Origin of the sequence: Paenibacillus dendritiformis (genome assembly GCF_021654795.1) — a bacterium.
GTDB lineage: Bacteria > Bacillota > Bacilli > Paenibacillales > Paenibacillaceae > Paenibacillus_B.
This window is the reverse complement of record NZ_AP025344.1, coordinates 2,189,213-2,304,555: the sequence shown is the minus strand read 5'-3', so window position 1 is coordinate 2,304,555 and position 115,343 is coordinate 2,189,213. Positions and strand designations below refer to the sequence as shown.

Genomic DNA, 115,343 nt, shown 5'->3' with positions numbered 1-115,343 from the left:
TGATTTTTCCTTTAATAAGAGGATCGCCCTCGGTTTTTTTGTACTCGTCCTTAATGTCTTGCTTGGACATGCGCATGCTTTTCTCATGCTCATATCGTTGATACATGTAGTCCATCACGGCGAGCGCGAACAAGGCGGCGCCGATCTTCAATCCGAGAGACAGCGTAATCTGAGCGGTATAGCTCAATATTTGACTGAGGGGCACATGCGACATCTGGAGAATGCGATCCCGTTCCCCCCACAGCGACAAGTAGACGATGGCAGCAATCGCCGCCAGCTTCAAAATCGACTTCAAAAATTCCACTACGGAGCGAAGCGAGAAAATCCGTTTGAACCCTTGAATCGGATCGATTTTGCTCAGCTTCATTTTCATGGGCTCGCCCGTGAATAAAAATCCAATCTGCGCGTAATTCGCGATGAGGCCCATCAGAAACGCCGCAAGAAACACGGGGGCTAACACGATGAGTCCTTTCAGAAACACCTGGCCGAAATAGTCGGTCACATTGCCGACCGTGACATCCATCGTCAGGCGGTGCTGCAAGGAATCCGCGAATAAATCGAGCACCCTCTCCTTATAGAAGCCGCCGAACACAAGCAGGCAGAAGAAGCATGCAAGCAGGATGGACGCTCCGGACAAATCCGAGCTTTTGGCAACCTGCCCCTTCTTGCGGGACTCCTGCCTCTTTTTCGGAGTCGCCTTTTCCGTCTTCTCTTGCGAGAAAAGCTGGAGGTTCAGACGGTGTCTCAGTTGGTATTCGCGGGCCGCAGACGGTACCGTCTGCCCGCGGCGCGTACGTGTCATTATTATCCCGCCCCCTGCATCATGCGTAACAGCTGGTCAAGCGCCTCGAACAACGAGGAGAACAACTGCTGCAGCACGTAAATAAGACTAGGTACGGTCAGTAGCAGCATCACTAATCCGACAATCAACTTGAGCGGTATGCCCACGACAAAGATATTGAATTGCGGGGCCGACCGCGCCAGAAAGCCAAGCGCCACATCGGTCAGGAACAGCGCCACGATAAGAGGCGCCGAAATCTGGAACGCGATGATGAACGCCTGAACGAAGGACTGCACCAGAAATTCGGAGACGAGTCCGTTCGCAATCTGTTCAAAGAAGGTGTTCCCGTCCAGCGGCAGCCACTCAAAACTTCGCATAATTCCGTCGATAAAGTAATGGTGGCCATTCATCCCGAGAAACAGCAGCACCACAAAGATGTACTTGAAGTTCCCCATGACCGGCGAGGTGGCTCCTGTCAACGGATCGATGACATTCGCAATTCCGAAGCCGATCTGGATGTCGATGAACGAGCCTGCCGTCTGCACGGCGGTGAAGAACAGTTGGGCCAAAAATCCAATTAATAGGCCAATTAAAACTTCTCGTAGAATGAAAATGACAAACATGCCGTCTGCCGGCACGGTTTTGCCGATGCCGAACAACAAATAGGCGATCACGCTCACAAAGAACGCGAGTCCGACACGAAAATGGTTCGGCACGCCCCGCGAAGATATGACAGGGACGGTGACAAAGAACGCCGTGATTCGACATAGCGTGAGCAAAAAAACAGGGAAAGCCTGAACGAGGATTTCCATCTCTTCACTGCCTAACCGATGTAAAGGTGCAAATTATTTAGAATACTAAAAGCAAAATCGACCAATGTCGTTAAAATCCAGGGACCGAATACGAGCACGGCCACCATGACGGCGATAATTTTGGGCACGAAAGCCAAAGTCTGCTCCTGGATTTGCGTCGTCGCCTGGAAAATACTGATGACAAGCCCGACGATCAGCGCAATGGCAAGCATCGGGGCGGCCACCTTCAATACGGCGAACACCGCCTGCCCCGCCAGGCCGATAATAAACTCAGCACTCATTTCCTGTATTCCTCCCGTTCGTCAGATTCGTTCCCGCTTAGGTATTGAAACTCATCAGCAACGACTTCACGACAAGATACCAGCCGTCTACGAGCACGAACAGAAGTATTTTAAAAGGAAGCGAGATCATCACCGGAGGCAGCATCATCATCCCCATTGCCATCAACGTGCTGGCTACCACCATGTCAATGACCAGAAAAGGAATGAATATCATAAATCCCATCTGAAAGGCGGTCTTCAGCTCACTGATGGCAAACGCAGGCACAAGCACGGTGAGCGGCACGTCTTGATACGTCTTCGGCTTCTCGGTCTTCGTGTACTTCATAAATAAGAGCAAATCTTTCTCGCGGGTATGCGAGAACATGAATTTCTTCATAGGTATCGAGGCTTGCTCCAACGCCTGGGTCTGATTCAGCTCGCCCTTCAAATACGGCTGCAGCGCGGTCTGATTGATTTCGCCAATCGTTGGGGACATCACAAACAAAGTAAGAAAGAGCGCAAGTCCGATTAACACCTGGTTGGGCGGCATCTGCTGCGTTCCAAGCGATGTCCGGACGAAGCCCAGCACGACGACGATGCGCGTGAAGGAGGTCATCAGGACGAGAATGGCCGGAGCGATGCTGAGCACGGTAATGAGCAGCAGCAAGGACAACGAGGATGTCCCCGGCTGCCCGCCGCCGTCTCCAATCTTGATGTCGATGTCAGGAATGACAGGCGACGCCGACGCCCAATGAGCGGTAAGACCGGACAACAACAGGACGGCTGTCACAGCTAGCAGCAATTTTTTATTCATCAATCCATCTACCGATCTTCATTGGAATCTTCTTTGAACAAGTGCTCCACTTGTTGTGTGCGTTTGGGCATTTGTTCAAGTTTTGAATGAAACACTTCATGAAAAGACACGGAAGACGGGTCCGCGTCTCTCGTTCCCGAGCCTGTCTCCGCAGTCTTGAATCTTCTTCGCATACGGCTTGTCAGGTCAGACCAGGAGGTTGGCCATGCCGCCCCTGGCTTGGACGGCGCGCGCTCCAATGATGCCATCAAGCGCGCCGCTTGCTCCGGATCGGATATTTTATCGATCAAGGTAATATCCTCTCCGATGCCCAGGATGTAGACGGCATCGCCAACTTCGATAATCTGCAAGGACTTGTTCGGTCCGAGCCCGGTGCCGCCGAGCGTGCGAATGCTTTGATTCATTTGCCACATGCGGTTTTTCCGGTTCAACCATTTAATAAGCAGTACGATAAGTACGATAATGACTGCGAGCGACAGCAGCACGGTCAACAAGCTGCCTATGTAATCTCCGGCACCGGGCGTTTGAATTTGACCGTTGTCAGGCATGGCTTATCCCATTGTTTTCTTAATCGCTTCGATAACCCGGTCTGCCTGGAACGGCTTGACGATGAAGTCTTTCGCCCCGGCCTGAATCGCGTCGATAACCATCGCCTGCTGGCCCATCGCCGAGCACATGATGACTTTGGCGTTCGGATCCAGCTTGCGAATCTCTTTCAACGCGGTGATGCCGTCCATCTCCGGCATCGTGATGTCCATCGTAATGAGGTCTGGTTTTAGTTCTTTGTACTTTTCGATCGCCTGAGCGCCATCCGATGCTTCTCCCACGACATCGTATCCATTCTTAGTCAAAATGTCGCGAATCATCATTCGCATGAACGCTGCATCGTCTACGATCAAAATACGGTTAGCCATCGTTCTGAATCCTCCCTAAATCTTATTGTAGTTTTTGAATGCGATCCCACTGGTTGATAATATCGGTGACGCGAACGCCAAAATTCTCGTCAATGACGACAACCTCGCCTTTGGCGATAAGTTTGTTGTTGACCAGAATGTCGACCGGTTCGCCAGCCAGCTTGTCCAGCTCGATAATGGAACCTTGAGAGAGCTCTAGAATGTCCTTGATTTGTTTGTGTGTCCTCCCTAATTCTACTGTGACTTTGAGCGGGATGTCCAACAATAAATTTAGATTGGATTCATCATGCTGCGCATAAGATCCGGGTTGAAAACTCGCAAATTGCACCGGCTGGACATTAACGTTCCGGTTCGGCACATTGCCGAATGCGGAAGCCGCTCCGCTCTGCGGATCCAGGTGAACCGCAGGCATCGGCTGAGAGCCGTATGGCGGCTGCGCGTAAGGTGGTGCGTAAGGCTGTCCGTACGGCTGCTGAGGCGCTTGTCCTCCCGGGAGCGGCTGCTGCTCGATCCCCGCCATGGGCTGCTGGGCAGCTTGCTGAGCCGGAGGCGCATAGGGCGCTTCTTCCGCCGCGGGAGTCTCCGGCGAGGCTTCCGCTCCGGTCGACATCGATTCCGCCGTCCCCATCAAAATGCGGACCATGTCCTTCGCGAACGGCACCGTCAAGATTTGCATTATCGTCGAATCGATCAAATCGCCGATCGTAAGGCGGAATGAAATTTTGACCAGCACATTCGCGTCCGGCAGCGTGTCAAGCCCCTGCCCATCCGACATATTCAAGATGCCGATTCCCGGCGGAGAAATGTTCACCAACCGATTAAAAATCGTGGACATGGACGTCGCGGACGAGCCCATCATCTGGTTCATCGCTTCCTGCACGGCGCTGACGTGGATTTCGTTCAGCTCGCCGCTCAGGTTCGTGCCGTCGCCCCCCAGCATCAGATCCGCGATGACCTGCGCATCCGACGTCTTGATGACGAGGGAATTGACCCCTTCGAAGCCTTCAACATACTGCACGTGCACCGCGACATGCGGCTTCGGGAATTCCTCCTCCAGATTCTCGCGCTTCAGCAGCTTGATGCGGGGCGTCGTAATGTCCACCTTTTTGCCCAACAGGGTGGATAGCGCCGTAGCCGCACTGCCAAACGTAATATTGCCAATCTCACCAAGGGCATCGACTTCGATCGGATCCAAGTAGGAATCGATTGAAGGGGACTCCGCTTCGCCTTCAGGCGAATCGCCGCTCGACTTTTTCAACAGGGCGTCAATTTCCTCCTGCGACAAGTAATCTTTACTCGTCATGCTCTTCCACTCCTTCTTCCACGACTTGCTCGATTTGTACCGCTACGCGATCCTTGACTACACCCGGCGTGCCAATATATTTCATGCGGTCACCAACCCGAATCGTCAAACCGCTGTCAACCGGCTTGTTCAAGGCGATGACATCGCCGATTGATAACTGCATTAACTCCTGTACCGAAATCTGTGATGTGCCAAGTTCAACGGCGATCGGAAGCTTCGCCTTGCTAACCCGTTGGCGCAATTTTTCGATCTCAATCGGTTCCCGCGTTTTTTTCTCAGATACGAACCAATGATGCACGGACAGCTTCGGCATGATCGGCTCGATGACGACGTGAGGGATACATAAGTTGATCATCCCCGTCGTGTCCCCGATTTTGGTGCTCAATGAAATGAGCGCAATCGTCTCGTTCGGGGAGACAATTTGCATAAATTGAGGATTCGTCTCAAGTGCTTCCAGCCGCGGCCGGATATCGAGCACGCTCTTCCACGCCTCCTGGAGGCTCTCGAACGCCCGGCTGAAAATGCGCTCCATCACCGTCGTCTCAATCTCGGTCAGCGAGTTGATTTTCGAAGGGGCTACTCCGGCGCCGCCCAGCATGCGGTCAAGCATGGCAAAAGCAACGTTCGGGTTGACCTCGAGAACCATCCGGCCTTTGAGCGGCTCGGCCTCAAAAATATTCAAAATGGTCATTTTCGGTATCGAGCGGATGAACTCGTCATACGGCAACTGCTCGACCTGGACGACATTGATTTGCACGAAAGTACGCAATTGCGCGGAAAAATATGTCGTCAAAAATCTGGCGAAATTTTCATGGATGCGTGTCAAACTTCGAATGTGGTCTTTAGAAAAACGAACGGCACGCTTGAAATCGTACGAACGGATTTTACGCTGTGTTTCCTCTTTTTTTAGCTCTTCCGCATCCATTTCCCCCGAGGACAGCGCCGCGAGCAATGCGTCAATCTCGTTCTGCGATAGCACGTCTACCAATCGTTTCACCCCCTTACAGGAATCAGCTGAACATGTGTGTCAAATCTGCCGTCAAATCGGCGTAAGTATAAAGTCCGTCAAGTCTACTTGAACGACCTTGCCTTCCGGCAATTGCTTATTAATCAGTTCGAGCAACTTGGCACACAGCTGATCCTGACCCTTCATACCTTGCAAGTCTTCCGGTTTCATATCAGCCAAGGTTCTGAGAATGAGAGGCTTGATGCGAACATCCTTGATCTTGTCGAACTGCTCCTTCGTCTTCTTCGTGTCCAATTGGAACGCGAAGCCGGTGAAGACGACATAGTCGCGGTCTGCCAGATTCGTCTTGATGTCGGTCATCGTTGACGTCATCTCCACGATTTCTTCAGCCGATAATCTTACAGTGTGCACTTGCTGTGCTCCAGGCGCATTGCCTTTGCCATTCGTATTGATCATCATAATCACGACAAGGGCGATCAGGGTCAGCGCAAGCAGGAGTGTGATCATCCACGGCATCATTCGTTTCATGGTTGTCCCTCCGATGGTTCTGTCTTCTTCGTTCCGGCGATGATACCGACGGAGCGAACATAGCGTTCGATCCGTTCAATCACTTCCGGCCCCTTCTCCAGTACGATGAACTTCTTCCCTGTCGTCAATGTGATGTAGGTGTCGGGCGTCTCTTCAACGGTCTCGATGAGAAGGGCGTTCACCCACATGGGAGAACCGTTCAATCGCGTGACGGATATCATCCAAATCCTCCTTTGCCTCTTCATTCCAGGCCCCGATGCCGGCCGTTCACCGGCGGCATCAGGGCTTGGAACGGATTACTGTCGCATTATCGCTTCAGATTGACGACTTCCTGCAGCACTTCGTCGGAGGTCGTAATGATCCGCGAGTTCGCCTGGAAGCCGCGCTGGGCCACGATCATTTCGGTGAACTCGCCCGTCAGGTCGACGTTCGACATTTCGAGCTGGCCTGCGATAATCGCGCCGGTGCCTGCCTCCGGGTCATTCGCGGTGACAATCTCGGCTTCCCCCTCCTCGACCGCGTTCGGGGTCAAGCGGTACAGGTTGCCCCCGATTTTCTCAAGGCCTTCCGGGTTGACGACCTTGATTACGCCGAGCTGCACGCCCGTCGCTTCGGTCGTGCCGTCATCCCGCTTCGCGATAATCTCGCCGGTCTGCGAGATGGAGAAGGCGACGATATCCTCTTCCAGCTGAATCACCCCGCCGGCGGAATCGAGCACATTCAAGCCATCCGAGGTGACCAGCGTCCGGTTCGCATCCAGATGGAAATCGCCTGCGCGCGTCAGGAACGGAGCATCCTGATCCTCGCCTAACGAGACAGCGAAGAAGCCGTCGCCGTCGATTCGCAAGTCGAGCGGACGGTTCGTCATCATCGCGCTTCCCGGCGTATGGACGGTATCGATGGAAGCGAGGGAGACGCCGAGCCCGATCTGCTTCGCGTTCACCCCGCCGGAGTTATCGTTCGGCGCTGTCGTGCCGTCTATCGTCTGGCTCATAATGTCCTTGAACATGACGCGGCTGCCTTTGAAGCCGACGGTATTGACGTTGGCAATGTTGTTGCCGATGACGTCCAGTTTCGTCTGAAAGCCGCGCATGCCGGATACGCCGGAATACATCGATCGAATCATCGTATTACCTCCAATGTCTTAATGGTACATCCTCAAAATAAAGGGCTCACTTCGGTCGTTCCATGAGCCGAGGCCTCCTTGCGGTCCAGCCTCTAGACCCGCCATGCCTCAATCATTGAGGAGAATGGCGCTGTCGATCTGCGTAAAAACATGATTTTGCCGCGTCGCTTCATCCAATGCCGTAATGACGGTACGGGACGGCACATTGACGATGAAGGCCTGGTTGTTCATGATGACGAGCGATTGCCGCGCCCCCTTCTCCTCGGCCTGCTTCATCGCCTGATTCATCTTGGCGACCAGCTCCGGAGTCAGGTTCATGCCCCGCTCTGTCATGCGGGTCCTGGCATGATGGCTGAAGCGGACATCGTTCGTGCGCTGCAGCTCCTGCTGAAAGAGCTGCTGGAAGCTTGCCTTGCTCTCGCTCTGCCGGGCCGGCTTCAGCCGTTCAGGCTGCTGGACGGCCTGTATCGGCGCGGTTGGGCCTAAATGCCCAAATGAGCCTCCGATATTCATGACTGGCCTTCCGATCCCGGTGCAGGAGACGCTTCCTCAGGCGTCTCGGATCCAGGCTGCTCCGGCTGTTGAGGTTGTTCCGGCTCTTCCGTGCCAGGCGCTTCTCCCGGTTCGCGAATTTCCGCGATCGTGCTCAAGTCGACTTCATCCTTCCCGACCTTGGCGTATGATTTGCCCTCGCGGATAATCATTGACTCGACGATGCCGGTTCTCAATATCGGATTCTTGTCCTCCTGACCGTCTTTGCCCACCTGATATTCCTTATCCTCGGACTTGCCGTACCATGTGATCTCTTTGCCGATGAGGCTGGAAGACATGCCGAGCGCCTGGTGCAGGCTTCCGAGCTGGGTCTGGATATTCATCAACTGCTCGACGGAGCTGAATTGGGCCATCTGCGCGATGAAGTCCCGGTCCTGCATCGGCTGCATCGGATCCTGATTTTGCAGCTGCGTAATCAAAATTTTCAAAAATTCATCTTTTCCCAGCGTCTGGCCGTCCTTCTTGCTGGCCTGCGCTACATTCTCCTTGCTGTAGTTCGGCCAGGTGACGACTCTGCCGACTGCTGCATCTGATGCCATGGCCGCAACCTCCCTGATTGTTATCTGCCATTACTTCCACGTTACACGCTTGCGCTGAAGGTGGAATTCCCGCCGAGCAGCTGCGCTGCCCGCAGCTCCTCCTCGGTCTCCAAAGCCCCTGCAAGCTCATCCAAAGTCAGCGGCTTGCCCTGCTTCGATCCCCGTTCCGACGATTGCTGACGGTGGGTATCCTGCTGTCTCCGCTCCTCCTGGAACGGAGAGGAATTCAACGCATTCGACGATTGCTGGGACACTTCGATCTTCTCCACTTGAATTCCTTGCGATTGCAGCGCGCCGCGCAGCATGGACATTTGCTGCTCCAGCATATCCTTCGCCATCAGATGCTCCGTCAAGAAGCGGGCCGTCAACTGGCCGTTCTGAATCGTCAGTCGAACTTCTACCTGCCCCAGATGTTCCGGATACAGGGAAATCTTCGCTTCCGACATCGTCCCAATCCGGCTGAACCGCAGCTGCTTCACCATGAAGCCGGCCATTTCATCCGCGAAGCGGTCCGCATGGATGACGGGCAGCGGCTTCGTCGAGTTAAGGCCTTCCTGGCGCAGCGCCCACTGGCCTGCCTGCATGACTTGTCCGATCTGCGGCTCCGGCTGCGCATGATCCGGACCGCTCGCGGCTTCCGCCGCCGGCTTGATCCCGGCCGATGCCGCCGGCATGATATCCGCCTGCGTCACGGACTGGGCTTGCGCCGCTGCAGCCCGCCCCGCATTCGCGGATGCCGCTGTCGCCGGCCCGTTGGCCTCGCCTGCCTGCTTCAGCATGTCAGCGAGCCGCGCGATCCACCGCAACCCCTCGGCTGGCTGCGCCTGTTCGCCTGTGGCGCTTGCTGCCGGATGGGGAAGCTCCGATCCTGCGCCTTGCGTCTGCCGCCCGGCGCCTGCCTGCGCTTGGCTCTGCATGGCGAGCGCCGTCTCCGCCGCGGCCGCCGCTTGCCCGCTTCCGGCAAGCTGAGCCAGCACAGGGGCATCCGCTTGCTTCGCTTCCAGCAGACCCGCGAGTTGAGCGAGCACATCCCGAACCGCGATCGTAATCGTGGACGGCTGCTCGATCAGAACGTTCGGGCTCTGGGACGCTGCATCGGAATGCTCCGCATTCGGCTGCTGTCCGTTCAGCCACTGCTGGGCTTGCAATACCCATTGCTGCAGCGCGGCGAACAGCTCCGGATTGCTCTCCAATTCATCGTCCGCCGATTGCAGCGAATCGAGCAGCGGTTGAAGCAATGCTTCAACGGCCTCCGCCGCTTCCTCCGGCAAGGCCGGCATATTGCCGATATCTTCGCCCAAGGTCAACAGCGAAGCCAAGCCGCCCGCCCATGCCGGCGCCTCGCCCGATGTATCCATGCACTGCGAGAGCACGGTCCAGAATCCGGCTCCTCCGTCAGCCGCTCCAGCCTTCGCCTGCGTGCCGCCCATGACCGGGGCTGCGCTTCCGGCCGAAATATTCATAATGCTTCCTGCCATATTTTTCACCTCCTTTCAAGCTGACTTAAATTTGTATCCTCTTGTTGATCATTTGCTTGGAAGCAGCTTCGAGACGAGCTTCGCCGTCGCTGCCTTGTCTTCCTCCGTCATCGCGTTCAGCAAGCGGGATCGGGTCGCATCATCGACCGTATTCAACACATTCAGCGCCTTCTCCGGACTGATTTTCGCCGTTTCGAGCAAGATGCTGGCCGCGCTCTTCGGCGTCATGCTGGAGAAGGTCTGGCTGAGCTGCGTCCGATCGAGACCATTGTGCGCTTCCTTCGACGTTTCGTTCTTCTTGAGGCGCGCCTGCAGCGCACGAACCTCCAGATTGTCCGCCGGCTTCACATCCTTGAGGCGAATCGACGCGTCGGCGGCTACTTTCGGGTTCATCTTTTCCAGGATCTTCGCCCTGTCTTCCTGCTTCATCGCATCCAGCACAAGAACGAGCTCCTCCGGCGCCAAGTTCTCCAGAATCGGGGCCGATTTGCTTGGCATCATCTTGGCATACAGATTGGCGAGATCCTTCACCTGCTGCGCATACTGCTCTTCCGTCAACTGCTCCTCACGCCGTTCGGCCCGCAAGTCTTTGATTTCCTTGTTCAAAGTCGCAACCTGCTCTTCAAGCTTCTTGCGCGAATCGGCCAGATTGCGGAGGTCGGCGTCCTTGGAAGCCAACAGCGCCTTCAGTTCGGCAATCTGCTCTTCCTGTTCCTTTTGAATGTTTTTGTTCTCCTTCTTCTCTTTGCCGGGTTCCTTGCCCTCGGCTTTATCCTTATCGGAAGAAATCCATTGATTTACGATCGGGATATTTTCCGCCAAGGCTATCATTTGGTTGCGCCAGTTCGCATTGAACAGCGTAAGCAGCACGGCTAACAAAATGATCGTAAACAAAATTGGGGTCGCAAAGAACAAAAACCGTTCAAAGCCCGAATATCCACTTTCCTTTTCTACTGATTCCTGATTCATCTCTGCCACTCTCATCCCTCCTGCTGAAGCGGCGGGACCGAACTGCCGCGCCTGACCTGTGTTCTAGCGGGCCGCCATATGGTAGCGGACGGTCGCCAGTTCGTCCAATTCATTCTGTTCCCATGCAGCAAGCCGTTGTCTGAACTGCGCTTCCGCCTTTTCCCTGGCTTTGGTCCACACTTTTTCGTCTGTCATCCGCACGGCCAGCTCGCCCTGTTTGTTCTGCACGTTGGCTTCCGCGGCGTTGACCTGCTCATTCGCCAAGTCAACCTGCGATTCCATGTAGGCGATATATTGCTGCCAGGCCTGAAGGCTGGAGGCGGAGGCGCGAGCATCCACCTGACGCTGGAGCTCTTCCCGAGCGTGCCGCAGATCTGCCGTGCACTGCTGAAGCTGGCTCTCCTTCGTCATCAGGTCGCCCACGGCTTCGGACAATATCCATTCCGCCTGCTTTTTCTCGTTGGTCTTCAAGTCTAGCACTTTTTGCAAAGCGTATTGAAAGCCACGCACCGGTCACTCAACCTCCTGGAAATTGCATTAATAATCGTTCAATCGTCTCGTTGTATGGAGCACTCTCATCGATTCTCTGCTTCGTAAAGGCATGAATGTCATCTATAAATTCCAGTGCTTCGTCTATGGCGGGGTTGCTCCCCCGCTGATATGCGCCGATATTAATCAAATCCTCAGATTCACGGTACACGGCGAGAAGCCGCTTCAACTGCTCCGCTGCCAATTGGTGTTCGCGGGGCACGATATCCTTCATCACCCGGCTCACGCTGGCCAAAATGTCGATCGCGGGGAAATGCCCCTTGTTCGCGATATTCCGGTTCAGGACGATATGGCCGTCCAAAATCCCGCGCACGGCATCGGCAATCGGCTCGTTCATGTCGTCGCCGTCGACGAGCACCGTATAGAAGGCGGTAATCGATCCGGCCGGGCCTGTCCCGGAGCGTTCCAGCAGCTTCGGCAGGCTGGCGAAGACGGAAGGCGTATATCCCCGGGTCGCAGGAGGCTCGCCGATCGCCAGTCCGACTTCACGCATCGCCATCGCGTAACGGGTCACCGAATCCATCATCAGCATTACGTTCATGCCGCGGTCCCGGAAATATTCCGCTATCGTAGTCGCAATCAACGCGCCCTTGATACGGACCAGCGCCGGCTGATCCGAAGTCGCGACGACAACGACCGACCGGGCCAGTCCTTCCGGGCCGAGATCTCGCTCGATGAACTCGAGCACTTCGCGCCCGCGTTCGCCGATGAGCGCAATCACGTTCACATCGGCGGCCGTATTGCGCGCGATCATGCCGAGCAGCGTGCTCTTGCCTACCCCGGAACCGGCAAATATTCCGACGCGCTGTCCATTGCCGATCGTCAACAGGCCGTCAATCGCCCGCACGCCGACGCCAATCGGTTCCAGCACCCGCGGCCGGGCCAGCGGGTTGGACGGAACGGCAGTCGTGGAATAGCTGGACATCCTCGTCGGGAGGAAGGAGCCATCGAGCGGCTGCCCCAGACCGTCCAGCACTTTGCCGAGCAGCTCCGATCCGACCGGAACGGTCAACGGTTTCCCGGTGCCCACGACATCGCAGCCCGGACCTATCGCCTGCAGCTCGCCGAGCGGCATCAAGAGCACCTTGTTGTCGCGGAATCCGACAACTTCCGCCATCAGCGGCTTGCTCCCCTTGGTCGGGTAAATATAGCAGACTTCCCCTACGCTCGCGTCAGGCCCTTCCGACTCCACCGTAAGCCCTATGACCTGCGTTACTTTGCCATTGACGCGGACCGGGTCGATCTGGGCTAAATAGTCGACATATTTCTCGGCGTTCCATTTCACCTCATGCGTCATGGCCATTCTGCTCCTCATGCTGCACCGCTGCCTGCATCAGCGCTTTTTTGATCTCCGTCAACTGCGTGTCAATTCGCGCATCGATGCTCCCGAGCGCGGAGCGGACGACGCAGCCTCCGTCGTTCACGCTGGAGTCCGGTATAATCTGCAATTCTGCCTGCGAATCGACGGCGAGACTGAGCTCTTCCCTTGCCGCATGCACATAGGCGAATTGCTCGGGCGAGACACACAGCGTAATCGTTCCGCTTTCCCGCTTCCGGGACAGCGTCTTGCGGGCCAGTTCCAGCACGATCTCCGGTTCGACGGAGAGCTGCTTCTGAATGATCTTCTCCGCGACCGCGCAGCTGAGAGAGACAACGAACGGCTCCGCCTCCTGGATTAACTGCTCCTTCGCCTGGTAGGCTTGGCGCAGCACAGACTCGGCCTCTGCTATTTTGCGTTCGTAAGCTTCCTTAATCTCCTGCTCCGCGCGCGCCATGCCTTCCCGATAGCCGGTCTCATAGCTATCGCTTCGCGTGGATTCGACCAGCTGCTCGTCCTGCTTGCGCCGTTCTTCCCACCAAGCGTCGATCTGGCTCTGCGCTTCTTCCTTCACCCGCTCCGCTTCTTCGGTCGCTTGCCGCAAATGCTCTTCGGCGAAGGATCGCGCATCATCGAGAATCGACTGCCTCAGCTCGGCGAGCTGTTCATCCTGGTTGAGCAGCGTTTCCTTGGTCAACGGCTCCGGCGCTGCCGCAGCCTCCTCCTCGCTCCGCTGCTGCTGGTGCCGCCGAACCGCTTCAATCAATCTCATCTGCTCCAACGGAACATATTGAGTCGATTTGATGACATTAGACAACGATATCATCTCCTCCGCCGCGTGCGATGATAATCTCACCCGACTCTTCTAAGCGGCGTATCGTCGACACGATCCGCGTCTGCGCCTCTTCCACGTCGCGCAGCCGAACCGGTCCCATAAACTCCATTTCCTCCTTGAACGTATCGGCCATCCGTTTGGACATGTTGCGGAAAATCGCTTCGCGCACTTCCTCGCTGGCCACTTTGAGCGCAAGCTGCAAGTCGGCATTGTCAATATCCCGAATGATACGTTGGATAGAACGGTTGTCGATATTGACGATATCTTCGAATACGAACATTCTCTTCTTGATCTCTTCCGCCAGTTCCGGATCCTGAATCTCCAGGGAATCCAGAATCGTGCGTTCGGTCCCGCGATCGACGCCGTTCAAAATCTTGACGACGGACTCGATGCCGCCCGCGCTTGTATAGTCCTGCGTCACGGTTGACGACAACTTCTGTTCCAGCACGCGCTCGACCTGGTTGATCACTTCCGGGGACGTGCTGTCCATCAAGGCGACTCTGCGCGCCACCTCCGCCTGCTTCTCCTGCGGAAGGGAAGACAAGATCGTCGATGCCTGCTCTGTCTGCAGGTAAGAGAGCACGAGGGCGATGGTTTGGGCATTTTCGTTCTGAATAAAATTGAAGATCTGCGACGCTTCCGCCTTGCGCGCAAAGTCGAACGGTCTGACCTGCAGCGTAGCGGTCAGGCGGTTGATAATATCGACCGCCTTCTGCGAGCCCAACGCCTTCTCGAGAATCTCCTTGGCGTAACTGATGCCGCCCTGGGATATGTACTCCTGCGCCAGGCAGATTTGGTGGAACTCGCTCATGACCGATTCTTTTTCCGCCGCATCCACCTTACGCACATTCGCAATTTCCAACGTTAATTGTTCGATTTCCTCATCCCGCAAGTGCTTAAAGATTTGGGCTGACACCTCAGGTCCGAGCGTGATGAGCAAAATCGCCGCTTTCTGTCTGCCGGTCAATGCTCCGCTTCCTTTTGTCACGTTGCTCACCTCGATTCGTCAACAAGCCATGTGCGCAGCAATTTCACAAACTCTTCCGGCTTTTTCTTCGCCAGCATTTCCAATTGCTTGCGCACCTGATGCTCGCCCGTCAGATTCTCTAAATCAATGGATGGAAGCTCAACATGAGTAGGCAGCGGAGAGAGTTCGTCCGTATACACTTCTTCCGCCCGTCTGCGGCGGCGAACGACCGCATAGGCAATTCCGCCTACGATAACTAGTAATGCAAGCGCACCCGCGCCATACCATACCCAGTTCGGAACCGTGCTGGCCGTGGCTGTTCCCCCATCTTTAGCACCATTTTGGGTAATTACTGAAACTTTTTGTGTCAATTCTTCGTCTGTATATGTAGCACCTGAATCTTTTAACTGCGCAGCGACGATCGAACGGAGCACCTTTTCGATCGCATCGATTTGGGCAGGCTCCATATTGTTCGCGTCAACCGCTGCGTGTATGGTCAGGTCTTTCACGGCATACGGACTGGACTCAATCAGATTTTTGATGCGGTTCACATCATAATTGATCGTCCGCTGGCTCTTCTCGGACGTCGAATCCCCGCTTCCCGAAGCGGAAGGATAGTTCGGCACTTCGCCGTCTCCGACGCCTGCGACGCCGCCCGTTTGCCCGCTTTTACCGCTGTAGGATTCCTGCAGCTCCTGAACGCTGATTTCGATCCCTTTCATCTCCTCCGTATTGACCGGAGTGACAAGATCTTCCTGTTTTTGAACTTTATCGAAATTCAGCTTCGCGGACACCAGCACGCTTACTTTGTCCGCCGGCACATAGGCGCCGAGGAATTCTTGTATTTTCATGCGGATATCATTCTCATACTTGCGCTGAATTTTGAGCTGCTCATCCACCTCGCCGAAGATGCTCTTGGACGCGCCGCCTTGCGAGTCGGAAGCGAACATGGGACCTTCATCGCTCGAGATGGTGATATCGTCAATCGCCAAGTTGGGAACCGCGGTCTTGACCAGATTGAAGTATCCGTCAACCGCCGCCTGATTCGGCTGATATCCAGGCTTAAATTTCAACACAATAGAAGCCGACGCCTGTTCCTGCTCCGGTGTTGCGAAGACCGTCTCCTTCGGGAGATTAATGATGGCCTTGGCATCTTGAACACCGTTCATAAGACGCAGCAATCTTTCGATTTCGCCGTTCAGGGCGTTCTTGTAGCGGACATCGAACACGTTGTCCGTCATTCCGCCCATTAACCCGTCGGCCCCGAACGATTCGAAGCCAATCGAACCGTTCTTGACGATGCCCTGGGCTCCGATGTCGACCTTAACTTTGGCCGCCGAGGCGCTGGGAACGGATATTTTGCTGCCGTCGCCGCTGAGCTCGTACGGGATGCGGTTCGAATTCAAATATTCAATGATGCCGGCGGCATCATTGGCGTTCAGGTTTTCAAAAGCAAGCTCATACTCTGTCTTTGTCAGCTGTGCCGTTACAATAACTGCAGCCAATATTACAAATGCGATTGTGGACAGCAGAAGTATTTTCTGCTTTTTACTGAATTGATTCCAGTATTGGGTTATTCGTTCCCGATACCGGCCGATGGTTTCATTCACTTCACGTCACCCTCCAGAACGATGTAAGACACTACCGCTGTTACATTTGCATGCGCATAATATCTTGATACGCCTCGATGACCTTGTTGCGTATTTGCGTCGTCAATTGCAGGCTGAGCAGCGCGCGTTCGGAGGCAATTTGGAGCTGATCGACATCAACTTCGCCCAGTATAAACTTGTCGCTCATTTCATGGACTTGCTTCTCTTGTGCATCAACTTGCTGAAGTGCATTCGCGAGAAAATTGCTGAATGTTTTGGTTACTTCAGCCGGTGTCTCGGCTTTTGTCGCTGGAGATATCGCCGCCGATAATGTCGCCGGAGTTGTCATGCTCAATGGAATCATCGTATTTTGTATCATTTGTTTTCCCCCTGTGGCAATGAACGGCTCTTGTTAGCAAGCAGGCTTGGTCTAGCCTTTGCCAATCTCCAATGCCTTCATAATCATGGATTTGGACGCATTAAGCGCCGTTACGTTCGCTTCGTAAGAGCGGGTGGCAGAGATCATGTCGACAATCTCCTTCATGATGTCGACATTCGGCATGTAGACATTTCCTTGTTCGTCCGCGTCCGGATGGGACGGATTGTAGACGATTTTATACGGTGTTGAGGTATCTTCCTTGATCTGGGCCACCTTGACTCCCTTGGCATTGCGCTGACCCTGCATCGCTTCTTGCAAGGACTGCTGGAAGGAAGACTCCATCGGCGCCATGACGACGACCTTGCGTGTATACGGCACGAACTTCCCGTTGACGTAATGCGCGCGCGTCGATTCCATATTCGCGATATTCGAGGAGATGACGTCCATTCTCAGGCGCTGGGCCGTAAGTCCGGACGAACTGATGCCGAAGCTGTTAGAAATATTCATACGTTACCGTTACCTCCTTACATCCATACCGGTTTTAAGCATGTTGATGTTATGGTTCAACTGTTGAATAAGCGTATAATATTTCAATTGATTCTCGCCCTGAAGGGCCATTTCCCGGTCAATGTCGACATTGTTGCGGTTGTTCCCCATTGCCGTGCTCTCATCCTGGACGATCTGCGGAGCCGGCACCCCGTTCGAAGGTCCGATATAGAAATGCCGCGGATCAGTGCGGCGACCGACAAGCGTTCCGCCGGTCATCTGATCACGAAGCAGCGACTCGAACTGCACTTCGGAGCGTTTATAGTACGGCGTATCGACATTCGCCACGTTCGCGTTGATCACATTTTGTCGAGCCGTGGAAGCTTGCATCGCGCCCTCCAACCGCTGGATATGTACGCCGCTCAACAAGTTCACAATCATCCCTCCTGATTAGTTAAAAATTCATATGATCACATATTCTCTGCTTGCGACGTTTCTCCTTCTCTTTCGACAAAAAACTTAGTTCTTTTGCATGATCGTGTCGAACTATGGGAGGGGATTTCCATAATCCAATAAATCTAGCCGATTATTCAATAAAAATGTTGAGTAATCATCATTTTTTGACAGAAGAAGATAATTAACGCCATACTTATCATCTTAAACTTTGGGTTATAACACAATAAGAAAAAAGCCCTATCTTTGGACTAAAAGTCAGGGCTTTTTTCAAATACTTTGTCGAATGGATCCCCTCGTTGGCTGCAGTCCCAAAAAGGGGAAATTTCGCATGATTTTTATAGGATATATTGGCTCAGATCCCGATTTTGCGCGATATCGGACAGCTTCTCCCGCACATATTCGGGCGTAATCCGGAAGTGATCAAGCGTCAGCTCCGGCGCCTCGAACGACAGATCCTCCAGCAGCTTCTCCATAATGGTCTGAAGGCGCCGGGCCCCGATATTTTCGGTGTTTTGATTGACATCGGCCGCAATCCGGGCAATTTCCCGTATCGCTTCATCGGTGAATTCGATCTGGATATTTTCCGTCTTCAACAATTCGACATACTGCTTCGTAATGGCATTCTTCGGTTCTGTCAGGATCGAGACAAAATCATTGAGCGACAAGCTGGTTAATTCGACACGAATCGGGAAACGCCCCTGCAACTCGGGAATGAGATCGGACGGCTTCGCGATATGGAATGCCCCTGCAGCGATGAAGAGCACATAGTCCGTCTTCACGGGCCCGTACTTGGTCATGATGGTGGAACCCTCCACAATCGGCAAAATATCGCGCTGCACTCCCTCGCGGGACACGTCAGGCCCGGATCCGCGCCCGCTGGAGGCAATCTTGTCAATCTCATCGATAAAGATGATGCCCGACTGCTCGGCACGCCGAATCGATTCCTGAATGACGTCATCCATGTCAATCAGCTTCGCGGCCTCCTCCTGGGTCAGCACCTTTCTCGCTTCCTTGATCGTGAGCTTGCGCTTCTTCATCCGCTTCGGAATGAGGCTGCCGAACATTTCCTGCATATTCATGCCCATCTGCTCATTGCCCGGGCCGGACAAGAAATCGAGCATGTTCGGGGCCGCGTCTTCCACATCGATCTCGATGATGTCGTTCTCCAGATTGCCTGACAGCAGATCGAACCGAACCTTTCTGCGCTTCTCCTGCAAGCCGGGCTCCGGCTCCTTCTCCGCCTGCTGCGACTGGGACTGGTTTTGGCCGAACAGCATCTCGAACGGATTGCGCTGCGCCTTGCTTTCCTTGGAGCTTGGGGCCAATATTTCCACGATTCGCTCATTCGCCATCTCTTCCGCTTTATCCTTGACTCGCTCGGTGCGCTCCAGCTTCACCATGCGGATCGCCGTCTCTACCAGATCGCGGACCATCGATTCGACATCGCGTCCGACATATCCCACTTCCGTAAACTTGGTCGCTTCCACCTTCACGAACGGAGCATTGACGAGCTTCGCCAGACGGCGGGCAATCTCGGTCTTCCCTACGCCCGTCGGCCCGATCATGAGAATGTTTTTCGGGACGATCTCATCCTGGATCGACTCATCCAGCAGGCTTCGCCGGTAACGGTTGCGAAGCGCGACAGCGACGGCCCGTTTGGCCATTTTCTGTCCGACGATATACTTATCCAATTCCGTGACAATCTGCCGCGGTGTCCATGCTTGTTGATTCATCTTATCCCTCCACCCGTATCTTGGTTGCTCCCTTTGCCGCTACAGTTCTTCGACAACAAGATTATCATTCGTATAGACGCAAATTTCCGCCGCAATATGCAGGGCGGCTTCAGCCATTTCACGAGCGGACAGATGCGTCGAATGCCGCTTGAGGGCCCGGGCCGCCGCCAGCGCGAACGAGCCGCCGGAGCCAATGGCGATCACTTCGTCATCCGGCTCGATGATTTCTCCCCCGCCCGAAATCAGCAGCACATGCTGCGCGTCCATCACAATCATAAGCGCCTCCAGCTTGCGAAGCACCTTATCCTGGCGCCAATCCTTCGCCAGTTCGACAGCCGCCCGCTGCAGGTTGCCATGATGCTCCTCCAGCTTGCCTTCGAATTTCTCGAAGAGCGTAATCGCATCCGCCACCGACCCGGCGAATCCCGCCAGCACCTGGCCGCGATACAGCCGGCGCACCTTGCGCGCATGCTGCTTCATAATCATGTTGTTCCCAAAGGTTACTTGACCGTCTCCCGCAATGGCAGCCTGCCCGTTATGTCTTACGGCGCAGATGGTCGTGGCATGAAATTGATATTCCACCGAAGCTCAACCTCCTGTCTATTATTCATCGGCTAGGACTAAAGAATCATTAAATGAAAAGAAAAGGAAACGGCACCGATCCGTGGCGAGCCGCTTCCTTTCCGCTGAACAAGCTGTTATGTGTTGAACAGACCCGCTTCGTCCCGGTACGCCTTCAAAGAATGGAGAGCGCGATGGGCCAGCGCTTCGTTCTTCTCTTTTTTGTTGCGGATCCGCTGCCCAAGCGGCGGGAAGAGCCCAAAATTGGCATTCATCGGCTGGAAATGCTTAAAATCGGCGGTCGTAATATAGCGCGCCATGCTTCCGAGAGCCGTATCCTCCGGAAGCAGGACGGGTTCGCTCCCTTTGGCGTAACGAGCCGCATTTAAGCCGGCCAGCAGTCCCGAAGCGGCCGATTCGACATATCCCTCCACTCCGGTCATCTGTCCTGCGAAGAAGAGCGACGGGCGGCCCTTCAATTGATAGGTCGCTTCCAGCAGCTTCGGCGAATTGATGAAGGTGTTGCGGTGCATGACGCCGTAGCGGACGAACTCCGCATTCTCCAGCCCCGGAATCATCCGGAACACCCGCTTCTGCTCGCCCCATTTGAGATGGGTCTGGAATCCTACGATATTATAGAGCGTACCCGCGGCATTGTCCTGGCGAAGCTGAATGACCGCATAAGGCGTCTTGCCGGTGCGCGGATCGGTCAACCCGACGGGCTTCATCGGCCCGAAGAGCGCCGTCTGCTTCCCGCGGCGCATCATGACCTCAATCGGCATGCAGCCCTCGAAATAAATTTCTTTCTCGAACTCCTTCAATTCCGCCGTCTCGGCCGTAACAAGCGCCTCGTAGAACGCATTGAACTCTTCCTCGTTCATCGGACAGTTCAAATACGCCGCTTCTCCCTTATCATAGCGGGAAGCCAGGAACACCTTGCTCATGTCGATGGAATCCTTCTCCACGATCGGCGCGGCCGCATCGTAAAAATAAAAATACTCCTCATCCATCAGCGCCTTAATCCGGTCGGACAATGCCGGCGACGTCAACGGACCGGTAGCGATGACGGCAACGCCGTCATCGGGAATCTCCGTCACTTCCTCGTGGCGGACTTCGACGAGCGGATGCTCGCTCAGCCGCCGCGTAATCTCGCCGGAAAAACCGTCCCGGTCGACGGCCAGCGCGCCTCCGGCCGGGACCGCATGCTTATCCGCCGCTTGCATAATAAGCGAATTCATAAGCCGCATTTCTTCCTTTAATACGCCGACCGCGTTGCTTAGCCCGTTCGCCCGCAAAGAGTTGCTGCATACCAGCTCCGCGAACTGGCCCGTATGGTGGGCCGGCGTCTGCTTCGCCGGCCGCATCTCATAGAGCGTGACCGCAACTCCCTGCTGCGCAGCCTGCCATGCCGCCTCGCTGCCGGCCAAGCCCGCACCGATAACGGTTACTCTTGGCTTATCCATCTGTCTTACATCCCCCTCGGTTGCCTGCGCCTGCTGCAGCATCCCTTTATTTCATCGTATGCTTGCCCGCGCTTAATCATCCTCGTTGTCCTGCAGCATTTCATTATGATCGCACTGCGTGCACTGCAGCTTCGTTCCTTGCTTGCTCCGCTTCTCGACCATCAAGCTGCCGCAAGCCGGACATGGCTTGACCGATGGCCGGTCCCACATCACGTAATCGCAGTCCGGATAACGATCGCAGCCGTAAAAGACGCGCCCCTTCTTGCTGCGGCGCTCGACCAGCTTGCCTTCCTTGCATTTCGGACAGGCTACGCCCGTATCCTTCACTATCGGACGCGTGTTGCGGCAATCCGGGAATCCGGAGCAGGCCAGGAACTTGCCGAAGCGGCCCATCTTGTACACAAAATGACGTCCGCACTTCTCGCATATTTCATCGGACACTTCGTCCTCGATCTCGACTTCTTTCATTTCTTCCTCGGCGACCTTGAGCCGCTTCTCGAACGATTCATAGAAATCGTTGAGCACCTTCACCCAGTCCTGCTGGCCTTCTTCCACATGGTCGAGATCTTCCTCCATATGGGCTGTGAACTCAACATCCAGAATCTCGGGGAAAAACTCTTCCATCTGCTGAATGACCAGTTCGCCCAGCTCGGTCGGAACGAATTTCTTCTCCTCGATGGCCACGTAGCCGCGCTTCTGGATCGTCTCCAGCGTCGGCGCATAAGTACTCGGTCTGCCGATGCCCAGCTCCTCGAGCGTCTTGACGAGTCTCGCCTCGGTATACCGCGGCGGAGGCTGGGTGAAATGCTGCTTCGGCTCAATCGCTTCCTGCTTGAGCTTATCCCCGGTCTTGAGCGGAGGCAGGAATTTGTCATCCTCGACCGTGCCGTCATCGTTCCCTTCGACATACACCTTCATGAACCCGGGAAAACGGACCTTCGAGCCGTTGGCGCGGAACGTAACGTCTCCCGCCTGCAGATCGACCGTCATCGTATCCATGATGGCGGAGGTCATCTGGCTCGCCACGAACCGTTCCCATACCAGCTTGTAGAGGCGATGCTGATCGCGGCTGAGGAACGGCTTCATCTGTTCCGGGCTGCGCAGCACGGACGTAGGGCGAATCGCCTCGTGCGCATCCTGCGCATTCGCTGCCTTCTTGACATATTGCCGCGGCGTCTCCGGCACATACTCCGCTCCGAATTGAGAGCCGATATATTCCTTCGCTTCCTCCTGAGCCGTCGGCGATATCCTCGTCGAGTCCGTACGCATATAGGTGATGAGACCGACCGTGCCCTCTTTGCCCAGGTCTACCCCTTCATAGAGCTGCTGCGCAACGGACATCGTCTTGGCCGCTCGGAAATTCAGCTTCCGCGCCGCCTCCTGCTGCAGCGAGCTTGTCGTAAAGGGAGCGGACGGATGGCGAAGCCGCTCCTTCTCCTTCACTTCGGAGACGACAAAGGCCTGCTTCTGCAGCGCCGCCAGCACTTCATTCACTTCCGCCTCGTTCCCCAGCTCCATCTTCACGCCATTCATGCCGTAGAACTTGGCTTCGAACTTGGACTTGCCCGCTTCCAGCTTCGCCGTTATCGTCCAATACTCTTCCGGGATGAAGGCGTTGATCTCATTCTCCCGGTCGATAATCAGCTTTACGGACACGGACTGCACCCGTCCTGCTGACAGCCCTTTCTTTACTTTCTTCCACAAAAGGGGGCTGATCTTGTAACCGACCAGCCGATCCAGAATGCGCCGCGCTTGCTGAGCATGAACAAGGTCCATATTGATTTGACGCGGCGATTTGAACGCATCCTTCACGGCCTGCTTCGTAATCTCATTGAACACGACGCGGCAGGCTTCCGTCTCATCCAATTCTAGCGCATGCGCCAGATGCCAGGCGATCGCTTCTCCTTCGCGGTCGGGGTCGGCCGCGAGGTACACTTTTTTCACTTTCTTTCTTGCATCTTTCAATTCTTTGAGCACGCTGCCTTTGCCGCGAATCGTAATGTACTTCGGGGCGAAATCCTGCTCTATTTCAACGCCCATCTGGCTTTTGGGCAAATCACGAACATGTCCCATAGACGCTTTGACGATATATTTGCTGCCTAAATATTTCCCGATTGTCTTCGCCTTCGCAGGCGACTCGACAATGACTAGTGAATCCGCCATAGGCGCACCCTCCTCTCCAATCTCCTCTTCATATCCATATCGAATGGTATACGGCTCCCTGGGCCTCCCGAACTCTCTGTTTTAATTGTAAGGATAACAAAATTCGATGCAGCTCCGCAAATGGGAGGCCGCTCGCAAGGAGCAGTTCCTCAAATGTACTGCCTTCCAGGCGAATCAATTCGCATATCCGGCGCTCCTCCTCGGTGAGCGATTCGCTCTCGGTGAGGCCGACCGTTCCATTATTGTACGGCAAAGTGACTGTTGTCAACCGCGCCTTCAATTCTTCCATTATATCTTCGGCATGCGCAATCGGTCTGGCCCCATTCCTCATAAGAAATAACGGGCCTGCCGATTTGGGCGACGTAACGGGCCCGGGCACGACAAAAACCTCCCTGAACGTCTCCGTCGCAAAATCGGCGGTGATCAGCGCGCCGCTGCCCATGGCGGCCTCCACGACGACGGTCCCGAGCGCCAGACCGGCAATAATGCGGTTCCGCTGGGGGAACAAGCCGGGATGAGAAGGTGTGCCCAGCGGATATTCCGTGAGGACGATGCCGGATTCGGCGATTCGTCTCGCCAAATTCGCATTCTCGTACGGATATATGCGATCGAAGGCCGTGCCCATCACCGCGGCGGTCCGCCCCTGGATGAGAGCGCCTTCATGACTGCAAGCATCAATGCCTCTGGCCAGTCCGCTGACGATCAGGAACCCGGCGCATCCCAACTGCTCGGCCAATTGAAGGGCAACCTTCTTCCCGTATACGGTAGGATTGCGCGTTCCCACGATAGCAATCGCATCGGAGGACAGCGCGGTCCAATCCCCCTTCCCGTACAAGATCCAAGGCGGCTGCGGAATCTCCTGCAGCAGCGGAGGATAGCATTCATCCCAGCGGGTAATCCATTCAATCCCGGCTTTATTGGCCAGCTCCAGCCTCTGTTCCAGCCGGTCTGCCCGGAAGCTTGCCGCCAGCTTCCTCGCCATCGAGGGCTTCATGCCTAATTCCGCCCAGTCCGGCGCCGTCCGGTTCAGCCAATCCGCCAATCCGCCGAATCCGACCCGCTCCCCTAACGCACGAATCGTATGCCAGCCGATACCGTTGATTTCATGTAACGCAAACACCAGCTCCCGTTCCGTCCAATTGCCCATTTCAGCAACTCTCCTTCACTTTCCGGGAAGCGTGCGTCCGCTTCCCTTATTTTGCTTGAGATAAGATCAGAATGCAAGCATGAACTGCGCTTTCTTTTCAATAAATGGATAAAAAGAAACTATTAAGCAATCACATCCAAGCCGGCTCCGGCTCCGGCCGAGCGGGGCCGGAACGACCATGTCGGGACTAACCGGTTCGTTCATTTACGCGGTTCGAGCAGACAGCCCAGGTCGCTCCCTTTCCTCCCTTTCGCGTCTCCGCATTATCCGCCCAGTAGGGAAGTTCCCACGGCTACGGGCGGTTATTCCAGAGCCCATTCGCGCCACTCGATTCCGTTAGGGCAGGCGGGGCTGTCACAGAGGCGGGCGGGGCAGTTCGCATGCTTCCCTCCGCCGGGAATGTTCCCGCGGGCGCTCAGGTGCCCATCCCCTCACTTCATCTCGTTCTCCCAGATGGAGCAGACCGCACAAGGACGTCCAGTTGGCCCATTTCGTCCAGTGAGCCCGGTCGAGTTGATATCCTGCAAATCTACATCAATTTCCGCCATTTGACTTCATTCTTGGTAAACTTACTGCAAAATTGCATCTTTTTCGCTGATTAGCTCTCATTTTTATCAAATGATGGTAAATTTCCTGCATTTTTGCAGTAATGCGTTCACCGCATAGTCACGCACATGAAAATACTGCCGTTTCGCAGGATTTTTTGGTACTGCGGCCCATCTCTTGGCAGCTAAATTGGCGAGAAGTCCTCCATGTAAAAAAAAGCAACCTTCCTCCGCCCGAAATCGTTCGAGCGGACAGAAAGGTTGCTTACCTATCGCTTCAATATATATGGATAAATGTAAAGGTGGTTTAGGTTAGGGTTAAGCTCTGGTCTGCGGCTGTGTCGTGCATTTCTCAAGCAGGCCGCGTTCTTCCAGGACGGATACGAGCGTGCTGCCCATTTCCGCCGGCGTCGGCGCCACCTTGATGCCGCAGGCTTCCAGCTTGGCCGTCTTCTCGGCAGCCGTGCCCTTGCCTCCGGAAATAATCGCGCCGGCATGGCCCATCCGTTTGCCCGGAGGCGCAGTAGCTCCTCCGATGAAGCCGACGACCGGCTTCTTCATATTGGCCTGGATCCACTCGGCAGCCTCTTCCTCGGCCGTGCCGCCGATCTCGCCGATCATGATGACGGCATACGTATCCGGATCTTCATTGAACATATGAAGCACATCGATGAATTCCGATCCTTTGACCGGGTCTCCGCCGATGCCGACGGCTGTCGACTGGCCGATGCCGCGCGTAGTCAATTGATGAACGGCTTCATACGTCAATGTTCCGCTTCGGGAGACGACCCCGACATGTCCCGGTGTATGAATGTAGCCCGGCATGATGCCGATCTTGCATTCGCCCGGCGTAATGACGCCCGGACAGTTCGGACCGACCAGACGAGTGCGCTTGCCCTCCATATAGCGCTTCACTTTGACCATATCGAGTACCGGGATGCCTTCCGTGATGCAGATCACCAGATCAAGATCCGCATCGACGGCTTCCATAATCGAATCGGCCGCGAACGCCGGCGGCACGTAAATGACGCTGACCGACGCACCGGTCTCGCGCTTCGCTTCGATTACCGAATTAAAAATGGGGAGAGAGACGGTCTGCCCGTTGTCGAGCTCGATGTCGATCTTCGTACCGCCTTTGCCCGGCGTTACCCCGCCCACCATATTGGTGCCGTATTCCAAGGCTCCTTTCGTATGGAACATCCCCGTTGAGCCCGTAATCCCTTGCGTAATAACCTTCGTATCTTTATTAATTAAGATGCTCATCGCTCATTCATCTCCTCGTCGACAAAATTATTGAACCAAAGCGACAATTTTCTGCGCTCCATCCGCCATCGAATCCGCCGCGACAATGTTCAATCCCGACTCGTTCAGGATGCGCTTGCCGAGATCGACATTCGTCCCTTCCAGACGGACGACGAGCGGACGATCCAGTCCGATTTGCTTCGCAGCTTCCACGACGCCGTTCGCAATGACGTCGCAGCGCATAATGCCGCCGAAGATGTTGACGAAGATTCCTTTTACTTGGTCATCCGACAAGATGATCTTGAATGCTTCCGTTACCTTCTCTGTCGTGGCTCCGCCGCCCACATCAAGGAAGTTGGCCGGTTCGCCCCCGTAATATTTGATAATATCCATCGTCGCCATAGCCAGTCCAGCCCCGTTCACCATGCAGCCGATATTGCCGTCCAGCGCGATGTAGCTCAGGTCGAATTTGGAAGCTTGAATTTCCTTCTCGTCCTCTTCGTCGAGATCGCGCAGCTCTTGAATGTCCTTGTGGCGGAACAGCGCGTTGGAGTCGAAGTTCAGCTTCGCGTCAAGCGCCATCACTTGTCCGTCTCCGGTCACGACGAGCGGATTGATTTCCGCGATGGAGCAATCCTTGTCAACGAATGCCTGATAAAGAGCCAGCATGAATTTGACCGCTTTGTTGACCAATTCTGCCGGGATGTTGATCGCATAGGCGAGGCGGCGCGCCTGGAACACTTGCAGGCCGACTGCCGGGTCGATCACTTCCTTGAAAATTTTCTCCGGAGTCTTCGCTGCCACTTCCTCGATCTCGGTGCCGCCTTCCTCCGAAGCCATCATCACGACGCGGCCGGTCGCCCGATCCACGACAACGCCGACATAATATTCGTTCTTGATGTCACAGCCTTGCTCGATGAGCAAGCGCTTGATTTCCTTGCCTTCCGGGCCTGTCTGATGCGTTACCAACACTTTGCCGAGCAGTTCCGACGCGTATGCGCGCACCTCGTCCAGGTTTTTCGCAATCTTGACGCCGCCCGCCTTGCCTCGACCGCCAGCATGAATCTGAGCTTTCACCACGACAACGGACGTTCCTAGCTCCTTCGCCGCTTCAACGGCTTCATCCGCCGTAAAAGCAACCTTGCCGTTCGGAACCGCAACGCCATATTGCTTCAATACTTCCTTGCCTTGGTACTCATGAATATTCATTGTGCATCCCCCTAACCCATCGTTAGCCTCTTAGGCCGTGTAGCGACGCGTAGCCATCGGAGCCGGTAGCATGCTAGACCGTATCCGTTGCAGACATAATCTGCCGTGCTCCGTCTCCTGGCGCGGCCGTGAACGCGGAACCGCTTCCATCGCTTCTAAAACGCGTTCTTCCGCGGAAAATATATACAGTCCTCCAATATTGTATCATGTTTTTAAAACGCTTTCCTCTCTATTTCGAGCAGAAAGTACATTTTTTTGATATCATTATCATCTATTAATGAGATGAATCTCATATCCATTGACGGAGGAGCTGTCATACTCCTATAATATTAATATATTTAGGGACGATAAGGAAGCACCTTTCCCCTGCATCCGGCCTGTGCGGCCATGATGACGGAAGGAGAGGTGTTTTTACATGTATGGGAAATTATGGAGTGCATCAATATGCGGCGTCGACGGCCGGCTTATCCAGGTCGAAATCGACATCTCGCCAGGATTGCCGAGCGTGAATCTCGTCGGTCTGCCCGATGCGGCCGTCCGGGAATCGGTCGAGCGGGTGCGAGCAGCCGTCCGCAACAGCGGCTGGAAGTTCCCGCTTGCGCGAATCACGGTCAATCTTGCGCCGGCCGACGTGCGCAAGGAAGGAACATCCTTCGATATGGCGATCGCGGCGGGGCTGCTGTGTACAAGCGGGCAATTGTCCGCGGAACCGCTGGGCGGCATGCTGCTGGTCGGGGAGCTTGCGCTGGACGGTTCGACCCGGCCGGTTCCCGGCATATTGTCCCTCGCCGACGAAGCGCGCAAGCAGGGCTTCAAGCGGATGCTCGTCCCCTGCGGCAATGCGGAGGAAGCGGCACTCGTGGAGGGGCTGGACATTTATCCGCTGCGGCATCTGCATGAGCTGCTCCGGCTGGAGGAGCTCGCCCCTTGGTCTGCCGGGGCCGATTCGGCCACGCCGCGCTTGCGGCAGAGAGAATGCGACATATCCAACCGGTCGGAGGACTATGCCGATGTCTATGGACAGCTCCATGCGAAGCGCGCCCTCGTCGTGGCCGCGGCCGGCATGCACAATATACTGCTGACCGGGCCTCCAGGTACGGGAAAGACGATGCTCATCCGCCGCCTACCGTCGATCCTGCCGCCGCTGAGCGACGACGAGGCATTAGAAGTGTCGAAGCTGTACAGCGTGTCCGGCAAATGGGAGCGGGCGGGCGGCGGCCTGATGCGGGAGCGCCCCTTCCGGGCGCCGCATCACTCCATCTCCTCCGCCGGGCTCATCGGCGGCGGTTCGATTCCGAAGCCGGGGGAGGTCAGCTTGGCTCATCATGGCGTGCTCTTCCTGGACGAGCTCCCCGAATTCCCGCGCCAAGCCTTGGAGGTGCTGCGGCAGCCGCTGGAGGATCGCCAGGTTTCGATCGGACGGGCGCGGGCGGTGTACCGTTTCCCGGCCCATTTCATGCTGGCCGCCTCCATGAACCCATGTCCTTGCGGGTACAGATCGTCTTCCGAGGGCGACTGCCGCTGCACTCCGGTGCGGCTGGCCCAATACCGCGCCAAATTGTCCGGGCCCCTGCTCGACCGGATCGATATGCAGGTCGAGGTGCCCCGCTCTCCGGTCACGGAATGGAAAGGCCCGTCTCTCTCTTCGGCTGAGATGCGTTCCATGGTGCTTCAGGCTCACCGGCGCCAAGCCCGGCGCTACGCCGGATTGAAGCTGCGCTTCAACAGCGAGCTCACCGGGTCGCTGCTGCGCCGGCACGGCGCGATATCGCCGGAGGCGGAGCAACTTCTGCAGCAGGCGTACGATCAATTGGGTCTAAGTCTGCGGGCGCATGATCGGCTCTTGAAGCTCGCGCGGACGATTGCCGATCTGGAGGATCAGGATGCAATCGGAGCCGCCCATGTCGCGGAAGCCATTCAATACCGCTCGCTCGATCGGCGCAAGGAGGAGTAACGAAGCATACGCCTTTCCCGGGGGGAACATCATAGGAGAGACGACCGTCTCATCGATTAAAATGCATTGCGGAACACCGTAATGTCCGGAGGAAAAGAAGGGGCGCGACCCAAGGCAACCGCGACAGCGTCGAAGCGGATTTCCGCTTCATGGAGCCGGTAACGGTTCACGTACACTTCGGCCACGGCTCTAACCTTGTGCTGCTTCCGCCAGTCAATGGCTTCGGCAGCCTCCTCCGCCCCGGCAGTGCCGTACCGGCTGCGCACCTCGACGAAAACCCAACAATTGCCGTCGCGTGCGACGATGTCAATTTCGCCTATGGGGCAGCGCCAGTTCCTGTGAATAATGCGATAGCCGAGCGCTTGAAGCTGCTCGGCTGCCAGCCGTTCCGCGACCGCCCCCTTCTCCTTCCGGTTGAGGCCGCCGCTCCGTCTTTTCCCGGTCTGCTTATCCTGCATAAAGCTCCCCGCGCCGCGGCGGAACTCATTCATGACGATTCCATCCTTTCTCGGCCCGTTGATCGGTCCGGTAGATGAAGGTCAGCACTTCCGCCACCAGATGATACAGCTCGGCCGGAATCTGCTGGTCGATGTCCAGCTTGGAGAGCACCTCCACCAAAGAGGCGTCCTCCTGGATCGGCACGCCGCTCTCCTTCGCCTTCTCCAATATTTGTTCGGCCAGCTGCCCCTGCCCTTTGGCGACGACAACCGGCGCCTCATGCTGCTCCGGCTTGTAGGACAGCGCGACCGCCGTCTTCCGTTGATAGCGCCCGGTTGTCCGGGATGATGCTTCCGGGTCTTTCATATTTTAATATCTACCCCTTTGTACGGCTGAAGCGCATAATCGTCCATATCAATCCCGGTCCGGTTCTTTGGCTCGTCCGTCTTCGTCTCCGGCATCGGCAAAATGCGGAACGCCGATAACTGATATCCGATCCGATTCATCGCTTCCTCCACCTCGCCGCGGAACCCGCCCAGCCATTCACCGATGCCCTCATTCGCTTGATGAATATGTAGCGCCACGGCCCGCTCTACGACCTGAACGTCGACGAGCGTCCGTCCCAGCGCCTTCATGTTCAGATCGAACCAGAGGCGGCAGTTGTCCGACTCCAGCTCGCCGCGGCGGCTCTGCCGCGACTGGATATGGACGGCAGCCGTCTGCTGGCCGTCCGGCGTCACGAGCGGCACGAACAGGGTGACATGCGTGAACGGCGCTTGCCGATCGCTTGTCAACAGCAGCTGCTGGCCGGTAATCTGATGGACCAGCTGCTGTGCCGCCTCGCGAACTGCCGGCGGCAGCGTCTCGCTCTGGAGGAGCTGAAGCAGCGCGCTCTTCAGCGACTCCGCCGGCGCGGCGGTCGCCTGCGCCGCGCTCTGCTGCGGCTGCGCCTGAGCCGCTTCCGGCGCTGTGGCGGCCGCGGCACGCGCTGCGGCTCCGGGCTCTGCGGCCGGAGCCTGCCCCGGCGTGCCGCCCGGCGCGGGCGTGTGCGGCGCTTGAGGGCGCGCAGCCGCCTCCGGCGGCGCAGGCGTTCCCGGCATCGCCGGAGCCTGCGCCGCTGTATCGGCCGCGCCAGCCGCTGGCGGCGCGGCTGAGCCGGGTTGCGGCCGGACGGCGGTGCTCTCCGCTGCCGCGCCGTGTCCCGGGACGCCTTCGCCTTGCGGCGTCCCGCTCCCTGCGGCCGTCATCTCCAGGACGGCCGCGCGATGCACCTGCTGCTCATGCGGCACGCCGAGCAGTTGGAGAAGGCGCCCAATCCAGGCGCCTCCTCCCGCGGCGGGTGCCTGGGCGAGCCCACTGGCGGCCGTTGCCGTCCCGCCAGGAGCGCTTTCGCCTCCCGCAGCAGCGGTGCCCGTTGATGCCGTAGGCCCTGCCGCTCCAGATGCCGCTGGCGAAGCGCCTGTGCCCGCCTGCCCGGCATCGGGTCTGCTGCCCGCGCTCGCGGCGGCATTCCCTGCCAACGAGCTGCCCGTGGCGGATTGACCCGCAGCTGAAGCCGCGGCCGGCGACGCCGGGTTCCCTCCCGCGGTGGCCGGAGCTGGGGCTTGGCTGCTTGGCCCGGCACCGGAAGCGGAATCCATGCGCGGTAGCGACGCCATTATGTCGCGAACCAGCGCCTGTGCTTCCCGAAGCGGAGCAGCCCAAGGAGCTGTCCCGCCCGCCGTTCCTCCTGCGCTCCGGGCGAGCGCAGCCTCGCCCGTACGCTGAAAGCCGGCAAGCAGATCATTGAGCGGCTTGCCGAACATCGCCTGCTGCAGGCCGCGCAGCGTCTCACCGCTCAACGGCAGTTGGCGGCGCAAGGCAAGACCCGCCGCCTGCATCCATTGCTCGGCCGGAACGGCTGGCGGCTTAGCCGCCAGCGCCTGCGCCAACCGCGATGCAAGCTCCTTCGTCAGCGGCAGACCGCCCTTTTGCAGCTCGTGCAGCAGTCTTCTAGCCCAACCTTCGTCCGGAAGACCGGATTGCTTCAGCGCTTCCTCTATTGAAGGGAGCTGAGCGAACGCCGGACCGTCAGCCGCCTTCAGCATAATCATGCCGTCCGCCTGCTGACCCTGCACCTGAAGCCAAGCCGTCTGTCCCGGGCGCATTGGCGTATCCAGCACAGCACGTACCGGCACCCCGTTAATTTGAATGACGGCCTCGCGCCCGTTCTCGGCCACGCTGGCGACGGTGCCGCGCACCACCTGGCCGCTTTTCAATTCCAACGTCCGCTGCTCGCCGGGTCTCGCCTCCCCAACCAAGCCGCGCACCATCTGGGAAATATTCACTGGCCAACCCCCGTTCCTTAAGAACAATATATTTCTATATCGGCAAACTCAGGCCGTAATATAAGCCAGACCAGATCCCTATAATCGCAAATCCCTAGAACAGGCTCAACTGCTCTTCCTCCGGGAAGAGCGACTTCAGGAACGACTTGCGGTGCATCGGTGTCGGTCCGAGCCGCTCCAGCTGCTCTCGATGCAGCTTCGTTGCATATCCTTTATGTACGGCAATGCCATAGTCAGGGTAGAGCTCGTCCCACAAGCCAGCGCACAGCCGATCGCGCGTTACCTTGGCGACAATCGAAGCCGCAGCGATAGATTGGCTGTTCGCGTCCCCTTTCACAATCGCTTCCTGCGGCAGCGGGCAATCAATCCGCTCCGCGTCGATTAGCAGCATGTCTGGTCGGACGCCGAGCCCATCGACGGCCTGCTTCATGGCCAGGCGAGAAGCCTGCTTAATATTGATGCGATCAATGGTCGACACGTCGACCTGCGCGACAGACCAAGCGACTGCGCATTCCGTGATCTCTTCGTAGAGCGCCTCCCGCTTTTTGGCCGATAGCTTCTTCGAATCATTTATCCCCTCAATCACGATACCCGCAGGAAGTATGACCGCCGCCGCAACCACATCGCCGAACAGGCAGCCCCGCCCGACCTCATCAATACCGGCCACATACTGAAGCCCTTCCTCCCATAACCGCTTCTCCCATGCGGTCAGATCAATCGCTTCCGCCTCTGGTTCCGCTGTCTTGCGTTGCCCCATAACCTATCCCCTCTTCCTGCACTTCACTCGCCTGTTTTTCCTTTAGTTTCCATCATCCGTCCCGCTTGGCAGAGCTCCCCGATACGAGTGCTTTTTCACATCTATCTATACGCCAAATAACGACATATGTTCTGCATATGGAACAACATGTCATTTTGTGCCGAATTCGGACTAGCGTGTTTCACCTTCATGCGAATGGCACCAATTTTTGTGTAGCTGTGAGCAGCCATGATTCCTGCTCTTTTCGCCAGTCTCCCCTCTGATCAGGTTGAACCGAATCTTCTACTCCCATCCTTTTCATCAATATCCCTTTCGGTCAGTCTATCTCATACGCCCTTCTTTGAAATTCATTAACCATAAGCGATTATCCGAATGGACTGAAGCTCAAGAACAGCCTTCTGAGCTAAGGGTACGGGTACGAGAAGATCTCCGGGCCTTCCTGACCGGATGGGAGAATGCTCATAAGAGCCCACACACGCTCAGTTCCCTGACCCAATGGGAGAGTGTCATAAGACCCTCCACACATACGCATTCCCTGCCCCAATGGGAGATTGCCCATAAGAGCCCACACACATACGCATTCCCTGACCCAATGGGAGAGTGCTCATAAGAGCCCACACATACGCATTCCCTGACCCGATGGGAGAGTGCTCATAAGCCCCCCCCCCCACATATACACATTCCCTGACCCGATGGGAGAGTGCTCATAAGAGCCTGTACACATGGAGTTCACCCTTGACTGATTGGAAAATGGCTTCTATGCCATACGCTAGTTTTTGATGCGGTTGACCGGCAGGGAAAATGCAGTAGAGACAGAAAATGTGTCACAGATCAAAAAAACGCCGCGCGTCCGATGAATCGGCGCATACGGCGTTCTCCCGTTCAATTCCCGTTCTCATTGACGAGGAAGGAATACGGCTCCTCGAGCGTAATCCGGCCCAGCTTGCCTCCGCGCAGATCCCGCAAGATGAGGCTTGACGCTTTCTCCAGATCGACGCGTCCGCCAGCCATCAGACATCCGCGCTTGCGGCCGATCGCTTCCATTATCTCGACAATCTCATCTTGTTCCCGGCCGCCTTCCGGCGGAATATCGAGGCCGTAACGTTCATTGAGACGCTCCCGGTACTGATCGGCCAGTTGCTTGAGCGAATAGAACGCGATGTCTTCGACGTTCAATATTTCATCCTTGATCGCTCCGGTCGCCGCAAGCCGATAGCCGACTTCCTGGTCCTCGAACTTGGGCCACAAAATACCCGGGGTATCGAGCAGCTCCATTTCAGAGCCGACCTTAATCCACTGCTGTCCCTTGGTGACCCCTGGGCGATCGCCGGTCGCGGCCACGCTTCGGCCAGCCAGCTTGTTGATGAGTGTCGATTTGCCGACATTCGGGATGCCGACGATAAGCGCGCGCACCGGTCGCGGCTTCATTCCCTTTGCGAGCTGGCGCTGAATTTTCTCTTCCAGCAGCTTCCGGGCTTCGCCAGGTATCTGGGCGACATTCGTCCCCGTCGAGGCGTCGATCGCCAGGGCCGCATGCCCTTCGCCGCGGAACGCCTGCAGCCAGCGCGCATTCATCTCCGGATCGGCGAGATCCGCCTTGTTCAATAAAATGAGCCGCGGCTTATTTTGCAAAATGTCGCCAATCATCGGATTGCGGCTGGACATGGGCAACCGCGCGTCCAATAGTTCGATGGCGACATCAATGAGCTTGAGCTTCTCCTGGATCTGCCGCCGGGCGCGCGTCATATGCCCGGGGAACCATTGGATAGTCATCGGCATCCACCTCCTGATGATTCAGTTCCTGCCTGTCTAATGGTGTTGTACGAGCTTCGCATGTGATGGCGGCCAGAAAATAACATCCGCTCTTCCGATGACGTCCTTCAGCGAAATAAATCCAAGCATGCGGCTGTCCGTGCTGTTGTTCCGGTGATCCCCCATAACGAAAATGTGCCCTTCCGGCACCGTGTTCTTTTGAATCAGATCATTCGGGAAATCGCGGTCATTGTACAGCTCGCCATTTTTATGAGCTTCGTCCAGCGCTTCTTGTATGTAAGGTTCTTCAACCTTATTGCCATTGACGTACAGATCGTCGCCGCGGTACTCAATCGTATCCCCGGCCACGCCGATAACCCGCTTAATCAAATCGCGATTCTCCTCCGGTACGTGGAAGACGACCACTTCCCCGCGCTTCGGCTCGCGGAAATCATACAGTACTTTATTCACAATAAGTCGCTCGCCCGTCCAGAAATTCGGTTCCATAGAAGGGCCGTCTACGATAAACGGAGCAAACAAAAGCCATCGCACGATGACGACGAGCACAACGGCAATCGCAATCGCTTTCACCCACTCCAGTAGCTCGTTTTTCGCTTGCGGCTTTTTGGTTGGCGGCTCTTCCGCCGCATTCGGTTGCATCATTTGGTCGTGTTGATCCATCGGCAGTGCCCCGCTTTCCTCGAATTGCTGCTATGCAGTCATATCATACGCTATCGATAGGCGAACATGCAAGCTTTGGCCACTCACGTGGAATAAAATAGCAAAAGGGACTTGCAGTCAAGCAAGCCCCCGGTTCCTTAACGGATTTCTTTGATTCTCGCTGCTTTACCGCGAAGATTGCGAAGATAATAAAGCTTCGCACGACGCACTTTACCACGGCGAGCCACTTCGATTCTATCGATTTTAGGCGTATGAAGCGGGAACGTACGCTCAACACCTACCCCGTAAGAAATCTTACGAACGGTGAATGTTTCGCTGATTCCGCCGCCACGACGCTTAATGACCACACCTTCGAACAACTGGACACGCTCGCGGGATCCCTCGATAACTTTTACATATACTTTCAAAGTATCGCCGGGACGAAAGCTAGGAATATCCTTGCGAAGCTGGTCTTGCGTAATTGCTTGAACGATATTCATCTTGGACTCCCTCCTTCCACACAGGTGTTCATACATCTCGGGAGCGCCCCATGCGCTCGACCTCATCGAATATAGAGGACCACCGTATTCCAAACAACAGAAGTAATTCTATCATACCGTCCAACCAATTACAAGAAAATAATTTATGTATTCAGGTTATTTTCAGCCTGTCTGCGCAAACGCGTCTTGTCCGGCACACGGGGTCATTATTCAGTATGATCCGTTTTCCCGTAAATAAACCCCTTCAACCCGCTCTCTTGCTCTCTGTCTTGCTTCAAGGCTCGAATTGAACGAGCGAAGACCACTTTCTTCATCAAGAAGAACATACCCGGAAGAGAAAGTGGTCTTGCTTGGACGGATTAACGGCCAGAAGGGGCCAAGGAAAGCCGCATCAAGGCTTCGCTTCCTTCCAATAATCATAGGCATGCACCGCATTGCCGATATAAGCGGTGAACTCGCCTAATAGCTCAGGCAGGAGAGAGAGCTGCTTCTCCATCTCGGCGCTGCCTTTGTCGAAAAAGGAAATATGGCCGCCTTCCGGACTCCGCTTCATCTCGACGGTGACGATGAGCGGCTTTCCGTGCCGATCGGCCATCCGCATCTCTTCGCGGACAACGGCCGCAATGCCGTTCGAGCCGTCGGCCGTGTTGCGGAACGCCATCAGCGATACATGATCCATCGTCCGGATCATCCACTCGCTGACCGACAGATCCGGCTCGTCAGAGAGATGGGTCCGATCCAGCCACACCGCCAAATCGATGCTCGTCTCCAAATTCGAATTCCGCTTCGTCTCCTCCACGAACATCTTCATGTTGGCTGTCCATTGGCGCAGCACCTCGTCCTTTCGGCTCGACCAATCCGGGATCACATACGGTTCGACATCCAGATGGATGCCGTGGAAGCGCTCATCGGCTTCCGCCGCGCGGTTATACTTCTTCACATAGTCGATCAGCCTGCGAATCCGCGGCGCATTCTCCTGCAGCGCCCAGCCGGGGTGGCCCCCCATGGCGTGCATCTCGATGCCCGCCTCATGAGCCTTCTTCACGAGAGGGCGGTAGACGTCGTACGGCTGCTCCAGATCCAACCGAACGTAAAGCAGATTGACGCCTTTGTCCCGGGCAAAGGCAATGATCTGGTCAGGCTGGTGAATCGCCAGCTCGGCCCGCCAAATATAGGTTCCGACAATCGGCTTGACGCGTTCAATCAGTGAAGCGTCCGGGACCCAATCGGGCTCCGGAGCGGGTTCGGGCTGTCCCGGGCCGGGGTTCGGTTCCGGTTCAGGCTTGTTCCCGGGATCGGGCTCTGGATCTAGCTCTGGGCCAGGATCGGGCTCCGGCTTTGGTTCCGGATCCGCCGGATCGGGCACATCCGGCTGCTGCGCCATCAGGTCGTACCAATAGCGGTAATCGTGTACGGCGGTTCCTCCAAAGGAAGGATGTCCCGCCAGCGAAGCGCCGAGCTGCTTCAAAGCATCGGCCATGGCCGCGGCCCCTTGATTGGCGAAGGTCGTATGCTCCTCGCCCGGCATCGGCTTGGCGTTGATCCCGACCAATACCTTCGTGCCAAGCCGATCCCCGATAGCCATCTCCTCGCGAATGAGGGCCAGGATCCCATTCCCTCCTTCCAGCTCGTGACGATACGCCATCAGCGTCGTGGAATCAAAGCGCTTCATGACCGATTCCGCCAAAGAAGCCTCCGACGAATCTGTTCCGGCGAAGCCGTCGAACCATACCGGGATATCCACGCCGAACTCGAGATTGCCTGTCTTCCGTCCGGCTTCCAGGAAGACGTCGAGGTTATCCATCCACCCATCTATAATCTCGCTCGGGTCCTCTTGCCATTGCGGAAGCACATACGGCTCGATATCAAGGTGGATTCCCCGGAACCGCTCCTCTTCCGCAGCTTCTGCATTATAATGTTGGATTTTGTGCAGAAAAGCCAACATCCGCTCGCGGTATTCCGGCAGCGCCCATGCCGGATCGCCCGCCAGCGCGTGCACTTCAATGCCTTCCTGGGCGGCCTCCCGCACGAATTGGCGGTATGCCGATTCCGGAACATCCGGGTGGATATGCAGGTACAGTACATCAATCCGATTATTTTTGGCAAAAGATAATAATTGCTTCGGCTCCGAAACGATGCGCTCGGCCTGCCATACCCATGTCGCCTGCTGCGGTTCGTTAGCTTGCTTGAACCCGGCCATCAGGGCGGCAGATACGAGAAGCAGCAGCAGACCAGCCCGAGATGCGAGTCTGTTCATACGTATCTCCTCCATTCCTTCCGGCAGTCACGGCGGCAGGCCGCAGGATCGTCATACCGGTTCGATAACAGCTTTTCCCGACAGTTTACGGCGTGTACGCGCTTGTTCAAAATGTGTCTCATCCCTCCTGTCTGGTACAGTCCTCGCCAACGAAGACATGAAAAGGCCTGTTCCTGGCGAAAAATGCCGGTTGGACAGGTCTTTTTTATTATAAAGGTGGCAAACCGGTAAATATATGTGAAAAAGGGCCCGTTTTCCCCGGATGTCCTCCGGGTGAAAACCAGCCCTTTTTTATGAACCGGAAGTACCGGATAACCGAAACTCCCCCAGCCGTTCGTACATCGGCGCCGCCTGCATATGCGTCCGGAACAGACAGAACCGGTCCGCCGTCCATTCCGCCGCGCCGCTCGTATCCGCCTCCAGCATGCTCCGGTCCCATGGCGCAGTGCCCTTATACTTGCGGGCCAACGTAATATGGGGCCGGTACGGCCTCGCTTCCGGCATGAAGCCGAGCGGTGCGGTCGTCTCCAGAATCTGATGATGCAGTTCATGAAGCCTGTCGATATCTCCGGCGACGGCGGCCCATAGGACTCGCGGCGATTCGGGGAGGCCGAATGTGCCCCAACCGCCCAAGGCCAGCCGGAACGGCGCGCTGCGGGCCGCCGTCCGGTTCAACCCTTCCAGCAGCGGCCCCAGCTTCGACTCCGGAGTGTCGCCAAGAAATTGCAGCGTGATATGGTAATCCGCAGGATGAACCCAGCGTGAAAATGTCCAATGGCTCCGGGATTGCTTCGCCCAGTTATCGAGAGCCGCGCTGGCAGGCTCGCCCAGCGGCACGCCGATAAACAGCCGCATCTTGTTCTCCGTATCCGCCATCATCTGTCACTTCGCCTCCGTCTTATGCGCCGCTTTGAACGACGTTGGATTGAATCCGGTACTATTTTTGAACAAGCGAGAGAAATAATATACATCCAGTCCAACCGCATCGGCCACTTCGGTTACCGTCAACGCCGTCGTGAGCAGCAGCTGCTTCGCCCGCTCGATTTTCATCCGGTTCATATATTGAACCGGCGACTCCCCCATATGCTCCCGGAACAACGTAATGAAGTAATTCGGGTGAAAATGGACCCGTTCCGCCAACTGCTGTACATTCAGCCGCTCCGACAGATGCTCGTGCATCATCTGCAGGGCCAGATTCAGCTTGTCCAAGGTCTGGGACGAAGGCAGATCGATGCGTTCCAGACCCGCCGTCCGGAAGTACAAGCTGAGCAGCTCGATAAGCATCGCCTGTTTGTTCAGCTCCGCCGTCCAGTCTCCGCCCGCATGGCACCGGATAAGCCGTTCGAAATGGCTCTCCGCCTCCCGGAACACATCTTCCGGCAATGTAAGGCAGTACGGAATCCGCATCGATTGGAACAAATGGCGTTCGCCCATCAAGGCGGTGAAGTGGCACCAATATTTTTCATATGTACGAGCGCTTATCGTTCCATAGGACTGAAGGACGCGGGCTGGCATGATGACCATTTGGCCAGGTCCGGGATTATAGGCCGTTCCGTCGATCACGATTCGCCCTTCTCCGCTTCGTATGAGATACATCCGGTTGAATTCCGGCACAAAATCCGATTCGCGCCAGCCGGGATTGCATTTCGTATAATATGCGTCGGTCACGCTCAGCCGCACATTGGCCAGATAGCGCTGCAGCAGCTCCGGCTTTCCCATGCTTGCATGCTCCATTCCATGATCTTAATTTTGTCCAAAAACGAATGAATTCTCTCTATCTTCATTATAACCGCTCCATCGTACAATGGGGACAAATAAGGGCAAAGGAGAGACACACGATGACGTTAACCGCACGCGAGCAGCGTATACAATGGTTCAATCACGATCGCTTCGGCATGTTTATCCATTGGGGATTATATGCGATTCCCGCCCGAGGCGAATGGGTTCGCAGCTTCGAGCGCATTTCGGTCGAGGATTACGAGAAATATTTCAACAGCTTCAATCCGGTAAATTACGATCCGAAGGCATGGGCCAAGGCCGCCAAAGCGGCAGGCATGAAATACGCGGTCATGACGACCAAGCATCATGACGGCTTCTGCCTATTCGACAGCGCTCTCACCGACTATAAAGCGACGAATACGCCGGCGGGCCGCGATCTGATTCGCGAATATGCAGATGCTTTCCGTGCCGAAGGAATCAAGGTCGGCTTCTATTACTCGATTATTGATTGGCATCATCCGGACTACCCGGCCTATGGCGATCGCCAGCATCCGATGCGGGACAACGCGGAGTTCAAGGATCGCCCGCAAGACTTCAACCGCTATCTCGATTATATGCACGGCCAGGTGAAGGAGCTGCTGACCAACTACGGGACGATCGACGTGCTGTGGTTCGATTTCTCTTACGAGGAGATGACCGGGGAAAAATGGAAGGCGAGCGAGCTGGTGAAGATGATTCGCGAGCTGCAGCCGAATGTGTTGATCGATAACCGGTTGGGCGGCAACATCAAGGCCCGCGAGCCGGAAATCTATGCGGGCGATTTCGCTTCGCCGGAGCAGCTCCTGCCGCCGCATGGCATCGTCAACGAGGACGGGAAGCCGATTCCATGGGAAGCGTGCATTACGCTGAATCATCATTGGGGCTATCACGCGCATGACCGCGACTACAAGACGCCGAAGCAGGTGGTTCGCGGCCTCGTCGAATGCGTGAGCAAGAACGGGAACATGCTGCTGAATGTCGGTCCGAATGCGAAGGGCGAGATTCCGCAGCTATCGCTTGACGTGCTGACGGAAGTCGGAGCCTGGATGCGGGCGAACGGCGACAGCATCTATGGCTGCGGGGCGGCAGCCCTGAGCAAGCCGGAATGGGGACGGTACACGCAAAAAGGCAATAAGCTGTACGCGCATATTTTGGATCGGGGCATCGGCCCGATCGCGCTGCAGGGCTTGAATGGCCGCGTAAAGGAAGCGCGCTTGCTGGCCGACGGCGCCGAGGTCAACATCCAGACGCCGTGGAATGCGGTCGACTATCCGGATTATCTGTTCATTAATATTCCGACGGCCCAGCTCCCGGACGACGTCGATACCGTCATCGAGCTGACGCTGGAGGATGGCGAATAAGAAAAGACCGCTGGAGGCGTTCTCCAGCGGTCTGTTTGTTGTATTGCGTTGTAATTACTTGGGAGTTTGATTTCTGTATTTTCTGAAATCGTAGGTTTCTTTTTCGACATTCAATGTCTTCCCGTTGATGACAAGATGAGTGTCATCGAGCCATTCCATCTTTGCCTTATCGATGTGATAATCCCAATAAATATTTTTGCGGCTTCCTTTTTTATTGTTCAATCATTCGCCGCGAATGGCAAAGCCTCCGGTAGCCCCTCCCGCATTGACGAGATAGGCGTTCAGCGTATACGTATTGTCAGGCGATGTGGAAGTTGCAATTAAGTCGCCTTTCGGTAATATCAGTAGAGTAAAACTGCTGAGGTATATATGAATAGCTACGAGGCATACGACAGATAACGTGATCCACAGGCCCCATCTTCTTTTCTTTTTCATTTATGCGCCACGTCCCGTAGATCAGATTAGTAGCCGCTATCGTATAGAGCAAAACGTCCCAGAAACAAATGCGGCAAATCCTCCGCCCGCCAACAACTCAGTTTCAGAAAATCTGGAGCTTTTCCGACATAACCGTAATGTAAATTCCCTAAGTACTCGCCAGTAACAATTTTCCTTCTAAAAGGATACTTTGTGCCAGTTCCGTATGTAAGTTTATAATCCCATGGACCCTCCCCACCTTACTTTATGATACCGCCATCCATATGCGGTATTTTTGTCTCCCAGCAAAGTCTTCGAGAACTTCTCATATGCATCAAGACAGGGCGGATTAGGCAGAGTGCGGATACTTTGTAAATAACGTGTGCGTGTCTATGAAATCAAAGATAAGGCAAGGAATTACATTCGACAAACATTCCGTGGTACTCATGTATATAACGGTTCCGCAATTTTTTTCATTTTTTCCGTATCAATTGTTCAAAAATAGAGACAGTTTGCCGATATAGAGAGTACAAGGAACATTACAGTTTCTTGGAAATCATATCAGGGAGTGATTGATATGACAATATTCATCGCAGTATTGGAATTCATTGGCGCCATTATTCCTCCGTTGATCGATCTGCTGAAGATGTTCGCAGCTTGACGCGGGCGAGCCGCAAGTTACTCCCACATCGAAGCCCCTGAACTTTGGCAACCATGCCTTGGTTCACGGGCTTTTCCTGCATGCGGTCGCTCCTGTGAAGCCAGGAGTATCGCAAAAAGAGCACATCCTCGGGAAGTGCTCTTCTGCGCTAGTTCTTATTTGCTTCATTGTCCTGCCGTTCCGCGATGATGCGCTCCAGCAGCTTGCGATCCGCTTCGTCGAGCTCGATGGATTCGAGCAGATCCGGACGCCGTTCCACGGTGCGCCGCAAGGACTGCTCTTTGCGCCACTGCTCCACCTTCGCATGATGGCCGCTCACCAGCACGTCCGGCACCGTCCAGCCGCGGAACTCAGCCGGCCGCGTATAATGCGGATATTCCAGCAGGCCGGTGCTGAAAGAATCCGTCACCGCCGAAGACTCATTGCCGAGCACGCCCGGCAGAAGGCGAACGACGGAATCGGTGACGACCATTGCCGGCAGCTCGCCGCCGGTCAGCACATAATCGCCGATCGAGAGCTCGTCGGTAACGAGATGCTCGCGGATTCGCTCATCGTAGCCTTCGTAATGGCCGCAGACTAAAATCAGATGCGATTCCCGCGCCAGCTCCTCCGCCTTCGCCTGGGTGAACGGCTCGCCTTGCGGACACATCAAGATGACCCGCGGGCGCTTACGTTCCTGACGGTTCGGGTCATTCGGCCCGTCCGCTGCCCCGGCTTGCCCTTCCTGCGGAAGCGGCGCCCGCTCCGCCTCCGCCTGCGCGATTACCGCTTCAACGGCCGCGAAGATCGGCTCGGGCTTCAGCACCATGCCCCCGCCGCCGCCGTACGGATAATCGTCCACCGTCTGATGCTTGTTCCCGGAATAATCGCGGAAGTTGACCGCATTCAAGGTGACAAGCCCTTTCTCCTGCGCTTTCCCCAAAATGCTCGAGCGGAACACGCCCTCGCACATCTCCGGAAAGATTGTCAATACATCGATGCGCATTACAGAAGCCCCTCCATCAGATGGACCTTCACCAGCTTGCCGGGAATATCGACATCGAGGATGACATCCGGAATCGCCGGAAGCAGAATCGATTTGCCCTTCGCAGGCTTGACGACCCATACATCGTTCGCTCCGGGGGCCAGAATTTCGCTAATCACGCCCAGTTCCTTCTCTTCGTCGGTGACGACGCGGCAGCCGATAATCTCATGATAGTAGTATTCGTTCTCCGGCAGTTCCTTCTGCTGATCGGCGGTCACATAGAGGCTCCAGCCCTTATAACGCTCCACGTCATTGATGTTGTCGAAATTTTTGAATTTGACAATGTAGACATTTTTCTGCGGCCGCGCGCGTTCCACGGTGACCGTGAGCGACTCCTTCGTCTCCGGGTGCTGCAAAATCAGCTCGCTGCCCGAGGCGAAACGCTCCTCCGGGAAGTCGGTGCTTGCCAATATTTTGGCATCGCCGCGAATACCGTGCGTATTGACCAGCTTGCCGACGGTATACAATTGTTCAGACATCTCGTCTCGATCCTCCTGCTATTACGGGTATGCCTAAAGGTACTTCAACAAGCATTATAAGTGTATCACAACTGCTTCATCTATACGAAAAAGGGTTAGGATCTCATCCTAACCCGATTCGTCATGATTAAGAAATAATGTCTACGGCAACCCTTTTTGGAAGCGTAACGGCTGCCGATGTGACGACCGTGCGAAGCGCCTTGGCAATTCGACCTTGCTTCCCGATTACCTTCCCGACATCGTCAGGATGGACGTGAAGCTCATATACAATGATATGGTCTTTCTCCACGGCCTTCACACGGACCTCCTCCGGATGATCGACCAAAGCGCGTGCGATAACATACACTAACTCTTCCATTCGCGACCCTCCGAACGGTTAGATTACTTCTGGTATTTTTGCTCATGGAACTTCTTCATGACGCCAGCTTGGCTAAGCAAGTTGCGAACGGTGTCAGAAGCTTGTGCCCCTGTTTGCAGCCATTTCAACGCTTTTTCTTCGTCGATGTTAACGACTGCCGGTTGAGCTACCGGATTGTAGTAACCGATTTCCTCGATGAATCGACCATCACGCGGAGAGCGGGAGTCAGATACAACGACACGATAGAACGGAGCTTTATGAGCACCGATACGTTTCAGACGGATACGTACTGCCACGACTTTCACCTCCTTAACGGAATTCGGTTCGTTATGGGGAACCGGCCCTATGCATCAGCGGAAAGGAAATCTCATTCCTTTGCCGGCCTTGCTCTTCAAATTCTTCATCATCTTCGGACCTTTCGGCCCCATCATCTCGGTGAACTGCTTCATCATCCGGCGCATCTCGTCGAACTGCTTAATCAGCCGGTTGACGTCGGCCAGCGATGTTCCGCTGCCTGCAGCGATCCGCTTGCGCCGGCTATGATTGATAAGATCGGGATCTTGCCGCTCCTCATTCGTCATCGAGCGCACAATCGCCTCGATCCGGCCCATCTGGCGTTCATCCACCTTCAGATTGGCCGTCTGCTTCATCTTGTTCATGCCCGGAATCATGTCCAAAATCTGATCGATCGGGCCGAGCTTCTTCACCTGCTGCATCTGCTCCAGGAAATCGTCGAACGTAAATGCGGCATTGCGCATTTTCATCTCCATTTCCTTCGCCTTGTCCGCATCGATGTTCGCCTGCGCCTTCTCGATAAGCGACAGCATGTCCCCCATGCCGAGAATCCGGGAAGCCATCCGCTCCGGATGGAACGGCTCAAGCGCATCGATCTTCTCGCCGAGAGCGGCGAACTTGATCGGACAGCCTGTCACGGCCTTGACCGACAGCGCCGCGCCGCCGCGCGTATCGCCGTCCAGCTTCGTCAGCACGACGCCGGTAAGCGCCAATTGCTGGTTGAAGCTCTCCGCGACATTGACCGCATCCTGACCGGTCATCGCATCGACGACGAGCAGAACTTCGTCCGGATTCACTGTCGCGTGAATCTGCTTCAGTTCCTCCATCAGCGCCTCATCGATATGCAAGCGGCCCGCCGTATCGACGATCACATAGTCGAGATGATTGGCGCGCGCATGCTCCATCGCCTGGCGCGCAATCTCTACCGGACTGACCTGATCGCCCAGGGAGAAGACCGGCACATTAATCTGCGCGCCGAGCACCTCCAGCTGCTTGATGGCGGCTGGCCGATAAATGTCGGCCGCGACCAGCAGCGGCTTATGGTTCTGCTTCTGCAGCAGCTTCGCCAGCTTCCCGGACGTGGTCGTCTTCCCGGCGCCTTGCAAGCCGGCCATCATGATGACCGTCGGCGGCTTGTTCGCCTTGGCCAGCTTGGCGGCCGTTCCGCCCATCAGCTCGGTCAGCTCCTTGTTGACGATGTCAACGATGACCATGCCCGGCGTGAAGCTCTTCATCACTTCCTGGCCGACCGCCTTCTCCTTCACCTTATTGATGAATTCCTTGACGACCTTGAAGTTGACGTCGGCCTCCAGCAGCGCTAGGCGCACCTCGCGCATCGCTTCGTTGACGTCGTCTTCGGTTACTTTCCCTTTGCCGCGCAGCTTGCCGAAGACATTCTGCAGCCGGCTCGTTAGTCCTTCAAATGCCATTCCTATTCACCCCGTTCCCTTAATCCAACGCCTGCAGTTCACGGATAATCTTCTGCAGTTCCGCACGCTGCGGGTCGGGCATACCCAATATCTCATTCAACTCGTCGCGCAGCGCATCCAGCAGCTGCTTCCGGCGTTCATACTTCGCTACCAATCCGAGCTTGCTCTCATAGGAGCCGAGCGTCTGCTCCGCCCGCTTAATATGTTCATACACCGCCTGGCGGCTAATGCCGAATTCAGCGGCGATCTCGCCTAATGAAAAATCGTCTTGAAAATAACATTTCAGGAACGTCTGCTGCTTCTCCGTCAAGAGAGGTTCGTAGAAATCGAACAGCATATTGACGCGGTTCGTCTTCTCCAGAACATGTTCCTCGTTCATCCGGGCCACTCCTTTCGTCAAGGAAAAAACCTTTACAGCCCATCAACGTTCCTAATCATATCCGAATCCGGCGGCCATGTCAAGGGATTAACCTTAACATTCGCACATTTCTTTTTTTGCATATTGACCGTGACGTTACGTCACGCTTTATAGTAAGGCATGAAGGGAGCGATGAAGCAATGGCCTACACCGTAAACGAAGTAGCGAAGCTGTCCGGCGTCACGATTCGGACATTGCGGTATTACGATCAGATCGGACTGCTGAAGCCGGCCTATGTTGGGGACAATGGCTACCGCTATTATGAAAAAGATCAGCTGCGGCGGCTGCAGCATATTTTGTTTTTCCGGGAGCTGGATCTCCCGTTGACGGACATTCAGGCCTTGATGCAGTCGGATAACTTCGATCAAAAAGCAGCCCTCCGGCAGCACCACCAGTTGCTTACCGAGCGAATCGAGCGTCTGCAGCGGCTGGTGGCCACGCTGGATCGCACGATACAAAACACGGAAGGAGAGCAAGCCATGAACGCAGAGCAATGGTTTGACGGATTTGACCGAAGCAAGCAAGAGAAATATGTAGAGGAATTGAAGGAAAGATACGGGGCAGGCGCGGAGCGCGGTATCCGGGAGAGCGAGGAGCGCACCAAGTCCTGGTCGCGCAGCGAATGGCAGGATGTGCAGCAGGAGTCCGAACGCATTCACGAGCGGATCGCCGATCTCATTCGCGAGGGTTGTCCGCCGGATAGCGGCCCGATTCAGGAGGTGATCGCCGAGCACTTCCAATGGGTGAGCCGCTTCTACACCCCGACGCGCGAGGTCTATGCCGGCTTGGGCGAATTGTACGTGGATCACGCCGATTTCCGCAAGCTGTACGACCGCTTCCACCCCGCTCTGGCGGAGACGCTGCGCGACGCCATGCGCATTTATGCCGAGCGCCATCTATAGAATCCGCCTTGCAAGCGACGCCATGCCCCGCAAAAATGCGGCCGGCATGGCGTCCTTTTCTAGTAATAGGCCGCGAGCATTCATCCAAGCAGAACATAGCGGTAAATGCATACAAAATGCAGTCCCGCCCCCGCCAGCACGAACAGATGCCAGATCGTATGGTGATAGGGAAGCTTTTCCCAGACAAAGAAGACAATGCCCGCCGTATAGATGATGCCTCCGCATACAAGCAGGACAAGACCTGCCGGCGGCAGCACGGCGGACAGCTCCGGCCAGGCCGCGACGATGAGCCAGCCCATCGCGAGATAACCGAGCGTCGAAATCCATATGTACCGCCCCGTATAGAATCGCTTCCATATAATGCCGGCAATCGCCGTTCCCCAGATGGCCCCCAGCAGCTTCCAGCCGAATTCATTCCGCATATACACAAGCAGAAACGGCGTGCAGTTCCCGCCAATGAATACGTAAATGGACATATGATCCGCCATCGTCAGCCATGTTTTGCGCTCTCCTTCAGGGGCACTGTGCATGATCGCCGATATGGCGAACATCATTACGAGCGTCAGCCCGTACACGCTCGCGCTGACGATATGCCATACCGTGCCATGGCTGATTCCCGCCTCCGCCAGCAGAGCCAACGCGCCGAGGCTGCATACCATTCCGATGCCGTGCGTATAAGCGCTCGCCCTTTCGTCTCTTCGCTTCATCCGTGCCGGCCGATCCATTATTCGGGTTCCCTCCTTGCCGTGTTCTGCCTGCCGCCCGCATCATCTGGGCGGATTACATTATATGCATGCGGGCAGCGGCTGTGAGGAAGCCTCGGATCGCGCAGCCTCTCCCGCGGCATGCCGTTCACGAGAGGGTCTATCGCTCGGAAAATCGGGTTGTCGCTAACGGTTACCCGTGCCGATCCTTGATGAAGCGAATCGCTTCCCGGGTCTGATCCAGATATTGCACCGTCTCGTCATATTGGCGGGAGGCGACGCACATGAACAACACATCGATGATGTGAAGCTGGGCCAACCGCGAGGACGTCGCGGCGCTGCGGAACGTCGCTTCCTTCGTCGCCGAGATGTACAGGTTGATGCGCGCTTCCGCTGCCACCGGCGAATCCCCGTAATGGGTCAGGCTGACCGTCTGGCCCCCCTTCGCATTGGCCAGCTTCAGCAGATCGACTACTTCCAGGGTCTCCCCGGAATAGGAAATGCCGAACACGACATCCTCTTCCGTCATGTTCGCGATATTCATCGCGGCCACATGCAGATCCGTAAACGCCGTGGCCGGCTTGTTAATCCGGAGAAATTTCTGCTGCGCATCCATGCCGATAATCGACGAGGCCCCCACGCCGAAGAAGTGGATGTTCCGCGCCCGGATGAACAGATCGGCCACCGCGGCCATATCGTGAAGATTGACAATCTCCGATGTCTCCCGCAGCGCCTGAATGCTGTTATTCGTCATGGTCGCCAATACCGTGTCGACCTGCTCGTTCGGCTTGATGTCGCGGTACCCTTCGCTCTCCGACTTATTCAAATCTCCGACGATGCGCAGCTTCAATTCTTGAAAGCCCTTTAACTTCAGCGATTTGCATAAGCGGATGACGGCAGCGCTGCTGGCATTGCATTTCTCTCCCAGCTCGGAAGCGGTCAGCGAGATCGCCTCTTCGGGATGCGCCAAAATATATGACGCGATTTTCTTCTCGGACGGCGGCAGCTTGCCCAGCATATCGGACAGCATGATCAGGCCGCCTTTGGTCGGTGAAGCAAACATGGTTGGTTCCCCCTTTCTTTCTTCCCCTTTCATTCCGCGCGGACCCGCGCTCGGATGCTTGTCCGTGCCTGATATCGCATCCTGTTGTCTTCTATCTTACCGTGCGGCGCGGGCGAACGCCATTCCATTCGTATCTGTCCGGCAGGGAGCAGCGGCGGCGATCGAAGACCGCGTTCGTGATCGAGATCAGGTTCGCCGAGGACAAGACTCAAGTGAAAATAATCTCATAGCGCGATAGCGCGACCGGCAAAAGGACGGACACCCGCAGGGCACCCGCGGGCCCGCCCGTCCTCCGCATGCCCCGGCATGCTGGAGCGGCCAGGGAATTCCGTCCACTATCGTCTCGGGCGAACACTGAGGACCGCCGCGCTTCCCGTGCAGCCAAAAGCGCCCGGCCCTATGAATCCCCGCCCCACGACTTCGCCATCAGATCATAGCACTTCCACGGCCGAAAGCCCAGCTTGACGTAAAAATCGACCAGCTCCGTCCAGTCGATGACGAGATGCTTCATCCCGCGCGACTGCAATTCCGCCACGCCTTCCTCGACCAAGGCCAGGCCGTAGCCTTTGCCGCGATAGCGGCTGTCCACGCCGAGCGGGCCGATTCCGCCGAGCGGCTCCGGAACGAGCGGAGCCCAGTACGTATTCTGGACGATGTACGGAGAAGCTGCATCGTTGACGCGGCAGAAGCCGATCATTTCCCCGCTCTCCGTGAACAGACCTAGAAATTCCCGGCCTTCGCCTCCGCGTTCCCAATAGCACTGCGCCTCATAATACCAGCGCCCGGGGAAGCATCTGCGGAAAAAGCGCAGCATTTCCTCCCGGTCGCCGCCTGTCAGCAGTCTCGCCTCGGCGCCTCCGGAGTAGGCCGGCCGAACGGCCGGTTCCTCCTTGACGCTGGCATACAAATCATGTACCTGATATAAGTGGCGGTAGCCTCTCCGTTCCAGCCATGGGCGGGCCGATGCGAGCGCAGCCGGAACGCCGGGGAAATAATGCCATGGATCGCGTCCCATAAAAACCTTATCCGCCCCGGCCGCCTGCAGCGCTTCTTCCGCCAACGCCAACAGCCGGCTTCCCAGCCCGCGCCCCCTCGCCTCGGAACGGACGACCAGCGCCTGAATCCAGCCCCCGCCTTCCCCCAGCTTCATGCCGCGCTCTTCTTCCTGCCATGCTTTCGCTACGACAAATCCGAGCGGCGTTCCATCCGTGTCATGCGCCAGCCATGAACCCGGAGCATAAACATTGACATCTTCAAACGTATTTTGCCGAAGCAGCTCTTCCCGCATCGGAAAATGTTCGCCCAACTCCCGGTTCCACAAGTCAAGCATCGGAACCAGCCACTCGGCCTGCATTGGAATGACATTCATGCACATTCCTCCCGCCTATAATTTATGATGAAAGATTATCTCAACACTTTTTCCGCAAAATAATCAACGATATGCATAACCTGAATCCGGTCATGCGCTTGCTCCCGCTCCACTCCCGCCTTCATCTGCAGCAGACAGCCCGGATTGCTCGTCAAGATAACCGAAGCCTTCGTATCTTCCACCGCCTCCATTCTGGCATCGAGAATCGCGTTCGCCATCTGCGGCTGGACCAGATTATAAATCCCTGCCGAACCGCAGCAAATTTCCGCCCCTTCCAGTTCCACGAACTTCGTATCCGGCATCATGCGCAGCAATCGGCGCGGACTGTCGCCGGCCCGCATCACATTGCGGAGATGGCAAGAATCCTGATACGTCACCGTGACGGAGGAGCCCGATTCCGCGGCCGATGCTGGCTTGGCCGGAGCCGCCAGAGCGTTCCAACGCCCCGAGCGCAGCAGCAGCTCGCTAATATCCTTCACTTGCTTGGAAAAACGGCGCGCCGGCTCGGCCCATTCCGCTTCCTCCGCCAAGAGATGATCATATTCGATCAGCGTCGCCCCGCATCCGCCCGCATTGGAAGCGATGTAATCCACGTCCGCTTCCCGGAACGCCTTCACATTCTGCATGGCGAACTCCAGCGCCGTCTTCCGGTTGCCGCTGTGGGAGAACAAGGCGCCGCAGCAGGACTGCTCCTCCGGAATGACGACGTCATAGCCGGCCTCTGTCAGCAGACGCACGGTATTCACATTCGTCTCCGTGAACAGCACATCCATGATGCAGCCGCGGAACAGCCCGACCGTGCCGATGCACTCCCCCTTCGCAGGGAACCGATGCCCGCCGGCCCGCTTCACGACGCCTCTGCTGTCGGCTGGAGGCATAATCCGCTCCATCGTCTGCATGTGCTGCGGAAGCCAGCGCAGCATCCGCCCGCGCCGCGCCAGCCGCTGCAGGCCGGTGCGCTGGTACGCTTGCAGGATCGTGCTCATCAGCCGCAAGCGGCGGTGACGCTTGAAGATCGGCTTCGCCAGCTTATGCAGCCGGCGCAGCGGCACCGTCCCGGGCTGCGCCTCCGTATGCTCGAAGAGGACTTCCCGCGTCTGCTCCAGCAGCTGGCCATATTTAACGTCGGAAGGGCATACCGGCTCGCAGGCCCGGCAGCCCAGGCACAGATCCATCTGCTGCTTGAACGCGGCGTCCGGCTCCATCAACCCGTCCGCCACCGCCTTCATGAGGGCGATGCGCCCGCGCGGAGAAGCCGCTTCCAGCCCGGTCTCCTGGAACGTCGGACAGGACGGCTGGCAAAATCCGCAACGCATGCAATTCATCAGTTGCTCGTAATCGAGCATCTGGACCAGCTGCCGCTGCAGTGCGCCCGCCGGACGCTGCCCGCTTCCTTGGCCCTGTATGCCGTTCACGCTGCCGGACATGTTGTTGTGCGTGCCGTTTTGCATGCCAGGATTCATATGACTGCTCATCCTACCGCTCTCGCTCTTGCTATTATTCTCGCTGTGAGACATGCTGACGCTGCTCATCGCGTGATCACCAGCCTTTTGCGGGCGGACTTGGCGAAGATTTTGCCCGGATTCATGATGCCGTTCGGATCGAACGCCTGCTTGATGCCTTTCATGACGGCGATGCCCGCCTCTCCGACCTTCCATTCCAGATAAGGCGCCTTGACCGTGCCGACGCCGTGCTCGCCGGTGATTGTGCCGCCAAGCCGAATCGCCTCCTCGAAAATATCGGCGAACGCCTGCTCCACCCGTTCGATCTCCGCGCCGTCTCTCGCATCCGTCGTGCAGGTCGGATGCAGATTCCCGTCCCCGGCATGGCCGAACGTGCAAATATTCAGCTCGTACTGCGCCGCGATCCGGTTAATGGCCAAAACCATATCGGCGATGCGGGAACGGGGCACCGTCGCATCCTCCAATATCGTCGTCGGCCGGATGCGCGCCAGGGTCGACAGCGCGCTGCGCCTCGCCTTCATCAGCTGCTCCGCCTCATGCTCATCCTGCGCCATATCGATGCGGGCCGCCCCTTCCTCCCGGCATATCGCGGCGATGGCATCCATATCCTTCCCGACGCCAAGCGGCTCCTGACCGTCCTGCTCGATCAAGAGCACCGCTTCCATATCCGTCGGCAGGCCGATATGATTGTATTCCTCCACAACCCGTATCGTCGGCTGATCCATGAACTCCAGCGTCGCGGGAATGATGCCGGCCCCCACGATTCGCGAGACGGAGCGGGCCGCCGCGTAAATATCCTCAAAAGCGACCAGCATCGTCTGTCTCACTCGGGGCGCAGGAACCAGCTTCACCGTCGCCTCCGTCACGATGGCGAGCGTCCCTTCGGACCCGACCAGCAGCTTCGTCAAATCGTAGCCGGCGACGTCCTTGTACAGCTTGCCGCCCGTCCGGATGACCTCGCCGGAAGGAAGAACCGCCTCCAGACCGATGACATAGTCCTTCGTCGTGCCGTACTTCAAGCCGCGCAATCCCCCGGCGCCCTCCATAATGTTGCCGCCCAAGGTCGAGATCACCATGCTGCTCGGATCGGGCGGATAGAACAGACCCTTCTTCTCCACCTCGCGGTGGAACTGCTTCGTATTCAGCCCCGGCTGGAACGTGGCCGTCAGATTGTCGGTGTCCAGTTCGAGCAGCTTGTTCATGCGGGTCATCGCCACGACGATGCCCCCGGATACCGGCACCGTGCCGCCGCATAGATTACTGGCCGCTCCCCGCGGAACAATCGGAATGCGTTGCTCATTCGCAAGACGGAGAATATGCTGCACGTCCTGCGTCGATTCCGGGTAGACGACCGCATCCGGCATCGTCTGAAGCATCGGGGTCGCATCATACGAATGCGTGATAAGCGCTTCCATATCGTCGCGGAATCGCTCCGGGCCCAGCAGCCGCAGCAGCTCTTGCCGCACTTCGTCCAATATCATCGTATTTCCCTCCTGTTGGTGATGTCCTCGAGAGGCATACTGTTCAGATGATCTGATCGCTTCTACCAAATTCATTATGAAATTTTCTTTCAAAAATATAATATGATTTATGATTTAATATATCAGTAACATCGAATAAAGGAAAGACGGTTCATCGAAAAAAGCCGATCCGCGCCACTAAAGTAGAATAATTATTATAAAAAAATAAGTAGCAATATTTTCCCAACATGCTATAATAGGAAAAAATTACGTTAGAACGGAATTCGCCAAGGCGCTCTCCGCTTGGGCGCGAACCGCCAATGCAATGAGGTGTATTGCTTGAATCGTTCCTTCTACTCCCTATTATCAAGCCGATCGTTCGCCAATCTGGCCGGATCGCTCTATATGATGACGTTGATCGCCGCCGTATACCAATTGACCGGTTCGGCGGCCTTCGCCGGAGCAGTCTCCTTCGTCCGCTCCATCGCCGTGCTGTCGAGCAGCTTCTCGCTGCCGTTCTGGTACACGAAGCTGACGGTCGCTAACGTGACACGGCTGTTCCTGCTGCTCCAATGCGCGCTGTCCGCGCTTGTGGCCTTCTCTCTGGCGCCCCTGTCATCGATGCTGCCTACGTCAGCTTTTCTCGGCTATGCGTTCGGCGGCATCGTGCTTATCGGCTATGTCGAAGGCTGCGCCTCCGCAGCGGCCAATGCGCTCTATCCGCGCCTTGTCGAAGAGGACAAGCGGGTGCAGGCCAACAGCCTCGTCTCCACCAGCATGCAGATGCTGTCGCTGCTCGGCTGGACCGCCGGCGGCATTCTCGTCGCCAAGCTCGGCCACTCGCTCGTGCTGCAGCTGTCCTCCGGGCTGCTGCTTCTCGGCTGCCTTTTCCTCGTCCGCCTGTCCCACCGGGAACAGATCGAACGGAAGGCCACAGCATCCCGCTCCATGCTGGCCGGCTGGACCTTCCTGTTCACGCATCCGCAGATGCGGATCATCACGTGGATGGATATCGTCGAAGGCATCGCGGGCGGTATATGGATTGGCGGCGTTACGCTCGTCTTCGCGCAGGAAGTGCTGCAGAAGGATGAAGCGTGGTGGGGCTATATCAATGCCTCCTACTACGCGGGCACCATTATCGGCGGGCTGATTACGCTCAAGCTGTCCGCCCTTATCCACCGCCATCTCGTGGGCGCCATTATCGTCGGCTCCTTCGGCGTGAGCCTGTTCGCCTACGGGTACGCGTTCAATACGCAGGCCTTCATCGCCCTGGCCATCGTCCTGCTGATGGGCCCGTTCTACCAGCTTCGCGATATCGCCCAGCGGACGTATGTCCAGCAGTACACTCCCCTCGACGAGCAGCCGAATGTATTCGCGGCGCAGAGCACGATCAACTATGTTCTGTTCGGGGTATCTGTGCTGTTCGCCGGTACCGTGGCCGATATGTGGGGACCGCAGGCGGTATATATCGTTGGCGGGACGATGTACCTGCTCTCGGCCAGCACAGGGTTTATCTTGAAGAAGAAGCATGCGGCGGCAGAGGGCCATGCTTCCCCTCCGCTCTCTTCCTGAGGAAGCCGCCCGCGCCCGGGCGCTTCCATGCTTCTTTTCCAGAAGCGTCCGTTTTGTGGTACACTATTCTATATCTACTCTTTCCATGACAAAGGGAGTACGCCATGTATCCGGACATTCAACAGTTCAAAGCCGAGTTTTTCAAAGCGTTGGCACACCCCTTGAGAATTAAAATATTGGAGGTTCTGTGCGAGGGCGATAAAACGGTGAACGAAATCCAGTCGATCCTCGGGATCGAAGGATCGGCCGTGTCGCAGCAATTGGCGGTCCTTCGCGGCAAGAACGTCGTCTACGGCGTTAAGGACGGAACCTCGGTTATTTATTCTCTGCGCGATCCGATGATTAAGGATTTGCTCCAGGTGGCGAAGCGCATCTTCGACAATCATCTTGTCAACTCGATTTCGATGCTGCAAAACATCAAAAAGCAAGAATCTTCATAAAAGAGAGGGATTCGAGTAACAGACTCGGGTTTCCTCTCTTTTCCCTTTCTGGCCGCCATACACGGCGCTACACCGGCTTTGACAGAAGCGGAAATGACAGATATGATTTTTTATATATTCAAATAATCAGATATTTAGAAATGGTGGGAAAGTGAATGAAGCCGTTGTTGCGCGGACGGTATGCCGGATATACCGTGCAGTCATTGAAGCAAGATATCATTTCCGGAAGTATTGTCGGCATTGTCGCCATTCCGTTAGGGATGGCGTTTGCCATTGCTTCGGGCGTCAAGCCGGAGTACGGACTCTATACGACGATCGTGGCGGGCCTGCTGATTTCGCTGCTGGGCGGTTCGCGCTTCCAGATCGGGGGGCCGACGGGCGCGTTCATTCCGATTTTGTTCGCTATCGTCCTGCAGTATGGCTACGAAAATCTGCTCATCGCCGGCTTCATGGCTGGACTCATGCTCGTGCTGATGGGGCTGTTCCGCTTCGGAGCCGTCATCCGCTTCATCCCGCGGCCGGTCACGATCGGCTTCACCTCCGGGATCGCGGTCATCATCTTTACCGGGCAGATCGCCGATTTCCTCGGCGTGCACGTCGACAAGCAGGGCAGCTTCATCGCCGATATGCGCGCCCTTATCCTGAAGCTGCCGTCGCTCAATTTATATAGTATATTGACCGCCGCTATCTGTCTTGGCGTCCTGCTGATCACGCCGAGATGGCTGCCCCGCATTCCCGGCTCCCTGATCGGGCTGCTCATCTCCAGCTTGGCTGCCGCCTGGTTCTTCCCGGGCCAGGTCGCCACGATCGGGTCGACCTTCGGCGCTATTCCGGGCGGCGTGCCCGAATTCCGGGTGCCGGCGATCAGTTGGGATCGCATCGTCCATCTGCTGCAGCCCGCCTTCGTGATTGCGATGCTCGGCGGCATCGAATCGCTTCTGTCGGCCGTCGTCGCCGACGGCATGACGGGCGATCGGCACAACAGCAACCGCGAGCTCGTCGGCCAGGGAGTCGCCAACATGATCGCGCCGCTGTTCGGCGGGATTCCCGCGACCGGAGCAATCGCCCGAACGGCGACCAATATCCGGAACGGAGCCGTATCTCCCGTGTCAGGCGTCGTGCATGCGCTTGTCGTGCTGCTTGTGCTGCTGTTCTTCGCGCCGTACGCCTCGAATATTCCGCTCGCCGCCATGGCGCCGATTCTGATGGTTGTCGCCTGGAATATGAGCGAGCGCAAAGCTTTTCTGCACATTTTGCGGACACGGACCGCCGATTCGCTTATTTTGGCCGTCACCTTTCTGCTGACCGTCTTCTTCAATCTGACGGTGGCGGTCCAGGCCGGGCTCGTGCTGGCCGTCGTACTGTTCGTGAAGCGGATGAGCGAAGGCGTCAAGGTCGCCAAAGTGCTGCCCGATCCGGCAGATCGGAAGGCCAAGGTCTCTTCCCGGATCGTGAGGGACGGGCAGCATTGCCCGCAAATCAGCATGTTCACGGTCGAAGGGCCGCTATTCTTCGGAGCGGCTCAGTCCTTCGAGCAATCGCTGGCCGATCAGTCCGCAGACACTCCGCTCGTCCTGATTCTTCGCATGGGCCGCGTCCCGTACATGGACACGACCGCCGAAGCGAATCTGTCCGCTCTCGTCGGCCGCGTTCAGCGCCAAGGCGGCATCGTGCTCGTGACCGGCATCCATGACCAGCCGCGGACGCTCCTGTCCCGGACGGGACTGGCCGATCATATCGGGGCCGACCATTTCTTCGATCGGACGGGCGCCGCCATCGACTATGCCCTGACGCGCATCAGTACGGCGCGCTGTCAAGGGTGCAGGCATTTCGCGTTCCGGGAATGCGCCGTCTTGTCCGGGGCCGGCTCGTCCCCGGACCAACCATGCTCGGTCCGGACACGGGAGACCGTCCGCGCGTGAGCGGCATAGGTACCACCGGTCCATAGCCCCTGTCAGGGCGGACCGGTGGTCTTTTCATTCCGGCGCGTTCAACTATCCGTGCTGCCGCTGGCGGGCCGCTAACGGTGGAGATTCCTCCGTCTTGCCGCTTTGTTTTTTTTCCACAAGCTCGAAGGTAACCCCTCCGCAGCGGAGGCAGCCGCGCTGCTTCAACTGTTCAATCGTGCCAATCTCCAAATCCTGGCCGACCCTAACCGCTACGAGACATTGCTTGCAGCGGTAAAGGCGCTCCGTCCGCCTGATTTCACCGGTGTATATCGCCCCTTCGCAACGTTCGTCGCCCCCCGGAACGGTCCGCTCCGTCGACTTCAGCACAATCATTTGCCCGCGGCCGCCGATCATTTGCGCTCCTTCATATTCATTGAAATGCGGGATCATCTCCTGGACCATCAACCCCATGCGGATGAATTCTTGCTGCATCGCCAGCGTGAAACCGGGGGGCTTGTGAGCGAACGACAGAAATATGGGAAGCCCTTGACTCTTCTTGAGGCCGCTGATGCCCCTGGACAAGAACAAGCTCATGCCCTGCAATGTGTACGGCGGATCCGTAAAAAAGCAATCGAAGCGGCCGTGCAGCGTTTCCGGCAGCGGCTGACGGAGATCGGCATGGTGGCACAGAACCGGCAGCTGCTCCCGCTCCGCGACATCGTGAATATATTGCAGAAAGCGCTCGTCGATATCGACGACATGAATCCTGGTCCTCCGGCCGCTTTTCCCAGGGAATAGCCGCTTCAGCAGCAGGCCGAGCGAGATGCTGACCAGATCGTCATCCCCGATGCAGAGCACCTGCTTGCCAATCAGCGCGTGCTCGCGCAAGCACAGCACTGCCCGCTTCAGGCTGGTCTCCATCGTGCATTTCGACTGATCGATTTGCACGTCCGCCTGCGGCCGGGCGTCGTAAATCCCGCTCAAGTCCTTCCGCCAATCGGCCAATAAGGTACGCCAAGCCGCACCGTCCTCCAGCAAGGCATGGTACAGGGCGATATCAAGCCCGTCATAATCCAATTCCTGCTCGACCCAGGCATTGCCTGCAGGCGTACAGCGCACTCCCCTTTCCTGCCGGAGCAGGCCGGCGCGGATAAGCTCCTTCTTGACGGCCGTCGCAAGCGGAACCGGAAGCATTGTATGCCGGGCCAGCTCTTTCGTCGCAATGCCCGGTTTCAAATAACATGAGATAACCATCTGTTCTATGGCATGAGGGCCTTCATCAAGGCGTATGTTTTCTTGGATCGTATCGAATAGGGTTTTCATGGAAAAGTCTACCTCGCTTTATCGGTTGATAAGATAGAACATGGCCATGACTGCTTCAACGCCAAAAAGGACAGAAAATGAACATACGTCCATCTTCTGCCCTATCATCTTCATCGATTGCTGCTTCCCGGCGGCCTGCGCGGCGGAGTGCGCTTCGCCTAACATACGGATTGGCGAAAGCGGCAGACTTCCAGCCTGCCGTCCAGCTTTCCCAGGCATGTCCGTGCAGGCGGACCCGCACCTGCGCCTCCGCCCGGACCAGAATCAGTCACGTCTCCCGGACATTCGCCTGGCTGGCCCGAACATAACAAAAGCCGCGCTCAAGAGCACGGCTGATCGCAATCGATAGAATTCAACGTGGATGGCCTTTGTTCTTAACACGTGTGAGACATTCCATCCGCGCATCACAAACAGACGCCACAGATCGGCTCTGTTGCGGCATGCATACGAAGGAAGTCACCATATCCAATTCGGTTGGTTAAGAACAAAACACCGACATCAAAAGCTCCCCATTCCTATAAGGTACTCTTATCATACAAGATTAGGAAGCGAATATCAAGCCACGGATGCATAAGACTCCGGACAACCGATAATACTCAAACGGCAGACGTCTTATGATAGGTGGTAATGCGCATAAATTAGAGTTCACTTTTTCTTAGGCTTGATTCTTGCCAGCAATCCATCTTGCCCAGCGCCAAGCAGATCGGTCCCGGTCCAGATCATATGCTTCAGTCCGCTTAGTTCATCGAACTGATAGAACTGCCACCGCTTCAAATCTTGCGAAACCCCGATAATGTTATTTTTGTAATAGTAGTACTCTTGCCCTGTCCACAAAATGCGCCCGTTGCTCGACCAGACCGGATTCCCCTGCATATACTCATCGTAGCTGCCCGTAATGGCAGACCAGTTCACGCCGTCCTTCGAACCGTATATTTTGTCGGACGCAATCAGGAACTGCCCGTTCACCCACTGCACGCTGGTAAATGCAGACTCCCCGGCATAATCGTAAAAAGAGTTCTTCATCATTTCATTCCATGACTTGTTGTCCTTGCCAAGCGTGAATAAGGCTTCCTTCCAGTTCGTCAAATCCGTGCTGCTCATTGCCATGGCTTTATTTTTCTTCGCTCCTACCGCCACGACCGTCCCGTTATGAACGGCGATATCGAGAAGCGGATTCGAAGTGCGGTAGCTTGCTTTCCAGTTGAGGCCGTTCACGGATGTATACAGCGCGTACTGCTTCTGGTCCAGCGATCGGCCCAGAGCGACGAACGTTTTGCCAGTCCAGATCACCTTTTGCAAGTTCATTCCTTGGACGGAGGAACGTCTGGACCAGGTTGTCCCGTTGGTCGACGTATACGTATAGGCTCCGCCGACGGCTGCGAATATTTTTCCGTTCCACTCCACCGATTGAATGTCATCCTGATATCCGCTCTGATTGCGTTCCGACTTCAACACCTGCGTCCAGGCAGTCCCGTCCTTGCTCGTCAGAATCCCCGGCACACTGTGCAAAAATTCCGACCCGACCGCGACATAACGGCCATTCGCTTTAACAATTTCGTTGGTGAACTGCGTTGGCGCCGGGCTTTGCTTTATCTTCCAATTCAAGCCGTCGCTCGATATGGCGATCAGCCCGCCGTCCCCGAATCCGATAAATTTCTTGCCTGATTTCAGTACGGTCATCGCCAAAGGAATATTCGCAATCTTCCGCTCAGTCCAAGACACCTTGTCAGTCGAGGTGAGAACCACGCCTTCATCCCGCCAGCGGCTGATATAGATAAGATAGTGCTTGCCGTTCGACAAAATCGGCCCGTGTCCGTACATACTCTTGAACACGCTTGCCGCTGGCCGCTGCGTGAACGAAATTCCGTCCTTCGACGTCAACATATTGCCATAGGCATCCATTAGCGTTATCGTGCCGTTGCTTACCGGCTCAGCCATGCTGACATAATAGTTCTTGCGCGGCTTTCCGTTTACTACGAATGTATACTTTAGCGATTTAACGGACCCGGATTGCTGCGTCCATTGCTTTAAATTGTCGGATGTGTAAATTATCAGCTCTCCCGACCGCTGTTCACTCGGAATGACGACGAACTGATTGCGGCTCTTCGCCGCACCGTAATAGAGATGGCCCCCGCCAAATGCAGTATATCGCTTGCCGTTCCATGCCACCTCGTAAATTTCATCCGCAGGCAAAATGCCGGTCTGCTTCCAGCTAATTCCGTCTCCGGAAGTGAAAATATACGTTTTCTCTTGCCCGTCATAGCTGGCAAGCAGCACATATTGCTTATTAAGCAGCATAATATTTCTTACGGTAATTGCTCCATCCGGGCCCTCCACCGCAACCGGGCTCCATTTCGTCCCATCCCGGGACATCAGCATCTGCGGCTTCTTCGTATTGTACGTCCAATAGTAGAAATTGCGGCCGGCATGCTTAACCGCATAAAACAGATCCTTCACAGGATGCGGCTTCCTGCTCCACGTCTCGCCATAGTTCGTAGACACCAAGAGCTGAGTCTTCGTGGCGGCAATGATCATGCCTTGATCGTTGCTATCCGCCGTTTGTACCCTGGTCGCGCCTTGCCCAACCTGCGTAATCGTGAACTTCTCATCGCCCTTCCCTGCGACCGGAGTGAACTTCACTTGCCGCGGAACGGTAACCGCCTTCGCCTCTTCCTGCGTTCCCGTCTCGCGCTCACTGTTGCCTCCCCAGCTCCATACCGTCTGATCGGCGAGAATGGCAAAGGAATGATCAACCTGGTAGCCGCTTGAAATCGAAGCTACATTGCGGAGCCCCTTCACCTGCACGGGAATACCGCTATTGGCCGTGCTAGCGTTGCCGAGCTGGCCGCTCTCATTCTGTCCCCACGCCCAGACCGTGCCATCCTCCTTCAACGCAAGAAAATGATGATAACCCGCGGCAATGGCCTTGACGTGTTCCAGCCCTTCGATTGGAACCGCTTCGAAGAAACGCGTATAATCGATCTGCAGCGCCGGCAAATTCATCTTATCCAGCTTGCGGTTACCCCAGCCCCATACGGTACCGTCCTTGCGCAGGGCATAACCGGTCTGGTCGATATTGCCTACCGCTATCCGCTCAACGTCAGTCAATCCTTGGACTTGAGTCAATGGCTCTTCACTTCCAAACCCAAGACTCCACACCGTCCCGTCCTGCTTGACGACATATCCCCCCGTCACTTGGACGATGTCCTGGACATCGGTTCTCGCCTGCGGTGGATCGTACACACCGGATGTAGGCGAATATCCGCTCCATTGCCACAGCTTGCCGTCCGCTCCCAGTCCATATGCATAGTAAGCCGTCGTATCAATGGATGCAATGCCGTTCAGACCCGGCACCTGCTCGAATTGCTTGGTCTTGCTGCCTTCGCCGCGAATCCAGACCGTTCCGTCTTCCAGCAGCGCGATGACAAAGTTATAACCGCTCGCAATATCCTTAATCCGCGTGCCATCGAACGGCAGCTCCATCACCTTCGGCATCGAAATGCCGCCGAAAAGAAAGTTGTCATATGCCCCCCAGGCCCACAAGTGCCCATCCGTATCCAGCGCAAACGACTGCTGGTGCCCAGTTACCACCTTCCGGACGGTCACGCTCGGCGCCGCTTCCGCCTTGGCCTTTCCTGCCGTTAGCGGTATCGCCTGTGCCATAATCAGCAAGACGAGCACGGCGCACATCATCTTTTTCATCATTCGCAACCGGTTCATGCTTCTCCCCCTTTGAAGAATCCTTTCACATGTATACCGGTTAATTATACCAAATAGCTTGGCCATGTAGTCAATTGGAACTATGACAAAAAAACTAAATAGATTCATTTTACATTCAGGATGCAACGGAGTGCGGCATCAAGCGAGCGGCACCTCGACGGTATCTCAAAGAGCCGTCGAGGTGTTATGAACTGCATAAGCGGCCTTGGTTCTGAATTCCATCGGCCTGAGGCCGTTTAGTTTTGCTTGCGAGCCCCCCAGCCACCTGGACAGTTTTCCTACCTTCATTGCTCTTTTCATCATTCTCCCATCCGGTCAGGTCGGCCCCCTTCGAATACTCATTGAAACGCTCTCCCTTCGGCTCAGATTTCCGTCTATGCAGACCTATTTCAGTGGCCTGTCGTCTGAGCAGTTTCCTGCCCCTCTTGCTCTTTTCATCATTCTCCCATCCGGTCAGGTCGCCCCCCCCCCTTCGGAACTCATTGAAGCGCTCTCCCTTCGGCTCAGATTTCAATTCATGCAACTTATTTCAGTGGTCTGTCGTCTGAGCAGTTTCCTGCCCCTCTTGCTCTTTTCATCATTCTCCCATCCGGTCAGGTCGCCCCCCCTTCGGAACTCATTGAAACGCTCTCCCTTCGGCTCAGCTTTCAATCCATGGCTGCATTTTCTCTTTGGGGAGGACTTGGGGGAACCACGTTGGCGGAAAGCCACGCAGATATACCGTTCCTGACCCCATCGGGAGAATGCGCAAAAGTGGCGTGAAACATATACCGCTCCTACTGATCGGGAGAGTCCACATAAGGCGGCGGGACACGTAGACCTCTACTGACTAAATGGGATAGTGCACATAAGTGGCCTGACACGTAGACCAATCCTGACTAGATGGGAGAGTGCACATAAGGCGGCGGGACACGTTGACCTCTACTGACTAGATGGGAGAGTGCACATATGCCGCGGGACACGTAGACCTACCCTGACCAAAAGGGAGAGTGCACATATGCGACATGATGCGTAGACCTATCCTGACTAGATGGGAGAGTGCACATAAGTGGCGCGATACGTAGACCTCTACTGACTAGATGGGAGAGTGCACATAAGCGGCGGGACACGTTGACCAATCCTGACTAAATGGGAGAGTGCACATAAGCGGCGGGACACGTTGACCAATCCTGACTAGATGGGAGAGTGCGCATAAGCGGCGCGATACGTAGACCTCTACTGACTAAATGGGAGAGTGCACATAAGCGGCGCGATACGTAGACCTCTACTGACTAGATGGGAGAGTGCACATATGCCGCGGGACACGTAGACCTACCCTGACCAAAAGGGAGAGTGCACATATGCGACATGATGCATAGACCTATCCTGACTAGATGGGAGAGTGCACATAAGTGGCGCGATACGTAGACCTCTACTGACTAGATGGGAGAGTGCACATAAGCGGCGGGACACGTTGACCAATCCTGACTAAATGGGAGAGTGCACATAAGCGGCGGGACACGTTGACCAATCCTGACTAGATGGGAGAGTGCACATAAGCGGCGCGATACGTAGACCTCTACTGACTAAATGGGAGAGTGCACATAAGCGGCGCGATACGTAGACCTCTACTGACTAGATGGGAGAGTGCACATATGCCGCGGGACACGTAGACCTACCCTGACCAAAAGGGAGAGTGCACATATGCGACATGATGCGTAGACCTATCCTGACTAGATGGGAGAGTGCGCGTATGTGGCGACAGGGTGTGAATAGGCGGAGTGGAACAGTTATGCGGTCAGCTATTGCAGATACACAAAAAGACGCCCCTTGTCGGGACGTCTTCGGAGTCGCTTTGATTTGCTTTATGCGCATTGCACTCGGATTATTATTGCTGCTCCTCCGCCTCTTTCTCTTCCGCCTCCTGGATAAGTCCGGCGAACAGGGCATGAACGAACTGTTCGGAATCGAATTCCTGCAGGTCCTCCATCTTCTCGCCCAAGCCGACGAACTTCACCGGGAGGCTTAGCTCCTGGCGGATTGCGATGACGATGCCGCCCTTGGCGGTTCCGTCCAGCTTCGTGAGCACGAGGCCGGTCACGCCGCTCTTCTCGCCGAACAGCTTCGCCTGGCTGAGCGCGTTCTGGCCTGTCGTCGCATCGAGGACCATAAGCACTTCATGCGGGGCATCCGGAATCTCGCGGCGGATGACGCGGAAAATTTTGTTCAACTCTTCCATCAGGTTGGTCTTGTTCTGTAGACGGCCGGCGGTGTCGCACAGCAGCACATCGACGTTGCGCTGCTTCGCGGCTTGCACGGCGTCGTACATGACCGCAGCCGGGTCCGAACCGGCCTGCTGCTTGATGACATCTACGCCGACGCGCTGTCCCCATACTTCCAGCTGTTCGATCGCTCCGGCGCGGAACGTATCCCCGGCCGCTAGCAGCACGGACTTGCCTTCCTGCTTGAAGCGGTAAGCCAGCTTCCCGATCGTCGTCGTCTTCCCGACGCCGTTCACGCCGACGAATAGAATGACGGTCATTCCGTTCGGATTCATATTCAGCTTATTCGATTCGTCGCCGCGCAGCAGCTCGATCAGCTTCTCCGACAGGACGGGCTGCAGTTCCGCCGCGTCCTCGATTTTGCGCTGGCGCACCTCGACGCGCAGATCGTCAATCAGGTTCATGACGGTCGTCACGCCCACATCCGCGCCGATCAGAATCTCTTCGAGTTCTTCATAGAACGCTTCGTCAATCTTTTTGCGCCGCGTAATGAGATCCGAGACCTTTTCGACCAATCCCTTGCGCGTTTTCTCCAAGCCTTCCTTGAACTTGGCCGTAACCGATTCGGTCTTGGATGCGATGCTTTCCTTCAATTTTTTGAAAAAACTCATAGCTCCCCCGCTCCTTATGCAATGATAGCTTCTTCATCTTCCAGCTTGACGGAGACCAGCTTGGATACGCCGCCTTCCTCCATCGTCACGCCGTACAGCACATCCGCTTCTTCCATCGTGCCTTTGCGGTGGGTAACGACGATGAACTGCGTCACCTCCGCGAATTCGCGCAAATACTGGGCAAACCGCGTCACATTGGCTTCGTCCAGCGCAGCCTCCACCTCGTCCAGCACGCAGAACGGCACCGGCTTCACATGCAGAATGGCGAATAAGAGCGCCATGGCCGTCAGCGCGCGTTCGCCGCCGGACAGCAGCTGCAGATTTTGCAGCTTCTTCCCGGGAGGCTGCGCTACGATATCGATGCCGGTCTCCAGAATGTTGTCCGGCTCAAGCAGCACCAGATCGGCGCGTCCGCCGCCGAACAGCTTGGCGAAGACGACGACGAACCGCTGGCGAATCTCGTCGAAGGTCGCTTTGAACCGCTTCGACATCTCGTCTTCCATTTCGCGGATGACTTGGTAGAGCGCCGTTTTCGCTTCGATCAGATCGTCTTTTTGCTCGCTCAAATATTGATATCTTTCATTGATTCGTTCGAATTCATCAATCGCTCCGAGATTGACTTCTCCGAGCGCAGCGATCTGGCGCTTCAGGTCGCGCACTTCCTGCTGGGCGGCCTCGATATCGTCCGGCACCGCATAGCGGTGCTTCGCCAGCTCGAAGCTAATCTCGTATTCGTCGCTCAGCTTGCGCAGCAGATTGTCGAGCTCGACATCCAGCCGATTGGCCTGGATCTCGGTCTGACGCATTGCCTCTTCCACCTGCTTCAACTCGGTGCGCTGCTCCTTCGTATCGCTCTCGGCAAGTTCCAGCCGTTCCAGGGAAGCGGCGCGATCCGCGCGCTTGAACTCGATCTGCTGCCCGGTCTCCTGCTTCTTCACGCCGAAATGATTCAGATCCTCCGTCTGCTTCATCGCTTCGCGCTCGGCGGTCTCGAGATCGATTTGCACTTGAATCAAGCTCTGGGTGAGCTGCGTATATTCCTGCTCATAGCCATGAGCCTCTTCCTCTACCCGCTTCAAGCGCTCCTGAAGAGAGAACGTCTCCTGCTCCAGCTTGCCCTGGCGAACCTTCATGTCGGTCAGTTGGGTTTGCAGTTCCTCCTTGGCCGATTCGTTCGCCTTGCGCGCCGATTCGGCCCTCTCGATGGCGACGTGGAGACGATCCTCCTCGATTTTCAGCTCAGCCAGCCGCAGCTCCGCCGTTCTGCGCCCGGACTCCAGGGTCGACATCTCCTCGGCGGCATGGGCCAGCTCCTGGCCCTCCATCTCCAGCAATTCGGCAAGCTGCCGTTCTTCCTTCTCCAACTGAGTCAGCTCGCTGGCCAACTGCTGCTCGCTGATGCGCTTGCTCTCGCCCTGCTCGCGCAGATCATCCAGCCGCTTGACGGCTGCGGCGGTTCGCTTCTTCAGCTCGGCAACCGATTCGTTCAGCTTCGTTAACTGCTTGTCCGTCGCTTTGATATCGGCGTCGAGCTGTTCGAGCTGGCGCTGCCGCCCGAGCAGATTGGCATTCTTCTTGTTCAGACTGCCTCCGGTCATGGAACCGCCGGCATTGACGACGTCCCCTTCGCGGGTCACGATACGGTAGCGGTATTGCAGGCGGGCCGCAATCCGGTTCGCATCCTCCAGCGTCTCCGCCAGCACGACATTGCCGAGCAGGCTTCCAACCACATTGGCATAGGCTTTGTCGCTGCGCACCAGATCGGCAGCGATGCCGATATATCCCGGGGCGCCTTCCAGAGCCCGGCGGTCAGACTCATTCATCGTCCGGCTCCGGATGACATCAAGCGGGAGGAACGTGGCCCGTCCCAATTGCCGCTGCTTCAGGAACGTAATAGCCGCCCGGGATACGGCTTCATTTTCCATGACGATGTGCTGCAGCGCCGCGCCAAGCGCGGTCTCGACCGCGGTCTCCAGCTCTTCCGGCACCCGGATCAGCTCGGCTACCGCCCCGTGAACGCCCTGCAGGCTGTTGCGCCGGGCCGCCTTCAGGACCTCCCGGACCCCGAGCATGAAGCCGTCGTAATCATTCGCCAGCTCCTTCATCGTATCGCGGCGCGAGACGAGCGCATCGGCTTGCTGCTGCCATTTGCGGGCCGCTTGCTCAGTCTCGCCTAGCAGCGCTTCATCTTTCTTCAGCTGCTCGCTCTCCTGCAAATACCGGTTCCGTATGTATGCAAGATCCTCGGCCATCGTCTCCATGCGCCGCTTCGCATCATCCATCCGCTTGCGCAGATCGTCCTGCTCCTGCTCCCGTTTCGCGCGGCCCTGCTTCATCTTGTGCAGCCGCTTGTCCAGCGCTTCCTTCTGCTGATCGTAATAGCGGATGTCGTTGCGCTGCTGGGCCATCTGGTTCATAATGTCGAGGAGTTCGCCTTTGAGGCTCTCTTCCGCATCGGAGCTTGTCCCTCCGGTTACGCCGACAAGCCGCGCCTCCTCCGCATGAATGAGCCCCTTCGTCTCGACGAGCTCGCTTTCCAGCGACAGCAGCTTCTCGCGGACGGCCTGAACCTCCAACTGCTTCGTCCGCATCCGCTCCGATGTTGTCGCCAGGCTGGCCCGCATCTGCTGCTCATTCGCGACCAGGTTGCGCTTGCGCTCGCGGAGCACCTCGCCCTGGCCCTCGCACTTCTCATACTCCTCGCTGTAATGCAGCAGCGTCGCCTGCAGCCGCTCCAGCTCCTCCTCCAGCTTGCGCAGCTCGACCCGGTGCACTTCCAGCTTCGAATCATGCTCGCTTACGACCGTGGACAACGCCAGCTCCCGTTCCTTCAGTTCGGACAGCTTCGCATTGGCCTGCTGCCAGGAAGTGTGCAGTTGCTCGATCTGATGAACGTAGACGGCGATTTCCTTCGTCTTCAGCGATTCCTTGAGCTGCTTGAAGTGGCGCGCCTTCTCGGCCTGCTCCTTGAGCGGTCCAATCTGATCCTCCAGCTCCACGACCAGATCGTGAATGCGCAGCAGATTCTGCTCGGTATCATCCAGCTTCTTCTTCGCATCCCGCTTGCGGGACTTGTACTTCACAATGCCGGACGCTTCCTCGAAAATACCGCGCCGATCCTCGGAACGCGTACTCAGAATCTCCTCGATCCGGCCTTGCCCGATAATGGAATAGGCTTCTTTGCCAATGCCTGTATCCATGAACAATTCCGTAATATCCTTCAAGCGGCAGGGCTGCTTGTTAATAAAATATTCGCTGTCCCCCGAACGGTGAACGCGCCGGGTGACGGTCACTTCATGGAAGTCGAGACCGAGCGTCTCGTCGCTATTGTCCAGAGTCAGCGAGACTTCCCCGAAGTTCACCGCCTTCCGCGCATCGCTGCCCGCAAAGATAATGTCCTCCATCTTGCCGCCCCGCAGCGATTTGGCGCTCTGTTCGCCGAGCACCCATCGGATAGCGTCTGATATATTGCTTTTGCCGCTGCCGTTCGGGCCGACGACACCGGTAATTCCCTGAACGAACTCTAACTCCGTTCGGTCCGCGAACGACTTAAAGCCCGCCAGTTCTAACCGTTTTAAGAACATCGTTCCTCATTCACCTCAATATTTATTGTACCATATCGCAATCCGAATCAGCCCTCTCCATCCGGTTGTCCATGTTGCCTGGCCAAGCCCCTGATCTGGACAAAGAAAGAGCAAAAACCAGCCTGTCACGGAATGGCATCCGTTCCGTCTCGCGCGCTGCTCTTTGCTCTTTCTGCGAAACCGGCCGGCAGCGTCCCGCCGGCCTAACAGTACCTTATGATTTCGGAATAACCAAATGCTCGAGGGCTTCAGCCGCAGCCTGCTGCTCCGCTTCTTTCTTGGAGCGGCCGACTCCGCGGCCCAGACAGGTCTCTCCCATGTGAACCTCGGACACGAACTCCCGTTCATGCGCAGGCCCGCGTTCCTCTACGATACGATACTCAAGCGCTCCCAGGTTATGGTGCTGCGTGAGCTCCTGCAGTTGCGTCTTGTAATCATTCGTCTGCAGCTTGCCGTCAAGCGAGATCTGCGGAAAAATATGATTCCGCAAAAACTCCCGAACAGGCTCCAATCCTTGATCGAGATACAATGCACCGATGAACGACTCGAACACATCGGCCAGCAGCGCTGGGCGTGTCCGCCCTCCGGTCAGCTCTTCGCCTTTGCCGAGCAGCACATACTTGCCGAACTGCAGCTGATTGGCGAATTTGACGAGGGAAGGCTCGCAGACGATCGATGCGCGCATCTTGGTCAGTTCTCCTTCGGGCCGTGTCGGACATTGATGGAACAAAAATTCGGACACTGTCAGCTCCAACACAGCATCGCCCAAAAATTCAAGGCGTTCATTGTCTTGGTGCTGACCGAAGCGATGTTCGTTTACGTAGGAAGCATGGGTAAACGCCTGCTTTAACAGCTGCCTGTTTCGGAAATGAATGTTCAGTTTCTGCTGTAACTGCTTCAATTCTACACTCAACAGTCTGACTCCTTACGCTTCGTATTTCGTTAATACAACGGTCGCGTTATGCCCTCCGAAGCCGAATGAGTTCGACATGGCGGTGCGGACGTCCGCCTTGCGCGGCACATTCGGCACGTAATCCAGGTCGCATTCCGGATCTTGATTCTCTAAGTTGATTGTTGGCGGAATCATGCCATGCTGCAGCGTCAACGCGCAGATGACGGCTTCTACTCCGCCGGCTGCACCAAGCAAGTGTCCTGTCATCGACTTCGTAGAACTAATTGCTACATTCCTTGCATGGTCACCCAATGCGGCCTTGATGGCCCGGGTTTCCGATTTGTCCCCGACTGGGGTCGATGTTCCGTGCGCGTTAATATAATCGATCTGCTCAGGCTCGAATCCCGCGTCCTGAATCGCTCTCGTCATGCAGAGCGCAGGACCTTCCGGATCCGGCTCCGTAATATGATGCGCATCCGCGCTCATTCCGTAGCCGGCTACCTCCGCATAGATGCGGGCTCCGCGGGCCAGCGCGTGTTCCAGCGACTCGAGAACGAGCACGCCGGCGCCCTCGCCCATCACGAAGCCGTCGCGGTCGACATCGAACGGCCGGCTCGCGCGTTCCGGCTCGTCATTGCGCGTGGACATGGCGCGCATCGCGCAGAATCCGGCCATCCCGATCGGGCGGATCGTCGCTTCCGCACCGCCGCAGACCATGACATCCGCGTCGCCGCGCTGAATGATCTTGAACGCATCTCCAATCGAGTGGGTGCCGGTCGCGCATGCGGATACGGCAGCCGTATTCGGGCCGCGCGCGCCGATCATCATCGAGATATGGCCTGACGCCATGTTCGCGATCATCATCGGAATAAAGAAAGGACTGACTCGCTTAACCCCTTTTTCCAACAAAACGCGATGCTGTTCTTCCCAGGTTCCCAGTCCGCCGATGCCCGAACCGACGATGACGCCGACCCGATCCCGATTCGTCTGGTCCATGTCGAGCTTGGCATCGTCCAGCGCCTTCTTGCTCGCGGCAATGCCGAATTGAACGAAGCGGTCCATACGGCGCGCTTCCTTCTTATCTATATAGTCTTCCGGATTGAAATCTTTCACGGAAGCAGCGATCTTCGTCGGGAAATCGGTCGTATCGAACGCCTCGATCTGCGAAATGCCTGACTTGCCTTCCATCAGGCTCCTCCACAACGTATCGAGGTCAGAACCGAGAGCCGTTACCACTCCCATCCCGGTCACTACAACCCTCTGTTTCAACGCGTATCACCTCTATCATGAGTTCCGAGTTCTATTCATCAAGCGCATCCCTAGGTAGACAACGCGCTACATACAACGTAAATGAGGAGAAGTCCCGTTACTGCTTGAACGGGACTCACTACCTGCTTACTTATGAGATTGTATGTAATTCACTACTTCTCCTACCGAAGTAATCTTCTCTGCGTCTTCATCAGAGATTTCCATATCAAACTCATCTTCCAATTCCATGACCAATTCCACAACATCGAGGGAATCAGCGCCAAGATCATCTTTAAAAGATGCTTCCAGTGTTACTTCCGCTTCATCTACGCCAAGGCGTTCAACGATGATGCGCTTCACTCGCTCAAACACTTCTGCTGACATCCGGTTCACCTCCTCCTTGGTATTATACGAAAAAACATTTTAAATTACCATATCAAAACCTCTTACAAAATAATGCTTAAAGTCCATGGATTCATAGACTGAAAAGCCCTACATATACATGCCGCCATCGACGTGAATCGTCTGGCCGGTCATGTACTCGGCATCCTCCGAAGCGAGGAAACGGACCGCCTTGGCGATATGCGCCGGCTGGCCGAGCTTGCCCAACGGAATCTCGCTGAGCAGCTGCGCCTTCATATCTTCCGAGAGCACATCAGTCATTTCGGTCTCGATGAAGCCCGGCGCGACGCAGTTGACGGTAATGCCCCGGGAAGCGAGCTCGCGGGCCGACGCCTTCGTCAAGCCGATGACGCCCGCCTTGGCCGCGACGTAATTGGCTTGTCCGGGATTGCCCAGCACGCCGACGACGGACGAGATGTTGATAATGCGGCCGGAGCGCTGCTTTATCATCGGGCGCGTCACGGCTTTGATGCAGTTGAATACGCCCTTCAGGTTCGTCTCAATCACCTGATCGAACTCTTCCTCTTTCATCCGCATAATTAAATTATCTCTTGTAATGCCGGCATTATTCACCAAAATGTCAATTTTTCCGAATTGTTCCAATGCAGTCTTGACAAGCTGCTCGGCTTCCTCCGTCTTGCCGACATTGGCCTTCACCGTGACAGCCTTGCGTCCAAGAGCCGCAATCGCTGCCGCCGTCTCGGCCGCCGCCGCTTCACTGCCGGCATAATTGACGACGACATCGGCGCCGGCTTCCGCCAAATGAATGGCAATCGCCCGGCCGATACCGCGGGACGCTCCTGTGACAAGCGCAGTTTTTCCTTCCAAGCTGGACATCGGTATTCCCCTTTCGCAATAGCTTCGATTCAAGTCGTCTGTATGCTCAATCGGCTTGGACACGAGATGATGTCATCCGGCCATTGCGCATTCCTCCGATCACCGCATCGACGCGGCCATCCGATCGGTCACTCGTACGCTTCGACCGCCTCGAGACTGTTGATGGAGACGATGCGCACCGATCTGTCGATTTTTTTGATGAGACCGGACAGCACCTTGCCCGCTCCAACCTCGATGAAGGTATCCACGCCTTGATCGATCAAATACCGGACGCTGTCCTCCCAGAGGACAGGCGAAAATACCTGTTCAACCAGCAAGCCCCGAATCTTCTCGGCCTCGGTGGCCGGACGGGCGGTCACATTCGCGATGACAGGAATGCGCGCATCCTGCATCTCGATGGCCCGCAGCGCCTCGCCGAGCCGCTCGGCCGCCGGCTTCATCATCGCGGAATGGAACGGTCCGCTGACTTCGAGCGGAATGACCCGCTTCGCTCCGGCTTCCTTGCCGCGCTCGACCGCCGCTTCGATCCCTTCGCGGGATCCGGACACGACGATCTGGCCCGGACAGTTCAGATTCGCCATCTCGACCGGTGTCCCGGCGGCCGAGATATCGTCGCACAGGGCCCCCAGCCGATCGCGTTCAGCGCCGAGCACCGCCGCCATCGCCCCCAGGCCGTTCGGGACCGCCTGCTCCATGAACTGGCCGCGCTGGCGCACGATGGCAAGCGCGTCCTCGAAGCGGAGCACGCCGGCCGCCACGAGCGCCCCGTACTCGCCCAGGCTGTGTCCGGCCACATAATCGGGCCGGATATGATGACGCTCGAGCGCCTGATAGAGCGCCCAGCTCGTCGCCAGCAGCGCCGGCTGCGTGTTCGACGTCTGCTTCAAGTCGCTCTCCGGACCGTGGAATATCATCTCGGTCAACGGGAATCCCAAAACCCGATCGGCGGTCTCGAACACTTCCCGCGCCGCCGGCACGGCATCATACACGTCCTTGCCCATGCCGACCTCTTGCGAGCCTTGTCCAGGAAAGACAAATGCCAATTTGCCCATAGGGCACACTCCTTCCAATGACTGATATCTATAATGTATTACGTCACGGCGCCGTGATTCGCGATATTCGCGATATTTCGGTGCGATCGCGCCCGATTACCACTGAATAACCGAGGCCGACCACGTCAGGCCTCCGCCGAAGCCGACGAGAAGAAGCGTGTCGCCTTCCTTCACGCGGCCTTCCTCCACCGCTTCCGCCAAGGCAAGCGGTATCGACGCCGCCGACGTGTTCGCATACTTCGGCAGATTGATGACGCACTTTTCCTCCGGCAAATTCAGGCGCTCGATCGCGGCATGAATAATCCGGGTATTCGCTTGATGCGGGATGAGCAGATCGATGTCTTCTTTGGTCTTGCCCGCTTTTTTGAGCGCTTCATCGGCGGCATTGCCCATGACGCGCACCGCGAACTTGAATACTTCCCTGCCGTTCATATAAATATAATGGAGTTTGTCGTCCACCGTCTGATGCGATGCCGGGTGGCGAGAGCCTCCGCCTTCCAGCTTCAGCAGCTCCTTGCCGCTGCCGTCCGCTCCCAGCTCGAATGACCGGAAGCCGCGGCCTTCCGCCACCGGACCGAGCACGGCGGCACCGGCGCCGTCACCGAACAGGATGCAGGTATTCCGGTCCGTATAATCCGTAATCCGCGACAGGCATTCCGCCCCGACGACGAGCGCATATTGATAAGTTCCCATCGCGATGAAGTTGCTCGCATTCGCCAGCCCGTAAATGAAGCCGGCACAGGCCGCCGACAGGTCGAACGCCGCGGCGCGCTTGGCGCCGAGCCGCTCCTGAAGCAGACAGGCCGTGGACGGGAAAGCCATATCCGGCGTTATCGTCGTGACGACGATGAGATCGAGCTGCTCCGCCGTGATGCCGGCCGCCTTGAGCGCCTCTTGGGCGGCATGATAGGCCAAATCCGACGTCGCTTCATGCTCGGCCGCAATCCGCCGCTCTTTAATCCCGGTCCGGGTTACAATCCATTCGTCGCTTGTATCGACCATCTTTTCCAAGTCTTCATTGGTCAATACTCGTTCGGGCACGTATTTCCCCGTACCGATAATGCCTACCGAACGCAAATTCATTATTGCACCACTCACTTCCCGCTTGTATTCCCTCCGATTTCCGTTGCAATCGTATGGATAAGATCATGCTGCAGCGCCGTGCGCGCCTGGCGGACCGCATTCTCGATCGCCCGCGCGTCCGAAGAACCGTGGGCTTTCAGCACCAGCCCGTTCAGCCCGAGCAGCGGGGCCCCGCCGTGTTCCTTGTAATCCATCATTTTCTTCAGACGCTTCAAGCCCGGCATCAGCACCGCGGCTGCCAGCTTCGTATACCAGGAACGGGTGAATTCCTGCTTCAGCACGCTGAACAAGGAGCCGGCCGTGCCTTCCAGCGACTTGAGAAGCACATTGCCCACGAATCCGTCGCATACGAGCACGTCGCAGCTGCCTTCCAGCACATCGCGCGCCTCTACATTGCCGACGAAATGAATTGGCAGCTCTTCCAGCATCGGATAGACCTGCTTCGTCAGATCGTTGCCCTTCATCGCTTCCGTGCCGACGTTGAGCAGCCCGACGCGCGGCTTCGGAATGCCGTGCACCTTCTCCCGGTAAATGCTGCCCATCAGCGCATACTGCACGAGATGCTCCGGCTTCGCATCCATGTTCGCCCCCAGATCGAGCGCCAGCACGCCGCGCCCGTCCATCGTCGGAATCATCGGCGACAGCGCCGGCCGCTCGACGCCGGGCATCCGGCCGACGACCAGCAGGCCCGTCGTCATGAGCGCGCCGGTGTTCCCGGCCGAGATCATGCAGTCCGCTTCCCCTTCCCGCACCATTCGTCCGGCGACAACCATCGAAGCGTCCTTCTTGCGTCTGACCGCCTTGACGGGCTCGTCATCCGCTTCGATCGTGCTCGCCGCATGAACGATGCGGACATTCGCGGGGCGGGATGCCAGCATCGGCTCCAGCCTCGCCTCGTCCCCCACCAGCAGCAGCTCGATATCAGACCAGGCTTGCGCCGCGGCCAGAACCCCTTGCACATTGCATTCCGGGGCGTGGTCTCCGCCCATGGCGTCAATGGCGATTCTCATGCTCGTCTCCTCCTTCGGTGCCGTTCATCGCGCCTGAACGGAATATGATAAAGTTTCCCTGGAACACCAGTTCCTCGCCCACATAGCTGAATACTTCCACCTTCGCCTTGCTCCGAGCCCCCGAGCCGGATCGGACATACGCCTTGGCGATGCATTTCTCCCCGAGGCGGACCGGCCGGATGAAGCGGATGTCCGCCGTGGCCGTCAGCGCGATCTCATCGTTGATGACGGCCACGGCGAGCGAGTTCGCCTGCGCGAACAAATGATGTCCCCGCGCGATATGCGTACGCGAGAAGACATGCTCCTCGCGGATCTCGAAATACGAGATGCCGCTTTGATCCAGCTGCAGATCGACAATATCTCCGACCACTTCATGCAGCGGCAGCGACCGCACCTGATCGTAGGTCTGCTCCGCCATCATCTTCAGACGCTCCCTGAGTTCAGGGATGGCCAGCTCCATCCGGTCGAGGCGAATGGTCTGGATACTGACCTTCAGCATGCGGGTCAGTTCCTGATCGGTTACAAACGGATTTTCCTCTATGATTTTCGCCAGCTGTTGTTGGCGCTGTCGCTTCGGCAAACGTTGGATGACCCCGCACCACCTTCTTGTCCCGTTGTCCGGATCGTCACATCGATTTCGGAGCCTCGGAATATAATCGGAATAATTACTATATCTCTTCTTCATAAATGAAGAGGCCATTAATAGGAGCCATTAGAACCTGGTACTAATCCAGTATATATAAAATCGCCGTCAAAGAAAAGCGGAAGTTATGAAATCCGCCGGGATTTATAAAAAAACAGCGCCCCGCCGTTGGCGAAGCACTGCTTTTTTTATGAGGCATTATTGTTTGATGATCTCTCTTGCTTTGTATGTTCCGCACACTTTGCATACATGGTGAGCCAATTTCAACTCTCCGCATTGTGCGCACTTCACCATGCCAGGCACAGACAATTTAAAGTGCGTACGGCGCTTGTCACGACGAGTCTTCGACGTTCTTCTTTGAGGTACTGCCATGTTCTACACCTCCTTACCCAAGTTACGTGCTCTTCCAGGGCTGTCCAGCAAGGGCGTCCAGCGCTCTTCCCGGGCAGAATACTTCTACTGTCGCTATTTATTTCTTGAAGAAATCTTGTAACCCCGCCAGTCTCGGGTCAATGCGCTCGTTCGAACAGCCGCAGGACTGCTCGTTGCGGTTCGTGCCGCAGGTCGGGCACAATCCCTTGCACGCTTCGCCGCACAGCGGCGCGAACGGCAAGGCCAGCAGAAGCGCTACTTCGACATAAGGCTGCAGGTCGATAAGGTCTTCCGTCACCGCAATGACGTCGTCCTCCTCTTCCTCCGGGGAAAGATCAGTAGAGTCTGTCAGCTTGAATTGCTCATCGAACGGAATGACGTATGTCTCGGTAAACGACGTCAAACAACGCGAACATACCAATTCCAACCGCGCGGTCAGCTGGCCATGTACGCCAATCTGCCCTTCGCCTTCCGCCCGGGCCGTCAAATCCACGGTCACCGGGTCGGGGATGGAAATATCTTTGCGATCCCGAACCACACCGTTAGCGGAAAATGCCGATTGAATGCGTGTATCCTGTCCTTTTACGGCAATGTCCCGAAAATGAATGTTCATAACATCACTCCAAACAAACAAAATTAATTATAGCGATTAACGTCATGCTTTGTCAACCAAATTCGTTTGACAGATTGCCGGGACATCCTCTGCCTCTCCGCCGAAAATTCGCCGATCATTCCCGGTTCATGGTATGATCGGATGGGAAATTCAGGAGCGCCGCGGCGGGTATGTCATCCGTCCGGACGGGCGCCTGTGCCGTTTCTGTCCATGAATCACCATCTTACCTTATTCTGTGATCGAAAGGAAGAGTGATATGAAAACGGTCGGAATCGTTGTTGAATATAACCCGCTTCATAACGGGCATCTGTATCATTTGGAGCAATCGAAGCTGGCGGCCGGGGCGGACGCGGCCGTCGCGGTCATGAGCGGGCATTTCCTGCAGCGGGGCGAGCCGGCCCTGGCCGACAAATGGGCCCGCACGGAAATGGCGCTGGCCGCCGGCGTCGATCTCGTGCTGGAGCTGCCGGTCGCGTACGCCGTCCAGCCGGCCGAATGGTTCGCCTACGGCGCGGTAGCGACGCTGCAGGCGACCGGCGTCGTCGACGCGCTGTGCTTCGGCAGCGAGTCCGGCGACCTGAAGCGGCTGCGCGGGGCAGCCAAGGCGCTGGCCCGCGAGCCGGACGGATTCGCCGGACGGCTGCGCGCCGAGCTGAAGGCCGGACGCAGCTATCCGGCCGCCTACGCGGCCGCGGCCGGGCCGGTGCTGGACGGCGGCGAAGCGGACGCCGGCAGCCAAGCGGAATCCGGCGGGACGGCGCATTGGCTGACGCAGCCGAACAATTCGCTCGGGCTGCATTATTTGCTGGCGATGCGGCGGCTGAACAGCGACATAAAGCCGCTGACGATTCCCCGCCGCGAAGCCGGCTACCACGATGCGGAGGCGCCGGAAGGCACGATCGCCAGCGCCACCGCCGTCCGGCGCCTCTGGTCCGGCTCCGGTGATCTGGCTGCGGCGGCCCGCTATGTGCCGGAGAGCACGCTTCGCATCCTGGAGCGCGAGCACGCTTCCGGCAGGGCTCCGCTGGATTGGGAAGCGTTCCGCCGCGAGCTGTTCTACCGCCTCTACCTCCTCCCGCCGGAGGATCTGGCGCGGTATCTGGAGGTGACCGAGGGGCTGGAGCACCGCATCAAGCAAGCCCTGCAGACGCTGGAGGAGCCCGGGGTCGAGCCGCTGATCGCCAAGCTGAAGACCAAGCGCTATACCCGGACCAAATTGATGCGGACCTTGGCCCATATCTTGCTGCATCACGATAAATTCCATTTCGGGCCGGACGCCCTCGGAGCGGGTCCCGCGTACGTGCGGGTGCTCGGCTTTACCGAGCGCGGACGCCATCTGTTGAAGCGGATGAAGCGCTGCGCGGAGCTTCCCGTCGTCCTCAACATGACGCGCGACAACAGCCGTTTGGGCGGCCGCGCCGGCCTGGAAGCGGACGCCCGCGCCACCGCCGTCTATGCCAACGCGTTCCGCGGCTGGGAAGCGAGAGCCGCCTTTCGTGACTATTATGAGCCGCCCCGCCGGTTCTAATCCCCATAACGGCGACAACGGCTGGCATGCGCCAACCGTTGTCCGCCCGGAATCGGGTTCTCCACCCAATATGATGCTGCGAAATGATGCTACGAAGCCGGCTGGAACCGCTTCACGGCATCCAACGCATCCTGCAGCGTCTCGACCTTCACCAGCTTCATCTTCGTGTTCATCTTGTCCATCTTCGCCTTCGCTTCCTCGTAGTTGCCGGAAGGGACCAGGAACAAGACCGCCCCTTCGCGGTCTGCGGCCACGACCTTGTGCTTCACGCCTCCGATCGGGCCCACCTTCCCGGACGGATCAATCGTGCCGGTGCCCGCGATCCGGTAGCCCTTCGTCAGATCCCCCGGCGTCAGGCGGTTGATAAGCTCCAGCGTGAACATTAAGCCCGCCGAAGGCCCGCCGATGTCGGATTCGTGGAAGGTGACGTTATGTTTGTTATCCGTGGGCACGACCTTCTTTTTCTCCCCATAAGCCAGACCGAACCCAATCCGCTTCTTGCCGCTGCCGGTCTGATCGGGCAGCTCGACAAGCTTCGCCTTAACCTCCACAAGCTTGCCTTCCCGCTCGACGACCGCCCGAATCGTGTCCCCGGCGGCCCGCCCTTTTAAGGAAGCCTGCAGATCGTCAAAGCCGTTCACCTTCTGCCCTTCCACTTCCATAATCCGGTCGTTCGTGATGAATTCATTATCCGCCAGCTGCTTATTGTTAAATAGAACATAAATGCCTTCGGACTCGATCTCGTACGGAATGCCTACCTGATTGTAGGCGGCCAATATCGCGGCCATCTGCGAGTTGCTCATATTGAATAGCTGTTCATTGATATATTCCTGCTCGGTTCGCCCTTGCAGCGCATCTTCCTTCTTGCCGAATTCGGCATTCGGATCGAAGGCCCGCCACGCGATCAGCGCCAGATTGGCATAGGTTCTTCTCACCGTGGTCAGAAGGAACATGCCTTCCTCCGTCTCGTCTCCGCCCTCCACATTGATGAACGGCTTTACTTCCTCTGCGCTGCCTGGCGTATAAATGACATACGGCGTCGGCATATATACAACCACATAGAACAACACGATGGCCGCGAAGATCCACTTCCAAGTTCGCAAGCGGGGAGAATTCGGCTGCCGCCCGTACGATCTGAACTCCTTTTCCATTCTCCTACCTCCCTATGCCCTCGGATCGCCCTGCGATATTTGGTCTAAAGCCCGTCCCTGTTACGTACACATGAGATCGTAATGCGCTTGGCTTGAGGCCTGGCTTCTTCATTTACGGCCAAAGGGGTGACCGCCATGTTCTCGTCTCGCACATCGCCCGCTTCCCAGCGGCTGTCCACGCTCATCATGGGGGGCTCTGCGGTACTGTTGGTGCTGTGCATCATCGCTTATCCGGACAAATCATTTCAAGCCTCTTTGCAGGGGCTTAAGGTATGGTGGACCATTATATTCCCTGCCCTGCTGCCGTTCCTCATTCTGTCCGAAATGTTGAAGGCCTACGGCTGGGTCCATGGCATCGGCGTACTGCTGGATCCGTTCATGCGGACGCTGTTCCGCCTGCCCGGAATCGGCGGCTGGGCCTGGTCCGTCGGTTGGACGGCCGGGTATCCCGCCGGAGCCGAAGCCGTCGTCCGCCTGCGGAAAGACAATGAATTGTCCCGCCTCGAAGCGGAGCGGCTGCTCGGCCTGACCCATGCGGCCAGCCCGATTTTTATGATCGCCGTCGTCGGGGTCGGCTTCCTGCAGCAGGCCGAATTGGGGCTGGTTCTCGCTGCCGTCCATTGGATTTCTTCCCTTTTGATGATGCTTATTCTACGTTGGGCGGCAGCTTTTCATCCGGCTTCCGCTCCCGTTCCGGTGCGCAGAACCGCGTCCGCCGCCCCGCAGCCGCTCTGGAAACGGATGCTGCAGGCGATGGAGCAGGCCCATCGCCGGGACGGACGCGCGTTCGGCCGGCTGCTCGGCGATGCCGTCACTTCATCCGTCCAGACGCTCATGATGATCGGCGGCTACATCATGATGTTCTCGGTCATTGTCCAGGTGCTGCGGCTTGCTGTCCCGCAGGAATTCGGCGCTTATCTGCTGAACGGCCTGTTCGAGGTGAATCTTGGCGCATATTCGCTTGGCTCGGCCTCCTTCCGCTCCCCGCTGGTCCAGACCGCCCTGATCGGAGCCGTCATTGCATGGAGCGGAATCAGCGCGCATCTGCAGGTCCATAGCTTGACCCGTGGAACCGATTTGCGGTATAGCCGCTTTTTGCTGATGCGGCTTCTCCATGCCGGGTCTGCCTTCCTGCTCACCTTCGTCCTGTGGCACCCGCTCCACCGCCTTTTGCGGCTTGCGCCGCCGGAGCAGGCCGCGTTCCGCCTGCTGGACGCGGGCAACGGACTCGCTCAGGAGCCGCCCTCCTGGATTCAGTCCATTGCCGGGCTCGCTTCGGCGCCGGGATGGCTGCAATCGTTGACGCTTGTCCCGGTTCTATGTATCCTCCTGCTCATCGGCATGGCGATTTCGCTCTTGATTGGACGGTGGGCGCGCATTTGAGCGTTCTCCCGGCGGTTCGCCGGTCAGCGCTTATATTTAACCCGCAGCGCCGCCTCGACCTCCGGGGCGACCAGTTCGCTGATGTCGCCGCCATAATGCGCGATTTCTTTAACGATACTGGAGCTGAGATACGAGTACTTCGGATTCGTCATCATGAAAATCGTCTCTACCCGGGGGTTGAGCTTCTGGTTCGTCGAGGCCAGCTGCAGCTCGTACTCGAAATCCGTGACGGAGCGAACGCCGCGGACAATGACATCGCCTTTTTTCGCGTCCATATAATTTACGGTCAGATCGCTGAAGCTGTCCACCTCCACATTGGGCCACGGCTTCGTCACCGTTCGCAGCAGTTCAAGCCGTTCTTCAATAGTGAAGAGCGGCTTCTTGCTTGAATTGTTCAACACGGCGACAATCAGCTTGTCGAATTGCTTCGCCGCCCGCTGGATAATATCCAGGTGCCCGAGGGTCACCGGATCGAAGCTGCCTGGATATACGGCAGTCCGTGGCCGGCAGCCATGCTCGTAATGCGTTGTCATCAATCATAAGCCTCCTTCGAAGGCGCTTGACGCCTGTTGGAACATAGGCTGGCGCCTCTTGTTCTCTGCGCTTGCAGCAGAATCGCTTCCTCAGTCTGCGGAAGCCTCCGCTTCCGCAAGGTAGATCGAGACCGCGATATCCCCATAATCCGCCTTCTTCCATAGCGAGAGCGGACCAATTCGCCCGGAATACGAATGGGATGCGTCATGTTCGACGACAATGATGGCGTCCTCGCTCAGCAAGCCGTTATCCCACATCTCCATCAGCAATTCGTCCGCATCCTTCAATCGGTACGGCGGATCAAGAAACACATAATGAAAGGAAAGATTCCGCTTGGCCAGCGCCTTGAGCGCCCGTCTCGCATCGTTCCGGTACACTTCGGCCTTGCCGGCCAACCCCGTGGCCGCCAGATTGCCGCGTACCACCTCGATCGCTTTCGCATCCTTATCGATGAAGACCGCCCATTCCGCTCCCCGGCTCAAGGCTTCAATCCCCAAGCCGCCCGTTCCGGCGAACAGATCGAGCGCGCGGCCCCCTTCGAAATAAGGGCCGATCATGCTGAACAGCGCTTCCTTCACTTTATCCGTCGTCGGCCTTGTCCCCATGCCGGGCACAGGCTTCAGCGTGCGGCCTTTGGCCGTTCCCGATATGACTCTCAGTTGTCTCACCTTCTCTTCTTTCCGCCAGCTTCCATGCGGCGATCATGCCGCATATTCGTCGTTAATCGTAACATACAATTCCCATTTTTGAAAAATGAAATCGCATCGTGCCGCTCACATCGTGCAAAAAGAAAAAAAGTTATCCGGGGAATGTATATATTTCGTCCGGCTGGCAATCCTTAAAGTATCGACATCAATGAATGTCGTAGACAACCGCGGAGAAGACTTACGTTTCCCCATAAGCTCTTCGTCCGGTTTCTCCTCTCCCATGAGGGCGTCCCGCAAGGGGCGCCCAATTTATTTTTGTATTAAACCCTTGTAGTTATGGGGCTTGCAAGGATTCCGAGAGGGGGAGGCAGGACAGAATAGGTTTGGACAAGCTAAGTCTACATGAAAATGATGCACAGGCGCAGCATTTTTAGCTTCAAGACGCTAAATTCCGAGAAAATCCTGCAAATTCAGGCTGTTGGAAAACCCCTGTTTTTTTGTGAAGGGGTGGAGATGGTCCATTTTCCTCATCCAAACTTTGGCTCTTAGAGCGTTTTAAATCGATTTTCTCTACCGGGAGAAGAGATCCATCACAAGTAAAAAGCCCCATAGACTACTCATTGGCCTGATTTTACGGGATCCAAGCGACTGCGTCGGATGCTGGGGGCATCATCGCATTATCCGGCCTGCTCGAAGCATCGTTGCCTCCCGGGGCTTGGACGTGCGGAGGAAATTGCTGCTATTTTACAGGAATTTCGGCTTAATGAGTCCCCATCCCGAGAAATTGATGCTAATCTGCATCATTTTAGGCCCTTTTGCTTCAAGCCGAAGCGAAACGGGGAAAATTCCTGTAATTTTGCAGGATTCCCTTTCTGGAATCGTCGTCCATATCGAATTGCTGTATTTCTGCAGGATTTCGCTTACCGAATCGGCGTCCCTGGAAAAATCGTGGAGTTTGCGGATTTCACCTGCCGAATCGGCGTGCCTGGAAAAATCGAGGAGTTTGCGGATTTCGACTGCCGGATGGGCGTGTCTAGGGAAATGGTGCAGTTTTCAGGATGGTGGAAATATCCATTTTCCTGCTCAAAACTTCTTTCTCAACAGCCTGAAAATTCCATCATTTCTCCATTTTGAACGCTATCTATGCCTTTCCGGAGGGGGATTGCTGTATTTTTGCAGCATTCTTCTTTTTCACAACTCGTGTCAAAGAAATTGCTGCATTCTTGCAGTATTTCAGGATTTCAATGTTTCAGTGTTGCAGTGTTGGTGAAGCAAACCGCGTCTCTCCGGAGCAATCGCTCGACCGACGGCGCCTGCTTATGATCCGGTTCCTGCGTCACGGCCTGAATCGTCAGGATGTTTCGGAGCGGTTGCGCATCGGCGCCCCCGGGCGGAGCATCACCATCCGCTCACCGCGGCAGAATGAAGAATTTGGCATGCGGTGGACGGCCCCGCGCATAAAGAACTCCCGCGACCCTAGTATTCGCGGGAGTTTGTCTTCAATCTGAAGGGATTTTTTGACCACAGGGAGATCGCTTGTCCCAAATATCGTTCGCTTCTTCCACAAGTGTTTTGCAGAACTGTATTTTATTTGGACGTTTTGGCGTATTCCGATGATTTGATACCGGCTTGACGGCCGAAAATGATAATTTCCGCGATGGAATTTCCGCCGATGCGGTTCTCGCCGTGCAGTCCTCCGGTAACTTCGCCCGCGGCGAATAGACCGGGGATTGGTTTTCCGTTTTTGTCCAACACTTCCGTGTTCGTGTTGATTTTCACGCCGCCCATTGTGTAGTGAATGCCCGGCCCGATTCTGATCGCATAGTACGGCGCAGCGGACAGTTCGTGGTCCATTCCCGTCTTTCGGCCGAATTCGGCATCTTTCTTATTTTTCACCGCACTGTTCCAGGAGTCGAGCGTCTTTTGCAATTGATCCGCCGGTACGCCGATGTCTGCAGCCAACGCCTTGATCGTGTCCTTCGCCTTCACAAAGCCCATTTTTTCATATTGTTCAACTGCTTTGGCGCGCGATTTAACGCCGGCATCGAAAATAAGAAACGCGTTTTTCTCCGGCATTTTATTAATGGCCGCGGTCACGCTGTCACGGGCAGCCATTTCGTTGATGAACCGTTTGCCTTTGCTGCTTATGAGAATGGCGCCCTCTCCGCGCACCGCCTCACCGATGAGGTAGGAATTTTCCTGCTGCACGGTCGGATGAACCTGAATTTGATCCATATCGACCGTGGTTCCTCCCATTTTTTCGATCATGTTAATGCCGTCTCCGGTGCTTCCTGCCTGATTCGTCGTCACATAGCCCTCCAGATCCGGCCGAACCTGGGCGATAATGTCCATGTTGGCGCCAAATCCGCCAGCCGTAATGACGACGGATTTCGCTGCGATCGTTTTTTCGCCATGCTGGGTGAAGAGAACTTTAACCCCATTCGCCTTTCCGTCACGTTTCGTAATTTCTTTGACATTGGCATTGACAAAGATCGGAATGCCCTGTTCTTGTACCTTTTTCAGCAAGCCGGTCACGAGGTATTGCCCCACAGCCGAACCGTCCTTGGGACGATGGGTCCGCTTTTCGCTCATGCCGCCCGTGATCGTGAGATTGTTCAAGGTAATGCCGTTAGAATCGAGCCAATCGATGGCATCCGCTGAATGATCGACGAAAAAGCGAAGCATCTCCTTGTTATTGGTGTTATGTCCGCCTTTTAATGTTTCTTCGTAAAAGAGATCATTACGATCGGAAATGCCTTGCTCTTTTTGAAATTTCGTTTCCGAGGCGTTCATGCCCGAAGACGCTTTGCTTGTATTGCCGCCTGCAACCGGCATTTTCTCGAGAATGACCGGATTCATGCCTGCCGCTTTGGCTTCAAGCGCGGCACTCATGCCTGCGCCGCCCGCCCCGACGATCACGACATCATAGCTGTCTTTTAGCTCCTCGAACGGAGTATATTTCGCCATGGATGCACCCGACGTAGCATCTTTTTTTCCTTTATCCTTTTCTTCTTGTGCCGTATTGTTCTTGCCTGCATTCGTATCCGGTTTCGTGCTTTTGTTTCCGCACCCTGTCATAATGAGCAGGATGGAGAGGGTGAGAATCAGACCTATTTTTGTCGTTTTTGGCATCGTGGAACCTCCAATTTTGAATCTCATGGATGAAAAAAGAGTGTCAAGCCAAAGCGAACGGGGACCCAACATCCGTCTCCAATGTCAAGTCTCCGCGGTTGTTCTGGATTCATCTAAGGGAATCACATTTTAGGATGTCATGTTCCACCTGGAATATGCTTCGGCAACGCAAAAGCCCCGGGTCGCTCCCGAGGCTTTTGTTCTTTACATCGTCTTCGATTTCTGCGGATCACGTTTGGAGAAGCCAATCCTTTTCGCTCCCAAAGGTATTGGGTACACTTTCCTTTCCTCTGTGAGCACCTTGTTTTTATTTATGTGAAGCAAGTCTTTTAGGCGTCTTTTGTTTTTCTCCATGCCTCGTTCCGCTTGTTCGGTATTCAGGCTTTCGGCCGGCTGCAAACGTATCAACACAATGTCAAGAGTAAGGAACAGAGCGCCCGCCATCAAGCCGATAAACCACCATGCCACAGCCAGCTCCCACTGAAAGGAACCGGTGACTGCTACGAGCTCCGTCCCGGCATAATACCCCATAAAGATGCCGCCCGCAACCATCCCCAAAGCAAATGATCTCCGTACCCACTTCATTGATGTGTCCACCCCTAAAGTATTCGTCATAAGGGTATCGTATCATCTTGAACTATACAAAATTTTGTATAGCAAGGGCGCTCTTATCGCAGGCACCCTTGAAGACGGCTTCTTCGGCCCGACCATTCGGTATTTTAGGTTTCCAATGCGTTCTTTAACCATTGGAAGCGTTCTTGAATCATCGCCTGGGGATGAATATTTTTGGATGAAGCGGCCTTGGCCGCGAAGCTGGCGAAATTTAACCCCGCGCCAAACAACTGCAGCGCCCCGTCCGCAAGATTTCCACGTTTGAGCTGTTCGATGCCGTCCTCCATAAAGTTATTGCTTTCGTCCAGATGACAGTCCGCTATGTATTTTTCCCCTTCGTGATACAATTTAAGGTTTTCAATAATTTGATTGGCTGTTTTTTCTGAAATATCCGCATCAATTTCAATCAGCATGTCATTAATCGGGGCGACTAATTTTCCATACAAGCTGTCATATTGCCGGCAAGCATCTGCTATTTTTTCTCTTAACTCTGTGGCGCTCATTCGTTTCACTCCTTTTAAAATAATATGCGAATCGGCCAATCCCCCGATGTTGCTCAGCGGCCCGTCTCCTCACGCCGGGTAATCCCGTATATCCACGATATGCCGGATTGAAGCGGAACAGCCCTGCGAATAAGCAGGGCCGATATGAAGGGTAATCATGAGCACAATCGGAGGATACAGCCATCATAATTAGTAGATAAACGCGCGGGAAACGATAACGAGCAAAATAAAGAGAACCAAGATTACGCCTGTAGAAGTCCAGAGACCCCCAACTCCACCTACTCCGCTCATTCGAATAACCTCCTTTCATTTGATACTCCATGATATTGGAATGACGGCCCGTTTGACTTGGCTATCCCCCAGAACATCAAAAACAGGCTGCCCGGCAAACTCTTGATTCCACCTCAACAATCCGGCTGAAGACGGCGGCGCAAAATCTGTACTCTTCGTTCAATTGCGTATGGACGTTGGAACTTTGCAGTCTAATTTCCATTATTCTGGCATTGAGCCTCCCCTACCCGGTTTATATAATGCAGGGGAAGGGAGGAAAAGCATGAAGAAACTTATTTTACCTTTTTTGGCGGTTATCCTTTGTCTGTCGTCCCTCATTCCTGCAGCTTCGGCCGCGCCTACACTCCAGCAAGGAAGCTACAGCGGGGATGTGTGGGACTTGCAATTTCGTCTGCAAATACTGGATTACTACCGTCAACCTATAGACGGAATATTTGGTTCTAATACAGCGCAGGCCGTGCGTCGCTTTCAACAGGATTACGGCTTGAAGGTTGACGGCATCGCCGGCCCGAACACATGGCAAGCGTTGAAGCGGGTATCGGTCAATGCCGACGAATTGAAGATGCTCGCTCGCACAGTCTATAGCGAGGCCCGCGGCGAGCCGTACACCGGACAAGTCGCGGTGGCGGCTGTCGTGATGAACCGTCTGCAATCGCCTCAGTTTCCGAATACGATTGCCGGCGTCATTTTCCAGCCGCTAGCGTTCACGGCCGTGGATGACGGCCAATATTGGCTGGATCCGGACAGCACGGCTTATGCTGCCGCTTGGGAAGCGGTGCGGGGATGGGACCCGACGAACGGGGCGCTTTATTATTTCAATCCGGCCACCGCGACGTCCAAGTGGATCTGGTCGCGCCAGCAGACCGGCAAAATCGGCAATCATATTTTTGCAATCTAAGGCCAAGACAGGGAACCTCTTCGGGGGTTCCCTCTATGGTCGCCCTATACTATTTTTCGCCCACTTTGCCCCCCGTCATGCTCATGACGCCGGCTGAACGCATACAGTAGAGCAAAGGAGGGAATATAGGTGCCGTCCTACCGCATCATCGTCGATTTATCGGCTCGCATGCTGTACTTGCTGGACGGAGACCGTGTCGTCCGCGGCTACCCCGTCGGCATCGGCAAGATGGTGACCCGGACCCCAACGGGAGAATTTACGATTATCAATAAGCAGGCTAACCCCGGCGGCCCTTACGGCGCCTTATGGATGGGCCTCTCCAAGCCTCATTACGGCATCCACGGAACCGACGATCCGTCTTCCATCGGCAGGGAAGTATCCCACGGATGCATTCGGATGCATAATGCCGATGTCCTGCAGTTGTCTTCCTATGTTCCCGTCAATACCCGCGTCACGATACGGCCGTGATCCCGGGATCCTTTGGCCTCTCCCCCCGCTCGAACGGCAGAGCCGAAGAGACGATCTTCGGCTCCTTACGCCAGCTCCCAGCTTGTCCGGATGACGATCGAGAATATCCATCTCCTTCCTCTGCCCGCGTATAAGCCGCTCATTCAATCTAAGCAGCGGCGCAACCTCGACGAAGCACGAAAAAAGCGCGCCTGTTCGCGGCGCGCCCGGATGTATTCAATCATCGCCCATCCAGCCCCGAACAGAGCGAGCGGGGCTTACCGGTGGTTAGTACATAAACCCACGGGATACGATAACCAACAAAATAAAGAGAACCAGGATCACGCCTGTCGATGTCCAGAGTCCCCCAAAGCCATAACCGCGCTCCTTAACTCCATCGCTCATTTTGTAACCTCCTTTTCACTGAAGATACAATGTATTGTATTACCTGCCTAACGGATCCGACTCCGTTAAACGCCTAACTCTGCATAGAAAAAAGCCGCCGTTGCCCGGCGGCTCTATATTGACAGCACAGTTACAACAGATAAGGCTCTGTCAGACCGTACTCTTCTTCCATATGTTGAATCCATTCCTCCAGCTCGCTTAATTGCTCATAGACACGGACGGTAATGGATGAACCGTTCGCCGTATCGCGATAGAGGACGACAGGGCTGCCTTGGGTTATTCGCGCTCGAGCCCGATTGTATATGGCGTCGATGTGCTCCCAATCTCCCTGCTGATAAGCGCCACCAATTTGGTTGAGATTGATCGTGAATTGCTCCATGCTCTATCCCCTCCTTGTGATGGGTATGCCTTTCCTTCTTAGTATACCCAAGGTTGCCCGATTTGTAACCGTCTGGCACTCGATTTTTATCGGAATTTTATAAATTCGCCCATCCGCTCGAATGCGAATCGGTTGCGGATGCGGGTATACTATAAAATAGAACAGGCTGGCCCCGATTGCCGGGTGCGGCCGGAAGAAAGGAGTGCAGGCAATGCCTTCCATGCCGAAGCTGCTGATTGGGGCAGGGATTATCCTTATCGTCATCGGATTATTATGGGCCGGGTTGGGCCGCTGGATTCCGTTTGGCCGCCTGCCGGGCGATATCGTGGTCAAAAAGGGCGGATTTGCTTTTTATTTTCCCATCGTCACCTGCATCATTATCAGTATCGTCGGATCGCTGCTGCTGGCGCTTTTTCGCAAATAAAAAAATGGAACCGAGCGCCTCTTACATGACTCCATAGGCCCCAAAGCTGGCGCTCCCGTGGTCGGTCTGCGACCACCTCCGGTAGGCGGCGAAATATTCCGCAATGATTCCGGTCGAGAGCGATGCATAAATTTCTCCGATGGCCCGGCCGGAGTCATGGAACGGCTCCAGCCCATCGATGGTAAGCACCCCGTAGCTGCCAAGCGGCAAGCACATCAATGCCTGGTAGGGACTTTTGGAATCTGTATTCCGCTCCCAATCCTCATCCTTCGTCACATCCGCGATCTGCACGATCGCCTGCTTCCGGTACGATCTTCCGGCTACCGAGCGATCGATATGGAGCTGGCGCTCCCCGACATAATGCTTCGGGAAGCCCGCCGAGGCGAAGCGCAGCGTCAGCATCTGATCCGTGTGCAGCCAGATGCCGCAGCGATGATGCCCCCCCCGCCTTCAGCTTCATGTCGACGGCCAAAATATCCAGCATCCGCTGCAGCAGGAAGGACGCTTCCGTCAGGACGGAATACGGGTCCGCGATCGCCCGGATATCGTTCAGCGCATCCATGAACGGCTTCACGTCGCGCAGCGCAGACAACGTCTGCTGGGCGGTATGCTCATCCATCATCTGGGCGCTCCGCAATTCGTCCATCCGGAGCTGAATATCTTGCATCCGATCGTCACGGCGCATGACATCGGCGATCATATCGCTAAGCTTTTTATTGATATAGAGCGTCTTCACGAAATAAAAAATCATACCCGCGGCCATGACGACCGCGAACACTTGATACGCCCACGGAGGCAGCTTATCGAGCATTGATTTCATTAACCCTTCCATGCGTCATCCTCCTTCCATTATGCCTTTGACACAAGCCTATGACAAAAATTGGACGAACATGCATTCCGCCCCCGAATTTGCGCAAAAAAAGACCCGTCCGGTCCCTCCCCCGCGGGAAGAGATCGGACGGGCCTTCGCTCATGTTGTATATTAACCATGCTGATGGTGAACAGCTGTCTGCGAACGCACCGGTACGGCACGCTGCGGCACGCCTGCCTGTACGGTCCAAGTAATGACCTTGCCCGCAATGCTTACCGCGAGAATCGTATACAGCGTATCCCACAGCGGCAAATAGAACAAGGAGACCAGGAGCACCGCAATATCGATCAGCATAAACACCGTGCCGACACTTATCTTCGTCAAGCGGCTGATGAGTAAGGCTACGATATCGTCGCCGCCCGTCGCGCCTCCGTGGCGGAGCACGATTCCCGCGGCGAAGCCGGTCAGCACTCCGGATACGACCGCCGCCAGCACCATATTGCTGCCGAAATTCATCACCCACGGCGAGTAGCGCTCGCAGAGCTCGTAAGTCAGGGAGAACACTCCCGTCGCCAGCGCGGTGTTCATAATGAACCTTCGCCCCTGGAAGAACCAAGCGGCGATGAATACCGGGATATCGAGCATCAGGACGGTCAGCGCGGGTGACCAGTCGAATGTATATTTTCCGATCAGCGCGAGACCGACAAATCCGCCTTCAGCCAGGTGATTCTGAAAATTAATGTGATAATAGCTGAAAGCCAACAGCATTGAGCCTAACAACATCCATACAATATGACGTAATTGTTCGTTTTTCCTCATCTTGGTTCCCTCTCGTCGTTCGTGAATTCGTCCTTCGACCGACGGCGGGAAGCCAGATAGAGGAGCAGGTCCTTCGCATCATTTCACGCTTCCTTCGCAGTCAGTCTGCATCGTAGTGACGGGTCTCTGCGAGAGGAAGCTAGATGTAAGAAAGATCATAACGTTTCCAGACTGTCCTTTGGGGAAGCATCCTTCGGGGACACATTGGTATCCTGATCCTTTCTTTTTTTGATTTGGCATTTTGAACCAATACCGGGTTGCAACATGTTGCTATACCTGTATTATATCATAATGTATATTCCGGCCCTACCGTACCTATGCTCCGAATATCGCCTCCGTTCTGTTTTAATCGCATTGTCCCCGTATCTGGCTTGCTCCGCTCCATGTTTGAACGGCTCCCTCCCGGTTTCTCTCGTAAATGCTCCGTCGTTCACGAATATCTCATGTTTACTGTGCGCAAGATCACACAGTGATCTATATCACTTCGTTAGACTGGAGTCATTCCGTTGCGGAATTTCACTTACGAAAGGATGAGATATGATGCTGACACCGCGCACCATTGAGATTGTGAAGGCGACTGTACCCGTTCTGGAAGCGCATGGCCAACAGATTACGACGCGGTTCTATGAGATGATGTTCTCGAACCATCCCGAGCTGCTCAATATTTTCAATCACGCGAACCAGCGTCAGGGCCGCCAGTCGCAGGCGCTCGCCTCGGCTATTTATGCCGCGGCCGCGCATATCGACCGCCTGGAGGACATTATGCCGGTCGTGAAGCAGATCGGCCACAAGCACCGGGCCCTCCATATTCAACCGGAGCATTACCCGATTGTCGGGAAGCATCTGCTGCTGGCCATCAAGGATGTGCTTCGGGATGCGGCGACCGATGACATTTTGGAGGCCTGGGCAGAGGCGTACGGCGTCATCGCCGATATTTTCATCCAGGTGGAGCGCGATATGTATCAGGCGGCGGCCGAGGCGGAAGGCGGCTGGGAAGGCTTCCGCAGCTTCCGCGTCGTCCGCAAGGCGCCGGAATCGGATGTCATTGCGTCGTTCTATCTTCAGCCGGAAGACGGCGGCGCCATCTCTTCTTATCTTCCGGGACAGTATATTACGGTACGGGTGAAGCCGGAGGGTTCGGAGAATACGCATTTGCGCCATTACAGCCTGTCCCAGGCTCCAGGGGGGGAGACCTACCGCATCAGCGTCAAGCGCGAGGGCGGCGATGATCATTCCCCTGCCGGCATCGTATCGTGCTATCTGCATGACGTTGTGCAGGAAGGCGATCGGCTGGAGCTGACGGCGCCGGCCGGCGACTTCACGCTGCGTACAGGGCTCTCGTCCCCGGTCGTGCTCCTCAGCGGCGGGGTAGGCATCACGCCTATGATGAGCATGCTGCATGCGCTGGCGAAGCATGAGCCGCAACGGGACGTTTATTTCATTCATTCCGCGCGGAACCGCCAGGTGCATGCGTTCCATGACGAGATTCGCTCCTTGACGGAAGCGAATGAACGCATTCGGAGCTTCGTCTGCTACGAGCGCGCCGAGGCGGGCGACACTTGTGAACGCCAAGGATTCATTGACGAGACATGGCTGGCATCCGCGTTGCCGGCCGAGTTGTGGCAGCGGGCGGATACGTACTTCTGCGGGCCGGTGCCGTTCATGAAGGCCGTCTATCGGGCTCTGCCCGGACTGGGGGTTGCCCCCGAGCGAATTCATTACGAGTTCTTCGGACCGGCCGGGGTATTGGAGGAAGCGTAACGGCAAGCTTGCCCCAGGAGCACGAATGCGCCAATATGTCGGGGACGTCTGCGCCAACTATCGGGGAGGTTCAGGTAAAATCGAGGCTGTCCCGATAGGCGGTGCTTAAGGAAGCGGGGCGAGTCGGAACAACACAGAGAAGACGGGCGGCGGGCAAACGGCAGATGATGGATGAGGCAATGAAATCCTGCGTAGATGCAGGATTTCATTGTATTTAATCCGCTATTTTCTTAAATTGATGCAAAAATACATTATTTTCGGCGTTTTTTGACTTATTGCCATGTAATAGGCTGAAATTGATGCCGTTTTGCAGGATTCCCTGTAACGGACTACACCTCATATAGGAAAGCTGCATTTTTGCAGTTTTCCGGCGAGTCGAGCGTTGGAAAATAGGGGGCGGTCTCACTGTGAGACCGCCCCTTCTTATCCCAGCCAGCTTCCTTTTCTTCGGACGCTACGGCTCGAACCCGATATGCAGGACTTGCGCGACGAGAAGCGGCAAATCCGTATTGTTGTGCAATCCCCGGAACAAATCCGCCCCCGGGCCGAATGCATAGATCTGCACGTCGACGCCGGTGTGCAAATAGGTTGTCCAGGATATCAAGGCACGTTCGCTAATGACGCCGTTAATGGCATGGACCGCATCTTCGGCGTTCTTGATTTTGCTCGCTTCCGCAGCAGTCGCATCAATGCCCGCATACGTTTTAAGCACTTCTGCGGCATTGCTTCTGTCCGACTTCAGCTTGTCGGCCATATAGAGTCCGGATGCTTTGACATGATGCAGCACTTGAAGCTTGGCATCCGTCTGACCGTATCCGCCGACCGACATCCCTCCTGTATCATGATCGCCGACGACAACGACTAACGTGTTGCCGTCCTTTTGGGCGAAGTCGACCGCCAGCGCGACCGCCTCTTCGAAAGCCTGCGTGTCTTTCATGGCCCATGCGGCGTCATTGTAGTGCCCGGCCGAATCGATCTGGCTCCCTTCCACCAGCAGGAAAAAGCCGGCTTTGTTTTGACGGAGAATATCGATTGCTTTCGCGGTCATTTCCTTCAAGCTGGGTTCATTCGTATGCTCCCGATCAAGCTCGGGGGCCATGTCCCCGCCCGCGAACAACCCAAGCAGCTTGCTGCCTTTTGCGGCCTGCAGTTGAGTGCGGTCCTCCACGATGGTGTAACCGCTGCGCCTTGCTTCCTCCACAAGATTGCGCGACTTTTGTTTGCCGCCCATCGACTCAGGCAGAAAGAAGGTCTTGCCCCCTCCCAGCAGGACATCGGCATTTCCCAGCTGCTGCGGCGCGATGTCGCTTTCTTCCTCGCGGGAAGCGATATGCGACGAAAATGCGGCCGGCGTCGCGTCGGTAATGCTCGAAGTGGCGACCAGACCGGTTGACTTGCCCTGTTCCCGGGCCGCCTCGAGAATCGTCCGGCGCTGCTTGCCGTCCGGAGTCGTCCCGATCATCCCGTTGTTCGTCTTGTGCCCCGTCGCCATCGCCGTCGCGGCAGCGGCGGAGTCGGTTAGCGCCGAATTGGCCGAGTACGTTCTCACCATGCCTGCCAGCATCCGGTCCATTACGGACAGCTCGCCTTTGTATAAGCGGTAGCTGGCGGCATAGGCGGGTGAAAAGCCGTCCGGAACCATAAAAATAATGTTTTTCGCCTTCGTCGAGGCCGCGTCTGCCGAATTGGCCGGAAAGCCAACATGAAAACAGGCAAGCACGGTGGCCAAAACGATCGCGGCAAGTTTACGTGTCATCCTTCATTTCCCCCATCCTCAAGCTCATTCCGTCTCCGGTCCCTCTGCTGTCCCGGGACGAATCAAGATGGCGCGGCACTCGAACCGGCCGTTGAGGCCGCATGACTGTCGTGCTCCGCCAACATCCGCTTCAGGACGTTGTCGCTAATGCGGGCGACATTGTTGTCGTAGCCGTTCCAGGCAAGACTCCCGGCCCAGTTGATCGAACCGACGGAGAATACGGCGCCCCCGCCGTGGATATCGAAATAGGTCATATCCGCCCGTACAAGCGGGTTTTCGCGCCCTCCTTGACCTGGTGCCGTATTTAATTGATCTTCATGCACAAATTGGTAATTATTATCAAATCCAGTGGACGTGGCCAGCCACAGCGTATGCGGAGGCGTGCCGAATTTGAGGTCATAGCGATCAATCTCGTCGCCGGCCGCCCCGCCAGCCGCGTATCCGAAGTCGCCAATGATCTCGTCATCCCCGATGCCTTCAAAAATAAACTGCGCCGACGGATGGAAGCTGTCCTCCAAGCGCCGGTAACCGCATGCGGTGGCGCCGCCCAAAGCGGTCACGCCTACCCCGACAAGCCGCTGAGGGACGTAACCAAAATGACGCCATATGCCTCCAGGCTCGCCTGTCGTGCTGTGAAACAGTTCGCCCGGCGGAGAATCCGAGGAGCGCGAGCCGGCGTTGCCGCGCCGCACTTCCAGTAAATGCGGCCGCTCCGGATCGAGACTCGTCACCCAATAAAATCCGTTGCCTCCCAGATACATTAAGCGGCCGCCCTCCGCCATATACTGCTCCAGCGCTTTCATCATCGGGCGCGTCCAATATTCGGGATGGCTGCCGGTAATCACTACCTTGTAACGTCCCAGCAAATCGGCGCCTTCATGGTGCAAGTCTTCGTCCGTGGCGATGTCATGGCTCTGCCCCCGCTGCTCCAGCCAGCCGGTAATGTACAGATCGGCGGAGAAATGGCGCACAGCCCGCCAGTTCCGGTAATGAGGCCGGATATTCAGGAGCGGGCGCAGCCGGGAAGAATATTGTACCCCGCTGCCATCGTTGTGCAGGTCATAAATGGAGCTGCCCATTTCCGGATGCTCGTCCAAATAAACATCCTGCGCCGGAAGAACATAATCCTCGCCCAAATAGTCTTTGGCATACTTGAACAGCCGCTCGTTGCCATAAGCAAGATACGTATTGGTCGGCGCCAGGAACAGGACGGGAGCGGTTGCCGTTCCCTGCGTCGGCCGCACGAAAAACGGAATGTAATCGACGCTGCCTTCGGCCTCCAGCTTCAGCGCATAGATGCCGCTTCGCAGATCCTCCGGGATCCGCCACGTGATGTCCGCTTCCCAGCCGGCATCCTCGATGTCGTTGTCATGAAAATGAATGGCCGCGTATTGTTCCGGCGCGAGCCGGTAGTCTGTCTGCTCCCCGGTCCAATTGTGGCTTGTCACGGCCCGGGTACCGCCTTGGCGCAAAATCCCGTGATGCCCTCCAGCCGACCGATCGGAAAGGCGGGTTGACGATATGCCGACGCTGAAGTCATAATCGGCAATGAGATGCGCGCCATCGGGCTCCGTGTTCGTGCCGCGCGCCATATCATGCAGCTCGGCCTCGGAAAAATAATGCTGGAACAAACGCGGGTTTCCGATTTTTCCGTTATAATGGCGGGACACGCCGCCTGGAGCCGCAGAGTCCGAATCCGCAGCCAGCAGCACCTTGGAGATGACCGCTTGACTGTAGTCCAGCTTCACGGCCGCCTTGCAGACTTGCGTGCCGTCGTCGGGCCTCCAGCCGGCCCGTTGACTCACGAAGAGCATGGCCTCTTCGCGGCTGCCGGAATATTGAACGGCGACGAAGTGCCACTCATGACCGTTCAACGGCGCTTCCGCCCGAACGGCAACGGAATAACCGCATCCGCCGTTCAATGAAAACGTCACATGCCCGTCCTCGTCCAGCGTCACACCCGCCCCGGATGAACCGTCGGCGGATCGGGCAGACCAGATTGTCTGAGCGTTGACGTATTGCGGAATCGTAGGGTACACCCACATCTGAAGCGAGAATTCCCCGGCTTGCATCCATTCCTCCGGCAGCGGCAGCTCGGCATAGGAGCCAATCGCGGTGACCTGCCGCCGTCCCGGGTATTCGCCGGCGCAGTCCGCCGGTACCGGTTCCGTCGGCAAATAGGTCGAATGGTCCGGATCGGGCATCCCGCCGCATAGCCGCACCACACTGGCGCTATAACTCGGACTCGCCGTATCAATCATAAAATTCAGTGCTTGGCCGGGCTGAACGCTGAATCGATCCGCATATCCGACAACGGTTACGGCATCCTGCCTCTTTGCATTTGTCACGCTTCCTGTTCCCTGTTCATTTGGCTTCATTGAAATTCCTCCGTTAGTTCAGAATTTTCTTATTCGCCTTGAATCCGCTTCGTCGTGGCTGCAAAAAAGTGACGCCGAGCCTCGATGCTGGAGCTCACCCCTTTCTAGCAAATTTCGATATTTTTGTCATAATTCCACTCATGATGTCATATATTTCAAAATAATTATAGCATGCTAAGTTTTTCAATAGAATCTATTTTTTTGTATCCGATGCATCCCGCCTATTGTGCTCGAAGAGATCGGCTTTTTACGCCAACGCCAATAAAAAAATCGCGCTCTGCGGCAGGCTTCTGCCAGAGAGCGCGATATCCAGGCTCAGTGAGCTTTCCAATTTATTTCGCATCAGGCCCAGCTTATTGGCCTGCCTGCTTGCTGTGAATGACCCACTCCGCCAGACGCTTGACGCTGCTGATGGAATCCAGCGTCAAATCGTCTTCGTCCAGCGTAAAATCAAACCGCCTTTCTACTTCCGCAAGCAGTCTCATCACGGTCATAGAGTCCAAAATTCCGGTCTCGCCAATTAAGACGGTATCCGTATCGACAACAGGCAGCTTGAGCATATTCTGAATGATCTCGGCAATTTCATGTTCAATCGCATCGCGGTTCATCGTCTATTCTCCTATCTCGAGCCAATCGAATGCCCTCCGCGGGAGCGGGAGCTGCAGCATATAGACGGATTGCTCATTCTCCGTAGCCGTTTTCTTGAAGCCCAGCATCTCCAGCAGCAGTCTCGCCGGCAGATTCCGTTGCCGGCTGACTAACCGGCAGCGCGCCGCGGCCGCCTGCGGCAGCTGTCGCTCCAGCCGTTGCAGGACGGTGTACAAAAAGGCGGAAGCGATGCCCCGGCCTTCAATCCGGCAGGAGATGCAAAACAGATTGATGTCGATCCCGTCATCGGCTGCGCTCGCGAAGCAGGTACCGATCAGCCCGTGCGCGCCGAACCGGTCCTCCAGCCTGGCCACATACAAGTAATGGTTATCCTGAGCGCAATACGATTCGACGAAAGGAAAGTCAACCCGTTCCAACAGGCTGTTCATCTGGTTCGTGCGGCGAGACAGTTCGACTACCCTCGGGTAATCTTCTTCCCGGGCCACTTGGATCCGCAGCTTCATCCCGCATTCCTTCAAAAATTGCTCCCGGCTGCCCTTATGGGCTTTGCGAGCTTCCTCCCGCAGGCGGCGCGCCTGCATGTACTGCCGCCGGTTGGCCGCTTCTTCGGTCAACTCGCCTGCCTGGAATTCCGAATAACCGGGAAGCTCCCGATATTGCTCGGCGGCATAGGTGCGCACCTCCGGCACATAAAAGTTCACTTCGAAGCGCTCGAACGGATCATTGTCGATAAAGGCCATAGCATCCAAGCCGATGTTCAGTTCCTGGGCAATCCGCTCGATGCTCGCCGCCTTGGAATCGAAATGACATTGCGGGGACAAGAAATAATGGGCGATGCCCAACTGCTCGAGCTTGTCCTTCACTTGCTCCCACCGGTTACGGCTGGCGATGCTGTGCAGAATCCCGCGCCGATCCAGCGTATCAAGGATGCTTGCCATCTCCGGCTGCAGCCTGATGCCGGCCTCGTCTTCCCTCAGCGTTCCTTCCCACAGCGTATCGTCCAGATCCCATACGATACATTTAATCATCTGCTTCACCGGAGAACCATTCCATCGTCAGATGCGTCGGCTTGAAGCCGTACTTCTTGTACAGCAGCCTCATCGGCAAATTGCTCACATGCACCTTTCCGATGATGCGCTCGGTTCCCTCCCTCTTGCAATACGTCATGCCCGCCTCGAACAGCTCATCCACATAGGCGGTGCCGCGGTAGGGCTCTGCGATATAGAAGCTTTTGAAATTCGCGTACATCTGTTTCGTGACCGAGTTTTCGCGCGGCGTAATCCACATCCAGCCTGCGACATTTCCGTCAACCTCCAGCACCAACATTCCTTTTCTTTCGTAGTGAAGCGCTTTTTCCAGCTTCCTGACATGAAAGCGGGGATCGGTTATCGCCTCCTCCCCGAATGAGATAACGGAAATATCCGTTTCAAATTGAGCGATAACCGCAATATCATCCGGCTCGATCTGTCTAATCGGCATCTTGCTATGACTCCATTCTGCGTTGTTATGCGTTCTTTTTTTGAATCAGCTCGAAGGAGTCATGGCGGCAGCTCGGGCAGCCCTTTTGTTTCAGCTGTTCAATCGTTTGCCATTGCATTTGAAAGCCAACCTCGGTCACAAGGCTGCAACGTTTGCATTCATAGGCGCGAATCGTGCGTCTTACTTCTCCCGTATAGAGGGCGTCCCGGTAATCACACGCAATGCTCTCCTTCGTCTCTTCCGTAGATTGTAACACAATCATCTGGCTTGTGTTACCTATAATTTCCGCCCCGAGATATTGATTGAAGCGCGGGAGCACGCTCGTGACAAGCAAGCCCATTCGCGTAAATTCGCGCTGCATCTCCAAAGCGAAGTCAGGCGATTTGTGGGCGAACGACAGAAAAATGGGCAGCCCGATCTCCTGCTTCAGCAATTGGACGCCGCGCGAGACAAATAAAGACATTCCTTGCAGCGTATAAGGAGGATCGGTGAAAACGCAATCAAAACGCCGCAAAAATTCAGGCGGGAGCTGTTCGCGAAAATCCATTTCGTAGCACACTATCGGTAAATTTTCGGTTTCCGCCACATAGTTCACGTAGCTGATAATGCGTTTGTCAATTTCGAACACATGAATGCGGGTATTGGATTTATGCGGATTTTGCCGAAACAGCTGCTTGAGGAGAAACGCCAACGAGACACTGACGAGGTCATCATCCCCCAGACAGACGATATCCCGCCCGATAAGAACTTCGTGCTGAAGCGCCAGCACGGCCCGCTTCATGCTCGTCTCCAGCGTGCAGCGTGATTGGTCGATCGTGACATCGACCTGGGGACGGTTCTCAAAAACGCCTTCGAGCTTCGACATCATGCCGCGCAGATCTTCCGGATGCCATTGCTCCTGCTTCAACCGCTGATACAAGCTCCGGTTCAGATGCCCGTAACCCATCGTATGCTCGACGAACCGCATCCCTCTCGCAGTGCAGTTGACTCCCCGGTTTTGTTCGATCAGCCCCGCCTTGATGAACTCTTTCTTGATGGCCGCCACAATCGGCAGCGGCAGCAGCGTCTTTCTCGCGATCTCCTTGGTAGAGATGCCCGGCTTGAAGTAAATATCCAGAAGAATGTTTTCAATCGCTTTTTTTCCATCCTTAATGGACACTTGGGAATAAATTGAATCGATCGCTTCTTTATTCATATTTTTTCTTCTATCTCCTTTATCGATTGCAAATCCCACGAATATGCCTATATGTATGATTCTGGATGCCTACAACGCACTCATTATCCTATATTTCCCATGCAAAAGCAAGACATCGGCCGCATACCTGCAGCCGATGTCTTGAGAAAAAGATAAGACGCTCCGGTTCAATCCATAACGGAAACGCGAATAAGCGGGCATAATTGATGGATCGTCCGGGATGTGAATAATTGCTGTCCGTTCGCGAAGAGACCCTGCTTTTCCATCTCCACCTCAACCCGTACGGCATGGAGGGAAGTGCCGCCCAGCCGGAAAAAGTCGTCGTCGATGCCGATGCCGCCGATGCCGAGCACCCGTTCCCAGATCTGCACCATTGCCGCTTCCACCTCGTTGGTCGGAGCGCGGTAAGCGGCTCTCTGCGGCGCTCCTTCCCCGGTGTTCTGCACCGGCAATTGGAGAAGCCGGGCCGCATCATAATATTGCAGCGGGAGCAGCTGATTCCGGTGCAGCAGCGGATAGCGCTCGTCGAGAACCATGTCCCATGACGGCTGCTCGAAGCTTCCCCCGGCCACAGCGCCGGTAATTGACTCGCGTGGCGCGCCGCTGTCTGCGTGCTTCGCCTCCTCGCCGCCAGGAAGAGGCGCGTTGCGGACACATTCGATATAATCGATAGAATCCGGGATATCCTTCACCGCATGCCGGAAGCGCACGGCCCGATCCGTCTCCTCCATGACGCGCCATCCTCCCGATTGCAAAAAGGCAACCATCGGTTCGTTCTTCCCGGTAAGCGTGCATACGGCTTCGATCTCATCGGCATGCCGTTCAAGGCAGTACGGCTTTAATGCGCTGATTACGGCCGCCTCGATTCCTCTTCCGAGGATGCGGCAGCTTAAGAGGAAAGCATCCAGATGCATGATGGAGCCCTCGCATCGGGTAAGGACGGCCCCGGCCAGACCGTAGCTTCCGAACCGGTCCGCGGCTTCGATGGCCCAGCATGCCGTATCCGGCTGCGCCAGAATGGACGGCAGGCGGTCTGCCATGCTTCGGTCCGCATTCAGCGTGAATTGATTGGTCCGCTGCATAAGCTGGGCGATGCGGGGCAATTGCCCGGAATGCGCCTCCTTGATGCTCATCACGATCCCCAACTCATTGAGAAAGGCCTGCAGCGATGAAGCGGCTTCGCGAGCTTCGCCGCGCTTGCGCTCCGTTCTGTACCTCTCCGTTCTTCGCTTGTCGTCTTCCGTCACGCGGATGCGATCCAGCGCCCACACATGCCGCAGAAATGCCGGGATCTGATGTTCTTCCGGCAGCTGCAGCGCCAGCACTTCCGGGCAATTCGAGCGGACCTCCGAGCATTCCAGCGAGCTGTCATCGAGCAAAATGAAGCTGTCCAGACCCAACCGGAGCTCCTCCGCCAGCGCGCGGAGATTTTCGGATTTCGGGCTCCAGTTGATGCGCCAGCCGGCGAAATCCTCTTTTGTCAGCAGCATGTCCGGATGTCGCTCAAAAACATCCCACACGTCCCTGTCGTTATTCTTGCTGACCAGGACCAGCAGCATGCCTTCGCGCTGCTTCTCCAGCAGCAACCGTTGGAAATCGCGATAAGGCTCCGTAACCGCGACTCCTTCGGCTCCGTCCTCGCCGCATACTCCATTCCACAGCGTATGGTCGCAGTCGACCGCGATGACCTTGAACGGGTGTCCGTGCCAGGCCAGCAGGCGGCGCGCCGTGAACGTGCCGATGGCCGCGTAATATTCCGGGGTGAACGGCATGTGCCCAGCCAGATCGGCGGCCGCATCATCGATTTGCCCCACGCCGAACATCCCGCCAACCTCTCTGAAGTCGATGACTTGGACATGCTCCTTCGCTTCCAGCTCCCGCTTCCACCGGTCCGTCAGCTCCTCCAGATAGCTCGTCATGACCGCCGAAGCCCCAAGGGAACCCGACACCGGAAACACGCCGGCGAACAACGGCCTTGCGCCTTTCCTAACAGACAGAGCCTGCGCCAGATCGGAGAACGCCCGCTCCAGCTTCTTGATTTGCTGGTCCTCCGGCGAGCGATCATCCCGCAGCCAATCCTCGAACCGTACGAGGAGCAACCCCGCGTCGCCCTCGGAGGAGAGCGCGCTGTCCGGATTCAAAAGCTCCTGGAACACTTGATGATAAGGCGCAAAATAAACGTCGAGTCGCAATCCGAATTGCTCGCCCCACCATTTGATATACGGTCGGATCGGGTCTGCCGTGAAGGTGGAGGCGGCGGCGACGGCGAAGGTGCGTTCAGGCTCCGGATGCCGTCTTTTGGCGGCCAGTTCGCTTTGTTCCTCCTCGGAGAGCAGCCGGATCTCCCCCAGCTTCCGCTCCGGATCGGCCAGCGCGACATCCATCAGCTCGACGAAGTGCCGCATCAGCCCCGCTATCGTGTCTTCGACGAAGAGGGCCGTGTTATACTGCATGACGCAGAGCAGCCCGCCGTCGTCCGCCACGCCGATATCGAGCTTGAAGTCGAGCTTGGAGATCCCCTTCGTAATGTTATAGTTCTCGAAGGCGAGTCCTTCGGCCTTCAGCACCGGGTTCCCGTCGAATTCGTTATGGAAAATCATCATCGTATCGAACAGCGGATTGCGGCCGCGCGGCAGTTTGGCCGACAATTTCTCCACCATCCGATCGAACGGGTAGTCTTGATTTTCATACGCGTTCATCATTGTGTTATTGAGCGCGTGCAGTTGCTCGAGGATGGTGCGGTTCTCCTCGAAGCTGACCCGTATCGGCAAAAAGTTGGTGAACATGCCGATCAACGGCTCCACGTCGGCATGCCGCCGGCCTGCGACCAGCGAGCCGACCGTCAGATCGCGCTGGCCGGTATAGTGGTGGAGCACAAGGGTGTACAGGTGGAACAGCAGCACATTGATCGTCACATTGCGGGACTTGGCCAAGGCATTCAACCGCTCTGCCGTCTCCTTCGGAAGTGTGAGCTTATGCGCCCTGCCGACGAAAGATTGGAATTCGGGCCGCTCGAAGTCGGTCGGCATATTCAGCGCCGGGATGTCGCCCCGGAACTGGCTCATCCAATATTCCTCCTGCTTCCGAATCATGTCTCCTTCCAACAGGCGGTGCTGCCATTCCGCATAATCCTTATACTGAATCCGCAGCGGCGGGAGATCCTTGCCGGCATACAGATCGCTGAACTCCTTGATGAACACGTTCATGGATGCGCCGTCCGACACGATATTGTGCATATCCACGAGCAGCACATGCTTCTCCGGCCCAAGCTTGACGAAGGAAGCGCGGATCAGCGGGGCTTGGCCCAGATCGAACGGTCTGATGAACCTGCGAACGATTTTGTTCATCTCCTGCTCATCGGCCTCGAGGCGTTCGATCGCGAACGAGAACGTTTCATGGATTTTCTGCATCGGCTCTCCGTCCACCATATGGAACGAGGTCCGCATATTTTCATGGCGGTGAATCAATTGGATGAACGTTTGCTCGAACCGCTCCGCATCGGCCCGCCCGTGAACCAATAAGGCCATCGGCATGTTGTAGGTCGTTACGTCGCCGATTTGCTGATGGATGAGGAACGTCCGTTTCTGGGCGGAAGACACCTGATAATACGGCTTCGGCTCCGCCGGCGAGATGGCGAAATATTGGTTTTTCTCCATCTGTTCGATGTGCCGGGCAAGCGCGCTGATCGTCGGCATGTTGAAAATATCCGATAAGGCCAGCTCCGCGTCGAGCTCCTTATGGATCTTGGCGATGAGACTGGTCGCCTTCAAGGAGTGGCCGCCCAATTCGAAGAAATCATCGTAAATCCCGATTTCCTCGATACCGAACAGATTCCGCCAGATGCCGGCCAACGTCTCTTCCAGCGCATTCCGGGGCTCGGCGGTTCCGCGCGCAGTTTCCCGCCGGAACGCCGGAGCCGCTTCGCCGGACGGCCCCGCGCTCTCGGCAGCGGAGCCGGCGTGGACGATGCGGATTCCTTCCTCCTCGATCCAGAAGCGCCGGCGGTCGAACGGATAGGTGGGGAGCGGAATGCGGTTTCTCTGCTCCTCTCCATAGAAGCGGGCCCAATCGAATGTTACGCCCGCGTTCCACAGCCGTCCGACCTGATGAAGGAGATGCGCCACATCCGACGCGGTCTGCTGCGGATGGCGCAGCAGGTTCACCAGGACGCGCTCCCCCGCAGCCTCCGTCTGCCGCCTCGCAAAGGCGGTCAGCGCGTTGCCTCCGCCAACCTCCGCATACGCGGCATCGATCTCCGCGAACAATGTCGCGAGTCCGGCGGCGAACCGCACCGTGCCGCGCAGATGGCGCGCCCAGTATGCCGGGCTTACCGCTTCCTCATCCCGAATCCATGTCCCCGTCACGTTCGAAATGAACGGGATGCGCGGCGGCTGCAGCGCCAGCCTGCCCACCTCCTGCTCATAGCGCTCCAGGATGGGATCCATCATGGCGGAATGGAACGCATGGGACGTATGCAGCCGCCGGCAGGCATGCCCTTCCTTCTCCAGATTGGCGGCCAGCGCCTCGACCGCTTCCTGCGTTCCCGACACGACGCACATGGAAGGCGCGTTCACCGCGGCCAGCGACAATCCGCCGGACAGCAGCGGCATCACCTCTTGCTCGCTCAGAGGCACGCTCAGCATGACGCCGCCAGGCAGACTCTGCATCAATTGTCCGCGAAGCGTGACGAGCCGGATGGCGTCCTCGAGCGGGAAGACTCCGGCGAGGCAGGCGGCGGCATATTCGCCGATGCTGTGCCCGATCATCGCCTGCGGACGCACTCCCCAGTCCATCATCAGCTTGGCCAGCGCGTACTCGACCGTAAAGATGACGGGCTGCGCAATGTCTGTCCGGTTGATTAGACCGGAAGCCTCCGCATCAGCCTCTTCGCCAGACGGGTATAGAACCTGCTTCACCTGCTTGCCGATTGCATCCGGCATCAGCTCGAAGCACCGATCCGCCTCGGCGCGGAACACCGGCTCCCGTTCGTACAGTTCCCGGCCCATGCCGGCGTATTGCGAGCCTTGGCCGGAGAACATGAAGACGACAGGCTTGTCGTCCGCCGCGGCGATCCCGCTCTGGACATCGGCACCGTCCGGCTGGCCCAGCCGGGCGGCAGCTTCTTCCGCGCTGGAGCAGACGAGCGTGCGGCGATGCGGGAACGCCGCCCGCCCCACGTGCAGCGTATACGCCATATCGGCCAAGCATATGTCCGGATGCTCTTCCAAATGCCGGGCCATTCGCTTGGTCAGCCGTTCAAGCGAGGCTTCCGTCTTGGCGGACAAGGCGATAAGCTGCGCCGCCCTGCCCGGGGAGGAGGCCGCCGGGGGCGGCGCCTCCTCCAGGACGACATGCGCGTTCGTTCCGCCGATGCCGAACGAGCTGACTCCCGCGCGCAGCGGGCCGCCGACGCTCGTCCACTCCCTCAAGCGATCGTTGACATAGAACGGACTGTTCTCGAAGTCGATTTTCGGGTTCGGCCGTTCATAGTGAAGCGTCGGCGGCAATTGTTTGTTCGCCAGCGCGAGCACCGTCTTGATGAAGCCGGCCACCCCCGCGGCGTTGTTCAGATGTCCGATGTTGGATTTGGCTGAGCCGATGCCGCAATAGCCTTTCTTTTCCGTCTGAAAGGCGGTTTTCAACGCTTCGATCTCAATCGGATCGCCCAGCGTCGTCCCCGTGCCGTGCGCCTCGATGTAGCTGATGCTTTCCGGTTCCACTTCCGCCACATGATGAGCGGCTCGAATGACGGACACCTGACCCTGCGTGCTGGGCGCGGTATATCCCACTTTCCGGTTCCCGTCATTATTGATGGCCGAGCCTTTAATGACGGCGAAGATGTGGTCGCCGTCCGCGAGCGCATCCTCCAGCGGCTTCAAGAGGACGATGCCCGCCCCATCCCCAAAGACGGTGCCGGCCGCCTGTTCGTCAAAAGCGCGGCAGTGCCCGTCAGGCGAATTGATCATGCCTTCTTGATAGAAATAGCCGTTTTTCTTCGGCAGTTGAATCGACACCCCGCCGGCCAGCGCCATGCTGCATTCGCCGCTGAGCAAGCCCTGGCAGGCGAGATGCACGGCCACGAGCGATGTGGAGCAGGCCGTCTGCACCGTGAAGCTCGGCCCCTTCAAATTCAGCTTGTACGAGACGAGGGTCGCCATATAATCGCGAAGATTGAGCATCGCCGTCTCCAGCGTCGCGGATTCCTCCGCCGTACCCAGCCCTTTGAACGCCCGCATGAACCAGTGGGAATTGAAGGCTGCCCCGGTATAGAGCCCGATGGCTCCTCGATACGTCTTCGGATCGTAGCCCGCTTGTTCGAGCGCTTCCCAAGAGCATTCATGCAGAAGACGGAATTGCGGATCCATGACCTCCGCTTCGCGCGGGGTATAATCGAAAAATTCGGGATCGAAGTATTCGATGTCATCCAGCATCCCTTTGGCCTTCACAAAATTCGGATGGCGCACCGTGTCCGGATCGATCCCGGCCTCCAGCAGTTCCTCTTCGCTGAAAAAGGAAATGCTCTCCTTGGCGCTGCAGAGGTTGTCCCAATATTCCCGCAAATTTTTGGCGCCCGGGAACCTTCCCGACATGCCGATGACGGCGATTTCGGATCCGGTGTACTCACTTCCGCTCGATACGCTCATTGCAAGACCTCTCCTTTGCGTCTTTTTTCTTTTTGCTGCTGCTGCCGTTTCTTTCCTTTGGCCACCGAACCGATCAACTGCTGCTCCATCTCCGCTTCCTCCGCCTCGTCCTGTCCGTTCCGGGTCAGGCGCTGCGCGAGCGCATGTATGCTGGGATAGGTGAACAAATCGACGACGGCGATGCTTTCGCCCAACGCTTCGTTTAATTTGCCGGTCAATTGGATCATGTCGAGAGAGCTCGCCCCGAGGTCAAAGAAATTATCATGAATGCCCACTTCATCCATACGGAAAAATTGCTTCCACACGTCGGCGATCGTCTTCTCTATCCGGTTGCGCGGGGCGACATACGGGTTGGTCAGATTCGGCCTGCCGAATGTGGCCCCGCTTCCCGCCGGTTCTTCCTTCTTCTTGCCTGCGTGCCGAATCCATTGATCGATGCGCATCTCCAGATCTCCGGTGGACACGATGATCTGGTTGCTGCCGCAACGGTTGTAGACGTACCGGAACAAATCCGGCGCTTCGGCAGGCAATATCGCCAGCTCGACGAGCGATTCCCCAATGGTCGAGCGGTGCTCCTCCCAGAACTCCCATGCGTCCCAATTGACGCACAGCCACCTCGTCCCCCCTGCCCGGTTCTCTCTGCGGGCGAAGGCGTCCATGTACAGGTTCGCGGCCGAATAGGCGCTGAAGCCCAGTCCGCCCAGCACGCTTGCGATCGAGGAGAACAGAATGCACACATCCGCCTCTCTCCCGGCGAGCAGCTTGGACAGTGTCTGCAGCCCTTGGACTTTGGCGCGGAACTGTTCGTCGGTCTGGCCCCCGCCGATATTCTCGATCGCGTGGAACGATTCCGCGCCGGGAAGCCCGGCTGCCTGCACGACCCCGTTCACGCCGCCGTACGCGGCGTCAATAGATTCGAATACGCGGCTCATCTGCGCTTCGTCGGACAGATCGGCCTGGATGTAAGTCACCTCGGCCCCCAACGCTTCCAACTGCTGCACCCGCTTGATTTTGCGGGAAATCGGATGCGCTTCGCCGTGTTCGGCCAGCCAATGGCCGTATTCCTCCCGCGCGGGGAAGGAAGAGCGCCCGGTAAGAATGAGCCGCGCCCGGTAATGCCGGGCCAAATACTCCGCCGTCAGCATGCCGATTCCACCGAGCCCGCCGGTGATCAGGTAGACCCCGCGTTCCCGGAATGGCGCCGCCGGAGGATCCGCCTGGCGCAGGGCAAGCGGCTTGTACTGCTGCGCCCAGCGGTATGGGCCGCGATAAGCGATCAGGCGATCCGATGCCGGGACCGATAGCTCCGCTGCGATGCGTTCGGCGGTCTGCCGATGATGACCGGTCCCTTCCGGCGCATCGATATCGATGCTCACGCAGGTCATTCCGCTGTATTCCTGCTGAAGGACGAGGCCCGGCCCCAGCAGCGTCATTTTGCCCGGAGACAGCCGTTCCAGCCCCGTTACCTCCTGCATATCGGTCGACACGACCGCAATGCGGACGTCCGCGGTCTCCTTCTGTCTGCGAAGCGCTTGCGCGAGGAAGATCAAGCTGTAATACCCGAGTTCCTGCTGGCGCCGTTCGGACTCCGCCTGCGCCCCCGGCTCCGCGCCGGAACAATCCCCATCCGGCAATTCCTCGACGGCGGGAGAGACATTCCATAAATGGACGACCCGGTCCGGCGTGAACTCCCGGGCGCGCAGCTCCTCCAACAGCAGCGAGTACTGCTCCGCCGCGGCAGGGGCCAGAGCGAACGCATCGGCATCGCGCTTGGCGAACGCGGCATCGGCCTCCACGATGACGGCCCGATGTCCTTCCTTCCGCACGAGGGCGGCCAGTTCGTCCGCGAGGCCGCAGCCGTCCGCGAAGATAAGCCAGTCATGCCGCCCGTCCCCGTCCGGCTTGTCCGGGACCTCTTGCAGTACCGTCCGTTCCCACGAAGGGTAGTAGAACCAGTCGGCCATGTTCGGGTTTTTGCCCCCGCTCCGCGGCCCGGACGGCCGCCCCGGCGACAGCGGCTGCTGCGCCTCATCCAGCCAATAGCGCTGCCGCTCCATCGGATAGGTTGGCAGTTCCACGCGTCTCCGGCGCTCATGCGCATAGAAGCCCGCCCAATCGATATCGATGCCGGCCAGCCAGAGGCGTCCGATTTTGTGAAGCAAGTAAGCGGAATCCGAGTCGGCTTCCTGAGGGTGCCTCATCAGATTGACGGCGACCCGGTCCCGCGAAGCCGCGAGATGCTTGCGCACGAACGTGCTGAGCGCATTGCCCGGGCCCGCCTCGATGAACACGGCCCGCGGGTTGCTCAACAGTTCGTCCAGCCCGTCCGCGAAGCGCACGGCCGACCGCAAATGCCGGACCCAATATTCGGGATCCGTGGCTTCTTCCGCCGTTATCCACGTGCCGGACACATTGGATATAAAAGGAATCGCTGGCTCCTTCAGCCGGATCGAGCGCACCCGCTCCGCAAATTCCGGCAAGATCGGATCCATCATGTGCGAATGGAACGCATGGGATGTATGCAGACGACGGCACGCGCAGCCCGCGGCTTCAAGCCGCCGGGCAAATTCGTCAATGTCGGCCGATTCCCCTGCGACGACGCATAAGGACGTGCTGTTGACGGCAGCCAGCGCAAGCCGATCCGGCAACATGCCGCGCAGTTCAGGCTCGGGCAGCGCTACGCTGAGCATCGCTCCGGCAGGCACGCCCTGCATGAGCCGTCCGCGAAGCGCGACGAGCTGCAGCGCTTCGTCCAGCGTAAATACCCCCGCCAGGCATGCGGCGACATACTCGCCGATGCTGTGTCCCATCATCGCCTCCGGACGAACGCCCCACCGCATGAGCAGCTTGGCCAGCGCATATTCGACGATGAACAGCAGGGGCTGCGCGATATCCGTCCGCAGCATAAGCTCGTCCTCATGCGCTCCGCGGCCGGACTCGTCCGGATACAGCACGGCCTTCAAATCAAGCGCCATATGCGGTTGAATGAGTGCGAGACACCGGTCCACCTCCTCCCGGAAGTCGGGCTCATCGCGGTACAGTCCGCGGCCCATGTTGACGTACTGGGAGCCTTGCCCCGGGAACAGGAGGACGACGGAACGGGCTTGCGTCCCCGTCTCGGCCACCGCGATCCGGTCAGGCTCGGGCGATGCCAGAATGGCGGCCGCTTCCTCCGCCGTCCTGCAGACGAACGCGGCTCTCCATTCGAAGGCCTTGCGGCCTGCTTGCAGCGTGTACGCCGCATCCGACAGATTGATGTCCGGCCGTTCCGTCAGGAACCTGGCCAAGCGCGCTTTCGCCTCGGTCAGAGCCGTTGCCGTTCTCGCCGACAAGAGCAGCAATTTATCGGCTCGGCCTTCGCCCGATGGCTCCAGGACCGGGGCCTCCTCCAGGACGACATGCGCGTTGGTGCCCCCGATGCCGAACGAGCTGATCCCGGAGCGCAGCGGATAGCGGCCGCTCTCCCAAGGCGTCAGGTCGGTGTTGACGACAAACGGGCTGTTGGCGAAATCGATCTTCGGATTTTCCCGTTCAAAATGCAGGCTCGGCGGAATCTGCCTCGCCTTCATCGCCAGCACCGTCTTGATGAAGCCGGCCGCGCCGGCCGCGCTGTTGAGATGCCCGACGTTGGTCTTGACCGACCCGATGCGGCAAAAGCCCGTCTCTTCGGTATGAAACGCCTCCTTCAACGCCTCGATCTCGATCGGGTCCCCCATATTCGTCCCCGTTCCGTGCGCCTCGACATAAGTGATGCTCTCCGGTTCCACGCCAGCCATCAGATGGGCCGCACGGATTACCTCGGCCTGCCCCTTCGTGCTCGGGGCGGTGAAGCCGACCTTGCGCATGCCGTCATTGTTCAGGCCGAAGCCTTTGATGACGGCGTGAATGATGTCACCGTCCGCGATGGCGTCCCGCAGCCGCTTCAGGATGACGATGCCGACGCCGTCTCCGAAGACGGTTCCCGCCGCCTGCTCGTCAAAGGCGCGGCAGTGCCCGTCCGGCGACAGAATCATGCCGTCTTCGTACAGGTAGCCTTGCTTCTGGGGCACACTGACGGTGGCCCCGCCCGCCAAGGCGATATCGCATGCCCCTGCCAATAACCCCTGGGCGGCCAGGGCGATGTTGACCAGCGAAGTCGAGCAGGCCGTCTGCATGGAGATGCTCGGTCCGCGGAGATTCAGCTTATAGGATAGCTGCGTGCTGAAAAATTCCCGATCGTTGAGCAGCATGGCGCTGAACCGCTCCGTTCCGTTCAAGCCTCCGGCGAAGCGGGAGACCCAATCCAGATTCGGGGTCGCGCCCGCATAGACGCCGATAAGTCCCGGATAGGCGTCCGGATTGTACCCGGCCGATTCCAGCGCTTCCCACGCGCATTCGTGGAACAGCCGCAGCTGCGGGTCCATCAGCTGGGCTTCCCGCGGCGAATAACCGAAAAAGGCGGCATCGAACTGGTCGATCCCATTCAGGACGCCCTTGGCTTTCACGTAAGACGGATGGGAGACAAGCGCCGGATCGAGACCCTCCTGAAGCAGCTCCTCGTCGGTGAAGAACGTAATCGACTCGACCCCGTCGCGCAGATTGCGCCAGAATTGGTCGAGATTATCCGCGCCCGGGAAGCGGGCGGCCATGCCGATGACGGCAATCTCGAGCCCGTTCTCCCCGGAGACGGAGGCTTCGCTGTCCCGCCGTTCCCCATGCTCCGGCTGCATTCGCGCCCGAAGCGACGCGGATCTCATCCGCTCCGTCCGCGCCCGTCCCTCTTCCATGGCGCGCAGGCGCTCTTCCTTCTGCGCCTCCTCCGCCGGCGCTTGCAGCCCGTCTTCCCGCAGGAACGCCGCCAGCGTGCGGACGGTCGGGTACGAATACAGCGCGACCACGGGAATGTCCCTTCCGAATGCCCCTGCCAGCTTGTCGGCCAACTGGGAAATATCAAGCGAGCTCGCTCCGATATCAAAGAAGTTATCGTTCATGCCGAGGTCCGCAAAGCCGAAATGGCGCTGTACCGTATCCGCAATCATATGCTCGATGGACGCTGCCGACGCCGGGCGGGCCGCTGCGCCGCCCGGCGCGGCGGCTTCGCGCCCGCTCCCCGCTTCCGGCAGCGCTCCTTCCCGCACGGCGTCCGCCCGCCGCAGACCGCCCTCATCCAGGCGCAGGCCGTCCACGGAATAGCGCCGGCGCTCGAACGGATAGGTCGGCAATGCAATCCGGCGGCGGCGCTCCGGCCCATAGTACCCCGTCCAATCGATTCGCACGCCTGCAATCCACAATTTTCCTATCTTCTCCAGCAGATAGGCATCATCCGCGGCTTGCTCCTGCGGATGCCGGACGAGATGATACGCCTCGTGCCCGCCGTCCGCTTCGGCCTGAGCCTGCATCTTGCGGATAAAGCTGCTGAGCGCGTTGCCGGGCCCGATTTCGATAAATACGGCCTGCTTCTCCTGGAGCAGCCTGGCCGCGCCGTCGGCGAACCGCACCGTCCCCCGCGCGTGGCGCGTCCAGTAAGCCGGATCGCAGGCATCTTCCGCCGTCATCCAGGTCCCCGTCACATTGGACACGTACGGGATGGTTGGCGCCGACAGCGCGATCCGCTTCACCTTGTCGGCGTACGGCGCCAATATCGGCTCCAACATCGCCGAATGGAACGCATGCGAGGTATGAAGCTTCCGGTGCGCCACTCCCCGCTCGGCCAGCGCCGCCGCGAACGAAGCGATCGCCGCGGGCGGACCCGACACGGCGCACTGCTCCGGCCCGTTGACGGCCGCCAGCGACAGTTCCGGCGGGAGCAGCGGGCTTACGCTCTCCTCGGACAGCGAGACGCTCAGCATCTCTCCGGCCGGCAGGCTCTGCATCAGCTTCCCGCGCAGCGTGACCAGCTCCAGCGCGTCTTGTATCGAGAGCACCCCGGACAGGCACGCCGCCGTATATTCGCCGATGCTGTGGCCAATCATCGCGTGCGGCTGGATTCCCCACGACATCAGCAGCTTGGCCAATGCATATTCGAAAGCGAACAAGGCCGGCTGCGCCGCTTCCGTCCGGTTGAGGCGCTCCGCCGCGGACGGGCTCGCCGCACGGCCTTCCTCCGGGTACAGCAGTTCTCTCGGATCGGGGCCGCCCGCCGCGGCGATAATCTCGCAGCAGCGGTCCATTTCCGCGCGGAACAGCGGCTCCTTCCGGTACAAATCCAGCCCCATGTTCACATACTGCGAGCCTTGCCCGGGGAAGAGGAAGATGACGCGGGCCCGATCGAACTCCGATTCGCCCGTATGTACCTTGCCGTTTCCCGGATCTTCCAGGCATGCGATCGCTTCCCGAACATCGGAGCACACCAGCGCGCGGCGGAACCGGAACCGCTTGCGTCCCGTCTGCAGCGTGTACGCCGCATCCGCCAACGCGGTCTCGGGACGGCTGCGCAGGAACTCGCCCAGGTTGCGGGTCGCGCGCTCCAAGCCGTCCTCCGTCTCGGCAGAGAGCACGAGCAGCTTCCTGTCCCGTCCCGAAGAGCCGGCCTGCACAGGCGGCGCTTCCTCCAAGACGACATGCGCGTTCGTGCCCCCGATGCCGAAGGAGCTCACTCCAGCCCGCAGCGGACCGCCGGCTCTGTCCCACCGGGACAGCTCCGTGTTGACGGTGAAGGGGGAACGGGCAAAATCGATTTTCGGGTTCGGGTTCTGAACGTGAAGGCTCGGCGGGATCTGCCGATGCTTGAGCGCCAGCACGGCTTTGATGAACCCGGCGACTCCGGCGGCGGCATCGAGATGGCCGATATTGGATTTGAGCGATCCGATTCTGCAAAAACCGGTTCTCTCCGTGTTGAAGGCAAGCTGCAGCGCCTCCACCTCGATCGGATCGCCGAGCGCCGTTCCCGTGCCGTGCGCCTCGATATAGCCGATGCTTTCCGGATCCACCTCGGCCATGTGATGGGCGGCCCGGATGACCTCGACTTGGCCGTTCGTGCTCGGCGCCGTGTAGCCGACCTTCCGGCTGCCGTCATTATTGATCGCCGAACCTTTGATTATGGCATGGATCGTGTCGCCGTCCGCGAGGGCGTCAGCCAGCCGCTTCAGCACCACGATCCCGATGCCGTCGCCGAACAAGGTGCCGTTGGCTCCTTCGTCAAAGGGCCGGCAATGGCCGTCCGGCGACTGGATCATGCCTTCCTGATACAGGTATCCGGTAATGCGCGGCAAATTGATCGAGACGCCCCCGGCCAGCGCAAGATCGCACTCGCCCCCCAGCAAGCCCTGACAGGCGAGGTGAATGGACACGAGCGAGGTGGAGCAGGCCGTCTGCACGCTCACGCTGGGGCCTTTCAAATTCAACTTATAGGAAATCCGCGTCGTGAACGACGGATTGTTCAATTGCAGGATTTGAAAATGATCGCTCGAATGGGCGGCTCTCATAATCTGGCTGGCCACCCAATAGGTGTTGGGCGAAGCCCCCGCATAGACGCCGATTAACTTCCCCTCGGTGTCGGGCGTGTACCCCGCGTCCTCCAGCGCTTCCCACGAGCATTCATGGAAGAGCCGGAACTGGGGATCGACCAGTTCCGCCTCCCGCGGCGTATAGTTAAAAAACGGCGCATCGAAGGATTCCACATCCTCCAGCATCGCCTTCGCCTTTACGTACTGGGGGTGTCCGAGGAGCTCGCGGCCGATCCCCGCCTCCCTTAACTCTTCATCCGTGAAGAAAGTGACCGATTCCACGCCGTCGCGCAAGTTGGCCCAAAATTCGGCCAGGTTCTTGGCTCCCGGGAATCGTCCTGCCATGCCGATCACGGCGATTTCCAGGCCGGTTCCTTCGTAATTTCCGTTCGCAGCACTCATCTTACCGCCCCTTTCACGTTCTCTCCCGCTTTTGAAGCCGCTGCTTCAACCGATTTTTGCCTTCATGTATCCGCTCGGAGCGATCCGCCGTCTCTTCCGGCGGCACCGCCTCCTTGTGCGCCCCCTGCCGAAGCGATTCTGCCAGCGAATGAATGGTCGGATGGGTGAACATGTCAACGACCGCCACTTCCCGTCCCAGCGCGCGCTGCAGCTTCGTATTCATCTGAATGATATCGAGGGAGGTAGCGCCAAGCTCAAAAAAGTTGTCGTGCAGACCGACTTGTTCGATACCAAGATAATCCCGCCACAGGTCCGCCAGCGTCTGTTCCAACTCGTCCTCCGGCGAAGCATGCCCCGCGCTGACATCGGGACGGGCCGCTTGCGGGCCGGTTCCGTCCCCTTCCTTGTTCATCAGCGAGTGCAGTGACGATGCGCGCGCGGCTTGTACCCGCTGCGGCAAATCCGTCGTCGACACCAGCACTTGCGGCCGGCGGCATGCCAACGCCTGCCGGAAGACCGCCACTCCTTCCTCCGGCAGCAGCCGCGTCAGCTTGTCCGGCCCCTGGGCCCGCACGCCCGCCTGCGCCGTCATCGCCGCGATCTCTAGCTCGGCTGCCGCGGCCATCCCGACGCTCTGCCAGCCGTCCCACGCAATGGCGACGACATGCGTGCCTCCCTGGGCCCGCTTGCT

99 protein-coding genes and 1 pseudogene (2 of these 100 running past the window's edge) are annotated in these 115,343 nt (G+C 57.0%); 13 read left to right on the top strand and 87 right to left on the bottom strand.

Going from position 1 to position 115,343, the window contains the following annotated elements:
• The 30 genes from flhB to sucC form a co-directional block, all read right to left on the bottom strand.
• A protein-coding gene (gene flhB / locus L6439_RS10040) for a flagellar biosynthesis protein FlhB (RefSeq protein ID WP_168177919.1) crosses the window boundary here: on the bottom strand, window positions 1–802 show its 5' portion. It extends 335 nt beyond the left edge of the window; the window shows 802 of its 1,137 coding nt (coding positions 1–802); the start codon lies at window positions 800–802; the stop codon falls past the left edge of the window.
• 2 nt (window positions 803–804) lie between these two features.
• A complete protein-coding gene (gene fliR / locus L6439_RS10035) occupies window positions 805–1,593 on the bottom strand; it encodes a flagellar biosynthetic protein FliR (RefSeq protein ID WP_168177918.1) in 789 nt (262 codons plus the stop codon).
• Window positions 1,594–1,604: 11 nt separating this feature from the next.
• Window positions 1,605–1,874: a flagellar biosynthesis protein FliQ gene (gene fliQ, locus L6439_RS10030; protein WP_168177917.1), complete on the bottom strand. Its 270-nt coding sequence runs from the start codon at window positions 1,872–1,874 to the stop codon at window positions 1,605–1,607.
• Window positions 1,875–1,911: 37 nt separating this feature from the next.
• Window positions 1,912–2,667 carry a flagellar type III secretion system pore protein FliP gene (gene fliP, locus L6439_RS10025; RefSeq protein ID WP_213470327.1) on the bottom strand — a complete coding sequence of 252 codons (756 nt, stop codon included), beginning with the start codon at window positions 2,665–2,667 and terminating at the stop codon, window positions 1,912–1,914.
• An 8-nt stretch (window positions 2,668–2,675) separates the two neighbouring features.
• Window positions 2,676–3,215 (bottom strand): flagellar biosynthetic protein FliO, encoded by a 540-nt coding sequence (locus L6439_RS10020; protein WP_213470324.1) that lies wholly within the window; start codon window positions 3,213–3,215, stop codon window positions 2,676–2,678.
• A 3-nt stretch (window positions 3,216–3,218) separates the two neighbouring features.
• Window positions 3,219–3,581, bottom strand: a complete 363-nt coding sequence (locus L6439_RS10015; RefSeq protein WP_168177914.1) for a response regulator — start codon at window positions 3,579–3,581, stop codon at window positions 3,219–3,221.
• A gap of 22 nt (window positions 3,582–3,603) precedes the next feature.
• A complete protein-coding gene (gene fliY / locus L6439_RS10010) occupies window positions 3,604–4,884 on the bottom strand; it encodes a flagellar motor switch phosphatase FliY (RefSeq protein WP_168177913.1) in 1,281 nt (426 codons plus the stop codon).
• Window positions 4,874–5,872, bottom strand: coding sequence for a flagellar motor switch protein FliM (gene fliM / locus L6439_RS10005; protein WP_168177912.1), 999 nt, complete (start codon window positions 5,870–5,872; stop codon window positions 4,874–4,876). The genes fliY and fliM overlap by 11 nt, the downstream gene beginning before the upstream one ends.
• Before the next feature lie 51 nt (window positions 5,873–5,923).
• Entirely contained in the window at window positions 5,924–6,379 is a 456-nt protein-coding gene (locus L6439_RS10000) for a flagellar basal body-associated FliL family protein (RefSeq protein ID WP_168177911.1), read from the bottom strand.
• Window positions 6,376–6,600 carry a flagellar FlbD family protein gene (locus L6439_RS09995; RefSeq protein ID WP_168177910.1) on the bottom strand — a complete coding sequence of 75 codons (225 nt, stop codon included), beginning with the start codon at window positions 6,598–6,600 and terminating at the stop codon, window positions 6,376–6,378. The genes L6439_RS10000 and L6439_RS09995 overlap by 4 nt, the downstream gene beginning before the upstream one ends.
• Window positions 6,601–6,686: 86 nt before the next feature.
• Window positions 6,687–7,505 (bottom strand): flagellar basal body rod protein FlgG, encoded by an 819-nt coding sequence (flgG, locus tag L6439_RS09990; RefSeq protein ID WP_168177909.1) that lies wholly within the window; start codon window positions 7,503–7,505, stop codon window positions 6,687–6,689.
• A 108-nt stretch (window positions 7,506–7,613) separates the two neighbouring features.
• The gene (locus tag L6439_RS09985; protein ID WP_168177908.1) at window positions 7,614–8,018 is read right to left on the bottom strand and encodes a TIGR02530 family flagellar biosynthesis protein; all 405 of its coding nucleotides are present in this window, start codon (window positions 8,016–8,018) and stop codon (window positions 7,614–7,616) included.
• Window positions 8,015–8,596, bottom strand: coding sequence for a flagellar hook capping FlgD N-terminal domain-containing protein (locus L6439_RS09980; protein ID WP_213470322.1), 582 nt, complete (start codon window positions 8,594–8,596; stop codon window positions 8,015–8,017). Before L6439_RS09980 ends, L6439_RS09985 begins: the two co-directional genes overlap by 4 nt.
• Window positions 8,597–8,637: 41 nt before the next feature.
• Window positions 8,638–10,074 carry a flagellar hook-length control protein FliK gene (locus L6439_RS09975; RefSeq protein WP_213470320.1) on the bottom strand — a complete coding sequence of 479 codons (1,437 nt, stop codon included), beginning with the start codon at window positions 10,072–10,074 and terminating at the stop codon, window positions 8,638–8,640.
• A gap of 48 nt (window positions 10,075–10,122) precedes the next feature.
• Window positions 10,123–11,058 carry a MotE family protein gene (locus L6439_RS09970; protein WP_237096809.1) on the bottom strand — a complete coding sequence of 312 codons (936 nt, stop codon included), beginning with the start codon at window positions 11,056–11,058 and terminating at the stop codon, window positions 10,123–10,125.
• Window positions 11,059–11,106: 48 nt separating this feature from the next.
• Window positions 11,107–11,553 (bottom strand): flagellar export protein FliJ, encoded by a 447-nt coding sequence (gene fliJ / locus L6439_RS09965; protein ID WP_213470316.1) that lies wholly within the window; start codon window positions 11,551–11,553, stop codon window positions 11,107–11,109.
• Window positions 11,554–11,560: 7 nt separating this feature from the next.
• The gene (gene fliI, locus L6439_RS09960) at window positions 11,561–12,889 is read right to left on the bottom strand and encodes a flagellar protein export ATPase FliI (protein ID WP_168177921.1); all 1,329 of its coding nucleotides are present in this window, start codon (window positions 12,887–12,889) and stop codon (window positions 11,561–11,563) included.
• On the bottom strand, window positions 12,879–13,727 hold the full coding sequence (locus L6439_RS09955) for a FliH/SctL family protein (protein WP_168177903.1): 849 nt from the start codon (window positions 13,725–13,727) through the stop codon (window positions 12,879–12,881). Before L6439_RS09955 ends, fliI begins: the two co-directional genes overlap by 11 nt.
• Window positions 13,720–14,733: a flagellar motor switch protein FliG gene (gene fliG, locus L6439_RS09950; RefSeq protein ID WP_168177902.1), complete on the bottom strand. Its 1,014-nt coding sequence runs from the start codon at window positions 14,731–14,733 to the stop codon at window positions 13,720–13,722. Before fliG ends, L6439_RS09955 begins: the two co-directional genes overlap by 8 nt.
• A gap of 5 nt (window positions 14,734–14,738) precedes the next feature.
• Window positions 14,739–16,322, bottom strand: a complete 1,584-nt coding sequence (fliF, locus tag L6439_RS09945) for a flagellar basal-body MS-ring/collar protein FliF (protein WP_213470314.1) — start codon at window positions 16,320–16,322, stop codon at window positions 14,739–14,741.
• A 40-nt stretch (window positions 16,323–16,362) separates the two neighbouring features.
• Window positions 16,363–16,680 carry a flagellar hook-basal body complex protein FliE gene (gene fliE, locus L6439_RS09940; RefSeq protein ID WP_168177900.1) on the bottom strand — a complete coding sequence of 106 codons (318 nt, stop codon included), beginning with the start codon at window positions 16,678–16,680 and terminating at the stop codon, window positions 16,363–16,365.
• A gap of 51 nt (window positions 16,681–16,731) precedes the next feature.
• Complete coding sequence (gene flgC / locus L6439_RS09935) at window positions 16,732–17,187, bottom strand: flagellar basal body rod protein FlgC (RefSeq protein WP_168177899.1); 456 nt, start codon at window positions 17,185–17,187, stop codon at window positions 16,732–16,734.
• Window positions 17,188–17,196: 9 nt separating this feature from the next.
• A complete protein-coding gene (flgB, locus tag L6439_RS09930) occupies window positions 17,197–17,601 on the bottom strand; it encodes a flagellar basal body rod protein FlgB (protein ID WP_168177898.1) in 405 nt (134 codons plus the stop codon).
• Between the two features lie 356 nt (window positions 17,602–17,957).
• Window positions 17,958–19,355 carry an ATP-dependent protease ATPase subunit HslU gene (hslU, locus tag L6439_RS09925; protein WP_168177897.1) on the bottom strand — a complete coding sequence of 466 codons (1,398 nt, stop codon included), beginning with the start codon at window positions 19,353–19,355 and terminating at the stop codon, window positions 17,958–17,960.
• Between the two features lie 39 nt (window positions 19,356–19,394).
• A complete protein-coding gene (gene hslV / locus L6439_RS09920) occupies window positions 19,395–19,937 on the bottom strand; it encodes an ATP-dependent protease subunit HslV (RefSeq protein WP_168177896.1) in 543 nt (180 codons plus the stop codon).
• A 116-nt stretch (window positions 19,938–20,053) separates the two neighbouring features.
• On the bottom strand, window positions 20,054–21,379 hold the full coding sequence (gene trmFO / locus L6439_RS09915; RefSeq protein WP_237096808.1) for an FADH(2)-oxidizing methylenetetrahydrofolate--tRNA-(uracil(54)-C(5))-methyltransferase TrmFO: 1,326 nt from the start codon (window positions 21,377–21,379) through the stop codon (window positions 20,054–20,056).
• A 72-nt stretch (window positions 21,380–21,451) separates the two neighbouring features.
• Entirely contained in the window at window positions 21,452–23,542 is a 2,091-nt protein-coding gene (gene topA / locus L6439_RS09910; protein ID WP_168177894.1) for a type I DNA topoisomerase, read from the bottom strand.
• A gap of 28 nt (window positions 23,543–23,570) precedes the next feature.
• Window positions 23,571–24,689, bottom strand: coding sequence for a DNA-processing protein DprA (gene dprA, locus L6439_RS09905; RefSeq protein WP_213470312.1), 1,119 nt, complete (start codon window positions 24,687–24,689; stop codon window positions 23,571–23,573).
• An 863-nt stretch (window positions 24,690–25,552) separates the two neighbouring features.
• Window positions 25,553–26,497, bottom strand: coding sequence for a succinate--CoA ligase subunit alpha (sucD, locus tag L6439_RS09900; protein ID WP_168177892.1), 945 nt, complete (start codon window positions 26,495–26,497; stop codon window positions 25,553–25,555).
• A gap of 27 nt (window positions 26,498–26,524) precedes the next feature.
• Window positions 26,525–27,685, bottom strand: a complete 1,161-nt coding sequence (sucC, locus tag L6439_RS09895) for an ADP-forming succinate--CoA ligase subunit beta (RefSeq protein WP_168177891.1) — start codon at window positions 27,683–27,685, stop codon at window positions 26,525–26,527.
• Between the two features lie 415 nt (window positions 27,686–28,100).
• Between sucC and L6439_RS09890 the strand changes: the two genes are divergently transcribed.
• Window positions 28,101–29,639, top strand: coding sequence for a YifB family Mg chelatase-like AAA ATPase (locus tag L6439_RS09890; RefSeq protein ID WP_213470311.1), 1,539 nt, complete (start codon window positions 28,101–28,103; stop codon window positions 29,637–29,639).
• Between the two features lie 56 nt (window positions 29,640–29,695).
• On the opposite strand, the gene L6439_RS09885 is transcribed toward L6439_RS09890, so the two are convergent.
• The 10 genes from L6439_RS09885 to L6439_RS09840 all read right to left on the bottom strand — a co-directional run bounded on the left by L6439_RS09885 (window position 29,696) and on the right by L6439_RS09840 (window position 40,049).
• Window positions 29,696–30,130 (bottom strand): YraN family protein, encoded by a 435-nt coding sequence (locus L6439_RS09885; protein WP_213470309.1) that lies wholly within the window; start codon window positions 30,128–30,130, stop codon window positions 29,696–29,698.
• Window positions 30,123–30,443 (bottom strand): EscU/YscU/HrcU family type III secretion system export apparatus switch protein, encoded by a 321-nt coding sequence (locus tag L6439_RS09880; protein WP_168177888.1) that lies wholly within the window; start codon window positions 30,441–30,443, stop codon window positions 30,123–30,125. The genes L6439_RS09885 and L6439_RS09880 overlap by 8 nt, the downstream gene beginning before the upstream one ends.
• Window positions 30,440–32,404: a DNA ligase gene (locus L6439_RS09875; protein ID WP_213470307.1), complete on the bottom strand. Its 1,965-nt coding sequence runs from the start codon at window positions 32,402–32,404 to the stop codon at window positions 30,440–30,442. Before L6439_RS09875 ends, L6439_RS09880 begins: the two co-directional genes overlap by 4 nt.
• 94 nt (window positions 32,405–32,498) lie before the next feature.
• Window positions 32,499–33,161, bottom strand: a complete 663-nt coding sequence (locus L6439_RS09870; protein WP_168182780.1) for a ribonuclease HII — start codon at window positions 33,159–33,161, stop codon at window positions 32,499–32,501.
• An 882-nt stretch (window positions 33,162–34,043) separates the two neighbouring features.
• Entirely contained in the window at window positions 34,044–34,934 is an 891-nt protein-coding gene (ylqF, locus tag L6439_RS09865; RefSeq protein ID WP_213470305.1) for a ribosome biogenesis GTPase YlqF, read from the bottom strand.
• 36 nt (window positions 34,935–34,970) lie between these two features.
• Complete coding sequence (gene lepB / locus L6439_RS09860) at window positions 34,971–35,594, bottom strand: signal peptidase I (protein WP_168182975.1); 624 nt, start codon at window positions 35,592–35,594, stop codon at window positions 34,971–34,973.
• Between the two features lie 137 nt (window positions 35,595–35,731).
• Window positions 35,732–36,073: a 50S ribosomal protein L19 gene (gene rplS, locus L6439_RS09855; RefSeq protein ID WP_213470303.1), complete on the bottom strand. Its 342-nt coding sequence runs from the start codon at window positions 36,071–36,073 to the stop codon at window positions 35,732–35,734.
• A gap of 391 nt (window positions 36,074–36,464) precedes the next feature.
• On the bottom strand, window positions 36,465–38,330 hold the full coding sequence (locus tag L6439_RS09850) for a hypothetical protein (RefSeq protein WP_213470301.1): 1,866 nt from the start codon (window positions 38,328–38,330) through the stop codon (window positions 36,465–36,467).
• Window positions 38,331–38,621: 291 nt separating this feature from the next.
• Window positions 38,622–39,209: an RNA 2',3'-cyclic phosphodiesterase gene (gene thpR, locus L6439_RS09845; protein ID WP_213470299.1), complete on the bottom strand. Its 588-nt coding sequence runs from the start codon at window positions 39,207–39,209 to the stop codon at window positions 38,622–38,624.
• 3 nt (window positions 39,210–39,212) lie between these two features.
• Window positions 39,213–40,049 (bottom strand): helix-turn-helix domain-containing protein, encoded by an 837-nt coding sequence (locus tag L6439_RS09840; RefSeq protein WP_213470297.1) that lies wholly within the window; start codon window positions 40,047–40,049, stop codon window positions 39,213–39,215.
• A gap of 119 nt (window positions 40,050–40,168) precedes the next feature.
• Between L6439_RS09840 and L6439_RS09835 the strand changes: the two genes are divergently transcribed.
• Window positions 40,169–41,449: an alpha-L-fucosidase gene (locus L6439_RS09835; protein ID WP_213470295.1), complete on the top strand. Its 1,281-nt coding sequence runs from the start codon at window positions 40,169–40,171 to the stop codon at window positions 41,447–41,449.
• A 54-nt stretch (window positions 41,450–41,503) separates the two neighbouring features.
• Here L6439_RS09835 and L6439_RS29630 read toward each other — a convergent pair.
• The 7 genes and pseudogenes from L6439_RS29630 to L6439_RS09800 all read right to left on the bottom strand — a co-directional run bounded on the left by L6439_RS29630 (window position 41,504) and on the right by L6439_RS09800 (window position 46,488).
• Window positions 41,504–41,884: pseudogene (locus L6439_RS29630) on the bottom strand (DUF5412 domain-containing protein).
• A 788-nt stretch (window positions 41,885–42,672) separates the two neighbouring features.
• Window positions 42,673–43,509, bottom strand: coding sequence for a tRNA (guanosine(37)-N1)-methyltransferase TrmD (trmD, locus tag L6439_RS09825; RefSeq protein ID WP_168182980.1), 837 nt, complete (start codon window positions 43,507–43,509; stop codon window positions 42,673–42,675).
• Window positions 43,509–44,027 (bottom strand): ribosome maturation factor RimM, encoded by a 519-nt coding sequence (gene rimM, locus L6439_RS09820; RefSeq protein ID WP_168182981.1) that lies wholly within the window; start codon window positions 44,025–44,027, stop codon window positions 43,509–43,511. Before rimM ends, trmD begins: the two co-directional genes overlap by 1 nt.
• A gap of 127 nt (window positions 44,028–44,154) precedes the next feature.
• The gene (locus L6439_RS09815; RefSeq protein WP_168182982.1) at window positions 44,155–44,385 is read right to left on the bottom strand and encodes a KH domain-containing protein; all 231 of its coding nucleotides are present in this window, start codon (window positions 44,383–44,385) and stop codon (window positions 44,155–44,157) included.
• A 23-nt stretch (window positions 44,386–44,408) separates the two neighbouring features.
• On the bottom strand, window positions 44,409–44,681 hold the full coding sequence (gene rpsP / locus L6439_RS09810) for a 30S ribosomal protein S16 (protein ID WP_006676643.1): 273 nt from the start codon (window positions 44,679–44,681) through the stop codon (window positions 44,409–44,411).
• A 54-nt stretch (window positions 44,682–44,735) separates the two neighbouring features.
• On the bottom strand, window positions 44,736–46,109 hold the full coding sequence (gene ffh, locus L6439_RS09805) for a signal recognition particle protein (protein ID WP_168182983.1): 1,374 nt from the start codon (window positions 46,107–46,109) through the stop codon (window positions 44,736–44,738).
• Window positions 46,110–46,128: 19 nt separating this feature from the next.
• Complete coding sequence (locus tag L6439_RS09800; RefSeq protein ID WP_168182984.1) at window positions 46,129–46,488, bottom strand: putative DNA-binding protein; 360 nt, start codon at window positions 46,486–46,488, stop codon at window positions 46,129–46,131.
• Between the two features lie 179 nt (window positions 46,489–46,667).
• Here L6439_RS09800 and L6439_RS09795 point away from each other — a divergent pair, with 179 nt between their 5' ends.
• Window positions 46,668–47,429 (top strand): MerR family transcriptional regulator, encoded by a 762-nt coding sequence (locus L6439_RS09795; RefSeq protein ID WP_213470288.1) that lies wholly within the window; start codon window positions 46,668–46,670, stop codon window positions 47,427–47,429.
• Between the two features lie 80 nt (window positions 47,430–47,509).
• Here the strand turns inward: L6439_RS09795 and trhA are convergent, their stop codons facing one another.
• The 5 genes from trhA to L6439_RS09770 form a co-directional block, all read right to left on the bottom strand.
• A complete protein-coding gene (gene trhA, locus L6439_RS09790) occupies window positions 47,510–48,154 on the bottom strand; it encodes a PAQR family membrane homeostasis protein TrhA (protein WP_210429672.1) in 645 nt (214 codons plus the stop codon).
• Window positions 48,155–48,326: 172 nt separating this feature from the next.
• Window positions 48,327–49,196, bottom strand: a complete 870-nt coding sequence (locus L6439_RS09785; protein WP_168182986.1) for a MurR/RpiR family transcriptional regulator — start codon at window positions 49,194–49,196, stop codon at window positions 48,327–48,329.
• A gap of 397 nt (window positions 49,197–49,593) precedes the next feature.
• On the bottom strand, window positions 49,594–50,565 hold the full coding sequence (locus tag L6439_RS09780) for a GNAT family N-acetyltransferase (RefSeq protein WP_213470286.1): 972 nt from the start codon (window positions 50,563–50,565) through the stop codon (window positions 49,594–49,596).
• 35 nt (window positions 50,566–50,600) lie between these two features.
• A complete protein-coding gene (locus L6439_RS09775; RefSeq protein ID WP_420540589.1) occupies window positions 50,601–51,992 on the bottom strand; it encodes a (Fe-S)-binding protein in 1,392 nt (463 codons plus the stop codon).
• Window positions 51,993–52,093: 101 nt separating this feature from the next.
• Window positions 52,094–53,509 carry an FAD-binding oxidoreductase gene (locus tag L6439_RS09770; RefSeq protein WP_213470284.1) on the bottom strand — a complete coding sequence of 472 codons (1,416 nt, stop codon included), beginning with the start codon at window positions 53,507–53,509 and terminating at the stop codon, window positions 52,094–52,096.
• Between the two features lie 318 nt (window positions 53,510–53,827).
• Between L6439_RS09770 and L6439_RS09765 the strand changes: the two genes are divergently transcribed.
• The 3 genes from L6439_RS09765 to L6439_RS09755 all read left to right on the top strand — a co-directional run bounded on the left by L6439_RS09765 (window position 53,828) and on the right by L6439_RS09755 (window position 57,422).
• Window positions 53,828–55,060, top strand: coding sequence for an MFS transporter (locus L6439_RS09765; RefSeq protein ID WP_213470283.1), 1,233 nt, complete (start codon window positions 53,828–53,830; stop codon window positions 55,058–55,060).
• 104 nt (window positions 55,061–55,164) lie between these two features.
• Window positions 55,165–55,500, top strand: a complete 336-nt coding sequence (locus tag L6439_RS09760; protein WP_006676633.1) for an ArsR/SmtB family transcription factor — start codon at window positions 55,165–55,167, stop codon at window positions 55,498–55,500.
• 155 nt (window positions 55,501–55,655) lie between these two features.
• The gene (locus L6439_RS09755) at window positions 55,656–57,422 is read left to right on the top strand and encodes a SulP family inorganic anion transporter (RefSeq protein ID WP_213470282.1); all 1,767 of its coding nucleotides are present in this window, start codon (window positions 55,656–55,658) and stop codon (window positions 57,420–57,422) included.
• A 72-nt stretch (window positions 57,423–57,494) separates the two neighbouring features.
• Here L6439_RS09755 and L6439_RS09750 read toward each other — a convergent pair whose 3' ends face one another.
• The 14 genes from L6439_RS09750 to L6439_RS09685 all read right to left on the bottom strand — a co-directional run bounded on the left by L6439_RS09750 (window position 57,495) and on the right by L6439_RS09685 (window position 77,040).
• A complete protein-coding gene (locus L6439_RS09750) occupies window positions 57,495–58,712 on the bottom strand; it encodes a bis-aminopropyl spermidine synthase family protein (protein ID WP_213470281.1) in 1,218 nt (405 codons plus the stop codon).
• A 645-nt stretch (window positions 58,713–59,357) separates the two neighbouring features.
• Window positions 59,358–62,432, bottom strand: coding sequence for an RCC1 domain-containing protein (locus tag L6439_RS09745; RefSeq protein WP_213470280.1), 3,075 nt, complete (start codon window positions 62,430–62,432; stop codon window positions 59,358–59,360).
• Window positions 62,433–64,299: 1,867 nt separating this feature from the next.
• Window positions 64,300–65,304, bottom strand: a complete 1,005-nt coding sequence (ftsY, locus tag L6439_RS09740) for a signal recognition particle-docking protein FtsY (RefSeq protein ID WP_168183100.1) — start codon at window positions 65,302–65,304, stop codon at window positions 64,300–64,302.
• Window positions 65,305–65,318: 14 nt separating this feature from the next.
• The gene (gene smc, locus L6439_RS09735; RefSeq protein ID WP_213470279.1) at window positions 65,319–68,888 is read right to left on the bottom strand and encodes a chromosome segregation protein SMC; all 3,570 of its coding nucleotides are present in this window, start codon (window positions 68,886–68,888) and stop codon (window positions 65,319–65,321) included.
• 214 nt (window positions 68,889–69,102) lie between these two features.
• The gene (gene rnc / locus L6439_RS09730) at window positions 69,103–69,801 is read right to left on the bottom strand and encodes a ribonuclease III (RefSeq protein WP_168182731.1); all 699 of its coding nucleotides are present in this window, start codon (window positions 69,799–69,801) and stop codon (window positions 69,103–69,105) included.
• 12 nt (window positions 69,802–69,813) lie between these two features.
• Window positions 69,814–71,049: a beta-ketoacyl-ACP synthase II gene (gene fabF / locus L6439_RS09725; protein WP_168182730.1), complete on the bottom strand. Its 1,236-nt coding sequence runs from the start codon at window positions 71,047–71,049 to the stop codon at window positions 69,814–69,816.
• A 126-nt stretch (window positions 71,050–71,175) separates the two neighbouring features.
• On the bottom strand, window positions 71,176–71,412 hold the full coding sequence (gene acpP, locus L6439_RS09720; RefSeq protein ID WP_006676625.1) for an acyl carrier protein: 237 nt from the start codon (window positions 71,410–71,412) through the stop codon (window positions 71,176–71,178).
• A 108-nt stretch (window positions 71,413–71,520) separates the two neighbouring features.
• Window positions 71,521–72,267 carry a 3-oxoacyl-[acyl-carrier-protein] reductase gene (gene fabG / locus L6439_RS09715; protein ID WP_213470277.1) on the bottom strand — a complete coding sequence of 249 codons (747 nt, stop codon included), beginning with the start codon at window positions 72,265–72,267 and terminating at the stop codon, window positions 71,521–71,523.
• A 128-nt stretch (window positions 72,268–72,395) separates the two neighbouring features.
• Window positions 72,396–73,319 carry an ACP S-malonyltransferase gene (fabD, locus tag L6439_RS09710; RefSeq protein ID WP_168182728.1) on the bottom strand — a complete coding sequence of 308 codons (924 nt, stop codon included), beginning with the start codon at window positions 73,317–73,319 and terminating at the stop codon, window positions 72,396–72,398.
• 96 nt (window positions 73,320–73,415) lie between these two features.
• Entirely contained in the window at window positions 73,416–74,402 is a 987-nt protein-coding gene (locus L6439_RS09705; protein WP_168182727.1) for a beta-ketoacyl-ACP synthase III, read from the bottom strand.
• A gap of 11 nt (window positions 74,403–74,413) precedes the next feature.
• Entirely contained in the window at window positions 74,414–75,412 is a 999-nt protein-coding gene (gene plsX, locus L6439_RS09700) for a phosphate acyltransferase PlsX (protein WP_168182726.1), read from the bottom strand.
• Entirely contained in the window at window positions 75,396–75,992 is a 597-nt protein-coding gene (gene fapR / locus L6439_RS09695) for a transcription factor FapR (RefSeq protein ID WP_168182725.1), read from the bottom strand. Before fapR ends, plsX begins: the two co-directional genes overlap by 17 nt.
• A gap of 261 nt (window positions 75,993–76,253) precedes the next feature.
• Entirely contained in the window at window positions 76,254–76,427 is a 174-nt protein-coding gene (gene rpmF / locus L6439_RS09690) for a 50S ribosomal protein L32 (RefSeq protein WP_005551879.1), read from the bottom strand.
• A 97-nt stretch (window positions 76,428–76,524) separates the two neighbouring features.
• The gene (locus L6439_RS09685) at window positions 76,525–77,040 is read right to left on the bottom strand and encodes a YceD family protein (protein WP_168182724.1); all 516 of its coding nucleotides are present in this window, start codon (window positions 77,038–77,040) and stop codon (window positions 76,525–76,527) included.
• 256 nt (window positions 77,041–77,296) lie between these two features.
• Here L6439_RS09685 and L6439_RS09680 point away from each other — a divergent pair, with 256 nt between their 5' ends.
• Window positions 77,297–78,568, top strand: coding sequence for a nucleotidyltransferase (locus tag L6439_RS09680; protein WP_213470275.1), 1,272 nt, complete (start codon window positions 77,297–77,299; stop codon window positions 78,566–78,568).
• A gap of 89 nt (window positions 78,569–78,657) precedes the next feature.
• On the opposite strand, the gene L6439_RS09675 is transcribed toward L6439_RS09680, so the two are convergent.
• Complete coding sequence (locus L6439_RS09675) at window positions 78,658–79,719, bottom strand: YlbL family protein (protein WP_213470273.1); 1,062 nt, start codon at window positions 79,717–79,719, stop codon at window positions 78,658–78,660.
• A 135-nt stretch (window positions 79,720–79,854) separates the two neighbouring features.
• Between L6439_RS09675 and L6439_RS09670 the strand changes: the two genes are divergently transcribed.
• A complete protein-coding gene (locus L6439_RS09670; protein ID WP_213470271.1) occupies window positions 79,855–81,102 on the top strand; it encodes a nucleoside recognition domain-containing protein in 1,248 nt (415 codons plus the stop codon).
• A gap of 23 nt (window positions 81,103–81,125) precedes the next feature.
• Here L6439_RS09670 and coaD read toward each other — a convergent pair whose 3' ends face one another.
• Window positions 81,126–81,635: a pantetheine-phosphate adenylyltransferase gene (gene coaD / locus L6439_RS09665; RefSeq protein ID WP_168183097.1), complete on the bottom strand. Its 510-nt coding sequence runs from the start codon at window positions 81,633–81,635 to the stop codon at window positions 81,126–81,128.
• Between the two features lie 90 nt (window positions 81,636–81,725).
• Window positions 81,726–82,295, bottom strand: a complete 570-nt coding sequence (gene rsmD, locus L6439_RS09660; RefSeq protein WP_168183098.1) for a 16S rRNA (guanine(966)-N(2))-methyltransferase RsmD — start codon at window positions 82,293–82,295, stop codon at window positions 81,726–81,728.
• A 645-nt stretch (window positions 82,296–82,940) separates the two neighbouring features.
• Between rsmD and L6439_RS09655 the strand changes: the two genes are divergently transcribed.
• Window positions 82,941–83,417, top strand: coding sequence for a hypothetical protein (locus L6439_RS09655; protein WP_213470269.1), 477 nt, complete (start codon window positions 82,941–82,943; stop codon window positions 83,415–83,417).
• 453 nt (window positions 83,418–83,870) lie between these two features.
• Here the strand turns inward: L6439_RS09655 and L6439_RS09650 are convergent, their stop codons facing one another.
• The 4 genes from L6439_RS09650 to L6439_RS09635 form a co-directional block, all read right to left on the bottom strand.
• Window positions 83,871–85,415 carry a flavocytochrome c gene (locus L6439_RS09650; protein WP_213470267.1) on the bottom strand — a complete coding sequence of 515 codons (1,545 nt, stop codon included), beginning with the start codon at window positions 85,413–85,415 and terminating at the stop codon, window positions 83,871–83,873.
• A gap of 204 nt (window positions 85,416–85,619) precedes the next feature.
• Window positions 85,620–86,000, bottom strand: coding sequence for an MFS transporter (locus L6439_RS09645; RefSeq protein WP_213470265.1), 381 nt, complete (start codon window positions 85,998–86,000; stop codon window positions 85,620–85,622).
• A gap of 134 nt (window positions 86,001–86,134) precedes the next feature.
• Window positions 86,135–86,530 carry a hypothetical protein gene (locus tag L6439_RS09640; RefSeq protein ID WP_213470263.1) on the bottom strand — a complete coding sequence of 132 codons (396 nt, stop codon included), beginning with the start codon at window positions 86,528–86,530 and terminating at the stop codon, window positions 86,135–86,137.
• Between the two features lie 189 nt (window positions 86,531–86,719).
• Window positions 86,720–86,821 (bottom strand): sporulation protein YjcZ, encoded by a 102-nt coding sequence (locus L6439_RS09635; protein ID WP_237096806.1) that lies wholly within the window; start codon window positions 86,819–86,821, stop codon window positions 86,720–86,722.
• A gap of 262 nt (window positions 86,822–87,083) precedes the next feature.
• Here L6439_RS09635 and sleB point away from each other — a divergent pair, with 262 nt between their 5' ends.
• Window positions 87,084–87,719 (top strand): spore cortex-lytic enzyme, encoded by a 636-nt coding sequence (gene sleB, locus L6439_RS09630; RefSeq protein ID WP_213470261.1) that lies wholly within the window; start codon window positions 87,084–87,086, stop codon window positions 87,717–87,719.
• A 129-nt stretch (window positions 87,720–87,848) separates the two neighbouring features.
• Window positions 87,849–88,187, top strand: a complete 339-nt coding sequence (locus L6439_RS09625) for a L,D-transpeptidase (protein WP_213470259.1) — start codon at window positions 87,849–87,851, stop codon at window positions 88,185–88,187.
• 267 nt (window positions 88,188–88,454) lie between these two features.
• Here the strand turns inward: L6439_RS09625 and L6439_RS09620 are convergent, their stop codons facing one another.
• Window positions 88,455–88,571 carry a sporulation protein YjcZ gene (locus L6439_RS09620; protein WP_237096805.1) on the bottom strand — a complete coding sequence of 39 codons (117 nt, stop codon included), beginning with the start codon at window positions 88,569–88,571 and terminating at the stop codon, window positions 88,455–88,457.
• A 130-nt stretch (window positions 88,572–88,701) separates the two neighbouring features.
• Window positions 88,702–88,950 carry a hydrogenase maturation factor gene (locus L6439_RS09615; protein WP_168181536.1) on the bottom strand — a complete coding sequence of 83 codons (249 nt, stop codon included), beginning with the start codon at window positions 88,948–88,950 and terminating at the stop codon, window positions 88,702–88,704.
• A gap of 211 nt (window positions 88,951–89,161) precedes the next feature.
• On the opposite strand from L6439_RS09615, the gene L6439_RS09610 reads away from it, so the two are divergent.
• Window positions 89,162–89,374, top strand: coding sequence for a DUF2905 domain-containing protein (locus tag L6439_RS09610; RefSeq protein ID WP_168181535.1), 213 nt, complete (start codon window positions 89,162–89,164; stop codon window positions 89,372–89,374).
• Between the two features lie 21 nt (window positions 89,375–89,395).
• Here L6439_RS09610 and L6439_RS09605 read toward each other — a convergent pair whose 3' ends face one another.
• The 3 genes from L6439_RS09605 to L6439_RS09595 all read right to left on the bottom strand — a co-directional run bounded on the left by L6439_RS09605 (window position 89,396) and on the right by L6439_RS09595 (window position 91,004).
• Window positions 89,396–89,665 (bottom strand): hypothetical protein, encoded by a 270-nt coding sequence (locus tag L6439_RS09605; RefSeq protein ID WP_237096804.1) that lies wholly within the window; start codon window positions 89,663–89,665, stop codon window positions 89,396–89,398.
• Window positions 89,637–90,206: a hypothetical protein gene (locus tag L6439_RS09600; protein ID WP_237096803.1), complete on the bottom strand. Its 570-nt coding sequence runs from the start codon at window positions 90,204–90,206 to the stop codon at window positions 89,637–89,639. Before L6439_RS09600 ends, L6439_RS09605 begins: the two co-directional genes overlap by 29 nt.
• 150 nt (window positions 90,207–90,356) lie before the next feature.
• Entirely contained in the window at window positions 90,357–91,004 is a 648-nt protein-coding gene (locus tag L6439_RS09595; RefSeq protein WP_237096802.1) for a YitT family protein, read from the bottom strand.
• A gap of 540 nt (window positions 91,005–91,544) precedes the next feature.
• On the opposite strand from L6439_RS09595, the gene hmpA reads away from it, so the two are divergent.
• Complete coding sequence (gene hmpA / locus L6439_RS09590; RefSeq protein WP_168181533.1) at window positions 91,545–92,765, top strand: NO-inducible flavohemoprotein; 1,221 nt, start codon at window positions 91,545–91,547, stop codon at window positions 92,763–92,765.
• A gap of 454 nt (window positions 92,766–93,219) precedes the next feature.
• Here the strand turns inward: hmpA and L6439_RS09585 are convergent, their stop codons facing one another.
• From L6439_RS09585 to L6439_RS09545, 9 genes are all read right to left on the bottom strand, one after another.
• Entirely contained in the window at window positions 93,220–94,521 is a 1,302-nt protein-coding gene (locus L6439_RS09585; protein ID WP_168181532.1) for an alkaline phosphatase, read from the bottom strand.
• Between the two features lie 62 nt (window positions 94,522–94,583).
• Complete coding sequence (locus L6439_RS09580; protein WP_213470257.1) at window positions 94,584–96,899, bottom strand: N,N-dimethylformamidase beta subunit family domain-containing protein; 2,316 nt, start codon at window positions 96,897–96,899, stop codon at window positions 94,584–94,586.
• A gap of 353 nt (window positions 96,900–97,252) precedes the next feature.
• A complete protein-coding gene (locus L6439_RS09575) occupies window positions 97,253–97,507 on the bottom strand; it encodes an acyl carrier protein (protein WP_168181530.1) in 255 nt (84 codons plus the stop codon).
• A 3-nt stretch (window positions 97,508–97,510) separates the two neighbouring features.
• Window positions 97,511–98,536: an HAD-IIIC family phosphatase gene (locus L6439_RS09570; RefSeq protein ID WP_210429563.1), complete on the bottom strand. Its 1,026-nt coding sequence runs from the start codon at window positions 98,534–98,536 to the stop codon at window positions 97,511–97,513.
• A complete protein-coding gene (locus tag L6439_RS09565; protein ID WP_168181528.1) occupies window positions 98,529–98,987 on the bottom strand; it encodes a GNAT family N-acetyltransferase in 459 nt (152 codons plus the stop codon). Before L6439_RS09565 ends, L6439_RS09570 begins: the two co-directional genes overlap by 8 nt.
• Window positions 98,988–99,012: 25 nt before the next feature.
• The gene (locus L6439_RS09560; protein WP_213470255.1) at window positions 99,013–100,182 is read right to left on the bottom strand and encodes a bis-aminopropyl spermidine synthase family protein; all 1,170 of its coding nucleotides are present in this window, start codon (window positions 100,180–100,182) and stop codon (window positions 99,013–99,015) included.
• Window positions 100,183–100,349: 167 nt separating this feature from the next.
• Window positions 100,350–106,826, bottom strand: coding sequence for a type I polyketide synthase (locus L6439_RS09555; RefSeq protein WP_213470254.1), 6,477 nt, complete (start codon window positions 106,824–106,826; stop codon window positions 100,350–100,352).
• Window positions 106,823–114,652, bottom strand: a complete 7,830-nt coding sequence (locus tag L6439_RS09550) for a type I polyketide synthase (RefSeq protein WP_213470252.1) — start codon at window positions 114,650–114,652, stop codon at window positions 106,823–106,825. The genes L6439_RS09555 and L6439_RS09550 overlap by 4 nt, the downstream gene beginning before the upstream one ends.
• A gap of 13 nt (window positions 114,653–114,665) precedes the next feature.
• Window positions 114,666–115,343: the end of a type I polyketide synthase gene (locus L6439_RS09545; RefSeq protein ID WP_213470250.1), read on the bottom strand. It continues 4,044 nt past the right edge of the window; only the last 678 of its 4,722 coding nucleotides appear in the window; its start codon lies beyond the right edge, outside the window; its stop codon occupies window positions 114,666–114,668.

Coding starts and splice junctions, on each gene's coding strand:
- L6439_RS09800 (WP_168182984.1), bottom strand. CDS start 46,488: ATGAACGAGGAACATGTTCTGGAGAAGACGAACCGCGTCAATATGCTG.
- L6439_RS09655 (WP_213470269.1), top strand. CDS start 82,941: ATGCTGGGGGCATCATCGCATTATCCGGCCTGCTCGAAGCATCGTTGC.
- fliY (WP_168177913.1), bottom strand. CDS start 4,884: ATGACGAGTAAAGATTACTTGTCGCAGGAGGAAATTGACGCCCTGTTG.
- L6439_RS09850 (WP_213470301.1), bottom strand. CDS start 38,330: ATGAACAGACTCGCATCTCGGGCTGGTCTGCTGCTGCTTCTCGTATCT.
- L6439_RS09670 (WP_213470271.1), top strand. CDS start 79,855: ATGTTCTCGTCTCGCACATCGCCCGCTTCCCAGCGGCTGTCCACGCTC.
- rimM (WP_168182981.1), bottom strand. CDS start 44,027: ATGTCTGAACAATTGTATACCGTCGGCAAGCTGGTCAATACGCACGGT.
- L6439_RS09780 (WP_213470286.1), bottom strand. CDS start 50,565: ATGAATGTCATTCCAATGCAGGCCGAGTGGCTGGTTCCGATGCTTGAC.
- fliR (WP_168177918.1), bottom strand. CDS start 1,593: ATGGAAATCCTCGTTCAGGCTTTCCCTGTTTTTTTGCTCACGCTATGT.
- L6439_RS09795 (WP_213470288.1), top strand. CDS start 46,668: ATGGCCTACACCGTAAACGAAGTAGCGAAGCTGTCCGGCGTCACGATT.
- trmD (WP_168182980.1), bottom strand. CDS start 43,509: ATGCGCATCGATGTATTGACAATCTTTCCGGAGATGTGCGAGGGCGTG.
- L6439_RS09610 (WP_168181535.1), top strand. CDS start 89,162: ATGCCTTCCATGCCGAAGCTGCTGATTGGGGCAGGGATTATCCTTATC.
- L6439_RS09680 (WP_213470275.1), top strand. CDS start 77,297: ATGAAAACGGTCGGAATCGTTGTTGAATATAACCCGCTTCATAACGGG.
- L6439_RS09615 (WP_168181536.1), bottom strand. CDS start 88,950: ATGGAGCAATTCACGATCAATCTCAACCAAATTGGTGGCGCTTATCAG.
- L6439_RS09650 (WP_213470267.1), bottom strand. CDS start 85,415: ATGCCAAAAACGACAAAAATAGGTCTGATTCTCACCCTCTCCATCCTG.
- L6439_RS09555 (WP_213470254.1), bottom strand. CDS start 106,826: ATGAGCGTATCGAGCGGAAGTGAGTACACCGGATCCGAAATCGCCGTC.
- flgG (WP_168177909.1), bottom strand. CDS start 7,505: ATGATTCGATCGATGTATTCCGGCGTATCCGGCATGCGCGGCTTTCAG.
- smc (WP_213470279.1), bottom strand. CDS start 68,888: ATGTTCTTAAAACGGTTAGAACTGGCGGGCTTTAAGTCGTTCGCGGAC.
- L6439_RS09550 (WP_213470252.1), bottom strand. CDS start 114,652: ATGAGTGCTGCGAACGGAAATTACGAAGGAACCGGCCTGGAAATCGCC.
- plsX (WP_168182726.1), bottom strand. CDS start 75,412: ATGAGAATCGCCATTGACGCCATGGGCGGAGACCACGCCCCGGAATGC.
- sleB (WP_213470261.1), top strand. CDS start 87,084: ATGAAGAAACTTATTTTACCTTTTTTGGCGGTTATCCTTTGTCTGTCG.
- fliQ (WP_168177917.1), bottom strand. CDS start 1,874: ATGAGTGCTGAGTTTATTATCGGCCTGGCGGGGCAGGCGGTGTTCGCC.
- L6439_RS09835 (WP_213470295.1), top strand. CDS start 40,169: ATGACGTTAACCGCACGCGAGCAGCGTATACAATGGTTCAATCACGAT.
- hmpA (WP_168181533.1), top strand. CDS start 91,545: ATGCTGACACCGCGCACCATTGAGATTGTGAAGGCGACTGTACCCGTT.
- fabD (WP_168182728.1), bottom strand. CDS start 73,319: ATGGGCAAATTGGCATTTGTCTTTCCTGGACAAGGCTCGCAAGAGGTC.
- L6439_RS09760 (WP_006676633.1), top strand. CDS start 55,165: ATGTATCCGGACATTCAACAGTTCAAAGCCGAGTTTTTCAAAGCGTTG.
- L6439_RS09570 (WP_210429563.1), bottom strand. CDS start 98,536: ATGATTAAATGTATCGTATGGGATCTGGACGATACGCTGTGGGAAGGA.
- L6439_RS09620 (WP_237096805.1), bottom strand. CDS start 88,571: ATGAGCGATGGAGTTAAGGAGCGCGGTTATGGCTTTGGGGGACTCTGG.
- L6439_RS09785 (WP_168182986.1), bottom strand. CDS start 49,196: ATGTTTGCTTCACCGACCAAAGGCGGCCTGATCATGCTGTCCGATATG.
- fliP (WP_213470327.1), bottom strand. CDS start 2,667: ATGAATAAAAAATTGCTGCTAGCTGTGACAGCCGTCCTGTTGTTGTCC.
- L6439_RS09750 (WP_213470281.1), bottom strand. CDS start 58,712: ATGAAAACCCTATTCGATACGATCCAAGAAAACATACGCCTTGATGAA.
- sucC (WP_168177891.1), bottom strand. CDS start 27,685: ATGAATATTCATGAGTACCAAGGCAAGGAAGTATTGAAGCAATATGGC.
- L6439_RS09815 (WP_168182982.1), bottom strand. CDS start 44,385: ATGGAAGAGTTAGTGTATGTTATCGCACGCGCTTTGGTCGATCATCCG.
- L6439_RS09575 (WP_168181530.1), bottom strand. CDS start 97,507: ATGAACCGCGATGCGATTGAACATGAAATTGCCGAGATCATTCAGAAT.
- fabG (WP_213470277.1), bottom strand. CDS start 72,267: ATGTCCAGCTTGGAAGGAAAAACTGCGCTTGTCACAGGAGCGTCCCGC.
- L6439_RS09675 (WP_213470273.1), bottom strand. CDS start 79,719: ATGGAAAAGGAGTTCAGATCGTACGGGCGGCAGCCGAATTCTCCCCGC.
- L6439_RS09580 (WP_213470257.1), bottom strand. CDS start 96,899: ATGAAGCCAAATGAACAGGGAACAGGAAGCGTGACAAATGCAAAGAGG.
- L6439_RS09685 (WP_168182724.1), bottom strand. CDS start 77,040: ATGAACATTCATTTTCGGGACATTGCCGTAAAAGGACAGGATACACGC.
- L6439_RS09770 (WP_213470284.1), bottom strand. CDS start 53,509: ATGATATTGGACGAAGTGCGGCAAGAGCTGCTGCGGCTGCTGGGCCCG.
- L6439_RS09560 (WP_213470255.1), bottom strand. CDS start 100,182: ATGAATAAAGAAGCGATCGATTCAATTTATTCCCAAGTGTCCATTAAG.
- dprA (WP_213470312.1), bottom strand. CDS start 24,689: ATGGGCAATTGGACGGAACGGGAGCTGGTGTTTGCGTTACATGAAATC.
- fliE (WP_168177900.1), bottom strand. CDS start 16,680: ATGATACAAAATACGATGATTCCATTGAGCATGACAACTCCGGCGACA.
- trhA (WP_210429672.1), bottom strand. CDS start 48,154: ATGGATCGGCCGGCACGGATGAAGCGAAGAGACGAAAGGGCGAGCGCT.
- L6439_RS09890 (WP_213470311.1), top strand. CDS start 28,101: ATGTATGGGAAATTATGGAGTGCATCAATATGCGGCGTCGACGGCCGG.
- L6439_RS09985 (WP_168177908.1), bottom strand. CDS start 8,018: ATGAATATCGGAGGCTCATTTGGGCATTTAGGCCCAACCGCGCCGATA.
- L6439_RS09975 (WP_213470320.1), bottom strand. CDS start 10,074: ATGGCAGGAAGCATTATGAATATTTCGGCCGGAAGCGCAGCCCCGGTC.
- L6439_RS09885 (WP_213470309.1), bottom strand. CDS start 30,130: ATGAATGAGTTCCGCCGCGGCGCGGGGAGCTTTATGCAGGATAAGCAG.
- ffh (WP_168182983.1), bottom strand. CDS start 46,109: ATGGCATTTGAAGGACTAACGAGCCGGCTGCAGAATGTCTTCGGCAAG.
- coaD (WP_168183097.1), bottom strand. CDS start 81,635: ATGACAACGCATTACGAGCATGGCTGCCGGCCACGGACTGCCGTATAT.
- L6439_RS09870 (WP_168182780.1), bottom strand. CDS start 33,161: ATGGGGCAACGCAAGACAGCGGAACCAGAGGCGGAAGCGATTGATCTG.
- L6439_RS09775 (WP_420540589.1), bottom strand. CDS start 51,992: ATGTCCGGCAGCGTGAACGGCATACAGGGCCAAGGAAGCGGGCAGCGT.
- thpR (WP_213470299.1), bottom strand. CDS start 39,209: ATGATGGCGGATACGGAGAACAAGATGCGGCTGTTTATCGGCGTGCCG.
- ylqF (WP_213470305.1), bottom strand. CDS start 34,934: ATGACTATCCAATGGTTCCCCGGGCATATGACGCGCGCCCGGCGGCAG.
- L6439_RS09755 (WP_213470282.1), top strand. CDS start 55,656: ATGAAGCCGTTGTTGCGCGGACGGTATGCCGGATATACCGTGCAGTCA.
- L6439_RS09745 (WP_213470280.1), bottom strand. CDS start 62,432: ATGAACCGGTTGCGAATGATGAAAAAGATGATGTGCGCCGTGCTCGTC.
- L6439_RS09995 (WP_168177910.1), bottom strand. CDS start 6,600: ATGATATCCGTCACGCGATTGAACGGTTCTCCCATGTGGGTGAACGCC.
- L6439_RS09705 (WP_168182727.1), bottom strand. CDS start 74,402: ATGAATTTGCGTTCGGTAGGCATTATCGGTACGGGGAAATACGTGCCC.
- L6439_RS09635 (WP_237096806.1), bottom strand. CDS start 86,821: ATGAGCGGAGTAGGTGGAGTTGGGGGTCTCTGGACTTCTACAGGCGTA.
- L6439_RS10020 (WP_213470324.1), bottom strand. CDS start 3,215: ATGCCTGACAACGGTCAAATTCAAACGCCCGGTGCCGGAGATTACATA.
- L6439_RS09980 (WP_213470322.1), bottom strand. CDS start 8,596: ATGGCATCAGATGCAGCAGTCGGCAGAGTCGTCACCTGGCCGAACTAC.
- L6439_RS09565 (WP_168181528.1), bottom strand. CDS start 98,987: ATGCCGATTAGACAGATCGAGCCGGATGATATTGCGGTTATCGCTCAA.
- flgC (WP_168177899.1), bottom strand. CDS start 17,187: ATGAATATTTCTAACAGCTTCGGCATCAGTTCGTCCGGACTTACGGCC.
- L6439_RS10015 (WP_168177914.1), bottom strand. CDS start 3,581: ATGGCTAACCGTATTTTGATCGTAGACGATGCAGCGTTCATGCGAATG.
- L6439_RS09600 (WP_237096803.1), bottom strand. CDS start 90,206: ATGGAAGGGTTAATGAAATCAATGCTCGATAAGCTGCCTCCGTGGGCG.
- trmFO (WP_237096808.1), bottom strand. CDS start 21,379: ATGGATAAGCCAAGAGTAACCGTTATCGGTGCGGGCTTGGCCGGCAGC.
- L6439_RS10000 (WP_168177911.1), bottom strand. CDS start 6,379: ATGAAACGAATGATGCCGTGGATGATCACACTCCTGCTTGCGCTGACC.
- hslU (WP_168177897.1), bottom strand. CDS start 19,355: ATGAATCAACAAGCATGGACACCGCGGCAGATTGTCACGGAATTGGAT.
- fliI (WP_168177921.1), bottom strand. CDS start 12,889: ATGACGCATGAGGTGAAATGGAACGCCGAGAAATATGTCGACTATTTA.
- topA (WP_168177894.1), bottom strand. CDS start 23,542: ATGGCGGATTCACTAGTCATTGTCGAGTCGCCTGCGAAGGCGAAGACA.
- L6439_RS09880 (WP_168177888.1), bottom strand. CDS start 30,443: ATGAAAGACCCGGAAGCATCATCCCGGACAACCGGGCGCTATCAACGG.
- ftsY (WP_168183100.1), bottom strand. CDS start 65,304: ATGAGTTTTTTCAAAAAATTGAAGGAAAGCATCGCATCCAAGACCGAA.
- L6439_RS09840 (WP_213470297.1), bottom strand. CDS start 40,049: ATGGGAAAGCCGGAGCTGCTGCAGCGCTATCTGGCCAATGTGCGGCTG.
- sucD (WP_168177892.1), bottom strand. CDS start 26,497: ATGAGCATCTTAATTAATAAAGATACGAAGGTTATTACGCAAGGGATT.
- L6439_RS09970 (WP_237096809.1), bottom strand. CDS start 11,058: ATGAGAGTGGCAGAGATGAATCAGGAATCAGTAGAAAAGGAAAGTGGA.
- L6439_RS09645 (WP_213470265.1), bottom strand. CDS start 86,000: ATGAAGTGGGTACGGAGATCATTTGCTTTGGGGATGGTTGCGGGCGGC.
- acpP (WP_006676625.1), bottom strand. CDS start 71,412: ATGTCAGCAGAAGTGTTTGAGCGAGTGAAGCGCATCATCGTTGAACGC.
- L6439_RS09595 (WP_237096802.1), bottom strand. CDS start 91,004: ATGAGGAAAAACGAACAATTACGTCATATTGTATGGATGTTGTTAGGC.
- rpmF (WP_005551879.1), bottom strand. CDS start 76,427: ATGGCAGTACCTCAAAGAAGAACGTCGAAGACTCGTCGTGACAAGCGC.
- rplS (WP_213470303.1), bottom strand. CDS start 36,073: ATGAATATCGTTCAAGCAATTACGCAAGACCAGCTTCGCAAGGATATT.
- L6439_RS09585 (WP_168181532.1), bottom strand. CDS start 94,521: ATGACACGTAAACTTGCCGCGATCGTTTTGGCCACCGTGCTTGCCTGT.
- lepB (WP_168182975.1), bottom strand. CDS start 35,594: ATGGATCAACACGACCAAATGATGCAACCGAATGCGGCGGAAGAGCCG.
- L6439_RS09640 (WP_213470263.1), bottom strand. CDS start 86,530: ATGAGCGCCACAGAGTTAAGAGAAAAAATAGCAGATGCTTGCCGGCAA.